97 protein-coding genes and 4 pseudogenes (2 of these 101 only partly in view) are annotated in these 115,102 nt (G+C 71.0%); 54 read left to right on the forward strand and 47 right to left on the reverse strand.

The window, feature by feature from the left end; genetic code table 11:
* The 14 genes and pseudogenes from M2266_RS24540 to M2266_RS24605 form a co-directional block, all read left to right on the forward strand.
* On the forward strand, positions 1-354 hold the 3' portion of the coding sequence (locus M2266_RS24540) for an L-threonylcarbamoyladenylate synthase (RefSeq protein ID WP_277440131.1). 294 nt of this gene lie to the left of the window's left edge; only the last 354 of its 648 coding nucleotides appear in the window; the start codon falls outside the window, past its left edge; it ends in the stop codon at positions 352-354.
* A complete protein-coding gene (locus tag M2266_RS24545) occupies positions 351-998 on the forward strand; it encodes a protein-tyrosine-phosphatase (RefSeq protein WP_277440132.1) in 648 nt (215 codons plus the stop codon). Before M2266_RS24540 ends, M2266_RS24545 begins: the two co-directional genes overlap by 4 nt.
* 156 nt (positions 999-1,154) lie before the next feature.
* Positions 1,155-2,456 (forward strand): serine hydroxymethyltransferase, encoded by a 1,302-nt coding sequence (gene glyA / locus M2266_RS24550; protein WP_277441336.1) that lies wholly within the window; start codon positions 1,155-1,157, stop codon positions 2,454-2,456.
* 158 nt (positions 2,457-2,614) lie between these two features.
* Positions 2,615-3,920, forward strand: a pseudogene (locus M2266_RS24555) (MraY family glycosyltransferase).
* A 260-nt stretch (positions 3,921-4,180) separates the two neighbouring features.
* Complete coding sequence (locus M2266_RS24560; RefSeq protein ID WP_277440133.1) at positions 4,181-4,594, forward strand: hypothetical protein; 414 nt, start codon at positions 4,181-4,183, stop codon at positions 4,592-4,594.
* A 222-nt stretch (positions 4,595-4,816) separates the two neighbouring features.
* On the forward strand, positions 4,817-5,626 hold the full coding sequence (gene atpB / locus M2266_RS24565; RefSeq protein ID WP_277440134.1) for a F0F1 ATP synthase subunit A: 810 nt from the start codon (positions 4,817-4,819) through the stop codon (positions 5,624-5,626).
* 75 nt (positions 5,627-5,701) lie between these two features.
* Positions 5,702-5,944 (forward strand): ATP synthase F0 subunit C, encoded by a 243-nt coding sequence (gene atpE / locus M2266_RS24570; protein WP_277440135.1) that lies wholly within the window; start codon positions 5,702-5,704, stop codon positions 5,942-5,944.
* A 36-nt stretch (positions 5,945-5,980) separates the two neighbouring features.
* Entirely contained in the window at positions 5,981-6,526 is a 546-nt protein-coding gene (locus M2266_RS24575) for a F0F1 ATP synthase subunit B (protein ID WP_277440136.1), read from the forward strand.
* Entirely contained in the window at positions 6,523-7,338 is an 816-nt protein-coding gene (locus M2266_RS24580) for a F0F1 ATP synthase subunit delta (protein ID WP_277440137.1), read from the forward strand. The genes M2266_RS24575 and M2266_RS24580 overlap by 4 nt, the downstream gene beginning before the upstream one ends.
* 124 nt (positions 7,339-7,462) lie before the next feature.
* The gene (gene atpA / locus M2266_RS24585) at positions 7,463-9,034 is read left to right on the forward strand and encodes a F0F1 ATP synthase subunit alpha (RefSeq protein WP_277440138.1); all 1,572 of its coding nucleotides are present in this window, start codon (positions 7,463-7,465) and stop codon (positions 9,032-9,034) included.
* Positions 9,035-9,036: 2 nt separating this feature from the next.
* Positions 9,037-9,963: a F0F1 ATP synthase subunit gamma gene (locus M2266_RS24590; RefSeq protein WP_277440139.1), complete on the forward strand. Its 927-nt coding sequence runs from the start codon at positions 9,037-9,039 to the stop codon at positions 9,961-9,963.
* A 5-nt stretch (positions 9,964-9,968) separates the two neighbouring features.
* A complete protein-coding gene (gene atpD, locus M2266_RS24595) occupies positions 9,969-11,411 on the forward strand; it encodes a F0F1 ATP synthase subunit beta (protein WP_277440140.1) in 1,443 nt (480 codons plus the stop codon).
* Between the two features lie 164 nt (positions 11,412-11,575).
* The gene (locus M2266_RS24600) at positions 11,576-11,950 is read left to right on the forward strand and encodes a F0F1 ATP synthase subunit epsilon (protein ID WP_269277283.1); all 375 of its coding nucleotides are present in this window, start codon (positions 11,576-11,578) and stop codon (positions 11,948-11,950) included.
* 99 nt (positions 11,951-12,049) lie between these two features.
* Complete coding sequence (locus M2266_RS24605; protein WP_277440141.1) at positions 12,050-12,502, forward strand: DUF2550 domain-containing protein; 453 nt, start codon at positions 12,050-12,052, stop codon at positions 12,500-12,502.
* 224 nt (positions 12,503-12,726) lie between these two features.
* Here the strand turns inward: M2266_RS24605 and M2266_RS24610 are convergent, their stop codons facing one another.
* The 6 genes from M2266_RS24610 to M2266_RS24635 form a co-directional block, all read right to left on the reverse strand.
* Complete coding sequence (locus M2266_RS24610) at positions 12,727-14,748, reverse strand: glycoside hydrolase family 18 chitinase (protein ID WP_277440142.1); 2,022 nt, start codon at positions 14,746-14,748, stop codon at positions 12,727-12,729.
* Positions 14,749-14,900: 152 nt separating this feature from the next.
* Positions 14,901-15,551, reverse strand: a complete 651-nt coding sequence (locus M2266_RS24615) for a response regulator transcription factor (protein ID WP_277440143.1) — start codon at positions 15,549-15,551, stop codon at positions 14,901-14,903.
* On the reverse strand, positions 15,548-16,759 hold the full coding sequence (locus tag M2266_RS24620; RefSeq protein WP_277440144.1) for a histidine kinase: 1,212 nt from the start codon (positions 16,757-16,759) through the stop codon (positions 15,548-15,550). Before M2266_RS24620 ends, M2266_RS24615 begins: the two co-directional genes overlap by 4 nt.
* 216 nt (positions 16,760-16,975) lie before the next feature.
* Complete coding sequence (locus M2266_RS24625; RefSeq protein ID WP_277440145.1) at positions 16,976-17,548, reverse strand: cob(I)yrinic acid a,c-diamide adenosyltransferase; 573 nt, start codon at positions 17,546-17,548, stop codon at positions 16,976-16,978.
* Positions 17,549-17,562: 14 nt separating this feature from the next.
* Positions 17,563-18,351 carry an ABC transporter permease gene (locus M2266_RS24630; RefSeq protein ID WP_277440146.1) on the reverse strand — a complete coding sequence of 263 codons (789 nt, stop codon included), beginning with the start codon at positions 18,349-18,351 and terminating at the stop codon, positions 17,563-17,565.
* A 14-nt stretch (positions 18,352-18,365) separates the two neighbouring features.
* Positions 18,366-19,151, reverse strand: coding sequence for an ATP-binding cassette domain-containing protein (locus M2266_RS24635; RefSeq protein WP_277440147.1), 786 nt, complete (start codon positions 19,149-19,151; stop codon positions 18,366-18,368).
* Positions 19,152-19,230: 79 nt separating this feature from the next.
* Between M2266_RS24635 and M2266_RS24640 the strand changes: the two genes are divergently transcribed.
* The 4 genes from M2266_RS24640 (at position 19,231) to M2266_RS24655 (ending at position 23,905) form a co-directional block, all read left to right on the forward strand.
* A complete protein-coding gene (locus tag M2266_RS24640; RefSeq protein ID WP_277440148.1) occupies positions 19,231-19,929 on the forward strand; it encodes a TetR/AcrR family transcriptional regulator in 699 nt (232 codons plus the stop codon).
* 80 nt (positions 19,930-20,009) lie between these two features.
* On the forward strand, positions 20,010-20,858 hold the full coding sequence (locus M2266_RS24645) for a 3-hydroxyacyl-CoA dehydrogenase family protein (RefSeq protein ID WP_277440149.1): 849 nt from the start codon (positions 20,010-20,012) through the stop codon (positions 20,856-20,858).
* Positions 20,859-20,988: 130 nt separating this feature from the next.
* On the forward strand, positions 20,989-21,288 hold the full coding sequence (locus M2266_RS24650) for an STAS domain-containing protein (RefSeq protein ID WP_138355950.1): 300 nt from the start codon (positions 20,989-20,991) through the stop codon (positions 21,286-21,288).
* A 172-nt stretch (positions 21,289-21,460) separates the two neighbouring features.
* A complete protein-coding gene (locus M2266_RS24655; RefSeq protein ID WP_277440150.1) occupies positions 21,461-23,905 on the forward strand; it encodes an ATP-binding protein in 2,445 nt (814 codons plus the stop codon).
* 81 nt (positions 23,906-23,986) lie between these two features.
* On the opposite strand, the gene nucS is transcribed toward M2266_RS24655, so the two are convergent.
* Positions 23,987-24,649 (reverse strand): endonuclease NucS, encoded by a 663-nt coding sequence (gene nucS, locus M2266_RS24660; RefSeq protein WP_198357678.1) that lies wholly within the window; start codon positions 24,647-24,649, stop codon positions 23,987-23,989.
* Between the two features lie 224 nt (positions 24,650-24,873).
* Between nucS and M2266_RS24665 the strand changes: the two genes are divergently transcribed.
* Entirely contained in the window at positions 24,874-25,266 is a 393-nt protein-coding gene (locus M2266_RS24665) for an SCO5389 family protein (RefSeq protein WP_277440151.1), read from the forward strand.
* A 40-nt stretch (positions 25,267-25,306) separates the two neighbouring features.
* Here M2266_RS24665 and M2266_RS24670 read toward each other — a convergent pair whose 3' ends face one another.
* Positions 25,307-26,335 carry an LLM class flavin-dependent oxidoreductase gene (locus M2266_RS24670; protein ID WP_277440152.1) on the reverse strand — a complete coding sequence of 343 codons (1,029 nt, stop codon included), beginning with the start codon at positions 26,333-26,335 and terminating at the stop codon, positions 25,307-25,309.
* 186 nt (positions 26,336-26,521) lie between these two features.
* Between M2266_RS24670 and M2266_RS24675 the strand changes: the two genes are divergently transcribed.
* The 3 genes from M2266_RS24675 (at position 26,522) to M2266_RS24685 (ending at position 27,725) form a co-directional block, all read left to right on the forward strand.
* On the forward strand, positions 26,522-26,848 hold the full coding sequence (locus tag M2266_RS24675; protein ID WP_277440153.1) for an ATP/GTP-binding protein: 327 nt from the start codon (positions 26,522-26,524) through the stop codon (positions 26,846-26,848).
* A gap of 208 nt (positions 26,849-27,056) precedes the next feature.
* The gene (locus M2266_RS24680) at positions 27,057-27,542 is read left to right on the forward strand and encodes a hypothetical protein (RefSeq protein ID WP_277440154.1); all 486 of its coding nucleotides are present in this window, start codon (positions 27,057-27,059) and stop codon (positions 27,540-27,542) included.
* Positions 27,543-27,584: 42 nt separating this feature from the next.
* On the forward strand, positions 27,585-27,725 hold the full coding sequence (locus tag M2266_RS24685) for a hypothetical protein (RefSeq protein ID WP_277440155.1): 141 nt from the start codon (positions 27,585-27,587) through the stop codon (positions 27,723-27,725).
* 28 nt (positions 27,726-27,753) lie between these two features.
* Here the strand turns inward: M2266_RS24685 and M2266_RS24690 are convergent, their stop codons facing one another.
* From M2266_RS24690 to mce, 6 genes are all read right to left on the reverse strand, one after another.
* A complete protein-coding gene (locus tag M2266_RS24690) occupies positions 27,754-29,088 on the reverse strand; it encodes an ABC transporter ATP-binding protein (protein WP_277440156.1) in 1,335 nt (444 codons plus the stop codon).
* A gap of 120 nt (positions 29,089-29,208) precedes the next feature.
* Entirely contained in the window at positions 29,209-29,982 is a 774-nt protein-coding gene (locus M2266_RS24695) for an ABC transporter permease (RefSeq protein ID WP_277440157.1), read from the reverse strand.
* Between the two features lie 2 nt (positions 29,983-29,984).
* Complete coding sequence (locus M2266_RS24700) at positions 29,985-31,016, reverse strand: ABC transporter ATP-binding protein (protein WP_277440158.1); 1,032 nt, start codon at positions 31,014-31,016, stop codon at positions 29,985-29,987.
* Between the two features lie 113 nt (positions 31,017-31,129).
* The gene (locus tag M2266_RS24705; RefSeq protein WP_277440159.1) at positions 31,130-32,068 is read right to left on the reverse strand and encodes a cellulose-binding protein; all 939 of its coding nucleotides are present in this window, start codon (positions 32,066-32,068) and stop codon (positions 31,130-31,132) included.
* 103 nt (positions 32,069-32,171) lie between these two features.
* Complete coding sequence (gene scy / locus M2266_RS24710; protein WP_277441337.1) at positions 32,172-35,666, reverse strand: polarized growth protein Scy; 3,495 nt, start codon at positions 35,664-35,666, stop codon at positions 32,172-32,174.
* A gap of 232 nt (positions 35,667-35,898) precedes the next feature.
* Positions 35,899-36,327 (reverse strand): methylmalonyl-CoA epimerase, encoded by a 429-nt coding sequence (gene mce / locus M2266_RS24715; protein ID WP_277440160.1) that lies wholly within the window; start codon positions 36,325-36,327, stop codon positions 35,899-35,901.
* A 163-nt stretch (positions 36,328-36,490) separates the two neighbouring features.
* Between mce and M2266_RS24720 the strand changes: the two genes are divergently transcribed.
* Positions 36,491-37,666 (forward strand): acetyl-CoA C-acetyltransferase, encoded by a 1,176-nt coding sequence (locus M2266_RS24720; protein WP_277441338.1) that lies wholly within the window; start codon positions 36,491-36,493, stop codon positions 37,664-37,666.
* 21 nt (positions 37,667-37,687) lie between these two features.
* Positions 37,688-38,644, forward strand: coding sequence for a methylmalonyl Co-A mutase-associated GTPase MeaB (gene meaB / locus M2266_RS24725; RefSeq protein ID WP_277440161.1), 957 nt, complete (start codon positions 37,688-37,690; stop codon positions 38,642-38,644).
* Between the two features lie 55 nt (positions 38,645-38,699).
* On the opposite strand, the gene M2266_RS24730 is transcribed toward meaB, so the two are convergent.
* The 5 genes from M2266_RS24730 to M2266_RS24750 all read right to left on the reverse strand — a co-directional run bounded on the left by M2266_RS24730 (position 38,700) and on the right by M2266_RS24750 (position 42,193).
* A complete protein-coding gene (locus M2266_RS24730) occupies positions 38,700-39,173 on the reverse strand; it encodes a MarR family transcriptional regulator (protein WP_277440162.1) in 474 nt (157 codons plus the stop codon).
* A 128-nt stretch (positions 39,174-39,301) separates the two neighbouring features.
* Positions 39,302-40,087: an AIM24 family protein gene (locus M2266_RS24735; protein ID WP_277441339.1), complete on the reverse strand. Its 786-nt coding sequence runs from the start codon at positions 40,085-40,087 to the stop codon at positions 39,302-39,304.
* A gap of 5 nt (positions 40,088-40,092) precedes the next feature.
* Positions 40,093-40,743 (reverse strand): AIM24 family protein, encoded by a 651-nt coding sequence (locus tag M2266_RS24740; protein WP_277440163.1) that lies wholly within the window; start codon positions 40,741-40,743, stop codon positions 40,093-40,095.
* Positions 40,743-41,381 carry an AIM24 family protein gene (locus tag M2266_RS24745; RefSeq protein WP_277440164.1) on the reverse strand — a complete coding sequence of 213 codons (639 nt, stop codon included), beginning with the start codon at positions 41,379-41,381 and terminating at the stop codon, positions 40,743-40,745. The genes M2266_RS24740 and M2266_RS24745 overlap by 1 nt, the downstream gene beginning before the upstream one ends.
* 2 nt (positions 41,382-41,383) lie before the next feature.
* On the reverse strand, positions 41,384-42,193 hold the full coding sequence (locus tag M2266_RS24750; RefSeq protein WP_277440165.1) for a DUF2127 domain-containing protein: 810 nt from the start codon (positions 42,191-42,193) through the stop codon (positions 41,384-41,386).
* A gap of 185 nt (positions 42,194-42,378) precedes the next feature.
* Here M2266_RS24750 and M2266_RS24755 point away from each other — a divergent pair, with 185 nt between their 5' ends.
* Positions 42,379-42,720, forward strand: coding sequence for a DUF3817 domain-containing protein (locus M2266_RS24755; protein ID WP_277440166.1), 342 nt, complete (start codon positions 42,379-42,381; stop codon positions 42,718-42,720).
* Positions 42,717-43,019: an MTH1187 family thiamine-binding protein gene (locus M2266_RS24760; RefSeq protein WP_277440167.1), complete on the forward strand. Its 303-nt coding sequence runs from the start codon at positions 42,717-42,719 to the stop codon at positions 43,017-43,019. The genes M2266_RS24755 and M2266_RS24760 overlap by 4 nt, the downstream gene beginning before the upstream one ends.
* An 8-nt stretch (positions 43,020-43,027) precedes the next feature.
* On the opposite strand, the gene M2266_RS24765 is transcribed toward M2266_RS24760, so the two are convergent.
* Positions 43,028-44,011 (reverse strand): DUF5937 family protein, encoded by a 984-nt coding sequence (locus M2266_RS24765; protein WP_277440168.1) that lies wholly within the window; start codon positions 44,009-44,011, stop codon positions 43,028-43,030.
* 99 nt (positions 44,012-44,110) lie between these two features.
* On the reverse strand, positions 44,111-44,344 hold the full coding sequence (locus M2266_RS24770) for a hypothetical protein (RefSeq protein WP_277440169.1): 234 nt from the start codon (positions 44,342-44,344) through the stop codon (positions 44,111-44,113).
* Positions 44,345-44,409: 65 nt separating this feature from the next.
* Between M2266_RS24770 and M2266_RS24775 the strand changes: the two genes are divergently transcribed.
* Positions 44,410-45,381 (forward strand): MFS transporter, encoded by a 972-nt coding sequence (locus M2266_RS24775; RefSeq protein WP_277440170.1) that lies wholly within the window; start codon positions 44,410-44,412, stop codon positions 45,379-45,381.
* A 117-nt stretch (positions 45,382-45,498) separates the two neighbouring features.
* Here M2266_RS24775 and M2266_RS24780 read toward each other — a convergent pair whose 3' ends face one another.
* Positions 45,499-46,683, reverse strand: coding sequence for a peptidoglycan bridge formation glycyltransferase FemA/FemB family protein (locus M2266_RS24780; protein ID WP_277440171.1), 1,185 nt, complete (start codon positions 46,681-46,683; stop codon positions 45,499-45,501).
* Positions 46,684-46,991: 308 nt separating this feature from the next.
* On the opposite strand from M2266_RS24780, the gene murJ reads away from it, so the two are divergent.
* From murJ to M2266_RS24820, 8 genes are all read left to right on the forward strand, one after another.
* On the forward strand, positions 46,992-48,641 hold the full coding sequence (gene murJ / locus M2266_RS24785) for a murein biosynthesis integral membrane protein MurJ (protein WP_277441340.1): 1,650 nt from the start codon (positions 46,992-46,994) through the stop codon (positions 48,639-48,641).
* A gap of 160 nt (positions 48,642-48,801) precedes the next feature.
* Positions 48,802-49,311: a SigE family RNA polymerase sigma factor gene (locus M2266_RS24790; RefSeq protein ID WP_277440172.1), complete on the forward strand. Its 510-nt coding sequence runs from the start codon at positions 48,802-48,804 to the stop codon at positions 49,309-49,311.
* The gene (locus M2266_RS24795) at positions 49,304-50,233 is read left to right on the forward strand and encodes a hypothetical protein (protein ID WP_277440173.1); all 930 of its coding nucleotides are present in this window, start codon (positions 49,304-49,306) and stop codon (positions 50,231-50,233) included. The genes M2266_RS24790 and M2266_RS24795 overlap by 8 nt, the downstream gene beginning before the upstream one ends.
* A 14-nt stretch (positions 50,234-50,247) precedes the next feature.
* A complete protein-coding gene (locus M2266_RS24800) occupies positions 50,248-51,507 on the forward strand; it encodes an Ig-like domain-containing protein (protein ID WP_277440174.1) in 1,260 nt (419 codons plus the stop codon).
* Positions 51,508-51,596: 89 nt separating this feature from the next.
* Positions 51,597-52,109, forward strand: a complete 513-nt coding sequence (locus M2266_RS24805; RefSeq protein WP_277440175.1) for a MarR family transcriptional regulator — start codon at positions 51,597-51,599, stop codon at positions 52,107-52,109.
* Between the two features lie 48 nt (positions 52,110-52,157).
* Positions 52,158-52,496 carry a DUF3817 domain-containing protein gene (locus tag M2266_RS24810; RefSeq protein WP_277440176.1) on the forward strand — a complete coding sequence of 113 codons (339 nt, stop codon included), beginning with the start codon at positions 52,158-52,160 and terminating at the stop codon, positions 52,494-52,496.
* Positions 52,497-52,603: 107 nt separating this feature from the next.
* A complete protein-coding gene (locus M2266_RS24815; protein WP_277440177.1) occupies positions 52,604-54,304 on the forward strand; it encodes a methylmalonyl-CoA mutase family protein in 1,701 nt (566 codons plus the stop codon).
* A 223-nt stretch (positions 54,305-54,527) separates the two neighbouring features.
* Positions 54,528-54,692: a DUF397 domain-containing protein gene (locus tag M2266_RS24820; protein WP_277440178.1), complete on the forward strand. Its 165-nt coding sequence runs from the start codon at positions 54,528-54,530 to the stop codon at positions 54,690-54,692.
* Between the two features lie 39 nt (positions 54,693-54,731).
* Here the strand turns inward: M2266_RS24820 and M2266_RS24825 are convergent.
* Both M2266_RS24825 and M2266_RS24830 read right to left on the reverse strand, forming a co-directional pair.
* Positions 54,732-56,157: pseudogene (locus M2266_RS24825) on the reverse strand (HAMP domain-containing sensor histidine kinase).
* Positions 56,154-56,852 carry a response regulator transcription factor gene (locus M2266_RS24830; protein ID WP_277440179.1) on the reverse strand — a complete coding sequence of 233 codons (699 nt, stop codon included), beginning with the start codon at positions 56,850-56,852 and terminating at the stop codon, positions 56,154-56,156. The pseudogene M2266_RS24825 and the gene M2266_RS24830 overlap by 4 nt, the downstream one beginning before the upstream one ends.
* 64 nt (positions 56,853-56,916) lie before the next feature.
* Between M2266_RS24830 and M2266_RS24835 the strand changes: the two genes are divergently transcribed.
* From M2266_RS24835 to M2266_RS24855, 5 genes are all read left to right on the forward strand, one after another.
* A complete protein-coding gene (locus M2266_RS24835) occupies positions 56,917-58,047 on the forward strand; it encodes a UDP-N-acetylglucosamine--N-acetylmuramyl-(pentapeptide) pyrophosphoryl-undecaprenol N-acetylglucosamine transferase (RefSeq protein ID WP_277440180.1) in 1,131 nt (376 codons plus the stop codon).
* On the forward strand, positions 58,044-59,057 hold the full coding sequence (locus M2266_RS24840; RefSeq protein ID WP_277440181.1) for an SDR family NAD(P)-dependent oxidoreductase: 1,014 nt from the start codon (positions 58,044-58,046) through the stop codon (positions 59,055-59,057). Before M2266_RS24835 ends, M2266_RS24840 begins: the two co-directional genes overlap by 4 nt.
* 325 nt (positions 59,058-59,382) lie before the next feature.
* A complete protein-coding gene (locus tag M2266_RS24845) occupies positions 59,383-60,375 on the forward strand; it encodes an FG-GAP-like repeat-containing protein (RefSeq protein ID WP_277440182.1) in 993 nt (330 codons plus the stop codon).
* 249 nt (positions 60,376-60,624) lie between these two features.
* On the forward strand, positions 60,625-64,986 hold the full coding sequence (locus tag M2266_RS24850; RefSeq protein ID WP_277440183.1) for a polymorphic toxin-type HINT domain-containing protein: 4,362 nt from the start codon (positions 60,625-60,627) through the stop codon (positions 64,984-64,986).
* A gap of 15 nt (positions 64,987-65,001) precedes the next feature.
* The gene (locus M2266_RS24855; protein ID WP_277440184.1) at positions 65,002-65,649 is read left to right on the forward strand and encodes a hypothetical protein; all 648 of its coding nucleotides are present in this window, start codon (positions 65,002-65,004) and stop codon (positions 65,647-65,649) included.
* A 270-nt stretch (positions 65,650-65,919) separates the two neighbouring features.
* Here M2266_RS24855 and M2266_RS24860 read toward each other — a convergent pair whose 3' ends face one another.
* Positions 65,920-66,552, reverse strand: a complete 633-nt coding sequence (locus M2266_RS24860; protein ID WP_277440185.1) for a TetR/AcrR family transcriptional regulator — start codon at positions 66,550-66,552, stop codon at positions 65,920-65,922.
* 273 nt (positions 66,553-66,825) lie between these two features.
* Here M2266_RS24860 and M2266_RS24865 point away from each other — a divergent pair, with 273 nt between their 5' ends.
* The 4 genes from M2266_RS24865 (at position 66,826) to M2266_RS24880 (ending at position 71,032) form a co-directional block, all read left to right on the forward strand.
* Positions 66,826-67,794, forward strand: coding sequence for a tetratricopeptide repeat protein (locus M2266_RS24865; protein WP_277440186.1), 969 nt, complete (start codon positions 66,826-66,828; stop codon positions 67,792-67,794).
* Between the two features lie 606 nt (positions 67,795-68,400).
* Positions 68,401-69,054: a DUF6230 family protein gene (locus tag M2266_RS24870; protein WP_277440187.1), complete on the forward strand. Its 654-nt coding sequence runs from the start codon at positions 68,401-68,403 to the stop codon at positions 69,052-69,054.
* A 92-nt stretch (positions 69,055-69,146) separates the two neighbouring features.
* Entirely contained in the window at positions 69,147-69,722 is a 576-nt protein-coding gene (locus M2266_RS24875) for a DUF6114 domain-containing protein (RefSeq protein ID WP_277440188.1), read from the forward strand.
* Positions 69,722-71,032, forward strand: a complete 1,311-nt coding sequence (locus M2266_RS24880; protein WP_277440189.1) for a hydrogenase expression protein HypF — start codon at positions 69,722-69,724, stop codon at positions 71,030-71,032. The genes M2266_RS24875 and M2266_RS24880 overlap by 1 nt, the downstream gene beginning before the upstream one ends.
* Before the next feature lie 155 nt (positions 71,033-71,187).
* On the opposite strand, the gene pyk is transcribed toward M2266_RS24880, so the two are convergent.
* The 3 genes and pseudogenes from pyk to pta form a co-directional block, all read right to left on the reverse strand.
* Positions 71,188-72,618 carry a pyruvate kinase gene (pyk, locus tag M2266_RS24885; RefSeq protein WP_277440190.1) on the reverse strand — a complete coding sequence of 477 codons (1,431 nt, stop codon included), beginning with the start codon at positions 72,616-72,618 and terminating at the stop codon, positions 71,188-71,190.
* 67 nt (positions 72,619-72,685) lie between these two features.
* Positions 72,686-73,868: pseudogene (locus M2266_RS24890) on the reverse strand (acetate kinase).
* Positions 73,865-75,953 (reverse strand): annotated as a pseudogene (gene pta / locus M2266_RS24895) (phosphate acetyltransferase). Before pta ends, M2266_RS24890 begins: the two co-directional pseudogenes overlap by 4 nt.
* Before the next feature lie 554 nt (positions 75,954-76,507).
* Between pta and M2266_RS24900 the strand changes: the two are divergent.
* Positions 76,508-77,533 (forward strand): ATP-dependent 6-phosphofructokinase, encoded by a 1,026-nt coding sequence (locus tag M2266_RS24900; RefSeq protein ID WP_277440191.1) that lies wholly within the window; start codon positions 76,508-76,510, stop codon positions 77,531-77,533.
* Positions 77,534-77,585: 52 nt separating this feature from the next.
* Here M2266_RS24900 and M2266_RS24905 read toward each other — a convergent pair whose 3' ends face one another.
* Both M2266_RS24905 and M2266_RS24910 read right to left on the reverse strand, forming a co-directional pair.
* Positions 77,586-78,101, reverse strand: coding sequence for a zinc-binding dehydrogenase (locus tag M2266_RS24905; RefSeq protein ID WP_277440192.1), 516 nt, complete (start codon positions 78,099-78,101; stop codon positions 77,586-77,588).
* 593 nt (positions 78,102-78,694) lie between these two features.
* A complete protein-coding gene (locus M2266_RS24910; protein ID WP_277440193.1) occupies positions 78,695-78,889 on the reverse strand; it encodes a hypothetical protein in 195 nt (64 codons plus the stop codon).
* A gap of 98 nt (positions 78,890-78,987) precedes the next feature.
* On the opposite strand from M2266_RS24910, the gene M2266_RS24915 reads away from it, so the two are divergent.
* Positions 78,988-79,548: a LuxR C-terminal-related transcriptional regulator gene (locus M2266_RS24915; RefSeq protein ID WP_277440194.1), complete on the forward strand. Its 561-nt coding sequence runs from the start codon at positions 78,988-78,990 to the stop codon at positions 79,546-79,548.
* A gap of 111 nt (positions 79,549-79,659) precedes the next feature.
* Complete coding sequence (locus tag M2266_RS24920; protein WP_277440195.1) at positions 79,660-80,133, forward strand: hypothetical protein; 474 nt, start codon at positions 79,660-79,662, stop codon at positions 80,131-80,133.
* A gap of 110 nt (positions 80,134-80,243) precedes the next feature.
* On the opposite strand, the gene M2266_RS24925 is transcribed toward M2266_RS24920, so the two are convergent.
* From M2266_RS24925 to M2266_RS24940, 4 genes are all read right to left on the reverse strand, one after another.
* Entirely contained in the window at positions 80,244-80,747 is a 504-nt protein-coding gene (locus tag M2266_RS24925) for a hypothetical protein (protein ID WP_277440196.1), read from the reverse strand.
* Between the two features lie 62 nt (positions 80,748-80,809).
* Complete coding sequence (locus M2266_RS24930; protein WP_277440197.1) at positions 80,810-81,274, reverse strand: hypothetical protein; 465 nt, start codon at positions 81,272-81,274, stop codon at positions 80,810-80,812.
* A 125-nt stretch (positions 81,275-81,399) separates the two neighbouring features.
* The gene (locus tag M2266_RS24935; RefSeq protein ID WP_277440198.1) at positions 81,400-82,137 is read right to left on the reverse strand and encodes a response regulator; all 738 of its coding nucleotides are present in this window, start codon (positions 82,135-82,137) and stop codon (positions 81,400-81,402) included.
* Complete coding sequence (locus tag M2266_RS24940; RefSeq protein WP_277440199.1) at positions 82,134-83,756, reverse strand: sensor histidine kinase; 1,623 nt, start codon at positions 83,754-83,756, stop codon at positions 82,134-82,136. The genes M2266_RS24935 and M2266_RS24940 overlap by 4 nt, the downstream gene beginning before the upstream one ends.
* 127 nt (positions 83,757-83,883) lie before the next feature.
* Here M2266_RS24940 and M2266_RS24945 point away from each other — a divergent pair, with 127 nt between their 5' ends.
* A complete protein-coding gene (locus tag M2266_RS24945) occupies positions 83,884-85,248 on the forward strand; it encodes a cation:dicarboxylase symporter family transporter (RefSeq protein WP_277441341.1) in 1,365 nt (454 codons plus the stop codon).
* A 190-nt stretch (positions 85,249-85,438) separates the two neighbouring features.
* Here M2266_RS24945 and M2266_RS24950 read toward each other — a convergent pair whose 3' ends face one another.
* From M2266_RS24950 to M2266_RS24975, 6 genes are all read right to left on the reverse strand, one after another.
* Positions 85,439-86,134 carry a helix-turn-helix transcriptional regulator gene (locus M2266_RS24950; protein WP_277440200.1) on the reverse strand — a complete coding sequence of 232 codons (696 nt, stop codon included), beginning with the start codon at positions 86,132-86,134 and terminating at the stop codon, positions 85,439-85,441.
* A gap of 103 nt (positions 86,135-86,237) precedes the next feature.
* Positions 86,238-88,769, reverse strand: coding sequence for a 1,4-alpha-glucan branching enzyme (gene glgB, locus M2266_RS24955; RefSeq protein WP_277441342.1), 2,532 nt, complete (start codon positions 88,767-88,769; stop codon positions 86,238-86,240).
* Positions 88,770-88,915: 146 nt separating this feature from the next.
* Positions 88,916-90,376 carry a maltokinase gene (locus M2266_RS24960; RefSeq protein WP_277440201.1) on the reverse strand — a complete coding sequence of 487 codons (1,461 nt, stop codon included), beginning with the start codon at positions 90,374-90,376 and terminating at the stop codon, positions 88,916-88,918.
* Positions 90,377-90,589: 213 nt separating this feature from the next.
* Positions 90,590-92,290 (reverse strand): maltose alpha-D-glucosyltransferase, encoded by a 1,701-nt coding sequence (treS, locus tag M2266_RS24965; RefSeq protein WP_277440202.1) that lies wholly within the window; start codon positions 92,288-92,290, stop codon positions 90,590-90,592.
* The gene (locus M2266_RS24970) at positions 92,287-94,272 is read right to left on the reverse strand and encodes an alpha-1,4-glucan--maltose-1-phosphate maltosyltransferase (protein ID WP_277440203.1); all 1,986 of its coding nucleotides are present in this window, start codon (positions 94,270-94,272) and stop codon (positions 92,287-92,289) included. The genes treS and M2266_RS24970 overlap by 4 nt, the downstream gene beginning before the upstream one ends.
* A 413-nt stretch (positions 94,273-94,685) precedes the next feature.
* Positions 94,686-95,603, reverse strand: a complete 918-nt coding sequence (locus M2266_RS24975) for an NmrA family NAD(P)-binding protein (RefSeq protein WP_277440204.1) — start codon at positions 95,601-95,603, stop codon at positions 94,686-94,688.
* Positions 95,604-95,714: 111 nt separating this feature from the next.
* Here M2266_RS24975 and M2266_RS24980 point away from each other — a divergent pair, with 111 nt between their 5' ends.
* From M2266_RS24980 to glgP, 6 genes are all read left to right on the forward strand, one after another.
* On the forward strand, positions 95,715-96,683 hold the full coding sequence (locus M2266_RS24980; protein ID WP_277440205.1) for an AraC family transcriptional regulator: 969 nt from the start codon (positions 95,715-95,717) through the stop codon (positions 96,681-96,683).
* 61 nt (positions 96,684-96,744) lie between these two features.
* Positions 96,745-98,202 (forward strand): 4-hydroxyphenylacetate 3-hydroxylase N-terminal domain-containing protein, encoded by a 1,458-nt coding sequence (locus M2266_RS24985; RefSeq protein ID WP_277440206.1) that lies wholly within the window; start codon positions 96,745-96,747, stop codon positions 98,200-98,202.
* Positions 98,195-99,652, forward strand: coding sequence for an MFS transporter (locus M2266_RS24990; protein ID WP_277440207.1), 1,458 nt, complete (start codon positions 98,195-98,197; stop codon positions 99,650-99,652). Before M2266_RS24985 ends, M2266_RS24990 begins: the two co-directional genes overlap by 8 nt.
* 23 nt (positions 99,653-99,675) lie before the next feature.
* Positions 99,676-100,770: a monodechloroaminopyrrolnitrin synthase PrnB family protein gene (locus M2266_RS24995; RefSeq protein ID WP_277440208.1), complete on the forward strand. Its 1,095-nt coding sequence runs from the start codon at positions 99,676-99,678 to the stop codon at positions 100,768-100,770.
* Positions 100,767-102,053, forward strand: coding sequence for a flavin-dependent oxidoreductase (locus M2266_RS25000; protein WP_277440209.1), 1,287 nt, complete (start codon positions 100,767-100,769; stop codon positions 102,051-102,053). The genes M2266_RS24995 and M2266_RS25000 overlap by 4 nt, the downstream gene beginning before the upstream one ends.
* 130 nt (positions 102,054-102,183) lie before the next feature.
* Positions 102,184-104,817, forward strand: coding sequence for an alpha-glucan family phosphorylase (gene glgP, locus M2266_RS25005; RefSeq protein ID WP_277440210.1), 2,634 nt, complete (start codon positions 102,184-102,186; stop codon positions 104,815-104,817).
* A 75-nt stretch (positions 104,818-104,892) separates the two neighbouring features.
* Here glgP and M2266_RS25010 read toward each other — a convergent pair whose 3' ends face one another.
* From M2266_RS25010 to glgX, 7 genes are all read right to left on the reverse strand, one after another.
* Complete coding sequence (locus tag M2266_RS25010; protein ID WP_277440211.1) at positions 104,893-106,425, reverse strand: DEAD/DEAH box helicase; 1,533 nt, start codon at positions 106,423-106,425, stop codon at positions 104,893-104,895.
* A gap of 215 nt (positions 106,426-106,640) precedes the next feature.
* Positions 106,641-106,844 (reverse strand): cold-shock protein, encoded by a 204-nt coding sequence (locus M2266_RS25015; RefSeq protein WP_277440212.1) that lies wholly within the window; start codon positions 106,842-106,844, stop codon positions 106,641-106,643.
* 308 nt (positions 106,845-107,152) lie between these two features.
* Positions 107,153-109,432, reverse strand: coding sequence for a M4 family metallopeptidase (locus M2266_RS25020; RefSeq protein WP_277440213.1), 2,280 nt, complete (start codon positions 109,430-109,432; stop codon positions 107,153-107,155).
* Between the two features lie 317 nt (positions 109,433-109,749).
* On the reverse strand, positions 109,750-111,630 hold the full coding sequence (locus tag M2266_RS25025; protein WP_277440214.1) for an ABC transporter ATP-binding protein: 1,881 nt from the start codon (positions 111,628-111,630) through the stop codon (positions 109,750-109,752).
* The gene (locus M2266_RS25030) at positions 111,627-113,429 is read right to left on the reverse strand and encodes an ABC transporter ATP-binding protein (RefSeq protein WP_277440215.1); all 1,803 of its coding nucleotides are present in this window, start codon (positions 113,427-113,429) and stop codon (positions 111,627-111,629) included. The genes M2266_RS25025 and M2266_RS25030 overlap by 4 nt, the downstream gene beginning before the upstream one ends.
* Positions 113,430-113,462: 33 nt before the next feature.
* Positions 113,463-114,716, reverse strand: a complete 1,254-nt coding sequence (locus M2266_RS25035; protein WP_277441343.1) for an MFS transporter — start codon at positions 114,714-114,716, stop codon at positions 113,463-113,465.
* Between the two features lie 92 nt (positions 114,717-114,808).
* Positions 114,809-115,102, reverse strand: the 3' end of a protein-coding gene (gene glgX / locus M2266_RS25040) for a glycogen debranching protein GlgX (protein ID WP_277440216.1). Its footprint extends 2,046 nt past the window's final position; 294 of the gene's 2,340 nt are visible here — the last part of the coding sequence; its start codon lies beyond the right edge, outside the window; it ends in the stop codon at positions 114,809-114,811.

A 115,102-nucleotide genomic window follows, 5' to 3' on the forward strand; every position in this document is an offset into this window, starting at 1 on the left:
ACCCTCGTGGCCAAGCACCAGCCGTCCCTGAACTGGGACCTGGGCGACACCCGCGGCACCGTCGCGGTCCGTATGCCGCTGCACCCCGTCGCGATCGAACTGCTGACCGCCACCGGGCCGCTCGCCGTGTCCAGCGCCAACCTGACCGGCCACCCTTCCCCCGAGGACTGCGACGCCGCCCAGGAGATGCTGGGCGACTCCGTCGCGGTGTACCTGGACGCCGGGCCGACGCCCGCCACCGTCCCGTCGTCCATCGTCGACGTGACCGGCAAAATCCCGGTGCTGCTCCGGGCCGGCGCGATCAGCGCCGACCAGCTGCGAGAGGTCGTACCCGACCTGGAGGAGCGCAATTGACCGCGCCCGAAAGGCGTGGCATACCGGGGCTCCCTGGTCAAAGGGACGACCGCTTCCGCATCCTCCACGTCTGCACCGGCAATGTCTGCCGCTCGCCGATCGCCGAGCGGCTGACCCGCCATGAGCTGACGCTGCGCCTCGGCGACGGTGCCGACGGCATCCTCGTCGAGTCCGCCGGCACGTGGGGGCACGAAGGCGCGCCCATGGAGGCGCACGCCGCCGCCGTCCTCACCGAGTACGGCGCCGACGCGTCCGGATTCATCGGCCGTGAGCTGCTGGACGACCACGTCATCGACGCCGACCTGGTGCTCACGGCGACCCGCGACCACCGCGCGCAGGTCATCTCGATGGGGCACGCGGCGGGGCTGCGCACCTTCACGCTGAAGGAGTTCACCCGGCTGGTGCGGGCCATAGACCCCGCGACCCTCCCCGACGGCACCGTGTCGGACCGCGCCCGCGCGCTGGTCCGTGCCGCCGCCGCGCTGCGCGGCTGGCTGCTGGCCCCGAGCGCCGAGGCCGACGAGGTCTACGACCCCTACGGCGCCCCGATCGGGTTCTTCCGCAACATCGGCGAGGAGATCCACAGCTCCCTCGACCCGGTCGTCACCGCGTTGACCGGAATCCGTACCCCGACCCCCCGGTAGGACCCGGACGCCCCGGGGAGGGCCCGGCTCCGCGCCAGGGCCCCGCGCGGCCGGATCCGTCGCATGATCCCGCGCTCGCCGGGCGCCGCGGTGGCGGCGCCCCTACAGTGGGGTGCAGTTACCCGATCCTCCTGCGGGAGTTCTGCCATGTCTGCCATGCCGGTCGCCGAAAGCCCCGTACAGACCCCGCCGCGGCCCGCCGCCAGGACGTGGCAGCCCGACTTCGCCGCGCTGCGGCGGCAGGACCCCGAGCTGGCGGGCGCGCTGCTGGCCGAGCTGGAACGGCAGAGCACGACGCTGCAGTTGATCGCGGGGGAGAACTTCGCCTCGTCCGCCGTGCTGGCCGCGCTCGGCTCGCCGCTCGCCAACAAGTACGCCGAGGGCTACCCCTCCCGCCGCCACCACTCCGGGTGCGAGCTGGTCGACGTGGCGGAACGGCTGGCGGTGGAGCGCGCCATGGCCCTGTTCGGCGCCGCGCACGCCAACGTGCAGCCGTACTCCGGCTCCTCGGCGGTCCTGGCCGCGTACGCGGCGCTGCTGGTCCCGGGCGACAAGGTGCTCGCGATGGCGCTGCCGCACGGCGGCCACCTCACGCACGGCTCGCAGGCGAACTTCTCCGGCCGCTGGTTCCGCTTCGTCGGCTACGGGGTGACGCCGCCCGGATCCCCGGATGGCGGCGGCCTGATCGACTACGACCAGGTCCGGGCGCTGGCCCGGGAGCACCGCCCCAAGGCGATCGTGTGCGGTGCCATCGCGTACCCCCGGCACATCGACTACCGGCTGTTCCGGGAGATCGCCGACGACGTCGACGCGTACCTGATCGTGGACGCCGCGCACACCCTGGGCCTGGTGGCGGGCGGTGCCGCGCCCAGCCCGGTGCCGTACGCCGACGTGGTGTGCGCCACCACCCACAAGGTGCTGCGCGGACCGCGCGGCGGCCTGGTCCTGTGCGGCGCCGACCTGGCCCAGCGCATCGACCGGGCGGTCTTCCCGTTCTCGCAGGGCGGCCCGCACCTGCACTCCATCGCCGCGAAGGCGGTGGCCTTCGCGGAGGCCGCGACCCCGGCGTTCGCCGCGTACGCCCACCAGGTCGTCGCCAACGCGCGGCTGCTGGCCGACGCGCTCGCCGCCGAGGGCATGACGGTCACCACCGGCGGCACCGACACCCATATGGTCACCGCTGACGTCACCCCACTGGGCGTCACCGGGGTACAGGCCAGGGGACGTTGTGCCGCCGCGGGGATCGTTCTCGACAAGTACGCGCTGCCGTACGATCCGCGGCCGTCCGACATCGGGTCCGGCATCAGGATCGGGACCGCCGCGGTGACCACCCAGGGCATGACGGAATCGGAGATGCCGCAGGTCGCGTCCTTGATCGCGCGGGCGCTGCGGGAGGAATCCGGGCTGGCCGCCGAGATCGTCCGACTCGTCGAAGGCTTCCCGCCGTACCCTGCGTGAGGGCCGTTCGGGGCCGGTGGAACCGCGGCCGCACCCTGTGAGTCTTCGCAGATGTTCGCAGCTGCGAGTACGACGCCACTAAGGTGTGACGCTGTGAGGACCTGCCCGACGCCCCTGGAGCACCGCTTCTCCCGGCCGACCCTGCCGGAGGCAGCCCTGTGCGCGAGTACCTGCTGACCCTTTGTGTGACCGCCGCCGTCACCTATCTGCTGACGGGCCCGGTGCGGAAGTTCGCGATCGCGGCCGGCGCGATGCCGGAGATCCGTGAGCGGGACGTGCACCGGGAACCGACGCCGAGGCTGGGCGGGATCGCGATGTTCGGCGGCCTCTGCGCGGGTCTGCTGGTCTCCTCCCACCTGTGGAACCTCAGCAGCGTCTTCGAGCTGTCCAACGAGCCGCGGGCGCTGCTCTCCGGGGCGGGCCTGATCTGGCTGCTGGGCGTGCGTGGACGACAAGTGGGGCGTGGACGCCCTGATCAAGCTGGGCGCCCAGATGATCGCCGCGGGCGTCATGGTGCTGCAGGGCCTGACGATCCTGTGGCTGCCGGTTCCCGGGGTGGGCACGGTCTCGCTGTCGCCGATCCAGTCCACGCTGCTCACCGTCGCGCTGGTCGTGATCACCATCAACGCCGTCAACTTCGTGGACGGCCTGGACGGCCTGGCGTCCGGCATGGTCGCCATCGCCGCCATCGCGTTCTTCATGTACGCGTACCGCATGTGGTACGGCTACGGCGTCGAGGCGGCCGCCCCCGCCACCCTGTTCAGCGCCATCCTCATCGGGATGTGCCTGGGCTTCCTCCCGCACAACCTGCACCCGGCCCGGATCTTCATGGGCGACTCCGGCTCGATGCTGATCGGCCTGGTCCTCGCCTCGTCCGCGATCTCCATCACCGGCCAGGTGGACCCGGACGCGATCACCGACATGACGGGGTCGACGCGGGAGACCGTGCACTTCATGGTGCCGGTCTACATGCCGCTGCTGCTGCCGCTCACCCTGATCGCGATCCCGGCCGCCGACCTGGTGCTGGCCATCGTGCGCCGCACCTGGAACGGGCAGTCGCCGTTCGCCGCGGACCGCGGCCATCTGCACCACCGGCTGCTGGAGATCGGGCACTCGCACAGCCGGGCCGTGCTGATCATGTACTTCTGGTCGGCACTGATCGCGTTCGGCGCGGTCGCCTTCTCGCTCAACTCCTCCAGCCTGTGGATCGTGGTCGTGATCATGGTGCTCAGCGCCCTCGGCCTCGTCGTGCTGCTGCTGCCCCGCTTCCGACCGCGCGCACCGCGCTGGGCCGAGTCGTTCGTGCCGCCCCGCTACCGCCGCAGGCGCCGTACGACCCAGGCCGCGCAGCTCGCCGCCGAGCAGCTGATCCGCTCCGGCGGAGCGGCCGGCGTGCACGGCTCGACGGCCATCGGGGACCGCTCCCGGCTGCCCGACCGACGCCCGGTCGACAGCCGCAGGTAACCGGCTGTTCGCAGTACCAGACGGCGAGCCGGTCGTCAGCCGGACGACACGCCGACTACTCCTTTCGTGTGACAGGCAGCACACTTACAAGGTAAAGACCGCATCAAATACTTTGTGATACCGTTCACGAAACCCGGGAAACAAGCCGAAAGACCCTAGAGCGACGGTCTTCCGGCGTGAGGCACGTCCTCGGTCCGGGTCTACGCTCGTCTCCGACGACCAGCCGCTTACCCCCAACTCCCGCCGGAGGAGCTGCCACCATGCAGTCCAACGACGTCCGAATGTTCCTCAACTGCGCTGTCCCCTCTGCCGCCGCCGGTGTCATCGCCGTCGTTGTCAGTGGTGTGCTGGCCGGTGGCAAGGGAGCGATCGGCGCCGCTTTCGGCACGTTCGTGGTGATCGCGTTCATGTCGATCGGCCTGTTGGTCCTGCAGCGAGTGGCCAAGTCGTACCCGGCGCTGTTCCAGATGATGGGGCTCGCGCTGTACACGACCCAGATCCTGCTGCTCGCGGTGATCCTCGCGGTGTTCAAGAACACCTCGCTGTTCAACCAGCGGGCGTTCGCCTTCGCACTCCTCGGTACCACCCTTGTCTGGATCGCCGCACAGGCCCGAGCCCATATGAAGGCGAAGATCCTGTACGTCGAGCCGGACTCCGCCGGGTCCACGTCGTGAACCGTAGGGCCGGTGTAAAGACGTCTCCGCTCATTTGCTATCGTCCGGTCTCAACTGCGGCACGGCTGGCGCGGGCGGCGCAGCTGCCTGCACGGCCTCTCGGCGTCAAGCCGATGAGCCGCCCCCATTTCTGCCAGACCAGTCCAGTGCCGTTCCGTGGCTGTACGCCGCGCCGACACATCGAGGTTGCCGTACCCATGCGCCACGCTGAAGGAGCTCGCGGTGAGTGCTGACCAGGTTCTCGCCTTCGAGACCAACTGCCACATCTTCGACGGGTGCGGCTTCCCGGCTCCCGGCCTGCACTCCTTCCTTTTCGAGCCGATCTTCAGCATCGGCAGTTTTGACTTCAACAAGCCGATGCTGCTGGCTCTGCTGAGCACCGTGATCATCGTCGGGTTCTTCTGGGCGGCCTTCAACAAGCCGAAGATGATCCCCGGCAAGCTCCAGATGGTGGGCGAGGCGGGCTACGACTTCGTCCGCCGCGGAATCGTCTACGAGACGCTGGGCAAGCGGGAGGGCGAGAAGTACGTCCCCCTGATGGTCTCGCTGTTCTTCTTCGTCTGGATCATGAACCTCTGGTCGATCATCCCGGTCGCCCAGTTCCCGGTGACGGCGATCATCTCCTTCCCGGTCGCCCTGGCCCTGATCGTGTACGTGCTGTGGATGTACCTCACGTTCAAGAAGCACGGCTTCGTGGGCGCCCTGAAGAACATCACCGGCTACGACCCGACGCTCGGCAAGGTCCTGCCGCTGTCGATGACGATCGAGTTCTTCTCGAACGTGCTGGTGCGTCCGTTCACGCACGCGGTGCGGCTCTTCGCGAACATGTTCGCGGGCCACACCCTGCTGCTGCTGTTCACGATCGCCAGCTGGTACCTGCTCAACGGGATCGGCATCGCGTACGCGGGCGTCTCGTTCGTCATGACGATCGTCATGACCGCTTTCGAGCTCTTCATCCAGGCCGTTCAGGCGTACGTCTTCGTGCTCCTGGCCACCTCGTATGTCCAGGGCGCGCTCGCCGAACACCACTGACGCACCCGCGCCTCCCGCCAACAGATGTCCGGTGGCCAACCCCCACCGGTCCGTGAAAGAGAAGGAAGAAACAGCATGTCCGCTGTGAACCTCGCCGCCACTCAGATCCTGGGCAACCTGGGCTCCATCGGCTATGGCCTCGCCGCGATCGGCCCCGGCGTCGGCATCGGCATCATCTTCGGCAACGGCACCCAGGCCCTCGCCCGTCAGCCCGAGGCTGCCGGCCTGATCCGCGCCAACCAGATCCTCGGCTTCGCCTTCTGTGAGGCGCTCGCCCTCATCGGTCTGGTCATGCCGTTCGTCTACCCGACCAAGTGATGACGGCACTAGCCCCTTTCGACGAAAGGCACTGATGTGATCGCCCTGGTACAGATGGCGGCCGAGGAGGCGGAAAACCCCCTCATTCCGCCGATCCCCGAGCTCATCATCGGCCTGATCGCCTTTGCCATCGTCTTCGGCTTCCTCGCCAAGAAGCTCCTCCCGAACATCAACAAGGTTCTGGACGAGCGCCGCGAGGCCATCGAAGGCGGCATGGAGAAGGCCGAGGCCACCCAGGCTGAGGCGCAGCAGACGCTCGAGCAGTACCGCGAGCAGCTCTCCGAGGCCCGGCACGAGGCCGCGCGACTGCGCCAGGAGGCGCAGGAGCAGGGTGCCGCGCTCATCGCGGAGATGCGCGCGGAAGGCCAGCGGCAGCGCGAGGACATCGTCACGGCCGGCCACGCGCAGATCGCGGCCGACCGGAAGTCCGCCGCGCAGGCGCTGCGCCAGGACGTGGGCAAGCTCGCCACCGATCTGGCCGGCAAGCTCGTCGGCGAGTCCCTCGAGGACACCGCCCGGCAGAGCCGCACCATCGACCGTTTCCTCGACGAGCTCGAGGAGAAGGCCGAGGCCACGCGATGAACGGCGCGAGCCGCGAGGCACTGGCCGCCGGACGCGAGCAGCTCGACGCGCTGACCGACAACACGTCGGTCGACGCGGCGAAGCTCGGGGAAGAGCTGGCCTCCGTCACGGGGCTGCTCGACCGCGAGGGATCGCTGCGGCGTGCCCTGACCGACCCGGCGAAGACCGGCGAGGCCAAGGCGGGACTGGCCGAGCAGCTGCTCGGCGGCCAGATCGGCGGAGAGACCCTCGACCTCGTGTCGGGCCTGGTCCGCTCCCGCTGGTCCCGGTCGCGTGACCTGACGGACGCGGTGGAGGAGCTTTCCTACGCCGCGGACCTGGTCGCCGCCCAGCGCACGGGCGCCCTCGACGACGTCGAGGACGAGCTGTTCCGCTTCGGCCGGATCGTCTCCGCCAGCAGTGACCTGCGGGCCGCGCTGACCGACAAGGTCGTCGCGACCTCGGCCAAGGCCGAACTGCTGCGCTCACTGCTCGACGGCCGGGTCAACCCGGTCACCGAGCGGCTGGTCGCCCGGCTTGTCACCCACCCGCGGGGACGTAGCCTGGAAGCAGGGCTCGAAGCCCTGTCCAAGCTGGCAGCCGCCCGCCGTAATCGGATGGTCGCGGTGGTGGTCTCGGCCGTGCCGCTGACCGACCAGCAGAAGCAGCGTCTCGGCGCCGCGCTGGCCAAGCTGTACGGCCGGCAGGTGCACCTGAACCTCGACGTGGACCCCGCGGTCCTCGGCGGGATCACGGTGCGCGTCGGCGAAGAGGTCATCAACGGCACCATCGCCGACCGCCTCGAAGAGGCGGCCCGGCGGATGGCCGGCTGAGACCAGCCACCAACTCAAGAGCATGACCGCGGCCCGAGTTGGGCCGTAGCGCGGTGCCTGCCGGGGACGACCCCCAGGCACCCGCAGGAAACTTCGGGCCCAACAAGGAGAGCAGGGAACCCAGATGGCGGAGCTCACGATCCGGCCGGAGGAGATCCGGGACGCGCTGGAGACCTTTGTCCAGTCGTACCAGCCGGACGCCGCCTCGCGCGAGGAGGTCGGCACGGTCAGCGAAGCCGGTGACGGCATCGCGAAGGTCGAGGGTCTTCCCTCGGCCATGGCAAACGAACTGCTGAAGTTCGAGGACGGGACCCTCGGTCTCGCGCTGAACCTCGAAGAGCGCGAAATCGGCGCTATCGTCCTCGGCGAGTTCAGCGGTATCGAGGAGGGCCAGCCGGTGCGACGCACCGGAGAGGTCCTGTCCGTCGCGGTCGGCGAGGGTTACCTGGGCCGGGTCGTCGACCCGCTCGGCAACCCGATCGACGGCCTCGGCGAGATCGAGACGGACGCCCGTCGCGCCCTGGAGCTGCAGGCTCCCGGCGTCATGGTGCGTAAGTCGGTGCACGAGCCGATGCAGACCGGCCTCAAGGCCGTCGACGCGATGGTGCCGATCGGCCGCGGTCAGCGTCAGCTGATCATCGGCGACCGCCAGACGGGCAAGACCGCCCTGGCCGTCGACACGATCATCAACCAGCGTGACAACTGGCGTTCCGGCGACCCGAAGAAGCAGGTCCGCTGCATCTACGTCGCCATCGGCCAGAAGGGCTCCACCATCGCGTCCGTACGCGGTGCGCTGGAGGAGGCGGGCGCTCTCGAGTACACGACGATCGTCGCGGCTCCGGCGTCCGACCCGGCCGGCTTCAAGTACCTCGCCCCGTACACCGGTTCGGCCATCGGCCAGCACTGGATGTACCAGGGCAAGCACGTCCTGATCGTCTTCGACGACCTGTCGAAGCAGGCCGACGCCTACCGCGCCGTCTCCCTGCTGCTCCGCCGCCCGCCGGGCCGCGAGGCGTACCCGGGTGACGTCTTCTACCTGCACTCCCGTCTCCTCGAGCGTTGCGCCAAGCTCTCGGACGACATGGGCGCGGGTTCGATGACCGGTCTGCCGATCGTCGAGACCAAGGCGAACGACGTGTCGGCGTTCATTCCGACCAACGTCATCTCCATCACCGACGGCCAGTGCTTCCTGGAGTCCGACCTGTTCAACGCGGGCCAGCGCCCGGCGCTGAACGTCGGTATCTCGGTCTCGCGAGTCGGCGGCAGCGCGCAGCACAAGGCCATGCGCCAGGTGTCCGGCCGACTGCGCGTCGACCTCGCCCAGTACCGCGAGCTGGAGGCGTTCGCCGCCTTCGGTTCCGACCTGGACGCGGCGTCGAAGGCGCAGCTGGAGCGCGGCAAGCGGATGGTCGAGCTGCTGAAGCAGGGCCAGTACGCGCCGTACTCGGTCGAGGACCAGGTCGTCTCCATCTGGGCCGGCACCACCGGCAAGATGGACGACGTCCCGGTCGAGGACATCCGCCGCTTCGAGCGGGAGCTCCTCGACTACATGGGCCGCGAGCACAAGGGCCTGATGAACAGCATCGTCGAGGGCGCGAAGATGTCCGACGACACGCTGCAGGCGCTTGCCGAGTCCGTTGCCACCTTCAAGCAGCAGTTTGAGACGTCGGACGGCAAGCTCCTGGGTGAGGGCTGAGCATGGGAGCCCAGCTCAGGGTCTACAAGCGTCGCATCAAGTCGGTAACCGCGACGAAGAAGATCACCAAGGCGATGGAGATGATCGCCGCCTCGCGCATCGTCAAGGCGCAGCGTCAGGTGGCGGCATCGGGTCCGTACGCGACCGAGCTCACCCGCGCGGTGACCGCGGTCGCCACGGGCTCCAACACCCAGCACGCCCTGACCACCGAGGTCGAGTCGCCCACCCGGGTCGCGGTCCTGCTCGTCACGAGCGACCGCGGCCTGGCCGGCGGGTACTCCTCCAACGCGATCAAGGCTGCGGACCGGCTCACCGAGCGGCTTCGCTCGGAGGGCAAGGAGGTCGACTCGTACCTCGTCGGCCGCAAGGCCGTCGCGTACTACAACTTCCGTGAGCGGAAGGTCGTGGAGTCCTGGACGGGCTTCACCGACCAGCCGTCCTACTCGGACGCCAAGGCGATCGCCGCACCGCTCATCGAGTCGGTGCTGCGGGACACGGCCGAGGGCGGTGTGGACGAGCTCCACATCGTGTTCACCGAGTTCGTCTCGATGATGCTGCAGTCGCCGGTGGAGAACCGGCTGCTGCCGCTCAGCCTCGACGCCGAGGCGCTGGAGGCGCAGGAGGAGTCGCACGCCAAGGGAGAGATCCTGCCGCTGTACGACTTCGAGCCGTCGGCTGAGGGCGTCCTCGACGCCCTGCTGCCGCGGTACGTCGAGAGCCGTATCTACAACGCACTGCTGCAGGCCGCCGCTTCCGAGCACGCTGCCCGCCGTCGCGCGATGAAGTCGGCGACCGACAACGCCGGAGACCTCGTCAAGAAGCTCTCCCGGCTTGCCAACGCGGCCCGTCAGGCCGAAATCACCCAGGAAATCAGCGAGATCGTCGGTGGCGCGAGCGCCCTCGCCGACGCTAGCGCGGGGAGTGACTAACCACTATGACCACCACTGTTGAAACGGCCACGGCTACCGGCCGCGTCGCTCGGGTCATCGGCCCGGTCGTCGACGTGGAGTTCCCCGTCGACGCGATGCCGGAGATCTACAACGCTCTGCACGTCACCGTCGCCGACCCGGCGCAGGACGGCGAGCTCAAGACGCTGACCCTGGAAGTGGCCCAGCACCTGGGCGACGGCCTGGTCCGCACCATCTCGATGCAGCCCACCGACGGTCTGGTCCGCCAGTCCCCGGTGACCAACACGGGTTCGGGCATCACCGTCCCCGTGGGCGACGTCACCAAGGGCAAGGTGTTCAACACCCTTGGCGAGATCCTGAACGTGGACCCGTCCACGGTCGAGATCACGGAGCGCTGGCCGATCCACCGCAAGGCGCCGTCCTTCGACCAGCTCGAGTCGAAGACCGAGATGTTCGAGACCGGCGTCAAGGTCATCGACCTGCTGACCCCGTACGTCAAGGGCGGCAAGATCGGTCTGTTCGGTGGTGCCGGTGTCGGCAAGACCGTGCTGATCCAGGAAATGATCTACCGCGTGGCCAACAACCACGACGGTGTGTCGGTGTTCGCGGGTGTCGGTGAGCGTACCCGTGAGGGCAACGACCTCATCGAGGAGATGACCGAGTCCGGCGTCATCGACAAGACCGCGCTGGTCTTCGGCCAGATGGACGAGCCCCCGGGCACCCGTCTCCGCGTGGCGCTTGCCGGTCTGACCATGGCGGAGTACTTCCGCGATGTTCAGGGCCAGGACGTGCTCTTCTTCATCGACAACATCTTCCGGTACACCCAGGCGGGCTCGGAGGTGTCCACCCTGCTCGGCCGTATGCCGTCCGCGGTGGGTTACCAGCCGAACCTGGCCGACGAGATGGGCATCCTGCAGGAGCGCATCACGTCGACCCGCGGTCACTCGATCACCTCGATGCAGGCGATCTACGTCCCCGCGGACGACCTGACCGACCCGGCCCCGGCGACGACCTTCGCCCACCTGGACGCGACGACCGTTCTGTCGCGTCCGATCTCGGAGAAGGGCATCTACCCGGCGGTCGACCCGCTGGACTCGACGTCCCGGATCCTGGACCCGCGCTACATCGCGCAGGACCACTACGACTGCGCCATGCGTGTCAAGGGCATCCTGCAGAAGTACAAGGACCTCCAGGACATCATCGCGATCCTCGGCATCGACGAGCTGGGTGAGGAAGACAAGCTCACCGTCTTCCGTGCCCGTCGCATCGAGCGCTTCCTGTCGCAGAACACCCACGTGGCGAAGCAGTTCACCGGTGTGGATGGTTCCGACGTGTCGCTCGAAGAGTCGATCACGGCGTTCAACGCCATCGCCGACGGTGATTACGACCACTTCCCCGAGCAGGCGTTCTTCATGTGCGGCGGTATCGAGGACCTGGTGCGCAACGCCAAGGAGCTCGGCGTCAGCTGAGTCCTGCGGCACATCGCGCGGGGGGTGGACGGTGCGTAGGACAGCGCCTTTCACCCCCCGCGCACCCGCGGGAGCGGGTCCTTGGCGGCAACGCCGGGGAAACCTCCACTATTCTTTGACCCAACACCCGCCGGAAGCGGTGGGTGCCGAACCGAGGAGCCGTCTTGGCTGAGCTGCACGTCGAGCTGGTCGCAGCGGACCGCAGTGTCTGGTCCGGCGAAGCCACCATGGTCATCGCGCGCACGCCGTCCGGTGACATCGGCGTCATGCCGGGACACCAGCCGCTGCTGGGTGTGCTGCTGTCCGGTCCCGTGACGATCCGTACGAACGACGGTGGCACCGTGGTCGCCGCCGTACACGGTGGATTCCTCTCCTTCGCCGACAACAAGCTCTCGGTGCTCGCCGAGATCGCGGAGCTCGCCGACGAGATCGACGTCGCGCGTGCCGAGCGGGCTCTGGAGCGTTCCAAGGCCGACACCGACGCAGCCGCCGAAAGGCGTGCGGAGGTCCGGCTGGCCGCCGTTTCGAGCGGTCACTGAGCGGATAACACCTGGATGCCGCGGACAGCCCATGGGGCGGTCCGCGGCTCCGGCACAGTAGGGGCAAGCAGCCATTTCTAGGCGAGGAGGTCGGTGGGCGTGATCCTCGCTTTTCAGGTGTGCGGCGGGATTGTGGCGGCGCTGCTGCTGGGACTGTTCGTCTTCGGGCTGCGCCGGCGGCTGCTCCAGCGCCCCGGCGGCACCTTCGACTGCAGTCTGCGACCCGCCCCTGCCGACGGGGAAGAGGTCGAGTCCACCGGCAAGGGCTGGGTCTACGGCGTGGCCCGCTACAACGGGGACCGGATCGAGTGGTTCCGGGTCTTCTCGTACTCGCCCCGGCCGCGCCGCGTCCTGGACCGGCCCGCGATCGAGGTGGTCAGCCGCCGGCCCCCGCAGGGCCAGGAGGAACTGGCACTGCTCTCCGACGCCACCGTGCTGCTGTGCGCCCACCGCGGCACCCGGCTGGAGCTGGCGATGAGCGAGGACGCCCTGACGGGCTTCCTGGCCTGGCTGGAAGCGGCGCCGCCCGGCCAGCGGGTAAATGTGGCGTAGCCCCCCGCTGGGTGGGGGTACCCCCGGACGGAGTCTGGGGGAGGGTCAATGTGGCGTAGCCCCCCGCTGGGTGGGGGTACCCCCGGACGAAGTCTGGGGGAGGGTGAATGTGGCGTGAGGATCATGAGCGCCGGGCGGGCTGAATCCTCAGCCCGCCCGGCGCTTCCCTGTGTCCCCGGCCGGAGGCCGACGGGCGGCGTGTCGGGGCTCCGGCCGGGGGGCTTCTACTTGAGCCCGCTGTCCACGGAGGACATCAGCGTGCCGGTGTCACCGGACATCTCCCAGATCATCGCCCCGAGCAGGTTCTTGGACTTGATCCAGGCGCTCTTCTTGCCGATCGACCAGGTGTCGTCGAACGACCACCACTGGCCGTTGGCACCGGTGTAGCCGTACGTCGCCACGGACTGCTCGTCGTGGTAGACGGTGAGGCCGCCGACCGAGGCGATCAGGTTGCTGTACCCGCGGGTGCCGGACTCCTCGGGGAACTGTCCTGGCGCGGCCCCGTTGGCCGCCTGCCACTCACCGTGCGCGCCACCGTCGGTGACCTGCTGCCAGCCGCGCCCGTAGAAGGCGAGGCCGACGGTGAGCTGGCGCGGGTTCACTCCGGCGCCGAGGTACTTGTTGACGGCTCCCTCGACGCTGAAGTGGGTGGTGTAGGGATCCTGGGCGTCGGTGTAGAGGTTCGCCTGGTGGCCGGTGCGGTTGGGCTCCCAACTGTTGTCGCTGCCGGACCCGTGGAAGTCGTACCCCTGGACGTTGGCGAAGTCCATCGACTTGAAGATGCCGTTGGCGCTGATGTCCCAGCCGAGGTCGACCTTGGCCGGGTCGGCGGGGGTGAACGCGGTCAGCAGGTACTTCTTGCCGGTGGTCGCCGTCAGGGCGGTCATCTGGCTGCGGAACTCGGCGAGCAGCGCGGTCAGGTTGGCCTTGTCGGCCGCGGCGTAGTGGTTGCCGGGGTGGCCGTCGGGTGAGCCGGGCCACTCCCAGTCGATGTCGATGCCGTCGAAGACACCGGCCGCGGCACCGGGACCGCCGCGTCCGTTGGTCACCGGCAGATTGCCCTTGAGGTACATGTCGAGGCAGGACTGCACGAACTTCTGCCGGGAGGCCGCGGTCTTCGCGGCGTCGGAGAAGTACTTGCTGTAGGTCCAGCCGCCGATCGAGATGTTGACCTTGAGGTTCGGGTACTTCGCCTTGAGCTGCTTGATCTGGTTGAAGTTGCCGGCCAGCGGCTGGTCCCAGGTGTCGGTGCTGCCGTTGACGGACTCGCCGGCGCTGAAGCCCTTCTCGTAGTCCGCCCAGGAGTCGCCCGCACCGTCACCCTGGCTGGGGTCCTCCGGGTTGCTGGTGGTCGCCTTGGTGACGCCGTTCATGCAGGTCAGGTCGGTCGGGTTGATGTTGGAGAAGGCGTAGTTGATGTGGGTGAGCTTCGCCGCCGCGCCCGTGGTGACCAGGGACTTCACGGTGTAGCCGCGGCCGTAGATGCCCCACTGCACGAAGTAGCCGACCTTGGCGTACGTGCCGCCCGGGTCGCCGCCGCCTCCGCCGGTGGTGTGGACGATGGTCGCGTTGCTCGCGGGGCCGGTCTGGTCGATGGTGTCGCGGGCCTTGACGGTGTAGACGTAGTCGGTGCCCGCGGTCAGCCCGGTGTTGGTGTACGTGAGGCCGGTGACGGTCGCGACGGTGGTGCCGTCACGGATGACGTCGTAGTTCTTGACCCCCTTGTCGTCGGTGGCCGCCGTCCAGGTGAGGGTGGCAGAGGTGTTGGTGATGCCGCTGGCCGTGGGGGTGCCAGGGGCAGAGGGCGGGTTGTCGCCCGGGACGGTACCGCCGTCGCAGGAGCCGCCGTTCACCTTGCAGCCGCTGGGGCTGCCGGAGCCCGCCCCGTTGAAGCCGAAGCTCGCGCTGGCGCCGGGGGCGAGGGTGCCGTTCCAGCCCACGTTCTTGGCGGTCCAGTGGTTGGCGGTGTGCGTGACGGTCGCGTCCCAGAAGGAGGTGACCGAGGTGCCGGTCGGGTAGTCCCATTCGACGGTCCACGAGGTGATCGTCGTCGTCCCGGTGTTCTTGACGGTCCAGCCGGCACCGAACCCGGTGCCCCAGTCGGACGACTTGACGTAGGTCGCTGTGGCGGACGCGGCCGCGTGCGCCTGGGTGGCCAGTCCCACGATCGCGGCCAGGGGGAGCAGCAGCGCGGTGGCGACCGCGCCTAACCTGCGCCGGAAGAGCTGTGCGGTTCCTGTTCTCAAGGGTGCTCCTCGAGGTCGGGGGGGAAAGGGGGGAACCTGCGCCGCCCGGAGAGCACGCCCGACAGTCATTCCGACAGTGGTTCATCGCGTGATTGTCATGGTCCGCTCACCAACTGTTATCAAGGTGAGAGTAGAAAGGTCTGGACCATAGGTCAAGAGGTCTGGACCAGACCCAACTCCTGGGCCAGTACCGCCGCCTGCACCCGGCTGCGCATCCCCAACTTCGCCAGGATCCGGCTGACGTGGGTCTTCGTCGTCGCCTCGGCCATCTCCAGCCGCACCGCGATCTCGGCGTTCGACCGGCCGCTGCCGAGACACGCCAGCACCTCGCGCTCGCGCGGGGTCAGGGCGTCCAGCAGGGCGGGGTCGGCGGACCGCTTCGCCGGCTGCCCGGCGAACGCCCCGATGAGCCGGCGGGTGACCGCCGGGGCGATCATCCCGTCGCCGCGCGCGACCAGCCGCACCCCTTCCAGCAGCCGCTCCGCGTCGGTGTCCTTGAGCAGGAATCCGGCGGCGCCCGCGCGCAGCGCTCCGAAGACGTACTCGTCCAGGTCGAAGGTGGTCAGCACCAGGACGTCCGCGAGCTGCTCGGCGACCACCCGCCGGGTCGCCGCGACGCCGTCGAGACGCGGCATCTGGATGTCCATCAGCACCACGTCCGGGCGCAGTTCGCGCGCGAGCAGCACCGCCTCCTCGCCGTCGGCGGCCTCGCCGACGACCTCGATGTCGGGGGCGGAGCGCAGGATCATCACCAACCCGGCGCGCACGGCGCTCTGGTCCTCGGCGACCACCACGCGGATCATCGGTCCATCCCCCCACCGTGGACGGGCAGTACCGCCCGTACCCGCCACACCGTGCCGTCGCCGTCCGCCGCCTGTTCCAGCCCCGCTTCGAACGAGCCGCCCAGCAGCTCCGCCCGCTCCCGCATACCGATCAGCCCCGAGCCGGAACCGGGCGCACGGGGTCCGTCCCGGTCGCCGAACGGGCTGCCGACCGTGACGACCAGCGCCCGCTCGTCCTGCTCCAGCAGGACCAGGACCTCGCCGGGCGCCGCGTGCTTGAGCGCGTTGGTCAGCGACTCCTGCACGATGCGGTACGCCGCCGGCTCGACGGGGGTCGACAGCGGGGGAGCGTCGGGCGGGCGGTCGTCCCGCAGGGCGAACGTCTGCCCGTGCTCGGCGCCGCCGGCGCGGGCGTGCTCCAGCAGCGCGTCCAGCGCTCCCAGCTTGGGTGCGGCGGCCGGCGCCGCGTTCCCCTCGGTGTCCCGGAGCAGCCCGATCAGCCGGCGCATCTCGGACAGGCCCTGGACGCTGTTCTCCCGGATCACCCCCAGCGCGTCGCGGGCGGGCCCCTCGCGCTTGTCGATCGACAGCGCGGCGGTGGAGTGGATGGCGATGGCGGAGAGGTGGTTGGCGACCATGTCGTGCAACTCCCGCGCCATCCGGGCGCGCTCGGCCGTCACCGCCTGCCGCCGGTCCAGCTCGGCCAGCAGCGTCGTCTGCTCGGCCCGCAGCGTCGCCGCGTCCGCCGTGTCGCGGTGCTGGCGGACGATGATCCCGCTCCAGGCCGGGGCCACCGAGATCAGCGCGCAGATCAGACCCCCCGACAGCGCCTGCGCGTTGCGCTGGGTCAGCGCGAGCGTGATGGTGATCGCCGCCGTGATGACGATGCTCACGGCCGGCACTGACCGCGTCATGCGCTTCGGCCCGTACAGCACGGCCGCGTAGACGATATCGGTGAACATCAGGACCGTGACCAGCAGGGACCCGAGGATCATGTCGGCGGTCAGGGCGACGACGCCGGTGATGATCGCCACGGGCGGCGCGACCCGGCGCAGCAGTTCGCAGCCCGCCATGAGCGCCAGCGGCACCAGCGTCGCCCACGCCGGGACGTCCGGCCCCCGGCCCGAGTACGTGTAGAGGCCGAACGACCACATCAGCAGCCCCCCGAGCAGCCCGGCGGCGGCGATGCGCACATCGACCGGGTGCGGGCGGGGGAGGGTCAGCGGCATGCCTCCATCAGAGCATGTGGCGAGGGGTGCGGGCGTCGTCTGCCGGTCGTAGGGCGGCCTATCGGTCGGTACATCGAAGGATGCAGACGGGGATCGTCACGGCGACGACGCGGCTGGGCGGGCGGCCCGCGAGGCTCAAGACAGTCGAGGGAGAGGTGCCGGCGGTGACGGGCGGCTGATCCCTCACCCTCCCCATTCCGGCGCCGTCCACGTCCGTCACCGCTCGCCGCCAGGCACCCACAGCACGTCGCCCCGCTCCTTGTTGGCCGTCCGGGCCAGGATGAACAGCAGGTCAGAAAGGCGGTTGAGGTAGGTCGCGGTGAGCGCGTTCATCGTCTCGCCGTGCTCCTCCAGGGCCGCCCACGTCGAGCGCTCGGCCCGGCGGACCACCGTGCAGGCGGCGTGCAGCAGGGCCGCGCCCGGCGTTCCGCCGGGCAGGATGAAGCTGCGGAGCTTCTCCAGATCTTCCAGGAAGCGGTCGCAGTCCGCCTCCAGCTTGTCGACGTACGACTGCTCGACGCGCAGCGGCGGGTACTTCGGGTCCTCGACCACCGGCGTGGCGAGGTCCGCGCCGACGTCGAAGAGATCGTTCTGCACTCGGGTGAGGACCGCGGAGACGTCCGCCGGCAGTGACCCCAGCGCGATGGCCACGCCGATGGCGGCGTTCGCCTCGTTGGTGTCCGCGTAGGCCGAGATCCGGACGTCGGTCTTGGCGGTGCGGCTCATATCGCCGAGGGCGGTCGTGCCGGTGTCGCCGGTACGGGTGTAGATGCGCGTCAGATTGACCATGCCATCGAGCGTAGTCACGCACCGGCCTTGGTGAAGACCCGTGTGCCCACCGTCACCGACACGGCCGCGAACCCGACGGCGACCAGCGCGCCCACGCCGACCGTGCCCGTCCAGTAGTCGCCGACGAAGGCGGCCCTGACGGCGTCCACGAAATAGCGGAACGGCACGAAGCGCGAGAGGGCGTCCAGCCACCCGGGGGCCAGCGACATCGGGAGCAGCAGGCCGGAGAGCAGCATCGCGGGCACGTTGACGGTGTTGATGATCGGAGCGAACTCCTGCGGGCTGTCGACCCGCATCGCCAGGGCGTACGACAGGGAGGCCAGCGAGATCGTCAGCAGTCCGGTGAACAGGAAGCCGATGGCCGCGCCGGTGACCGAGGTGCGCAGGCCCATCGCGACCGCGGCCAGCACCAGGACGAGCGACTGCATGACGAGCTGGAGAACGTCCTTCAGCGTGCGCCCCAGCAGCAGCGCGAGCCGGCTGACCGGGGTCACCCGCATCCGCTCGACGATCCCGAGCTGTTTCTCGATCAGGATGCCGAATCCACAGAAAACGGCACTGAACAGACCGAGTTGGATGAGCAGACCCGGTACCAGGGTCTGCCAGGCGTCGCCCGCGCCGCCGAGCGGCAGGCCTTGGAGCAGGGGTCCGAAGAAGACCAGGTACAGCAACGGCATGAGCAGGCCGAAGACCAGCCCGATACGGGAGCGCACGGTCTGCCGGAGATAGCGGTTGAAGATCAGCGCGGTGTCGGACAGCAGGTGGGAAGGGCTTGCGGGCGCGGTGACGGTGGTGGAGGACATGGCGGGGCTCCGGATCAGACGGCGACGGGTGTGGTGTCCTGCGGCGCGCTGCGCCCGGTGATGGCGAGGAACGCGTCCTGCAGGGTCCCGCCGGGCGACCCGGCGTACTCGGCCTTGAGGGACTGGGGAGTGCCCTCGGCCACGACCCGCCCGTGGTCGACGACGACCAGCCGGTCGGCGAGCGCGTCCGCCTCGTCGAGGTAGTGGGTGGTGAGGAAGACGGTCGTGCCGTGCTCGGCGCGGATGGTGCGCACCAGGTGCCACAGGTCGGCGCGGCTGCCCGGGTCGAGTCCCGTGGTCGGTTCGTCGAGGAAGAGGATCTCGGGCCGGTGGGTGAGGCCCATGGCGAGGTCGAGGCGGCGGCGCTGACCGCCGGACAGGGCGGCGCACTTGCGGTCGAGCAGCCCCTCGAGGCCGAGTTGGCCGGCGAGCTCCGTGGCACGGGTCGCGGCCTCGTCCTTGCCCAGTCGGTACAACCGGCCCTGGGTGACGAGCTCCTCGCGGACCGAGACGGCCGGGTCGACCCCGCCGGACTGGGCGACGTAGCCGATCCGTGCGCGCACCCCGCGCGGATCGCGGGCGAGGTCGCGCCCGGCGATGGTGGCGCTGCCGCCGGTGGGCGCCAGCAGCGTGGTCAGCATCCGCAGGGTGGTGGTCTTGCCCGCGCCGTTGGGCCCGAGGAAGCCGATGATCTCGCCGCGTTCGACGGTGAGATCGATGCCGCGGACGGCCTCGACGGGTCCGCGCTTGGTCTGGAAGGTCCGGGCGAGCCCGGCGGTCGTGATGATCGGGGTCGGCATGCCGACAGAAAACCAGAGTGATGGAAAAAATGCAATGACTCCAAAATTGGTGATGTGCCATCGAAGCTAGAATGCGGACATGGACGACGGGACAGCGCGAGCGGGGGAGCAGCAGGCCGGCGCGGGGGTCGCGGGCCGTGCCGAGGGGCTGCGGGAGCGCAAGAAGCGGCAGACCCGGCAGTACATCTCCGACGTGGCCACCGGGCTCTTCCTCGAACGCGGCTTTGACGAGGTGACGATCGCCGAGATCGCCGCCGCCGCCGACGTGTCGGTCAACACCGTCTACAACTACTTCCCGGACAAGGCCGACCTGTACTTCGACCGGCACGACGAGGTCGTCGAACGGCTCTCCGGCATCGTGCGCGGCCGGCGCCCCGGCGAATCCGCGGCGGGAGCCGTCGTCCGCGTGCTGCGTGACGAGCTCGTCATGGTCTCCCCGGCGCTCGGGCTGATCCCCAATTACGCCCACTTCATGCGGATCTGTCATGCCTCGCCCGTGCTGATGGCGAAGGTCTGGCGGATGCAGAACCTGGCGCAGGACGATCTGGCACGCACTCTGGAGCGGGAAACCGGCGCGGACCGGGGCGATCTGATGCCCGAACTGGTCGCCGGTCAGATCGCCTGGCTGCAGAACACGGTGATGCGTACCATCGGCCGCGCGATGGCCGACGGTGGCGAGCCCAACGAGGTCTCGCGGGTGGTCCTGGTCAAACTGGACGCCATGGAAGCCCTGCTGAGCGACGAGATCCTCAACTATGCGACCAAAGACACAGAGTGACCCGCCTCTCTTCCTACTGCGCCGGGGTGTGAGCGAGCGTTAAGGTCCGGCGAGAATCCCCGAACGTAAAGGTGTGTGTCGTGGCGAAGAAGCTCGCCGTCATCGGAGCCGGTCTCATGGGCTCCGGCATCGCGCAGGTATCGGCGGCAGCCGGTTACGACGTGGTGCTGCGTGACGTCACGAACGAGGCGCTCGCCCGCGGTCTGGGTGGCATCCAGGCCTCGTACGGGAAGTTCGTCGCCAAGGGGAAGATGACCGCGGAGGACGCCGAGGCGGCGCTCGCCCGGATCACCGCCACGACCGAGCTGGAAGCCGTCGCCGACGCCGACATCGTCGTCGAGGCGGTGTTCGAGCGGATCGAGGTCAAGCAGGAGATCTTCCGGGCGCTGGACAAGATCGCCCGGCAGGACGCCATCCTCGCCTCCAACACCTCCGCCATCCCGATCACCAAGATCGCGGCGGTCACGGAGCGCCCGGAGCGGGTCGTCGGCACACACTTCTTCTCGCCGGTGCCGATGATGCAGCTGTGCGAACTCGTGCGCGGCTACAAGACCAGTGACGAGACGCTGGCCGCGGCCAAGGCCTTCGCCGAGGAGATCGGCAAGACCTGCATCGTCGTCAACCGCGACGTGGCCGGCTTCGTCACCACCCGGCTGATCTCGGCGCTCGTCGTCGAGGCGGCCAAGCTCTACGAGTCCGGGGTCGCGTCGGCCGAGGACATCGACATCGCCTGCAAGCTCGGCTTCGGCCACGCGATGGGTCCGCTGACCACCGCGGACCTGACCGGGGTCGACATCCTGCTGCACGCCGCCGGCAACATCTACGCCGAGTCGCAGGACGAGAAGTTCGCCGCCCCGGAGATCATGCGCCGCATGGTCGACGCCGGCGACCTGGGCCGGAAGAGCGGACAAGGCTTCTACACGTACTAACAACATTCACTCCCAGGAGTGAATTCGGTAGCGGTTCCCTCACTGACGGCAACGTTTATATGCGACGAACCGTCAGTTGTGGTGAGCCATCGCGGAATCCATCACGCCATCACTCCACCGGGAGCGATCTATGCATATCCAGGGCGACCATGCCGAGCTGGTCGTCGGAGGCCGTCTCGACGTCCGCAGTGCGGCGGACGCCCGTACCGTCCTGCACACCGCCGTGGACTCCGGTTGCGGCGATCTCGTGCTGGACCTGACAGCGTTGGATTCGTGGGACGCCGCGGGACTGGGCGTGATCATGGGAGCGCACCGGAGGGCGGGCCGGGTCAACCGTCGGCTCGTGCTGCGGGGCGTCCCGCCGCAGATGCAGCGGCTGCTCGTAGCCACACGACTGCATCGAATCCTGGCGATCGAGGCTGAAAGGTGATGTAAGGGCGGCACAGCGCCCCTGCCCTTCGGCAATACTGTCCGGGGCTTTAGAGTTCGGTTTCCGGCCTGCCACACGGTGGGTCGAGGAGGGGAACCGGACCGGTCCGACTAGGCGGACGTACGGTGGTCCGACACCGCCCCGTACGCGACGCATATGGGGGGCGGAAACAATGGACCCACACTCCGGTCGACCAGACGATCTCGCGGCACCAGAGCCCGAAGCGGATGCCGCCGACGAAACCAAGGCGCCGGCGCGCATACCGCGCCCGCCGCGCGAGCCTGCCCCCGTCTTCGGCGGGGAGACCCTGTGGCCCGAAGGGGACACGGGCGGTACGACCCGCGCCCGCGTCGTCCAGGTGGTCGCGGGCGACTTCCTGCTCACGGTCAATCCGGTGGACGGCAGCGAAGTCGTGCAGTGCCCGCCGGAAGAGCGGCGCGCGCCCGTACGCCGCAGCGCGCAGGACCGGCTGCGGCAGGCCGAGGCCCGCCGCCCGCAGCAGCCGCCGGGCCCCCGCGCGCCCGAGCTGCCCCTGTTGGAGCGCGACGAGGAACGGGAGCGGCTCATCCGGCTGCTCGCCCGCGGCCGCTCGGTGCGGGTCACCGGCCCTTCCGGCGCCGGCCGCAGCTCGCTGCTGGACGTCGTCGCCGAAGCGTGCGCCGACCTCGCGCCCGACGGGATACTGCGGCTGTCCGGCTACCGCCGCACCTCCGCCGACCTGCTGCAGGACCTCTTCACCCTCGTCTACGAGACCGACGGGTACCGCCCCGACCGCCCGGCTGCCCTGGAGCTGCTGAGCGACGTCGGCGCCATCGTCGTGCTGGACGACCTGGAGTTCGGCGGCGCCGCGCTCGAAGAGCTGCTGAACGCCGTACCGGAGTGCGCCTTCCTGATCACCGCGACCCCGGACGTCGCTGCCCCGGCGTCCGACTCGCTGATCGAAGAGGTCTTCCTGCCCGGCCTCACCCGCGTCGCGTGCCTCGCCCTGCTGGAGCACGTCGTCGAGCGCCCGCTCGACGAGGAGGAGGCCGCCTGGGCGGCGGACCTCTGGTTCGAGTCCGAGGGCCTGCCGCTGCGCTTCTTCCAGGCCGGTGCGCTGCTGCGGCAGCGCGACGTCCTGCGCAACCCGGTCGAGCCGGGACTGGAGTGGGACGACTCCGTCTGGACGTCCGCCCCCGAGTCCGGCGGACCGTTCGACGCCGAGCCCGCCGGCCGCATACCGCTGCCCTCGCTCGCCGAGAGCGCCGCGCCCGCCGAACTGCTCGCGTCCCGGCTGAGCGAGACGGCCCAGCAGGCGCTGGACTTCGCCGTCGCGCTCGACGGCGAATGCCCGCACCCCTCGCACCTGCCCGCGCTCGTGGGCGACACCCACGGTGACGCCGCGCTCGGCGAGATCACCGCGTGCGGCCTCGCCGTCCCCGTCGCCTCGCACTACCGGCTCGCCGCCGGGGTACGTCAGCAGCTGTCCGTAGGACTCTCCACCGAGACCGAGGACTCCGCCCGCGCCCTCGCCGCCGCCCAGCACTACACCTGGTGGACCGGGCACCCGTCGGTGGCGCCCGAGCGGGCCGCCGGCGAGGCCGAGACGATCCTGGCCGCCATGGCCGCCTGCCGCGACGCGGGACACCCCAGCAACGCAGTCCTCCTGGCCCGCACGGCAGCGCCCACGTTCGCCGCGGCACTGCACTGGAGCGCCTGGGAGCGGGCGCTGCGGATCGGACAGGAGTCGGCCCGGCTGGCCGGCGAAGTGGCCGAAGAGGCGTACTTCCATCACGAGCTGGGCGTACTCGCGCTCTGCACCGGCGGCCTCGACCGGGCGCGGGCCGAACTGGAGGCCTCCATAGCGCTGCGCGGGGCGCTCGCCGACCGCCAGGGCACCCTGGTGGGCAGACGAACCCTCGCGCTCGTCAACGACCGCTTCAGCGGCTCCACGGTGCTCACACCGGCCGTCGCCGGCCTGGAGATACCGGGCACGGGCCCGGACTCGCACCTCGCGGCTTCCACCGCTCCCCAGGACGCCTACGACCCGCCGGTCACGGTCATCAGCAAGCGACTCGCCGCGGGCGGCGCGCCGGCGGCCCCCCGCAGCGTCCGGACCGCCCTCGCCAACCCCCGCCGCAACCTCCTGGCCGCAGGCGCGGCCGCCGCGCTGGCGGCGATCATCGGCACGGTCGTCACGCTCGGCTCGTCCGCCGGCGGCAGCGAGAACCGCAACGTGCCGAACAATGTGAAGCCAGTCGAGTCCGCCCAACCGGACGACCAGAACGCGGGCCTCCCGGCAGACCAGCAGACGTCGGACGGCACAACGTCCTCGACGAAGCCGAGCGCGACTCCGTCGAAGGGGTCCACGCCGACGACGGCGGGCGCCGTGCCCGTGAAGTCCGGCAAGCCTGGCGGGTCGTCGTCCACACCGAGCACCGGCACGCAGACGTCGCCCTCGACGGTGCAAACGTCGCGCCCTCCGGCGTCGACTGGTGGCTCGACCGGTGGTCCGCCGGATTCTCCAAGCACAACTCCGTCGGCGTCGGACTCCTCGTCGGCGTCAACATCACCCACAGCAACGAGCACGGAGACCACCACGCCGCCGACCACCACGACCGGCGGTACCACCCCGTAACGCCAAACCCCGGCCCCCACAACCCGGGGGCCGGGGCCGGCACGCCTATCCCGTTCCACTCGTGAGCGGAACGGGCCCAGATCAGAACAGGCGGAGTTTGTCGTCTTCGATGCCGCGCATCGCGTCGTAGTCGAGGACGACGCAGCCGATGCCGCGGTCGGTGGCCAGGACGCGGGCCTGGGGCTTGATCTCCTGGGCGGCGAAGACGCCCTTCACGGGCGCCAGGTGCGGGTCGCGGTTCAGGAGCTCGAGGTAGCGGGTGAGCTGCTCGACGCCGTCGATGTCGCCGCGCCGCTTGAGCTCTACGGCGACCGTGACGCCTTCGGCATCCCGGCAGAGGATGTCGACCGGCCCGATGGCCGTCATGTACTCGCGCCGGATCAGGGTCCACCCCGCACCCAGTACTTCCATGCGGTCCGCGAGCAGCTCCTGGAGGTGGGCCTCGACGCCGTCCTTGATGAGGCCGGGGTCGATCCCGAGTTCGTGCGAGGAGTCGTGGAGGACTTCCTCGATCGTGATGATCAGCTGCTCACCGGCCTTGTTCACCACCGTCCAGACGCCGTCGTCGCCCACCTTGAGGGTGCACGGCGGGGACATCCAGTTGAGTGGCTTGTAGGCGCGGTCGTCGGCGTGGATGGAGACCGAACCGTCGGCTTTGACAAGGAGCAAACGGGTCGCCGACGGGAGGTGGGCGGAGAGCTTGCCCGCGTAGTCCACGGAGCAGCGGGCAATGACGAGGCGCATGGTGCGCAACGCTACTCGACGCCCCACCCCGCGCGCGATTCGCCCTCAACATGAGACTACGGGCGACTGTTGAAAATTGGCCGGTTGTGGGCGCTACCTCCTGGTGCGCCAGGACACCGCCGCCTACCGTTGTATGTGGAAGCCGTCGTGCGGGAGAAGCTCGGACGGTTTCCGGTTCATGTCCGTCTGGCCCCGCACGTCGCGGGGTCACGAGAGGAGTACCCATGTCGCTCGACGTCTCACCGGCCCTCCTCGAACAGGCCGAGCGAGGCGAGGTCGACGAGAAGGAATTCGTCGACTGCGTCCGGACCTCCCTGCCGTACGCATGGGAGATGATCAATTCACTGGTGGCGCAACTCAAGGTTGACGGTGGCTCCTTCGCCGACAACCAGGTGCCGCCGCCGGACGAGCAGGCGCGCGGACAGCTCTTGCGCGCTCTGGCGAGTGACGCGATACGGGGTGCCCTGCAGCGCCATTTCGGGGTCCGACTCGCGTTCCAGAATTGCCACCGGGTAGCGGTGTTCCCGCTCGACCCGGCCGTTGACGGGAGTTACGGAAAATTCACCTCCGTGCGCTCCCAACTGCTCAATCAGTCACCAGAATTCAGGGACTGCTGATCCATATGTGACAGCGGTCCACGTGCTCCCGCCTTCCGGTTCAGGCCAATTGCGGGAGCACGTCGCCGCCCAGCCGCATCACGTTGTCCTCGGTGACGGCCAGGTCTCCCGAACCCTCGACCAGCAGAGCGAATCGCGTGATCCCCGTCCGCTCCGAGGTGGCCGCCAGCCGGTCGGCGCAGATCCGCGCCGTGCCCACCGGGTGGAGATCGCAGAGCAACTCCGTGTAGCTGAGCGGATTCCGCATCGGGCGTGCGCTGCCGTCCACCGTCTGGTGGGCCGCGAGACCGCGCTGCAGCCAGCCGGGCATCGCCTTCACCAGGGCCTCGACCGCGTCCGCACGGCTGTCCGCGATCTGGACGACGCCCGCCGACACGTGCTCGGCCCCGGCCGCCGCGACGACCTCGGGCGCGAGCCCCGCGGCCCGCGCCGTGCGCTGCCAGAGCTCGACCATCCCGGCCTTCTCCTCGTCGCCGCAGTGCATCCCGAGCAGCATCGGCAGGCCACGTTCCGCGGCCAGCCGGACGGAGGTCGGGGACGTACACGCGACGATGACCGGCGGGCCCGGCTCGTCCAGCTCGTCGGCGCGCGGTACGACGGGCACCTCGCGGAACGAGTAGCGCGGCCCGTCGGCCCCGACGCGGGGCTCGCGCAGCCAGCGCGTCAGCAGGTCGAGTGATTCCGGGAAGCCGTGCTCGAAGGCTTCGAGGCCGGCGCCGAAGACCTCCAGGTCCACCCAGGGGCCTCCCCGCCCGACGCCGAGGGTGAAGCGGCCGCCGGAGGCTATGTGCAGCAGGGCCGCCTGCTCGCCGAGGGCCACGGGGTGGGCGGTCGGCAACACGCTGACCGCCGTACCGACGCCGATGGTGCTGGTACGGCCCAGCAGAAACGCCGCGAGCGTCACGGCGGACGGGCAGACTCCGTAGGGAACGAAATGGTGCTCGGCCAGCCACACGGCGTCCAGCCCCGCGGACTCGGCCAGCTCCGCCGACCGGACCGCCCGGTGCAGCACCTCCCCCTGGCCCTGGCCGGGAAACTGAGCTGCGAGAACAAAAGTCCCAACGCGCATCGGTCACTCCCTCCTCTACCGGCACTAACGCTTGACACGTGCCAAAGGCACGGCCACCCGCCGCGATTTCATGATTTTCGGCAGCGGAAGGGGGCTTGGGGGCGAGATGGGAGGTACGTCCCGCTCGTCATCCGCCGCGTACCCTGGGACGAGCCGCTTCGATCCGACCGAACCGCGAGGTGTCCCATGTCGCCGCGTCGAAACCACCCGCGCGGTGGTGACAGCCCCGCAGACCGTCCCGGGGAATCGGGTTCGGGCCGGGGTCTCGAGCGTACCGAGGCCTGGCGGGGCGAGGAGTGGTCGGTTCGGCCGATCGCCGGGAGTGCCGCGGGCAAGAGCTACCGCTGCCCGGGGTGCGACCAGGAGATCCCGCCCGCGGTCGGCCATTTGGTGGCCTGGCCGGAGTACGGCGGGGGTGTCGACGACCGCCGGCACTGGCACCGGGCGTGCTGGAACGCGAAGGACCGCCGCACCACGAGGGTGCAGCGGTCCCGTAACGCACCGCGCTACTGAGCGCAGCGGCTCCGTCAGACGTCGCGCTTGGCCAGCACGGCGTAGGCGCCGCCCCAGGGCGATCGCCGTGATGATCGCGAGCAGCCCCAGCCCCGGCCAGCCGGTACTGGTGCCGCCGTCCATCGGGATGCGGTACAGGGACGCGAGTCCGTTGAGCGCCGAGTACTTGATCAGGAAGTCGCGCAGCGGGTGCATGCTGTCGGCGAACATGAAGAGCGCGAGGATCAGCGGCAGCAGCACCACGCCCATCATGGCTGTGATCGCGCCCGCGGAGTGCCGCAGCAGGGTGCCGATGGCCAGCGAGAGCAGGCCGAGAAGCGCCACGAACAGACCGGCGCCGACGGTGGCTCCCAGCCACTGGCCCGCGTGGGCGACGACCTTGCCGGCCTCGATCGAACCCCGCATCGCCGAGTCGTCGAGGTCCGACTCCGGAACCCGCTGGCCCGACAGGGCCGCGGAGTTGATGAGCGCCGTGATCCCGCAGGCCGCGGTCGTCGTCACGAACGACACGCCGAAGAAGACGATGGCCTTGGCCGTCAGCACGCGGGAGCGGCTCGGGCAGGCGGTGAACGTCGTACGGATCATGCCGGTGCTGTACTCGGAGGTGACCACCAAAACGCCGAGGGTGATCACGGCGAGCTGGCCGAGCATCAGCCCGAACAGGCCGCCGCTGAGCAGCGGCGCCCCGACGTAGGCGTCCTGACTCATCGCCCACGTCACCAGCATGCCGATGCCGATGACGACGACGAGCATCACGCTGATCGTCCACACGGTGGAGCGCACCGTGCGGATCTTCGTCCACTCGGACTTCAGCGCGTGCGCCAGCGTGGTGTTCTGCACCGGGATCGGGGACGTGTACTGCTGGGCGTACGTGTAGGGGGCGCCGGGGGCGGGGACGGGGGCGGTCATCGGGCGTCCTCGCTGTCGGACTTGTTGAGGCTGGGAGCGGCGGGGGGAGCCACGGGAGGCGCGGCCGGGGCGGCGGTGGGGGCCTGGTCGGCGGGCGCGGGGGGCGCGGCCGGCGGCTGCGCGGGTACGGCGGTGGTCGCCGCGTACGGCTGCGGCTGCTGCTGCGGCGGTAGGCCTGCGGGCTGCCGGCCGTACGGCTGGGCGTAGGGCTGGGCCGGCGGCTGCGCGTACTGCTGCTGCGGCGCCTGCTGCACCGGGGGCTGGCCCCAACCGCCGGGCGCCTGCTGCGGGTAGCCGGTCTGCTGGTACCCCTGCGGTGCGAACTGGCCTTGCGGCGGGTAACCGCCTTGCTGGTAGCCCTGCTGGTACCCCTGCTGCGGGTGCGGGGCGGCCGGCTGCAGTCCCTGGCGCGGGTCCTGCGTGGAGCGGTAGTCCACCGCGCCGCTCGTCATCCGCATGTACGCCTCTTCCAGCGAGGCCTGGTGCGGCGAGAGTTCCCACAGGCGGACGTCGATCTCGTGCGCCAGGTCGCTGATCCGCGGCAGCTCCAGGCCGGTGACGCGCAGCGCGCCGTCCTGTTCGGGCTGCACGTGGCCGCCGGCCTCGCTGAGCGCCTTCGAGAGCTTCTCGCGCATCCCGGCGTCGTCGGGGGTGCGGACCGTGGCATGCGCGGTGGAGTTGCGGTCGATGAAGTCCTTGACGCTCATGTCGGCGAGCAGCTGCCCGCGGCCGATCACGATCAGGTGGTCGGCGGTCAGCGCCATCTCGCTCATCAGGTGGCTCGACACGAAGACCGTGCGGCCCTCGGCGGCGAGCTTCCGCATGAGGTTGCGGACCCAGAGGATGCCCTCGGGGTCCAGGCCGTTCACCGGTTCGTCGAAGAGCAGCACCTCGGGGTCGCCCAGCAGGGCGCCCGCTATGCCGAGCCGCTGGCCCATGCCGAGGGAGAAGCCCTTGGAACGGCGCGACGCGACGTCCTGCAGCCCGACGACGCCGAGCACTTCGTCCACCCGGCGGGCCGGGATGCCGGACAGCTGCGCCAGGCACAGCAGGTGCTGGCGCGCGCTGCGGCCGCCGTGCACGGCCTTGGCGTCGAGGAGCGCGCCGACTCTGCGGGGGGCGTTCGTCAGCTTCCGGTACGGCTGGCCGCCGATGGTGACGTGCCCCGCCGACGGGTCGTCAAGGCCCAGGATCATCCGCATGGTGGTGGACTTGCCCGAGCCGTTCGGCCCGAGGAAGCCGGTCACGGCACCCGATCGCACCTGGAACGACAGGTTGTACACAGCCGTCTTCGCGCCATAGCGCTTGGTGAGGCCCGTTGCCTCGATCATGCTTGCCCCTCGCATTCAACCGGGGCACGTGCCCCCGTGAGGTTTAGGAGGGTACAGGGGCATGAACGGTTCCAGCAGGGGTGTCCTTCCGGTACCCCTGCCGGTACGCTCCCATGTCGCCTACGCGTCGCGGTTCTTGAGGACCAGGTATCCGCCGAGCAGCGCGGCCACCACCCACAGCCCCATGATGCCCAGCCCGGCCCAGGGGCCGTACGGGACGTCGCTGTCGACGGGCTGCACCACCTGCATGATCTTCTGGCCGGCCTGGTCCGGCAGGTACTTGCCGACCTTCTTCACCACGGGTGCGTTGCCCAGGATGATGGAGATGAGGAAGAAGAACGGCATGAGGATGCCGAGCGAGAGCATCGGGCTGCGGAACATCATGGACACGCCCGCCGAGAACAGGACCATCATCGTCATGTAGAGGCCGGCGCCGAACACCGCGCGCAGCACGCCGGGTGCGCCGATCGTGGTGCCGTGGTCGCCCAGCAGCGCCTGTCCCACGAAGAAGCAGATGAAGCTGGTGGCCATGCCGACGACGAACGCGAGACCCGTCGTGATCGCCATCTTCGCGAAGAAGAAGAGGCCGCGCTGGGGGACCGCGGCGAGCGAGGCCCGAATCATCCCGGTGCTGTACTCGCTGGTCACGACGAGGACACCGAAGACGATGAGCGCGAGCTGGCCCAGCCACAGGCCGGAGAAGCTCAGGTTGGTGGCGTCGAACGTGGCCCGGTCCTGCTCGCTGAGGGTGTGCCACTGACTGTTCGTGATCACGGCGAAGAGCCCGCTGATGACCAGGGTGACGAGCAGGGCGGCGACGAGGGTCCACACCGTCGAGCGGACCGTCTTGACCTTGGTCCACTCCGAGTGCAGGACCGCGCTGGGTGACGGCATGGTCAGGAGTCCTTTCCGGTACGGGGGGCCTTGCCTGAGCCGTCGGTCCAGCCGGCGCCCCACTGCTGCGGTGCGCCTGCCTCGGGGCCGGGAACCGCTGCGTTCTGCTTCACTGCGACGCCCCCTCCGCCGCCGCCCGAGTGGTACTCCACCGAATCCGCGGTGAGCTGCATGAACGCTTCCTCCAGCGAGGCCAGCTGCGGGCTCAGCTCGTGCAGGACGAGTTGGTGGCGGGCGGCCAGCTCGCCGATCTGCGCCGCGTCACCGTCCTGGATCTCGAACGCGCCGTCCTGCATCACCACCGGGGTGATGTTCGCGGCTGCCAGCGCGTCGCGCATCTTCTCCGGGTCGGGAGTCCTGAGCCGGACGAACGAGCGGGAGTTCTTCTCGATGAAGTCGGCCATCGAGGTGTCGGCCATCAACCGGCCGCGGCCGATGACGATGAGGTGCTCGGCGGTCAGCGCCATCTCGCTCATCAGGTGGCTGGAGACGAAGACGGTACGACCCTTGGCGGCCAGGTCCTTCATGAGGTTGCGGATCCAGTGGATGCCCTCGGGGTCGAGCCCGTTGACCGGCTCGTCGAACATCAGGATCTCGGGGTCGCCCAGCAGCGCGGCCGCGATGCCGAGCCGCTGCCCCATGCCGAGCGAGAACCCCTTGGAGCGCTTGCGGGCGACGGACGTCAGCCCGACCGTCTCCAACACCTCGTCGACGCGGCTGACCGGGATCCTGTTGGACTGGGCCAGGCACAGCAGGTGGTTGTGTGCGGTGCGGCCGCCGTGCACGGCTTTGGCCTCCAACAGGGCGCCGATGTACTTCAGCGGCTCGTTGAGGTCCCGGTAGTGCTTACCGTCGATGAGGACACCGCCGCCGGTCGGCTTGTCGAGGTCCAGCATCATCCGCATGGTGGTGGACTTGCCCGCGCCGTTGGGCCCGAGGAAGCCGGTCACCACGCCGGGACGCACGGTGAACGTGAGGTTGTCGACAGCGGTCTTGTCCCCGTACCGCTTCGTGAGCCCCTGCAGTTCAATCATGCACCCAACCTAATGTTCACCCGGACGTCCGTCACGCCGAAACCCCCATCCGAGGAGGACGGGGGTTTCGGTGATGGGGCATCAGCGGGCTGGGTGGGCCCGCTCGATGGGGCTTACCTGCTCTGCTGCGCCGGGACGCCGCGGGAGATCGGCTCCTCGTCGGCCGGGCCGGTGGCCGCGGCCACCGCCGCACCGGTGAGGGTGGCCAGCATCTCGCGGACGTTGGTCAGCTGCGCGTTGATGCTGTCGCGGCGGTTGGTGAGCGCCGCCAGCTCCCGCTCGGACTCGCTGCGGATCCGGTCGGCCTTCGCGTTCGCGTCCGCGACGATGTCCTCGGACTGGCGCTGGGCCGTCTCGACCGTCTGGCGGGCGCGGCGCTCGGCGTCGGTACGGAGCTTCTCGGCCTCCAGGCGGAGCTGCTCGGCGCGGTGCTCGATCTCCGCCAGGCGCTTCTCGGCCTTGGCCTGGCGCGAAGCCAGGTCACGCTCGGACTGCTCGCGGCGCTTGGCCAGGTTGGTCTCGAAGTCGGCCGCGGCCTGGGCGGCCTTGGCACGGGTCTCCTCGAAGAGGGCGTCGGCCTCCTCGCGCTTGGCCTGGGCGTCCTTCTGGGCCTCGCCCCGCAGCTGCGAGGAATCGGACTTCGCCTTGTCGACGATCCGGGCGCCCTCGTCCTCGGCCTTGGACTTGCGGTCGGCCGCGAAGGTCTCGGCGTCGTTGCGCACCTGGTTGGCGGCGGACTCCGCCAGCTCACGGTGCTGCTCGGCCGCGCGGCGGGCCTCCTCACGAAGGTCCTTCGCCTCCTCCTCGGCGAGCCGGAGGATCTTCTCGACGCGGGCGCCGAGGCCGGCATACGACGGCTCGGCGTCGTTGACCTGCGCCTGCGCGTTCTGGGTCTCGAGGTGTAGCTCCTCGATCCGCTTCTCGAGGGCGGTGATCCGGGTCAGTGCGCTATCACGGTCGGCGACGAGCTTGGTGATGCGGTCGTCCACCTGACCGCGGTCATATCCGCGCCGAACGAGTTCGAAGCCGAAGGGGGAGGAGGTGTCACTCATGGGGTTCCTGTCAATTCAGACCGGGTGAGGTGATAGAGGGAATCCTAGGGGCCCGGACGGCGTGTCACCGAGCCATTGCCTATTAGGTATGCAGAATGTCCGCTCAATCGAGTGGAGCATCGTCGTTGCGCTTGCCCCCCGAACGAGTGGTTCCGGCCCCCGCGCCGGCGGTCACCGCGTTCTTCCCGCCACCAGGGGCCTCGAATGACTCCAACGCCTCGAGGACGTCCTGGACACGGGAGATCTCGGCATTGATGTCCTGTCTGCGGCGCACCAGGATCTCCAGTTCGCGCTTCCCCTCGCTCACCGTACGCTCCGCCTCGGCCCGTGCCTCCCCCTTGACCCGCTCCGCTTCCCGCTCCGCGTCGGCCTTCTTCAGCTCGGCCTCCTTGAGCAGCCCCTCGGCCTTCTTCACGGCGGCGATCCGCACCTTGCTCGCCTCGGACTCGGCCGTGGACTTGACCTCCTCGGCCTTCGCCTCGGCCTCGGTGAGCTGCTCGGTGGCGGCCTCGACCAGCTTGTCGACCCGCTCGCCGGCCGTCCGCATCTGGTCGGAGGACTCCTTGCGGGCCCGCTCGTGCAACTCCTCGACCTCGGACTCGACGCGCGTGCGCAGTTCCTCGGTGCGTTCTCTTATCGACGTGGCGTCGCGGCGTGCCTCGGCGAGCAGGGTGTCCGCGTCCGTACGGGCCCGCTCCACCAGGCCGTTGCACTCCAGCGTCGCCTCGGCGAAGATCCGTTCGGCCTCGGCGCGGGCGGCGCCGACCATCGTGTCGGACTGCTCCTCGGCGGCCGCCCCGATCCGTACCGCCTCGGCCTGCGCCTTGGCGATCAGCTCGTCCGCCTGCTCGGCGGCCTCGCTGCGGCGGCGGTTGGCGTCCTCGCGGGCCTCGTCGCGGATCCGGTCGGCCTCCGCGCGGGTCGCCTCCGACTCGCGCTCGGCGGTGTCCAGCGCGTCCTTGGCGAGGATGCCGAGGCGCTCGGCCTCCTCGCGGGCCTTGTTGATCAGCTGGTCGGCCTGGCCGGCGGCCTCGGTACGGCGCCGGTTGGCATCGTCACGGGACTCCGTGCGCAGCTGCTCGGACTCCTCGATCGCCTCGGAAACGGTGCGCTCCGCCAGCGACTTGGCGGCGTCCGTCTCGTCCTTGGCCTCGCGGCGGATCCGCGAGGCGTCCTCGGCGGCCCGCTCCCGCTCGGAGTTGGCGTCCGCGTGCAGCCGGTCGGCCTCGCCCTGGGCCTCGGTGCGCAGCCGGTCGGCGGCGTGTTCCGCGGCGGAGCGCAGCCCGGCGATCTCCTCGGCGGCCTGCTCGTGCAGGTGCGCGACGGCGTCGCGGACCTGCTGGGCGGTCTGTTCGGCGGCGGCGACCAGTTCGGTGGCACGCGACTCGGCCTCGGCGACCAGCCGGTCGGCCTCGACCCCGGCCTCCTGGACCCGGGTGCGGGCCGTCGCGAGCAACTCCTCGCTCTCGCGGCGGGCCTGGGCGCGCTCCTGGTCCGCCTCGCCGCGCGCGGCCGCGAGCAGCTCCTCGGCCTCGCGGCGGCGGCGGGCCGCCTCCTCTTGGGCGGCGGCCAGCGCCTCGGCGGCTTCGGCGGCCGTCCGCTCGGCGGTCGCGGCGGCCTCCGCGCGCAGCCGGTCAGCGGTCTCCTGCGCCTCGGTGCGCAGCTGTTCGGCTTCGGTGGCGGCGTCGGTCCGCAGCCGCACCGCGATCGTCTCGGCCTCGGCGCGGGTATGCGACGCGTCGGACGCGGCCTCGTCCCGCAGCCGGACCATTTCCACCTCGGCCTGCTCCTGCAGGACCCGGACCCGCTCCGCGGTCTCGTTCCGCAGCCGTTCCGCCTCGTCGGCGGCCTCCCGGCGCAGTCGTTCCGCCTCGCCGCGGGCATCGCGCAGCGCCTGCTCGGCGGCGGCGACGCGCTGCTCGGCCTCCTCGCGCAGCCGCACCAGGTCCGCTTCGGCGTCGGCGCGCAGCCGCAGGGCGGTCTGCTCGGCCTCGTCGCGCTGCCGCCGCGCGTCGGCCTCGGCGTCATCCCTGAGCTGGCCGGCCTGCTGCTCGGCCTCGGCGCGCAGCACCTCGGCCTCGGCACGGGCCCGCTCCAGGGCCTCCTCGGCCTTCTTGTTCAGCGCGGAGGCACGCTCGGTGGACTCGGCCCGCATCCGGTCGGACTCGGTGGACGCGCCCTGGCGCATCTCGTCGCCGTCGGCCTTCGCCTTGGCCAGCAGGCCCTCGGCGGTCCTGGCGGCCTCCTCGATCTGCTGGACGGCCTCGCGGCGGGCCTCCCCGCGGATCCGCTCGCCCTCGGCGACCGCGTCGGCCCGCAGCTGCTCGGCCTCGCCGCGCAGCCTGCGCGCCTCCTCCTGCAGCTCGACGGTCTTGGCCCGGTACTCCTCGGTGTCGTCCTGCGCGGCGCCGCGCAGCTCCTGCGCGGACGCCTCGGCCTGGCCGCGCAGCCGCTCGGCCTCCGCCTCGGCCTCGCGACGGATGCGCTCGGCCTCCTCGGCGGCGGACCGGGTGGTGGACTGGGCGTCCTGGGACGCCTTCGTCAGCACCTCCTCGGCGCTCCTGGCGGCCTGCGCCAGCTGCGCCGCGGCGTCCTCGGAGGCGGCTGAGCGCGCCTTCTCCTGCGCCTCGGCGCGGATCCGCTCGGCCTCGGCGAGCGCGTCGGCACGGACCTGCTCGGCCTCGGCCTTGGCGGCCTCCGACTCCTTGGTCGCCTCGGTGACCATGCGGGCGATCTCGGCGCGGGCGGTGCGGGTGCGCTGCTCGTTCTCCGCCTCGGCGGTGGACAGCCGCTTCGTGGCGGCTGTGTTGGCCTCCTCGCGCAGCCGCTCGGCCTCGGCACGGGCCTCGCGCAGCGAGTCGTCGGCCTCGCGCATCCGCTCCTGGGCGAGCCGGGTGAGCTCGGTGGCCTCCTGGCGGGCCGCGTCGGACTCGCTGAGGGTGGACGTGCGCAGCTGCTCGGCCTGGCTGCTGGCTTCCTGCGCCTGGTTGGAGGCCGCGTTCAGCAGGCGCTCGGCGTCGGTCCTGGCGCGCCGCAGCAGTTGCTCCGCCTCGGCCTTCGCGGACTCCGCCTCGGCGGTGAGCCGCTCGCGGGTCTGCTCGGCGATCCGCGTCGCCTCGGCACGGGCGGCGGCGAGCGCGGCCTCGGACTCGGCGCGCGTCTCGTCCAGCAGCCGGCGGGCCTGGGACTCGCTGCGGGCCCGCAGCTGCTCGGCCCAGGCCACGTTCTCGTTGACGTGGGTCTCGACGGTGGCCCGGCGCTCGCCCAGCTCCTCGTCGAGCTGGCGGCGCCGGGCGACGGCCTCGGCATGCCATTCGGCCTCGAAGCGGGACTGCCGCTCGGCCTGCTCCTGCAGCAGGCGCTGGGTGGCGGCCCGCGCCTCGCGCAGCTCGCGCTCCGCGTCGGTGCGCAACTGGTCCGCCTGGATCTGGGCGTTGCGCAGCAGCTGGTCGGCCTGGTGGCCGATGTTGTCGTAGGCGGGGCGGGAGGCGAGATTGCGGCGTGCCTCGTGAAGTTTGGCGCGCAGAACCTCGACCTGGTAGCCCAGGTCGTCGGCGTGCTCGACGGCCTTACCCCGCTCGGTGCGAAGCCGCTCCATCTCGGCCTCGAACAGCGAGAGGTGGTCGTCGGCCTCGTAGCGGTCGTTGCCCCGCACTCCGCGGTCCCATCCGTCCCCTGGCGTTCTCACCCGCCAACCGGGTGAGACTCTCCGGAGCCCCGTTTGCACGGAGCCCTACGGAGAAGTGTGTCTGATCCACGCCGTGGAGCGGGCCGGTACCCCACGCCCACCCGTCGGCTGGGCCACTCTACCGGCCCAAGGGGGGCTGGGGTCAGTGGTCCTTGGCCGAGGTGACCAGCTCGGTGAGGACACCATGGCAGTCCTTAGGGTGCAGGAAGGTGATCCGTGACCCCATGGAGCCGATCCGCGGCTCTTCGTAGAGCACGCGGACGCCCTTCCCCGCGATGTCCGCGGCGTCGCCGTCCACGTCCGCGGTGCCGAAGGCGATGTGGTGCACGCCCTCGCCGTTCTTTGCCAGCCATTTGCCGACCGCGGAGTCCTCGCGGGTCGGTTCCAGGAGCTGGAGGTAGGAGGCGCCGCCGTCGGAGGTCTCGTTGATCTTGAGCATGGCCTCCCGTACGCCCTGCTCCTCGTTCACCTCGGAGTGGTGGACCTCGAAGCCGTACGTGGCGCGGTAGAACTCGACGGTGGCGTCGAGATCGAAGCACGCGATACCGATGTGGTCGATGCGAGTCAGCATGGGAACAGTGCACCGCTACCGACCCCGTAACGCAACGTGCGCGCGATCACACGTTCCGCCCGATGACCGCGCGCTTAACCGCTCAGTACATTGACGGTAACCCTCGTTAACTTCTCTCTTCCTCTGCTGAAGGGGCCGCACCATGAGCCAGCCACGTACGTCCGTGATCGTCGCAGGTGCCAGAACTCCCATGGGGAGGCTGCTGGGATCCCTGCGATCCTTCAGCGGCGCCGACCTCGGGGGCGTCGCCATCAAGGCGGCCCTGGACCGCGCGGGGATCGGCGGCGACCAGGTGCAGTACGTCATCATGGGCCAGGTGCTCCAGGCCGGCGCCGGCCAGATCCCGGCCCGCCAGGCCGCCGTCAAGGGCGGCATCCCGATGAACGTCCCCGCCCTGACGATCAACAAGGTCTGCCTCTCCGGCCTCGACGCGATCGCGCTGGCCGACCAGCTGATCCGCGCCGGCGAGTTCGACATCGTCGTCGCCGGCGGCCAGGAGTCGATGACCAACGCCCCGCACCTGCTGCCGAAGTCCCGCGAGGGCTTCAAGTACGGCGCGATCGAGATGCTCGACGCGATGGCGTACGACGGCCTCACCGACTCGTTCGAGAACGTCCCGATGGGCGAGTCGACCGAGAAGCACAACACCCGCCTCGGCATCGGGCGTGCGGCCCAGGACGAGGTCGCGGCCCTGTCCCACCAGCGCGCCGCCGCCGCGCAGAAGAACGGCCTGTTCGAGGCGGAGATCACCCCCGTCGAGATCCCGCAGCGCAAGGGCGAGCCGGTGATCTTCGCGAAGGACGAGGGCATCCGCGCCGAGACCACCACGGAGTCGCTCTCCAAGCTCCGTCCCGCCTTCGCGAAGGACGGCACGATCACCGCCGGCACCTCCTCGCAGATCTCCGACGGCGCCGCCGCCGTGGTCGTCATGAGCAAGGCCAAGGCCGAGGAACTCGGCCTGGAGTGGATCGCCGAGATCGGCGCCCACGGCAACGTCGCGGGCCCGGACAACTCGCTGCAGTCCCAGCCCTCCAACGCGATCGCGCACGCCCTGGCGAAGGACGGTCTGACCGTCGGGGACCTGGACCTCATCGAGATCAACGAGGCCTTCGCGGCCGTCGCCGTGCAGTCGATGAAGGACCTCGGCGTGACACCTGAAAAGGTGAACGTCAACGGCGGTGCGATCGCGCTGGGTCACCCGATCGGGATGTCCGGAGCGCGCGTCGTCCTGCACCTCGCGCTGGAACTCAAGCGCCGCGGCGGCGGAACGGGTGCCGCCGCGCTCTGCGGCGGAGGCGGCCAGGGCGACGCCCTGATCATCCGCGTTCCCGGCAAGTAGTAGACGAGAGACGGAGCACTGATGGTGGACGTCGCCACGCTGGTCGAGCAGGCGCGTGAAGGTCGGCCGCGGGCCGTGGCCCGGCTGATCTCGCTGGTCGAGGGGGCGTCCCCGCAGCTGCGTGAGGTGATGGCGGCGCTGGCGCCGCTGTCCGGCGGCGCGTACGTGGTCGGCCTGACCGGCTCGCCGGGTGTGGGCAAGTCCACCTCGACGTCCGCGCTGGTCACGGCGTACCGCAAGCGCGGAAAGCGGGTCGGCGTGCTGGCGGTGGACCCGTCCTCGCCGTTCTCCGGCGGCGCGCTGCTCGGCGACCGGGTCCGGATGTCGGAGCACGCCTCGGACCCCGGCGTCTACATCCGCTCGATGGCGACCCGGGGCCACCTCGGCGGCCTCGCCTGGTCGGCCCCCCAGGCGATCCGGGTGCTCGACGCGGCCGGCTGCGAGGTGATCCTCGTCGAGACGGTGGGCGTCGGGCAGTCCGAGGTGGAGATCGCCGCCCAGGCGGACACCTGCGTGGTGCTGCTGGCACCGGGCATGGGCGACGGGATCCAGGCCGCCAAGGCCGGGATCCTGGAGATCGGCGACGTCTACGTGGTCAACAAGGCCGACCGCGACGGCGCCGACTCCACGGCGCGTGAGCTCAACCACATGCTCGGCCTGGGCGAGTCGCGCGGCCCGGGGGACTGGCGCCCGCCGATCGTCAAGACCGTCGCGGCCCGCGGCGAGGGCATCGACGAGGTCGTGGAGGCCCTGGAGAAGCACCGCGCCTGGATGGAGGAGCACGACGTGCTGAACGCCCGCCGCCGACGCCGCGCCGCCAACGAGGTCGAGAACATCACCGTCACAGCCCTCCGCGAACGCATCGGCGACCTCCACGGAGACCAGCGGCTCGACGCCCTGGCGGAACGGATCATCACGGGCCACCTGGACCCGTACACGGCGTCGGACGAACTGATCGAAAGCGTCACGCAGGCGTAGCCGCCGCTCGGACCAGCGGGCGCGGTCCCCGCCCGCACCGGCGACCCGCACGGAACTACCGCCCGCGCGCCGACCGCAGGTGCTCCGCAACCGGCGCCAGCGCCTTGAAGAGCGCTGCCAAGTCGTCCGCCGGCAGCAAATCGATGAAGTTCTCCCGCACCGAGGCCACGTGGTGCGGAGCAACCTTCCGCATCGTGTCCCAGCCCAGTTCCGTGAGCACCGCGTACAGCCCGCGCCGGTCGGACTCGCAGTTCTCGCGCCGGACCATCCCGGTGGTCTCCATCCGGGTGATCTGGTGGGAGAGCCGGCTCTTGGACTGGAGGGTGACGCGCGCGAGGTCGCTCATCCGCATGCGCCGGTCGTCGGACTCCGAGAGGTTGACCAGGATCTCGTAGTCGTTGTTGGTGAGGCCGAACGGCTGCAGGTCCCGCTCCAGCTGGTGCATCAGCAGTCGGCTGACGTCGAGATGGGTGCGCCAGGCGCGTTGCTCGTCCTCGGTGAGCCACTTGGTGCCGTTCTGAGTCTCCATGAGTTGAATTCTACAGGTAGTTGAAAACCGTATGAACGGGCCCCGTAGTCAACCGGTCACAGCCCGAGAGGGCGGACCGAAACGGCCAGGTCGAACACCTGTCGAACACCCGGCCGGACGGCCACCCACTACAGCCCGAAGCGTCGCTGCAGATCCCCCAGCTGACCAGGCAGTCGAGGCGCCTGCCCCGGCCCGGGCTGAGCACCGGGCACGCCCGCGCCGGGCACGCCCGGTCCCGCGGACGCCGGGACGCCGCCGGTCGCCGTCTCCGGCATCAGGACCTCGGTGGACTGCAGCAGCACCTGCCCGGCGCCCACGAACTCGAACTGGTGCTCCTCGCCCGAGGTCCCGCCGATCCCGGTGAGCGCCCGCAGGCCGCCCAGCACGCCGCGCATGTAGCCGTGGTCGTAGTGGTGGCAGGGGGAGGGGCAGTCCGCCCAGCCGACCAGCGCCTGCGGGTCCACCCGGATCGGCGGCTCCACGAAGTGCACCGCCCCGTTCGAGGCGGCGACGAACTTGCCGGTCCCGATGAGGGTGAGGAAGCCGGGGATGATCGACTGCTTGAGCGCCAGTCCGGGCTGGAAGGCGAGCAGGTTGCCCGACCGGATGGTCAGGTTGCCGTTCTCCAGGTCGAAGGAGTTGACGTCGTAAGCCCGGTCCGCGAGCAGCAGCTTGCCCTGGCCCTCGGCGACCACCCAGTCCGCGGCGTGCATCGGCGAGTGGAAGTTGGCGGCGACCAGCCGGTCGAGCCGGCCGTGGCCGATGCCGTGGAAGTCGATCTGCCCGTAATAGGCGATCATCTTCCCCTTCTGCAGGAACCACTGCCCCTTGAGTTCGACGCTGAACGCGTACGGGTTGACGTTGTCGTCGACCGGCAGCGAGTGCGGATCGTGAATGACGGGCCCACCGGCCATCGCGGTCACAGCTTGTCCTCCGACGCCTGTACGTACACCGTGCCCTGGCCCGACAGCTCCAGCTGGAACGCCTCGCCCGAGCCCCGTCCGACCATGTCCCGCCAGCCCAGCGCCGTGGAGAGCTTGTTGCGCACGTCGCCGCGGTGCGCCACGTACGCCTGCGGGTCGACGTGTACCGGGCCCTGGTGGGTGATCGGCAGCTCGATGACGCCGCCGTGCGCCATGACGGCGACCGAGCCCTTGCCCTGCAACGTGGTGGTGAACAGACCCTGGCCGGTGACCTGGCCTCGGATCACGCCCATGACGCCGCCCTGTGAGCCCATGAACATCGTGGACTGCTGCAGTGTGCCGTCGAAGGCCAGCAGCCGGTCCGCCTCGACGTAGAGCGTCTCGCCGCTCAGGTCGATGGTGTGGATGTGGTGGCCGCCGTGCCCGAACATCACCGAGCCCTGGCCCTCGACGGTCATCAGCGGCGTCGCCTCGTTGGCGACCCGCCGGCCGATCATCGAGGCGATGCCGCCCTGGCCGCCCTGGATGTTCGGCGTGAACGAGACCTCGCCGCGGTAGGCGAGCATCGCGCCGCGCTGGCTGAACAGCCGTTGGCCGGGGATGATCTGCGCCTCGACCATCTTGGAATTGATCTTGGTGAACGGCACTAGAGCTGTCCCCCGATCGTGTTGCGCTCGCTGGGCTGCACGTAGACCAGGCCCTCACCTTCGAAACGGATCTGGAAGCTCTCGCCGGAGCCCTCGCCCAGCACCGTCCGCCAGCTGACGCCGGTCTGGAAGTGCTGCTGCAGGTTGCCGGTGTGCGCCACGTACGCGCCCGGGTCGACCTGCAGCGGCATGCCCGCGGAGACCCGCAACACGATGGCCGGGCCGTCCGACGTGATCGCGGCCTGGCCGACGCCCTCGACCGTCGTGGTGAACAGGCCGTTGCCCTGGCTCGCGCCGCGCAGGCCGGTGAAGGTGGTGCCGGTCCGCAGCCCGGGGTCGGTCGCCAGCAGGTTGCTGGCCTCGACGAAGAGCTTCTCGCCGTTCAGCCGCACCAGGTTGATCTCGCTCGCACGGTCGGCGAAGTAGCACGTGCCGTGCCCCTTCACCTCCATGACCTCCATGGATTCGCCGGTGAGCCGGCGGGTCACCATGCCGCGGATCCCCTCACCGCCCCCGGACATCTTCTTGAACGCCATCTGGCCGTCGTAGGCCACCATGGCGCCGTTCTTCGCCTTGACGGCGTCGCCGGTCATCTCCACGGCGAGTACTTTGCTGCCCTGCAATCGGAACATGGCCACGATCAGACGCTATCCGTCCGTGCGGGAACCGTCACCGGTTCGGTGTGAACAGGCTTTTCACCGGCCGCCACCTCGACCTCCAGCAGCGATGCGCCGCGGCGTTCGGCCTCGAACGCCTCGACGCCGCCGCGCAGCCCGAACAGCCGCTTGGACAGCGCGATCCACAGCACCGCCAGGATGTTGAGCGTCAGCGTCGCGACCTTGATCCAGCTGATCTTCTCGGTCAGCTCGAAGATCTCCAGAGGCAGGAACGCGGCGGTCGCGACGACCGTCAGGTACTCCGCCCAGCGCTTGCCCCACCACAGGCCGAACGCCTCGACGATCTCGATGAGCGCGTACACCAGCAGCGCGACGGCGACGATCACCAGCGTCGAGTGCTTGTAGTCGAAGGTCTTGCGGATGGTGTCGACGACCGGGGAGTGGTCCAGGTCGTAGTGGAAGTGCTCGGCGACCGGGCCGAAGACCGAGAGCTGGTCCTCGAAGAGCCGGCGGACGGAGTCCTGGGAGTTGCTGAACCGCCACACCGCCCACGCGGCGAGCACGATGAAGACGCCTCGCAGCAGCCGCTCGACCGCCAGGAACCGCAGGATGAACAGATCGCGCAGCGCCCGTCCGCGCGGCACCTCGGGCGCCTGGTCCGCGGGGCCCGAGCCGTGCGGCTCGCCGAGCGCGAAGTCACCGCAGCGCAGACAGCGCCAGACCTCGCCGACGGACGTGGTGGCGTGCAGCCGCTCGCGCAGACGGGTCTCGTCCGGCGCGTAGGTGATGTGGCCCCGGCGCGAGCAGTGGCGCCGGTCCCAGTCGAACTTCATCGGTGCCGTTCCCCCGGATTTCGTCGTTCTGGATGGACTTCCGCGTGCATCTTCGTGGAGGGGGACGCTATCGCCCTCCCGGCGGTTCTCGACCCCCGGGGCGGAACCGGGGGAGGGGGCGGCGATAATGGACGGGCCTTGTGATCACGTTCACAAGAACCACCCCCGTCGATGATGAGGAATCCGTGGACATCAAGACCGCCTCCGCCCTGCGCCGGCTCCGCCTGGTCTCCGCCCCCGAAGCGGTGTCCTTCCTGCTGCTGCTGGTCTGCTCGATCCTGAAGCGCACCACCGACTTCAACGCCGTCCCGGCTATGGGCATGATCCACGGGGTGCTGTTCCTCCTCTATGTGGTCCTCTGGGCCCTCGCCTGGTACCGGGCGAAGTGGACCATCGGCCGGGCGGCGCTCTACGCGGTGCTGTCCGTCCTCCCCACCGGCGGCTTCTTCGCCGAGCGCATGCTGCGCCGCGAGGCCGAGTCGGAGATCATCGCCGCGCGTGCCCGCCAGGAAGGCGTCGTCGCGTGATCGTCGCCTTCTCGGTCTCCCCGCTGGGCGTCGGCGAGGACGTGGGCGAGTACGTCGCCGACGCCGTCCGCGTCGTCCGGGAGTCAGGCCTCCCGAACCGCACCGACGCGATGTTCACCACGATCGAGGGCGACGACTGGGATCAGGTGATGGACGTCGTCAAGCGCGCCGTCGCCGCCGTCGAGGCCCGCGCGCCGCGCGTCTCCCTCGTCCTGAAGGCCGACATCCGGCCGGGCGTGACGGACGGGATGACGTCGAAGGTCGAGACCGTCGAGCGCTACCTCGCGCCCGAGGACTGAGAAACCCCCTACCCCCCGCCGGTGGCGAGGGTGAGGCCGAGCGGCGTCCTCTCGTACAGCACCCGGTGGCCTTCGCGGTGCGAGGTGAGCAGGCCCGCCTCGCGCAGTACGGACAGGTGCGCGGAGACGGACGACAGCGCCAGGTCGTGACGGCGGGCGAGCGCGCTGGTCGTCGCGGGCGTGTCGAGATGGGTCAGGATCGCCGCCCGGTTGGGTCCCAGCAGCCGGATCAGCGGCTCGGCGGACGCCGGGCCGGGCACGGTCCACAAGGTGGCGGTGCCGCGTGCCGGGTAGACCAGCGTCGGCTGCCAGGGCGGGTCGAACCCGCTCACCACGTCCGGCCGGACGAAGACGCTCGGCACCAGCAGCAGCCCCCCGCCGTCGAGGGTCCTGACGTGGTCGGGCCGCCGGTCCACCGTGAGCGTGCCGGTCTTCCAGCTCACATGGGGGTGCAGGTCGGCGAAGAGCCGCTCCGGGCCGCCGTCGGCCAGCCGGCGCGAGTGGAAGGCCACGTCGGCCTCCAGCACGGCGCGCATCCGGGGCCAGAACGGGGCGAGGAGCGTGTCCCAGACCCGGGCCATCAGCTCCGCGAGCTCGTCCACCGTCCGCGCGGGATCGTCCAGCAGCGCTCGCGCCCGTTCGCTCTCGACGGCGCCCGGGGCCAGCGTCAGCGCCTTGGTCAGGTCGGCGCGCGCCACGGCCGGGTCGGTGCCGCGGACCCGTGCCAGTTCCTCGTCGATCGTCGCGAAGACCCCGTCGGGCGGCGGGCACAGGAAATCCGGATTGTGGCCGCGCCGCGGCATCACCAGCTCGAACGGGCTGAGATCGAACCTGCGCGCCACCGTCCTGACCTGCCGCATCCAGGGCAGGTGGTACCCCTGCCGGGCGGGTGTCCGCAGGGTGCGGATCGCCTCCTGGGTCTCCCAGAGCGGTGAGATCGCGAACCGGGTCGACAGCAGGTCGGCGGCCGTGAAGTGCATGTGGAACGGCATGACGGCCCCTAAGTTTCGTTTTCAGCCGAAACAGTAGAAGCCATGTCCCGATGTCCGCCAGGCTGCGTCCATGACAACGGAAAACTCAGACTCGGGACTTCAGAAAAGTGACGAGCCGACATGCGACGGGACAGCGGGGGCGACGGCCGATCCCGTCGAGCCGCAGGCCGCCGGATATCGCACGGTGTTCGCGGTCCGTGAGTTCCGGCCGATCTTCGCCGCCCACGTGCTGTCCATGTTCGGCAGCTTCTTCGCCGAGGTCGCACTGGCGGTGCTGGTGTTCCAGCGCACCGGGTCCCCGTTGCTGACGTCCCTGATCTTCGCGCTCGGCATGCTGCCGTACGCGCTCAGCGGGGTGCTGCTCTCCGGAGTCTCCGACCGGTACCCGGCCCCGCCGGGTGCTCGTGACGTGCGACCTGCTCTGCGCGGCCTGCGTCGGAGTCCTCGCGCTGCCCTTCACGCCCCTGGCGGTGCTGTTCCTGCTGCGGGCGGTCCTGGCGATGATCACCCCGCTCTTCCAGGGGACACGGGCCGCGAGCCTCGCGGACATCCTGGAGGGCGACGTGTACGTCCTGGGACGTTCGCTGCTCCGGATCATCTCCCAGAGCGCGCAGATCGTCGGATTCGGGATCGGCGGTCTGGTGCTGGTGGTGCTGTCGCCGCGCGCCGCCCTCACCGTGGCCGTGGGCACCTTCCTCTGTTCGGCCGCCCTGCTGCGCCTCGGCACCCTGAACCGGCCCGCGCGGGTGCTCGGCAACGGCTCGATGATGCGGCAGTCGCTGCTCGGCGCCCGCCAGCTGCTGAGCCACCGCAGGATCCGGGCGCTGCTGCTGTGGTGGTGGGTGCCGCCGATGTTCTTCGCGGTGGCCGAAGGGCTGGCGACACCGTTCGCCGCCGCGGCCGGCGCGGGTTCCGCCGGGGTCGGCCTCCTGCTGGCGGCGATGCCGGCCGGGACGGTGGTCAGCGAACTGGCGGCCGGCACCCTGCTCTCGCCGGCCGCGCGCACCTGGATCGCGATGCCGCTCGCCGGCCTGGCACTCGTGCCGATGGTGCTGTTCGCCTTCCACCCCCCGCTGCCGGTGGCCATCGGCATCATGCTGGTGGTGGGGCTCTGTTCGGCCTACGCGCTCGGCATGGACAAGTGGTTCGTCGAGGCGGTGCCGGAGGAGATGCGCGGTCAGGCGATGTCGCTGCTGGGCGCGGGCATGATGACGCTGCAGGGGCTCGGCATGGCGATAGGCGGCGCGGTCGCCGAGGTGGCCCCGCCGTACGCCGTGATCGCCGGGGCCGGAATCCTCGGTCTGGTGAGCACGCTGCTGGTGCTGCGCTCGGTCGCGGCGACGGGTCGCGGCGCGGTGGAAACGGTCTGAAGGAAACTCTTCCCTCGCAGGTCGACGCGCGTAACACGGCGCCCGGGCGAGTGCCGCGGAACCGGCCGGCGACGGTAGGCCCGCGCCGGCCGACAGCGGCCGCGCCGCCGTCCGGGTTCAGCGCCGCGCCAGGTAGGCCTGCATCGCCCGGTGCAGGGTCTTGTTGACCGCGCCCTGCAGCGGCAGCTCCCACTCCCCGAGCGTCTCCACCGCCTCGCCGCCGGTACCGAGCTTCCAGCGCAGCAGACCGAACGAGCGGGCGTCGGGGTCCAGGTCGTCCGGCACGCCGCGCATGTCGTACACGGACGCGCCCAGCACCTGCGCGTCGCAGAGCATCCGCCACTGCAGCGCGTTGCTCGGCCGCACCTCGCGGCGGTGGTCGGCGGAGGCGCCCGTCTGGTACCAGACCCGGGAGCCGTCCGGTGAGACGAGCAGGGTGTGCGCGGCGAGGATCTCGCCGTGGTGGCGGGCGGTGTAGAGCCGCATGGAGCCCGGCCGTTCCGCGTTCAGCACCTCGTACTGGCGCCGGTAGTAGGCCAGGTCGCGTCCGAGCCGGAAGCCGTCGCGCCGCTCGGTGACGCCCAGCAGGTCGTGGAAGGCCGCCAGCTCCTCCGCGTCCGCGACGGCCGTCTCCACCCCCGCCTTGGCGGCCTTCTTGATGTTCCGCCGCCACTCCTGGTTCAGCCCGGTCCACAAGTCGTCCAGGCCGCGGCCGGCCAGCGGTACCTCGAAGATCAGCCGGGGTTGGGCGTCCCCGTTGTAGCCGTCCTCACCGCCGCGCCGCCAGCCGGCCTCGCGCAGCCGGTCCGCGACGGCGGCGCCGAGCGGGTCCACCAGGTCCGGCAGGACGTCGCCCATCCGGCGGCCGGGCGCCACGGCCCCCTTGAGGGTGTGCGCCGACCACCGCCGGTACGGCAGCGGCGGGCCCATCCGTACGGCGAAGGCGCCGGTGCTCCGCAGATGGTCGAGCAGCGGTTCCAGCCAACGGTCCAGGTCCGGCGCCGACCAGTCCAGCACCGGGCCCTCCGGGAGGTACGCGAACGACCTCCGGGTGCCGGGCAGCTGCCGGTACAGGACCAGGGCCGAGCCCAGCATCGTCCCGGTGTCGTCGAACCACCCCAGACTCTCGGCGGACCAGCCCGGTTTGACCCGGGCCCAGGAGGGGCTCTGCAGGAAACTGACCGCGCGCGGCCCCCGCCGCCGCACGAACTCCAGGTGCTCGTCCTCGGTGACGGGACGCAGGCCGAGACGTGGCGCCGGGCCGGGGAAGACGTTGCGGGCGGCGTCCTGGTGGGTGGTCATCGTCAAGGCTCGTCCTCCGCGGTGCGTCGGGCCCGGCGGCCCGCTCACCTGTCTCACGCCCCACAGGGGTGCGATGTGACAGAGATGTTCGCGACAGCGCGCACCGGTTTCCCAAGGGGGCCCGCGACGGGCAGACTTCGGCCTCTGCGCGGCCGTCGGCCGCGCCCGGCCGGGGAGCACAACGGGTGACATCAGTAGTGGGCAGTGACGCGGGGACCGGGGATCCCGGTCGGGACGCGGTGCGCGGCGCCCCCTTCGGCGGCCCCCTCCCGCCGGAGGCCGTACCCCCCGCTCCCGCGGAGCAGCCGGTGCCCGCCGACTCCACCGGGACCGACTCCGCCGCCTCCCTCAAGCGCAGCGGCAGCGTCATGGCGCTGGGCTCGCTCGCCTCGCGCGCCACCGGATTCGTCCGCAGCGGCATCATCACCGCCGCGCTCGGCACCACGCTGCTCGGTGACGCGTTCAGCGTCGCGAACACCGTCCCGAACATCCTGTACATCATGCTCATCGGCGGGGCACTGAACTCGGTGTTCGTCCCGCAGCTGGTGCGCGCCGCCAAGGAGCACAGCGACGGCGGCGCCGCCTACACCGACCGGCTGCTCACCCTCTGCCTGGCCGCCCTGGTGGTGATCACGGCCGGCGCCGCACTCGCCGCCCCCTGGCTGGTCAGCGCGTACGGCCCGGACTTCACCAGTGCCCAGCGCGACCTGACGATCGCGCTCGCCCGGTACTGCCTGCCGCAGATCCTCTTCTACGGCGTCTTCACGCTGCTCGGCCAGATCCTCACCGCCCGCGACCGGTTCGGCGCCATGATGTGGTCGCCGGTCCTCAACAACGTCGTCGTCATCGCGGTGTTCGGCCTGTACCTCGCGGTCGCCCACGACACCACGGCCGCCGGCACCATGAGCGACGCCAACGCGCTGCTGCTGGGGCTCGGCTCCACCGCGGGCATCGCCGTGCAGGCCCTGGCGCTGATCCCGGCGCTGCGCGGCGCCGGTTTCCGCTGGCGGCCCCGCCTCGACTGGCGCGGCTCCGGGCTCATGCAGCCCATGCGGGCCGCCGGATGGACGCTGCTGCTGGTCTTCGTCAACCAGATCGCGTACTGGGTCGTCACCCGGCTCGCCACCTCGGCCGGTGCCCACGCGCTGGCCGACGGCAGTCCGGTGGGTGTCGGCTTCGCCGCCTACAGCAACGCCTACCTGCTGTGGGTCGTCCCGCAAGGGATCATCACGGTCTCCCTCGTCACCGCCCTGCTGCCGCGGATGAGCCGGGCCGCCACCGAGGGCGACCACGCCCGGATCGGCGCCGACCTCTCGTATGGGCTGCGCGGCTCCGCCGCCGCGATCGTGCCGGCGGTCGCGGCCTTCCTGGCGCTCGGGCCGCAGATCACCGGCGTGGTCTTCCAGCACGGCCGCACCACCGACGCGGACGCCCAGGCCATCGCCTGGATCCTGATGGCGTTCGCCCTCGGCCTGCCGGCCTTCGCCGGCCAGTACCTGCTGGCCCGCGGTTTCTACGCGCTCGGCGACACCCGTACGCCCTTCTTCCTCAATGTCGTCATCGCCGCCGTCAACGCCGGACTCGCCCTCGCCTCGTACGCGTTCCTGCCCGCCCGCTGGGCCGTGGCCGGCATGGCGGGCGGCTACGCGATCGCCTGCTGCGCCGGGCTGGCGTGCACCACGTGGGTGCTGCGCCGGCGGCTGCGGTGGCGGCCCGCCGTCCTGGGCGCGCACGTCCGGCTGGCCGTCGCCTGCCTGCCGGGCGCGGCGGCCGCGTATGGGATCGCGCAGGGCAGCGAGCGACTGCTCGGCACGGGCTTCGCCGGCGACTGCACCGGGCTGCTGCTCGGCGGCGCCGCCCTCGGCTGCTCCCTGCTGGCCCTGGCCGGACCGCTGCGGCTGACCGAGGTGCGGTCCCTGGCCGCCCCGGTCCTGCGGCGGCTGCCGGGCCGCGGCTGAAAAGACCCCCAGCTTCGAGTCCTCCCCGTTTCCAGACCTCCCAGCTTCGTCCCAGCTGAAAGTTTTATTGATTTCGTTGTCACCTTTCGGTCCCCTTGAGCGTGTAGGTAGCGGGAGGGACATTGAACATCCGTACGGCACACGCACCCCCGGGGTGGGTGTGAGTCCGCACGCGACACCGCAGGACGACTTCGACGAGTTCTACGCGGTCACCGCGAAACGCCTGGTCGCCGCCGTGTACGCGGTCACCGGCGATCTCGGCGAGGCCGAGGACGCGGTGCAGGAGGCGTATGCCCGCGCCTGGCAGCGGTGGGCGAAGCTCACCGCCGAGGGGGACCCGACGCCCTGGGTGCGGACGGTGGCTCTGCGGCTGGCGGTGAGCACGTGGCGCAAGACACGCAACCGGGTGCGGGCACACTTCAGGTACGGCGCGCCGGCCGACGCGCCCGCCCTGGCACCGGACAGGGTCGCTCTGATCGCGGCCCTGCGGGAGTTGGGCGAGGAACAGCGGACGGCCGTCGTGCTGCACCATTTGATGGACCTGCCCGTCGAGGAGGTCGCCCGGGAGACCGGGGTGTCCAACGCGGCGGTACGTACCCGGCTCAGCCGCGCACGCAAGGCGCTGGGCGCCCAGCTGACCGAGGAAGAGGAGGTGCCCCTCCATGGCTGACCCGCTCGACGACCGCCTGCGGGACCTGGCTCGCGACACCGGGCCGCTGATCGTCCTCGCCGCCCCCGCGGACGTCCGCAGGCGTGGGGAGCGCCGCCGTGCCCGGCGCCGGGTGGGCGCGGTGGCCGTGGTGGCCGCGGCCGCGCTGGCGGTGGGCACCTGGGCGGTCGTGCCCCGGCTGGAGAACGGCGCGCAGGCGCCGATGGTCGGCGGTTCCCCTTCGCCCGACCCGCTGCCGACGGAGGACCTGAGCGGTGAGATGCTCCGGCCGACCGCCCTGCCCTGGGACTCGGTCTGGCAGTGGCACATCGCCCCCGAGGGCGTCGCGGCGGACGCCAAGGCGAAGATCCCCCTCATGCTCTGCGGGACGTCGCTGTACGATCCCGCCTCGGCGAGTGTCCGTTTCTTTCTGGGGAACGAGACCAGCAGCGCGCGCCACACCGTCCACGCCCTCCGCGACGAGGCGGCGGCCGACACGGAACTGGACCGTGTAAGCACCGAACTGGGAAAATGCGGACTCGTCTCTTCTTATCGTTCGGGGAAGGAGGAGGGAGTGGCCACGCAAGCCGTGCTCCGCGTCTACGGGGTGACGAAGCGGGACGGCTGGCAGAGCCAGGTCTGGCTCGCCGTTAAGGGCCGGTACATGTCACTGCTGCAGGTCGTCACGCCGGTGATCGCCGGCCTGAACACGCCTTACTCCGACGGGACTCCGGTGGTGTGCATGACGCGGTCCCTCGACAGGCTCGCTCCCTCCCGTGCCGCCCCCGCCACCCCCACCACTTCTCCCTCCACCGGATTCGCCGGCGGCTACCCGGCCGGCGCGGACCCGACCGCCGGAGGCGGGACCACGGGGGACCAGCCGCCCGACACGCAGTTCCCGCCGACGCACTACGCCGTCCCGACTTCTTCTGACCGCTGCTGATGAGGACATTTCCCGTGACACCCATACGTACGTCCCGCACTTCCTTCACCCGTATACGTGCCCTGGCCGTACCGGCCCTGCTGGCCGTCGTCCTGACCGCCTGCGGTGGTGGTGGCGGTGACGCCGGCGCCAAGGGAGGCAGCGACGGCAAGGGCGGCGACAAGGGCACCCCGACAGCCGTCCCGGTCACCTTCTCGCCCGCCAACGGCAAGACGGGGGTGGACCCCGCCAGCCCCGTGAAGGTGTCCCTGGCCGAAGGCACCATCGGCACGGTGACCGTGACCGCCGCGGCCAAGAGCACTGACGGCGTCGAGCCCGTCGAGGTCACCGGCAAGCTGGACCCCGCCAAGCACAGCTGGCAGTCCGACCGCACGATGACCCCCGGCACCGCCTACACCGTCAAGGTCACCGCGGCCGACAAGTCCGGCGCGCAGAAGGAGCAGACCAGCACCTTCACCACGCTGGCCGCGGCCAAGACCAACGGCGTCACCGTCACCCCCCTGGGCAACGCGGTGGTCGGCGTAGGCCAGCCCGTCTCCATCGCCTTCGACAAGCCGGTCACCAACCGCGCGGCCGTCGAGAAGCAGTTGTCCGTGACGACGACGCCCGCCGTGCAGGGCAGCTGGGGCTGGATCACCGACCCGCTGACCGGCACCCAGCGCGTCGACTGGCGCCCCACCTCGTACTGGACCAAGGGCACCAAGGTCACGATGACGGCCAAGCTCAGCGGCCTCGACACCGGCAGCGGCCGCTACCTGCGCCGCGACGTCACCTCCACCTTCACCATCGGCACCGCCCGGGTCTCCAAGGTCGACATCAAGGCCAAGAAGATGACGGTGACCGAGGACGGCCAGACCGTGAAGGTCATCAACATCTCGGCGGGCAAGCCCGACTTCCCGACCTGGAACGGGCGCATGACCGTGATCAGCAAGGAGTCGACGATCCACATGACGTCCTCGTCGGTCGGCATCGCCACCAACAAGGACGCCGCGGACTTCTACGACAAGGACGTCAAGATGGCGGTGCACCTGACGACGTCGGGCACCTTCGTCCACGCGGCTCCGTGGAACGACGCCAAGATGGGCAAGGAGAACACCAGCCACGGCTGCGTCGGGATGTCGGACGCCGACGCCAAGTGGTTCTTCGACAAGGCCGTCCGCGGTGACATCGTCGAGGTCACCGGTTCGACCCGCGCCACCGTCGACAAGGGCAACGGCTACGGCGAGTGGAACCTCGACTCCGCGGCGTGGGCGAAGCTGAGCGCCCTGTCCTGACCCGTCACCGAATCCGGCCCCCCGGGGGCCGGGTTCCGATGGACGAGACAGCCCTTCCCACTATGTGACCGACGGGTAGGCTCAGCGGCGTGCCGAAGCCCCTGAGCCTGCCCTTCGACCCCATCGCCCGCGCCGACGAGCTGTGGACCCAGCGCTGGGGACGCGTTCCGTCGATGGGCGCCATCACCTCGATCATGCGCGCCCAGCAGATCCTGCTGGGCCAGGTGGACGCCGTCGTCAAGCCGTACGGGCTGACCTTCGCCCGGTACGAGGCGCTGGTGCTGCTCACGTTCAGCAAGGCGGGGGAACTGCCGATGTCGAAGATCGGCGAGCGGCTGATGGTGCATCCCACGTCGGTGACCAACACCGTGGACCGCCTCGTCGGCTCCGGCCTGGTCGCCAAGCGCCCCAACCCGAACGACGGCCGCGGCACCCTCGCCTCCATCACCGACAAGGGCCGCGAGGTGGTCGACGCGGCCACCCGTGACCTGATGGCGATGGACTTCGGCCTCGGCGTCTACGACGCCGAGGAGTGCGAGGAGCTCTTCGCGTCGCTCCGCCCACTGCGGATAGCGGCGGGCGACTTCGAGGACGGGCGCTGAGACCGGGCCCGGTGAAGACGGCGCAGGGCACCGGTTACGCTCGTTGCCATGAAACAAGGGACGCTGACCCGCTACCGCGTGATGGCCTATGTGACCGGCGTCCTGCTGGTCCTGCTCACCCTGGGCGTGATCGCCAAGTACCTCCTCGACATGGACGGGGCGGCCAGTTTCGTCACCGGCGTCGGGTTCGCCCACGGCTGGCTCTACGTGGTCTACCTCGTTTTCGCCTTCGACCTGGGCTCCAAGGCGAAGTGGCCGATGGGCAAGCTGGCCTGGGTGCTGCTGGCGGGGACGATACCCACCGCGGCTTTCTTCGTCGAGCGCAACGTGACCCGCGAGGTGGCCCCGCTGGTCGTCGCCGCGAACGGCGAGCCCGCCAAGGCCTGACGCACACCGTGTGACACATTGCACGTGACGCATCGCACCGCCCTCCCCGCAAGGGATGGGCGGTTTGCCATCGACATTTACTAGGACGTCCTAGTAAATTCGAGGGTATGGACGCCGAAGGCATCGAAGAGGGCCGCCAGCGCTGGCAGGCCCGGTACGACGCGGCTCGTAAGCGGGACGCGGACTTCACCACGCTCTCCGGGGATCCGGTCGAGCCCGTCTACGGGCCCGCCCCCGGCGATGCCGTGGACGGCTTCGAGCGGATCGGCTGGCCCGGCGAGTATCCGTTCACCCGCGGTCTGCACCCGACCGGCTACCGGGGGCGTACGTGGACGATCCGGCAGTTCGCCGGCTTCGGCAACGCCGAGCAGACGAACGAGCGCTACAAGATGATCCTGGAGGCGGGCGGCGGCGGCCTCTCCGTCGCCTTCGACATGCCGACCCTGATGGGCCGCGACTCCGACGACGGCATGGCGCTGGGCGAGGTCGGGCACTGCGGTGTCGCCATCGACTCGGCCGCCGACATGGAGGTGCTCTTCGCGGGCATCCCGCTCGGCGACGTCACCACCTCGATGACGATCTCCGGCCCGGCCGTCCCGGTCTTCTGCATGTACCTGGTCGCCGCCGAGCGGCAGGGCGTCGACCCGGCCCTGCTCAACGGCACGCTGCAGACCGACATCTTCAAGGAGTACATCGCGCAGAAGGAGTGGCTCTTCGCGCCGGAGCCCCATCTGCGCCTCATCGGCGACCTCATGGAGCACTGCGCGACGGGCATCCCCGCGTACAAGCCGCTCTCCGTCTCCGGCTACCACATTCGCGAGGCCGGAGCCACGGCCGCGCAGGAGCTCGCGTACACCCTGGCCGACGGGTTCGGGTACGTGGAGCTGGGGCTGTCACGCGGCATGGACGTCGACGCGTTCGCCCCCGGACTCTCGTTCTTCTTCGACGCGCACCTCGACTTCTTCGAGGAGATCGCGAAGTTCCGCGCCGCCCGCCGCATCTGGGCGCGCTGGATGCGCGACGAGTACGGCGCGAAGACCGACAAGGCGCAGTGGCTGCGGTTCCACACCCAGACGGCCGGCGTCTCGCTCACCGCGCAGCAGCCGTACAACAACGTCGTACGCACCGCCGTGGAGGCGCTGGCCGCCGTCCTGGGCGGCACGAACTCGCTGCACACCAACGCGCTCGACGAGACCCTCGCGCTGCCGAGCGAGCAGGCCGCGGAGATCGCGCTGCGTACCCAGCAGGTCCTGATGGAGGAGACGGGCGTCGCGAACGTCGCCGACCCGCTCGGCGGCTCCTGGTACGTCGAGGCCCTCACCGACCGCATCGAGGCCGACGCCGAGAAGATCTTCGACAAGATCAGGGCGCTCGGCGCGAAGGCTGTCCCCAGCGGGAAGCACTCCGTCGGCCCCATCACCAGCGGCATCCTGCGCGGTATCGAGGACGGCTACTTCACCGGGGAGACCGCCGAGTCGGCCTTCCAGTACCAGCGCGCCCTGGAGAAGGGCGAGAAGCGCGTCGTCGGCGTCAACTGCCACCACGGCTCGGTCACCGGCGACCTGGAGATCCTGCGCGTCAGCCACGAGGTCGAGCGCGAGCAGGTCCGCGTCCTGGCCGCCCGCAAGGCGGCCCGCGACGACAGCGCCGTCCAGGCCGCCCTCGCCGCCATGCTGGCCGCGGCCCGCGACGGCTCGAACATGATCGCCCCGATGCTCGAAGCAGCCCGCGCCGAAGCCACCCTCGGCGAGATCTGCGGCGTCCTCCGCGAGGAATGGGGCACGTACACCGAGCCGGCCCGCTTCTGACCGCTGCTCGTCGGTCGACTTCGGAATCCGCATCGGGCCATAGTCGAGTGGCGCGCCACCGCCCGCATCCTGGCCGACCCCGGCCTGGCCTATGCCGCGACCCGGCACCCCAAGGACACCGACTCCTGAGCGCGCGACGGCCGGGCGGCGTTGCGTGGGGCCCGGCGGGCGGGTGACGATGGCGCACGTAGCGCAGTGATCGCACCATCGGAAGGCGCAGGCCGTGGCACTTGAGGCGACCGTCGGGGACGACGGGATGATCTACATCCGTGAGACGGACGAGCCGGAGATCGTGGCCGTCACCAGTCCCGCGAAGTGGGAGGCGTTCGTGAAGGGCGTCAAGGCGGGGGAGTTCGACGCGTTCGCGGAGGAGCCGGAGGAGGCATAGGGCCGATCCGTCGGCCAGACGAGGATGTGAAGACCCGGCCTAACGCCCCTTTGGGCCCGGCGGTCGCTCGAAGCCCACCCGGAACAGGGCGCCGCCTCCCGGTGCCGGCTCCGCCGTGATCGTGGCGCCGTGCGCGTGGGCGATCTGCCGGGCCATGGCGAGGCCCAGGCCGGAGCCGGGGAGCGCGCGGGCGGAGTCCGCGCGGTAGAAGCGGTCGAAAACGTAGGGGGCGTCCTGCGGCGAGATCCCCGGCCCGTGGTCGCGGACCGTCAGCTCCGCTCCTTGCACGGAGCCGGAGCCCGACCGGGTGAGGGCGACCTCGACCGGTGCCCCCGATGGGCTGAACTTGGCCGCGTTGTCCAGGAGGTTGGTCAGCAGCCGGCTGAACCGGGCCGGGACGCCCGGGACGTGTGCCGGAGCGGCGCCCGGGTCCACGGTCAGGGTGAAGGGGACGTCGGGCCAGTGGCCGCGGGCGCTTCGTACGGCGTGGGCCGCCAGGTCGGCGAGGCTCACGTCCTCGACCAGCGGCAACGGTTCCTCGTCCCGCGCCAGCTCGATCAGGTCGTTGACGAGCTGGGTGACCTCGCGCAGCTGCCGCTGCAGAGCGCCGGAGGCGCGGTCCCGCTGGGCGCCGGTCAGCCGGTCGCCGCGGGCCAGCAGATCGGCGTTGGTGCGCAGCGCGGTGAGCGGGGTGCGCAGCTCGTGCGAAGCGTCCGCGACCAGCCGGCGCTGCGCCGTCACGGACTGCTCCAGCTCGCCGAGCATGGTGTTGAACGCGGTGGCGAGCCGGGTGACCTCGTCCTCGCGGCGGGCGGACCCGGCCGGCATGTCGATCCGGTGCCGGGCGTCCCGGGTGGCGGCGATGCGTTCCGCCGTGGCCGTCAGCCGGGCGACCGGCGCCAGTCCCGTCCGGGAGACCCAGTAGCCGAGGACCGCGGCGAGCAGCACCCCCGTCCCGCCGACCCCCGCCAGCAGCCGGGCGGCCTGCCGCACCCCCTGCTCGACGGTGTCCGACCGCACCGCCACCTGCAGCGCCCGACCGCTGCCGAAGCGGCTGGTGAACATCCGCGCCGGATGCCCGGAGAGCGTGACGTTGCTGAAGTACGCCGCACGGTCGCCCGCCGCGACCTCCCGCACCGGCGCGGAGACCGGCAGCCGGTACGGCTCGCGGGGATCTGATGCCGGGTCCGCCGGGACGATCTGCGAGCAGGCGGGGCGCCGACAGGTACACGCACTCCCCGGCCACCACCTGCGGTCCCTCGCCGCGGTGCTGCTGCTTGACGAGCGTTGCCGACTGGGTGAGATGCAAGTCCAGTTGGTGGACGAGCTCGTAGCGGATGACGAAGAACGCCGCCGCGCAGACCCCGACCGCGACCAGCGCGACGGCGGCGGTTGCCGCCACCGCCAACCGGGTGCGCAGCGGCCGGTGCCGGCGCCAGCGCGCCATCCCACGGGTGCCCGTCACCCCAGGTCCAGCCGGTAGCCGACGCCGTGCACGGTCTGCACCAGCCGCGGCTCGCCGGCCGCCTCCAGCTTCCGCCGCAGATAGCCGACGTAGACGGCCAGCGAGTTGGAGTCCGGGCCGAAGTCATGGCCCCAGACCCGCTCCAGGATCACCTCGCGCGGCAGCGCCTGACCGGGGTTGCGCATCAGCAGCTCCAGCAGCGCGAACTCGGTGCGGCTGAACTCCAGCGGGCGACCGCCCCTGTTGCCGGTGCGGGTGAGCGGCTGGACGACCAGATCCGCGTACGACAGCTCCGGTTCCTCGTCGGCCCCCGACGCGGCCCGACGCAGCAACGCCCGCAGCCGGGCCAGCAGTTCGTCCAGCGCGAAGGGCTTGACGAGGTAGTCGTCGGCGCCCGCGTCCAGTCCGTCGACCCGTTCGCTCACCGAGTCGAGCGCCGTGAGGACGAGGACGGGCGTACGGTCGCCCAGCCCGCGCAGCCGCCGGCACACCGCCAGGCCGTCGAGCACCGGCATCATCACGTCCAGCACGATCGCGTCCGGGTGCCAGGCCGCCACCTCCGACAGGGCGGCGAGCCCGTCGGCGGCCCCGCGCACCGCGTACCCCTCGACGGTGAGGCCGTCCTCGACGGCGGCGCGTACCTCGGGTTCGTCGTCCACGACGAGGATGCGGGCGGGCGGTTGCGCAGTGTCCATGGGCCCAAGGGTCCCAAACCGGACTCTTAGAACCCTCTTAGAGCGTCCCGTCAGCGTTGCGGCCATGCGGACCTCAGAACACACACCCTTGTCGGTGGTCATCGGGGCGGGCGGCACCGGCGGTCACATCTATCCCGGGCTGGCGCTCGCCGACGCTCTGCGCCGGGCCGATCCACGGGCGGTCGTCACCTTCGTCGGCACCGAACGCGGGCTGGAGACCCGGCTGATCCCGGAAGCCGGCTACCGGCTGCACACCGTCGACATGATCCCGTTCGACCGGTCGCTCGGCGCCCGCCGCTACCTGCTGCCCGCCGCGCTGCTGCGTTCGGCGGCGCACTGCCGGACCATCCTGCGCGAGCAGGGCGCGCAGGTCGCGGTGGGGATGGGCGGCTACCCGAGCGCGCCGGTGATCCTCGGGGCGCGGCTGGCCGGGCTGCCGAGCCTGGTCCACGAGTCCAACGCGGTGCCGGGCCGCGCCAACCGGTTCGCCGCCCGGCTCACCCCGCACGTCGCGCTGGCCTTCGACCGCAGCCGCGCGCACCTTCCGTCGGGCATCAGCGCGGACACCGTCGGCATGCCGCTGTCCGGGCCGCTGGCCACCTTGGACCGGGCCGCCCTGCGGGGCGGGGCCCGCGCAGAACTGGGCGTGCCGGCGGGCGCCCGGCTGATCCTCGTCAACGGCGGCAGCCTGGGCGCCGCCCGGCTGACCGAGGCGGCCGTCGGACTCGCGGCGCGCTGGCGGGACCGGGACGACGTGCGGCTGCTCGTCAAGACCGGCCCCGCCGCGCTCGCGGAGACCAGGACCCGGCTGGCCGGGAGCGCGGTCGCCGAGGCCGTCGCGTACCTGGACCGGATGGACCTCGCCTACGCGGCCGCCGACCTGGTGATCTGCCGGGCCGGATCGGCCACCATCGCCGAACTCGCCACGACCGGCGTGCCCGCCGTGCTCGTCCCGTACCCGCACGCGCCCGGCGACCACCAGACACACAACGCCCGCGTCCTGTCCGACGCCGGGGCCGCCGTGCTGCTCCCCGACGCCGACGCGACCGCCGACCGGCTGGCCGCGCTCGTCGAGCCGCTGCTCCGGGATCCCCGCCGGCTCGCCGCGATGAGCGGCGCCGCCGACCCCGGCACCCACGCCCGCGCGGCCGACCTGCTCGCCGCCAAGACCCTGGAACTGAGGAACGCCGCATGACCACCCCACTGACCCATCCCACCGACTGGACCGGCCGCACCGTGCTGGTGACCGGCGCCGAGGGCTTCATCGGCAGCACCCTCGTCGACCTCCTGGTCGAGCGCGGCGCGAACGTCCGCGCCCTGGTGCACTACAAGCCCTACGGCGAGCGCGGCCACCTCGCCCGCTACCTGCGGCCGGACAGCCCCGTCGAGATGCTCGCGGGCGACGTGCGCGACGCGGGCCGCGTCATGGACGCCGTCGACGGCTGCGACACCGTCTTCCACCTCGCGGCCCTGATCGGTATCCCGTACAGCTACCAGGCCCCCGAGGCGTACGTGCAGACGAACGTGGCCGGCACCCAGAACGTGGCGGGCGCCTGCCTGCGCCACGGGGTGCGCCGTCTCGTCCACACCTCCACCAGCGAGGTCTACGGCAGCGCGCTCACCGTGCCGATCAGCGAGAGCCATCCGCTGCAGCCGCAGTCCCCGTACTCCGCCTCGAAGATCGGCGCGGATATGACGGCGCTGTCGTACTTCCACGCCTTCGAGCTGCCCGTCACCGTCGTCCGGCCCTTCAACACCTACGGCCCCCGGCAGTCCGCGCGGGCCGTCATCCCGGCGATCCTCGCCCAACTGCACTCCGGCGCCCGTGAGATCCGCCTCGGATCCCTCGAGCCGACCCGCGACTTCACCTACGCCACCGACACCGCCGCCGGCTTCCTGGCCCTGGCCGGCTGCGACCGCGCGCTCGGCGAGGTGGTCAACCTCGGCACCGGCCGCGAGGTCTCCATCGGCGACCTCGCCCGCTCCCTGATCGCCGCCTCCGGCCGCGAAGCCGGGATCGTGGTCGACCCGGCCCGCCTCCGCCCGTCGGGCAGCGAAGTCCTACGGCTGCTTTCGGACAATTCTCGCGCACGCGATTGGGCGGGCTGGGAGCCGCGGGTCTCCTTGCAGGAGGGCCTGCGCCGCACCTCCGACTGGATCGCCGAGAACCTCCGCCTCTTCGCGGCGGACCGCTACCAGGTGTAGGCCGCGCGACAGGTCCGAACCGGGGCTTAGGCCGTGTCTGACACATCCCGCCTGGCCCGGGACGCCTGGCACGCGCGCTCTCCCCCAGCTACCGCTGGGAGGGGCCCCCAGTTGTCGGGCCCGCCCCGGTACGTCCAGTACAGGGGCGACCCTCCGCCGTGCGATCGCACGCACCAGACGCCCCGGGCCCCGCCCTCCGGGCGGACGCCGGTATGTGTCAGACACGGCCTAGGGGTCCTCGTGGTCACAAGGCGCCGTCACATGGTCTTCACAAACGAACACGTGTGTCCATAGAGTGCGTTGGCCATGGTCGTGGACCTGGCGTGTGTTCATCCGTGGGGGGTGGCCGGGCGGTTTCGTCACGCCTGCGCCTGCGCGCGTGTTCGCGCTCGTGTCGTTGGTGAGGACGTTCGTCCGCATGCTCAATTCCTTTATACGCCCGATGAGCCGGGCGGTGATGCGTGCTGCCGGTCTCGCTACGGCCGCCGTGCTCGTGCTGACGGTCACGGCGTCGGCGTCGTCGCCGGCTGCCGTCCGGGGATCCGCACAGGCTGCCGGGCCGGCCGCGACCGCGGGTGTCCCGGTGTTGCCCTTGTTCGGCCGGAAAGCTGACGGCCACCTGTACGACTATGAGCCCCTTGGCACCGGTGGTGTGCGGCAGGCGGTGGATCTGGGTGGCGGATTCGCTGATGCCACCGCGATGGTGCAGAACGAAATCTCCGACAACGGGGCCGGCGTCGACCTGTACTACCGGATGGGCGGGACGCTCTACTACACCGCCGAGCGAGGCGCGGAGACCAAGGTCATCGGCGGCGGCTGGGACATGTACAACCTGCTGGTGACTGCGGGCAAACTCGGTGGGGGTCCGTACCCCGGCCTGCTCGCTCGTGACACCGCGGGCGTTCTGTGGCTCTATCCGGGCCAGGCCAACGGGGTGTTGGGTGGCCGGGTCAGGGCCGGGACCGGCTTCGACAGTATGGACCGCATCGTGAGCCGGGGAGATTTCACCGGGGACGGCAAGATCGATCTGATCGTGCGGACCACTGGCGGAACGTTGTACCTCTATCCCGGTACTGGGACCGGCGTGGTCGATGCGATGGTCCAGCTGCCGCGCATCGTTGCCGGGACCGGCTGGAACATCTACAACGCGGTGGTCTCCACGGGCGACAACGACGGAGACGGCAAAGCCGACCTGATCGCCTCCGACACGGCGGGCGCGCTGTGGCTGTTCAAGGGCACCGGTGTGGCCGCCACACCGTTTGCCACCCGGGTGCAGATCGGCACCGGTGGCTGGCAGGCGTTCAACACCCTGTTCTGACCCCACGTGCCCGGCCCCGCTTCCTTTCGTCCCCGCCGGGCCGCTCGCCGTCTTTCGCCGACCGCAGGGTCTGGTTCTGACGGCCTGCCGGGTTCGTCCGCAGAACTTCCCGTCTCCGTACCACTTTCGGATCGCCGCAGAGCCCGTCTTCCAAGGCTCGTGGCACCGCACCGAACAGATCGGTCTGCCCCGCCCATGAAAACCGCCGCTCCACCCCCCGCCCGCCGGTCATCAGGAGCGTGGTCGCGGTTGCTCGCGACCACCGCCCTCGCCACCGCGACCGCGGTCATCGTCACCGGCACCCCAGCACAGGCCCTGCCGGCCCAACCGGGTTCCGCCCTCACGCAATCCGCCACTGCCTTCGACGCGGCGCACGCCGCGCAGGTCCGTGAGGCCCAGTGCCGACTCGGATACGTCACCCGCGTCGGGGGTACGGAGGCCAGGGCGGTGGCCCGTACCGGGCTGCGGGGATCCGACGCCGAACTTCTCCAAGCGGTGGTGCAGGGGGACGATGCCCCACTGGGCGTGGCGTCCGTCAAAGACGCTACGGTGCACACGGCAAAGGGGGAGGAAATCTCCCTCCGGTCCTGGGCCTGGAAGGATTCGCTGACACCATTCCGGCTGCCGACCTATACAGGCGACAGTTTCTGGATGGCGCCGGTCAACCTTGATATTTTCGAAAAGATCGGACTGCCGAAGTGGATTTTCGGCGGCGCGTACCACTGGACCGGGTACTTCAATGAAGATCTGGCCCCGAGAGCCGGCGCCGGAACCTGGGAAACCATCAGGACGGCAGTCGAATCCCGCTATGCGCCGGGAACCGCGCCCTATCGCACGTTCTACGACAGCATGTCCAACGCCGGCGGTAATTTCGGGAATGTCTACGCCGACGACGCCCGGATGTTCTACCAGAGCGGTGGATTTCCCGACTCCGCGCCCGCCAGCGACTCGATGGAGTTTCGCACCGACGTCGAGGCCCTGAAGGCCCGGTTCGCGTCGTGCACGAGTCACAATCCCCTGGACCCGAACGGGGTGCTGGGGGCGGAGGTGGAGACGGCCTCTCTCGAATGGCAGGCCGAGCAGGCCGGTCAGAGCATCCAGCGGGACACGATCCTTGGCGCCTACTCGCAGGCCACCTCCGATCTGGGCGTGGCCGCCCAGGCCATGGGCGAGTCGGTCGGCCAGTCGCTGATCGCCGGCCTTCTGACCGAGTGGCAGGCCTACTGGCTCAAGCAGCCCACGAGCGCCGGCGACTACCCCTCGGCCGCGGCCTTCGCGCAAGCCAAGGTCAATATCGCCCAAGCCCAGGCGCGGGCCCTGGGCCGCGTATACGTCGCCGCGCGGGCCGCGCAGTCGGCCAAGGTACAGGCGGACAAGGTCACCGCGGCGCAGACCGCGTCCTACGCCATCTCGGACACGGCCGGGCTGCCACGGGGCCGTGGTCTGATGTACGCGCAGCAGGCCGCGCAGGTCACCAAGGCCGCCGCCGCCGGAGCGCTGGCCGCTGCCAAGGCAACGGAGACCGCCGCGAACGCCGCGCGGGCTTCGGCCAACGACAGCAAGGCCCTCAACTCCCTGGCACAGACGCAGGCACACGCCACCAAGGCGGAGTTCCGTCGCGTCGCAGCGCAGGAGGCCGCAGCCCAGGCCAAGGCCGCCGCAGACGGCGCCGCCCTGCAAGCGGCGAAGGCCGCCGCCAACGCCACGAAGGCCAAGGCCGCCCAGGCCAAGGCGGAAGCCGCTGAAACCACCGCCAAGAACGCGGCCGCGGACGCGCACGCCAAGCGACTGACAGCCGAGGCCGAGCGCAACACGGCCAAGGCGCAGAAGGAGCTGGCTGAGAGCGAGCGGGCCAAGGCCGGCGCGGCCGAGCAGGTGGCACAGTCCCAGCGGACCGCCGCTGCCAACGCCCTGAGCGCCGCACAGACCGCAGGCGCAACCGCCACCACGCAGATGAACGCGGCAGCGGCAGCCGAGGGTAAAGCGTCAACAGCACGCGATAACGCCCTGAGCGCTGAGCGTACCCAGGACACGTCCGGCGCGAAGGCGGACGCCGCTGAGGCCTATGCCTACGCGATGGAGGGTACCGATGCTGCTGCCGGGGCTCGGACAGCCGCTACCGCCGCCCGGACGGCCGCCAATGATGCCACTACGGCCGCTGCGGGTGCCCGAACGGCGGCTACCGATGCCACGACGGCGGCGTCCAACGCCCGTCAGGCGGCCACCCGCGCCACCGCCGCCGCGGCGCGTGCCAAGGCCGCCTCGGACGGTGCCCAGCGCGACGTGGCGATCACCAACGCCGCAGTGACGAAGGCCCACGCGGCCGCGGCAGATGCCATCACGGCGTCCGCCGCCGCGGCTGAGAACGTACGTCTGGCGAAGATCTACGCGGACACCGCAAAATCGCTGGCGATCACGGCCAAGGCCGACGCTGCCATCGCCCACGCGGAGGCCACCGCTGCCACAGCGGATGCGGTTCGGACCGCCGGATTCGCTTACGCGTCGTCACAAGCGGCCCTGGCCGCCCGTGACTCCGCGGCCCAGGTCATCAATCCGGCCAACGACGCCATCGAGCTCGGCTCTCCCTACAAGGAGACCGACGCCTCCGCCGGTCTGGCCGTGCTGGTCGGGCAGGCGGCCAAGACGACCGCACAGCAGCAGGAGGCCCTGGCCAAGGCCAAGGCCGATCAGGCGGCGAAGGCCGCTACCGAGGCCGCTGCCCTGGCAGCCGCCGCTACGGCCGATGACAAGGCCGCCGCCACCGCGGCGGCGGAAGCGGCGAGTTCCGCCGTGAGGGCGGCAGCGTCACTGACCCAGGCACGTGGCTCGGCGGCAGAGGCCGCGACCGCCGCGAACGCCGCTGTCACGGCTGAAACCCACACCGTAGCCTACAACCAGCAAGCCACTGACGACGCGGCCGCCGCTTCGGCCGCATCCGACACCGCGGGCGGCTACGCGAGCCAAGCGCGGAGCGCGGCGACCGATGCCGAACGAGACGCCGCGTCCGCCAGGGGAGCTGCCACCGCAGCCGAGGGTGATGCGAGCACGGCACGCGGTATCGCCACCCAGGCCGAGGCCGACGCCACCACCGCGGAAGCCTCGGCCGAGCACGCGCGAGAGCTCGCCGAGGAAGCACAGCAGGCCGCGACCCGTACCGAGACCGCCCAGGCGCAGAACACGTTGACCACCGGGGGCGCCACCGGTGTCGGACGGATGTTCACCGAGCAGAAAATCACGTACCTGGAGGAACCGGCACCGCAGAACGACTGCGTGATCGGTGTGGGCTTCGGCGGTTGTGATGTGCAGTACAAGCTCTACTTCACCGTGACCGTCGAATTCTACGTCTGCCGCGACCCGGATGCGGGGACCGATGTCAGCCGAGCCACGTGCCCGGTGGAATCCATCACCTGGCTCGGTGTCCGGACGACGCCGCCGCAGACCAGGTTCGTCAACAAGCACTTCAGCAATTGGGAGATCGTCTCGACGGTGGACAAGGCCGTCCTGAAGGCTGTGTGGGAGGGCTTCACGAGCGACTTCATCGAATGCTCGAAGGGCAGTGTCGCGAGTTGCGCCTGGGCGGCCTCCTGGTTCATACCGGATGCCGCATTCGTCCGAGCTGCCGACTTGCTGCGCTCCCTGGACGCGGCGATGCGCACGGGCATCGGTATCGGCGACGCGTTCAAGGCGCTCAAGGCGCTCAACCTCGATGCCAAGGCGATAGCCGCCATCGAGGTAGAGGTGAACCTCGTCGAGGAAGCGTTCGCGGCGTGCACCAGAAACAGCTTCCCCGGCGGTACACAGGTACTCATGGCCGACGGATCCCACCGTCCGATCAGGGAAGTCAGGGCGGGCGATCTGCTGCGGTCGACCGATCCGGACACCGGCGAACTGCGAGCGGAGCCGGTCACGGCGACCTTCGCCCACCACACCGAGCGTCTGATGGACATCGCCCTGACCAAGGGGGGCTGGCTCACCAGCACCGCGGGGCACCGGATCTACGTCATCCAGCGCGGCTGGACCTTCGCCTCGGACCTGCGCGCCGGCGATCTGCTGCGGGCCTCGGACGGTTCCATACGGGCCGTCAGTGGTGTGCGCGACCGGGACGGCATCGCGTCACGTACGGTCTACGACCTGACTGTTGACGGTCCGCACACCTTCTACGCGCGCACCGGCGGCGCTCGGCCTCAGGACCTTCTCGTGCACAACTGCACGAACCTGATCGCTGACGAGGCGAAGTTCCCGGATGTCGCTCACACGCTGTCCGAGCATGTCAGCCCCAGCCCCGAGGACCTCATCAAGTTGGTCGACAAAAAGGGCATCAACACCGTGTACACGGATGCGGAACTTGCCCAATCCGTCGTCGACTACGGGATGCAGGAATTCCTCAAACTGCAGAAGAACGTCAAGAAACTGACGAACTGGGTTGCCAAAAATGACGGATCCCTGCTGGAGATTCGGGGCGTTTACGGTAAAGTGGAATCGCTCGGTACCGCTTACGTAAAGAATGCGGCCGCTCGGCCGGCAGGCAACCAATACGTCATCAAACTGCAGGTGATGCGCGGGCATAAGCCCGGGGGGTACATCGTCGCCACGTCCTATGCCGCCGGATAAGGGAGGAGCCGAACAGTGACTGAGGCGTACTCCGACTGGGACTTCGGGCTCTCCGAGCTCTCGAAGCGGTTCGACGAACGATGGGTCCTCGAAGTGACCGCTCGCGAGGCCGTTGCCTCCGTTGCCGCACGCGCCGACGGGATGGCCGCACGGGCCATCCTGGAGGACGCGACACGGCTGCTCACGTCATCCCTGCCGGCCTGGGCTGTCACCGCTGTGTGGCAGGGAGCGACCGGCCGCCAGCATGACCTGGAGCGTCTCGAGGTCGACGGCCGGCACTGGCTGAGCGAGGTCGCGGAAGTCTGTGTCGAGCAACTCCGCGCCAACGACCCCGCCTACCGGAGCGTCACGCCGAAGCCGGCCCCGGACACTCGTGCCGGCGCGGTCCTGGACGAACTCCTCCTGGCGGGGCCCGCGCTGAGGGCCGCAGCGATGGGCCGCACCTACCGGGAGGTCGCCGGCCTGGTCTCCGCGCTGGACATGGTGGTCACCCAGGTCAGCCCGGATCTCGGGTTCAGGCTCTTCCTGCGGGCCATGTGCGAGTACTGGGTGCCGATCAGCCAGGCCCAGTACGACCGGTACGAGGCGCTGGGCGAGCACTTCGGATTCGGCGAGTTCCACGTCGATGACGTCCGGTTTCTGACGACGTTGCGGACGGAGTGACCGGGGCGTCCGGTGCGGCGGGGCATCTGGGTCCCACCGCACCGGACGCCGTCGGTCCGGTACGTGCCGAGACGGCGCACCGCTCCTCGGCGGCGCACCGCTCCTCGGCGGCGCGCCTCGCCGGGGCGATCCACCGGCCGGGACTGACGCGTTCCTGAGAGCCACGCCCCGGAACAGCTACGGGGTGCGGCCTCCGGCCTCGCCGTGCGGGGCTGCTCGTCGATCCGACGAGCAGCCCCGCATTCGTTGTCCCGGCGGGGTGGTCGCCGGTCAGCGGATGGCTGCCAGGCCGCCCAGGAGCAGGGTGGTGAAGGTCCGGGCCCAGGTGGGGTCCACCGGTTCGCCGCTGACGAGGGTGCGGTGGACCACCGCGCCGGCGATGACGTCGAAGATGAGGTCGATCTGGGTGGCGGCGTCGGTGCCGTCGGGGCCTTGCGAGGGCTCGTCCGGGGGGAGTTCGCCGCGGTCCTGGGCGCGGCGGCGGCCGAGGACCACGAGGCGCTTCTGGCGGTCGACGATGGCCTCGCGGATCCGCAGCCGCAGGGCGTCGTCGTGGGTGGACTCGGCGACGACGGCCATCAGGGCCGTCCTGGCCTCGGGCAGCGCCAGCAGCGCCGCGAACTGCAGCACCACGTCCTCGATGTCGGCCTGGAGGCTTCCGCGGTCGGGCAGCTCCAGTTCGTCGAAGAGCACCGCGACGGCATCGACGACCAGCTCGTTCTTGCCCGCCCAGCGCCGGTAGAGGGTGGTCTTGGCGACACCGGCCCGGGTGGCGACGTCGCCCATCGTCAGCTTGCCCCAACCCAGTTCGACCAGGGCGGCCCGGGTGGCTTCCAGGATCGCGTGGTCGGCGTCGGCGCTGCGGGGGCGGCCGGTCCTCTTCGCTGAAGTGCCGTTGTGCATGGCTGGGACCATACCGGCCAGTACGTCGAGGGGCCCGCGACCGCACCGTGACCGGGATCACGTCGCCCGACGGGGTTGGCGCTTGCGGGGATTGGACATTCAGCAGTTACGCTACGACTCGTAGCGAAAGAGCGATGACCACTGGCGCAGGTGGGGACCCACGCCGAGAAGGACACTCTTGAACAGCGGTGAACGCTCCCGGCTGTCCGCGATCCGGCGGAGCGGCCGGGGGCCGTTCACACTTTTTCACGACGAGGGGGGAGGATTGACCTCATGCAGCCACGGAACATGTCCATGAGCGGCGTGGTCGACCTCGCCGCGCTGAAGGCGGCCGGTGAGGCCAAGGCGAAGGCCGAGCAGGCCAGGGCACAACGGCAGGACGCCGGTGCCCCCGCCCCTTCCGCCGCCTCCCCGCTCGTCATCGACGTCACCGAGGAGACTTTCGAGAGCGCGGTACTGCAGCGCTCCTCCGAGGTCCCGGTCGTCATCAGCTTCTGGGCCGAACAGGCCGAGCAGAGCAAGCAGCTCAACGAGACGCTGGAGCGACTGGTCGGCGAGTACGCCGGCCGCCTGCTCCTCGCGCGCGCTGACGTCTACGCGAACCAGCTGCTGTTCCAGCAGTTCGGCGCCCAGGGCGTGCCGGCCGTCTTCGCGGTGCTCGCCGGTCAGGCGATGCCACTCTTCCAGGGCGCGGCCGCCGACGACCAGATCCGCGAGGTGCTGGACCAGCTGATCGCCGTCGGTGAGCAGCGCTTCGGCATCGTCGGCACTCCCGTCGAGGCGGGCGCGGCTCCGGCCGCCGCCCCCGAGCCCCGGCCCGCCACCCCGCAGGAGCTGGCCCTGTCCGCCGCGCACGACGCGCTGGACGCGGGCGACCTGGGTGGCGCCGTCCAGGCGTACCGGAACGTGCTGTCGACCGAACCGGCCAACGCCGAGGCAAAGCTGGGCCTGGCCCAGGCCGAACTGCTGCAGCGGGTGCAGGACGCCGACCAGCAGGCGGTCCGCAAGGCCGCGGCCGACGACCCGACCGACGTGCCGGCCCAGCTGGCCGCCGCGGATCTCGACCTCGTCGGCGGACATGTCGAGGACGCCTTCGGGCGGCTCGTGGACACCGTCCGCCGTACGGCCGGTGACGACCGGGACGCCGCGCGGCTGCGTCTGCTGGAACTCTTCGACGTCATCGGCACCGACGACCCCCGCGTGGTTACAGCGCGTGTAGCACTGGCTCGCGTCCTGTTCTGACCGCGGCTGATTCCGTGATTCGGCGACCGCACTTTACGCAATCGTGATGAAGTGCGGTCGCTGTCACGTCGGGTGAAAGATCGCCACCTCTTCGTACGGCAATCTTCTCCTTTGTCGGATATTCACACCCTCGTCGCAACTACGCTGCGTTATATCGCGACGTTAGATGATCGCGCTCCCGTCATCCTTCCGTTACTCGCTAGTAACGAGACCTCTTGTGCAGCGGCTGGGAATGGACCACCATCGGCCAAGCTCGGTCCTGTACCCCCGACCATCCGACAGCCAGTCGGCACGGCTGGGGGCGACCCTCGGCGGAAGCCGGGGGAGGGTCCCCACCGAGTGGGAGCGCGCGGCGAACGTGTCGGCGCTTCCGGACAGGGGGGTCTCTGCCCACCCAGCAGGGCCTGTCCAGCAGGTTGCGCGAGAGCGTGGCCAGTGGTTGTCGCTCGGGGGTGATCGCTGATGAATCGGACTGTGCCGTCCGCATACCCGCGGACCGGCCTCCGGTGACGGCGCTCCCTTTCCCGAGGACGTAGCTCTTCTCCCCATCCCGGCCCCGGATCTCCATATCCGGCCGGATGTGTACGTCCGATCAGGAGGAAAGTCATGGAGTCGGTCGTTAGAGGCGGCACCAAGTGGAAGCGGTTCGCCGTTGTCATGGTGCCGAGTGTTGCTGCCACGGCAGTGATCGGTGTGGCGCTCGCCCAGGGCGCGCTCGCGGCGTCGTTCGCGGTGTCGGGCCAGAGTTTCAAGGTCTCCGCCGAGCGTCTCGACGGTGAGGGCTTCGTCCAGTACGGCGGTCTTGACGCCCACTCCGGCGGGGGCGCCCCGGAGGCGGTCGCCGTCTCGGGCTTCAAGAAGGCCTACATCACCAAGATGTGCCAGTCCGTGGTCGTGCCGGTTCCCGGCTTCGGCCCCGTCTCGCTCAACCTGCACGCAGGTATGAAGGGCGACAACGGCGCAAACAAGGACCAGCGGGTCGAGGCCGACAACCTCTACATCGACCTGAACCAGCTCGACGCGGACGCCGAGTTCCAGGACATCAACATCGGTGTCGCGGCAGGCTCGACCAACAAGGCCCAGGGCCCGGCGACGACGCCTGGCCAGGGCGGTCCCGCCCTGGTGAACAGCTTCGCGCAGGAGGCCCGTACGGCCACCCTGACCGACGTGAAGCAGACCGCCTGGGCGACCAGCGCGGGCACCTTCAAGCTCAAGGGCCTCAGCATGTCGGTCAAGGCCGGCACGCAGGAGTGCTACTAAGCACTTGAAAGGCCGGGTGCGGGGCATGGCGCCCCGCACCCGGCTCGCCTCCAACTTTTTTGGCGCAAAAGCCAGTCCCAGGGAGCTGTTCCATGAGTGCCGAGTCGCCAGGGCTGCGTAGTCACCAACCAAATGCCTTCCACACCGCCCACACGGGGTTCCGCAACTGGCGGTGGCAGCGGCCGTTCTGGGCGGGCCTGCTGACCCTCCTGGGTGGTATCCCCATCGCGTACTTCCCGTACGCGAACATGACGCTCGGCCAGCTCACCGTGCGGATGTCCACGACCGCCGGCGCCGGTTCGCTGGTCATCGGCATCCTGCTGATGGTGCTCGGTCTGACGATGTGGTTCCAGCCGCTCGTGCGCATCTTCGCGGGTGTGGCCGCGATCCTGCTGGCACTGGTGTCCATCCCGGTTTCCAACTTCGGTGGGTTCCTGATCGGCTTCCTGCTGGCTCTGATCGGTGGATCGCTCGCCGTTGCCTGGGCTCCCGGTGTTCCGGCGGCCGCCGAGCCGGAGAAGGCCCCCGAAGCGCCCCTCGGCGCGTATGTCGACGATGACGCCGCGGTACCGCAGCAGCAGGCGTACGCACCGCAGATGGAGAAGCACGCGACGTCGCCGGGCGCCGGCACGGACGACGAGACGACCAACGACCATAGGAGGGCGTAGTGCGGGGTGACGAGGCTCTGCCGGCCCACGGCGACGGACCCCGTACGAGATTGGCACCGCGCCACGCGGCGCCGCGCAAGTCGCTCTTCACCAAGCTCCAGATGCCCGCGGGCAAGGCGATAGCCATCGCCGCGATGCCCACGGCGGTACTGATGGGCATGGGTATAACACCGCATCTCGCGCTCGCCGACGAGATGCCGAAGAACCCGTACGCTCCCGGCCCGTGTGTCACCCAGTCCGACACGCCCGCCCCGGACGCCACCACCACGAAGCCGAGCACGAAGCCCTCCACGTCGGAGAGCGCCGCGCCGAGCACCAAGCCCGCTTCCTCGCCCAGCCCGTCGGCGAGCACGGCCGAGCCGCAGACCGCCGTTAAGGCGCTGCCGAAGACCGTGCCCACGACCGCGCCCGCGACCGCCGCGAAGGCCGCGCCGAAGAGCGCACCCGCCGCCGCCGCTCCGAGCACGGCCCCGAAGGCGACGCCCAGCCCGACGAAGTCCGTCAACCCGTGGGACCCGCTGGGTGTCGGCGACGCGATCAAGGACGTCCTCGGTCTGAACAAGACCGCCACCCCGACGACGGCGCCCACCACCGCGCCGACGACGGCGGCGCCGACGACCGCGCCCACGACGGCGCCGACCAAGGCCCCGAGCACGACCCCCGCCAAGACTCCGGCGGCGAAGTCGTCCTCCCCGGCCGCCCTGGCCGAGAAGTCCGTCAAGGCCGTGGACGACGCGACGGACCAGCCGGCGCCCGCGAAGTCCGCCACCGCCACCGCCACGCCGTCGGCGAGCCCGAGCCCTACGGACGGCAAGACCCCGTTCCCGTGCCCGACGCACGACGCCAAGGCACTGGCCGACGCCGCGTACGAGAAGACCCCCGCGCCGCTGCCGGACCAGCCCTGGTACCTGGAATCCAGCATGCTGACGCTGAAGGGCCTGGACTACAAGGGCATCGTCGAGGTCAGGACGGCCGGCGGCGTGGTGAAGAAGGTCCTGAAGTTCACCGCGAGCTCGCTGGACATCAAGGACCTGCACCAGATCGTCAGCGCGGACGGGCACGTCTACCACGTGCAGGGACCCGGCACGACGTCGACGATCCAGAACGGCACGGTGACGATGTACACCGAGGAGCTGAAGGGCAACCTCTTCGGCCTCATCCCGGTGACGTTCAGCCCGGACACGCCGCCGCCGATCAACGTCCCGCTGGCGATCTTCACCAACGTCAAGATCCGCCAGGCCGGCCAGTTCGGCGGCACGCTGCACATCAAGAACCTGCACCAGACCATCACCGAGGGTTCGTACCCGTAAAGGGGAGCCCCCCACAAGCCCGTCCGGGAGCCGCAAGAACGCCGAGGGCGCCAACCCCACTGGGGTCGGCGCCCTCGGCGTTTCCCGTGCCGCGCAACCGGCCCGCGACGCCTTGTGCGATGGCGTCGTGGGCCGGGGCGGGCGCGGCCGTGCGACTACTTGCTGAGGTCGTCGCCCAGGTGGTGCACCCGGACCATGTTGGTGTTGCCGGGGACGCCGGGGGGCGAACCGGCGGTGATGATCACGGTGTCACCCGCGTTGTACTCCTTGAGCTTGAGCATCTCGGTGTCGACGACCTCCACCATGGCGTCGGTGTTGTCGACGTACGGGACCACGTACGTCTCGACGCCCCAGGTCAGCGCGAGCTGGTTGCGCGTCGAGGGGTCGGTGGTGAATGCCAGCACCGGGGCCGGGACGCGGTAGCGGGCCAGGCGGCGGGCGGTGTCGCCGGACTGGGTGAACGCGACCAGGGTCTTGGCGTCCAGGAAGTCGGCCAGCTCGGCGGCGGCACGGGCCACGGCGCCGCCCTGGGTGCGGGGCTTCTTGCCCGGCGCCAGCGGCTGCAGGCCGCGCTTGAGCAGCTCCTCCTCGGCGGCCTCGACGATGCGGGACATCGTCTTGACCGTGTCGATCGGGTACTTGCCCACGGAGGACTCGGCGGAGAGCATGACCGCGTCCGCGCCGTCGAGGATGGCGTTGGCGACGTCGGAGGCCTCGGCGCGGGTCGGGCGCGAGTTGGTGATCATCGACTCCATCATCTGGGTCGCGACGATCACCGGCTTGGCGTTGCGGCGGCAGAGCTCGATGAGCTGCTTCTGCACGACCGGCACCCGCTCCAGCGGGTACTCCACGGCGAGGTCGCCACGGGCGACCATGACCGCGTCGAAGGCCATGACGACGGCCTCCATGTTCTCGACCGCCTGCGGCTTCTCCACCTTGGCGATGACGGGGACCCGGCGGCCCTCCTCGTCCATGACGCGGTGGACGTCCTTGACGTCCGAGGCGTCGCGGACGAACGACAGGGCGACCATGTCGACGCCCATCGCCAGCGCGAAGCGCAGGTCCTCGATGTCCTTCTCGGACAGCGCCGGGACGTTCACGGCCGCGCCGGGAAGGTTGATCCCCTTGTGGTCGGAGATCACGCCGCCCTCGACGACGAGACAGCGCACGCGCGGGCCCTCGACCTCGATGACGCGCAGCGCGACGTTGCCGTCGTTGATCAGGATCGGGTCGCCCTTGCTGACATCGCCGGGCAGGCCCTTGTACGTGGTGCCGCAGATGGTCTTGTCGCCCGGGACCTCGTCCGCGGTGATGGTGAACTCGTCACCCGAGACCAGCTCGACGGGTCCGTCGGCGAACTTGGCCAGCCGGATCTTGGGGCCCTGCAGGTCGGCGAGGACGCCGATGGCGCGGCCGGTCTCCTCGGCGACCTTGCGCACCCGCTGGTAGCGCTCCTCGTGCTCGGCGTGTGTTCCGTGGCTGAAGTTGAAGCGGGCCACGTTCATGCCGGCCTCGGCCAGCGTCTTCAGCTGGTCGTAGGAGTCGACGGCGGGTCCCAGGGTGCAAACGATCTTTGCTCGGCGCATGGGCGCAATCCTATCGGGTTTGTTCCGCTCCGGAATATTCCTGGGGCGTCTTGGGTATGAAGCGTGGTCAACGTCGGGCGAACGCGTAGGTGGCGCGGGCGATCTCGAGCTCCTCGTCGGTGGGGACCACGGCCACAGCGACGCTGCTGGTGTCCGTGGAGATCAGTCGCGCGACGTGGCCGCGGACGGCGTTGCGTACGCCGTCGATCTCGATGCCGAGGGCGCTCAGGCCCCGCAGGGCCGCCTCGCGCACCGCGGCGGAGTTCTCGCCGACCCCGGCGGTGAAGGGCGATGACGTCCACTCGGCCCAGTACAGCGGTGTACGCGCCGACGTATTTGCGCAGGCGGTGCACGTAGATGTCGAACGCCAGCCGGGCGGCCTCGTCGCCCTCGGCCATGCGGCGTCCGATCTCGCGCATGTCGTTGTCACCGCAGAGGCCCAGCAGGCCACTGCGTTTGTTGAGCAGGGTGTCGATCTCGTCCACCGTCATTCCACCTACGCGCGCCAGGTGGAAGACTACCGCCGGGTCGACGTCGCCCGAACGGGTGCCCATGACCAGACCCTCCAGCGGCGTCAGGCCCATCGAGGTGTCCACGCAGACCCCGCCCGCCACCGCGGAGGCCGAAGCGCCGTTCCCCAGATGCAGCACGATAACGTTGACCTGCGACGACTCCTTGCCCAGCAGCTTCGCGGCGGCGCGTGAGACGAACGCGTGCGAGGTGCCGTGGAAGCCGTAGCGCCGGATCCCGTGCTCGTCCGCCGTCGCGGTGTCGATCGCGTACCGGGCTGCGTACTCGGGGATCGTCGAGTGGAACGCGGTGTCGAAGACCGCGACCTGCGGCAGGTCAGGACGCAGCTCGCGGGCGACCTTGATGCCGGTGATGTTCGCCGGATTGTGCAGCGGGGCGAGCGGCACCAGCTCCTCGATCGCCGCGACGACCTCGTCGGTGATCAGCGTCGGCTCGGTGAAGCGGGTGCCGCCGTGCACCACGCGGTGGCCGACCGCCGCCAGCTCGGGGGAGTCCAGGCCGAGGCCCTGCCCGTCCAGCTCGTCGGCGATGATCCGCAGCGCCGCGTCGTGGTCGGCGACCTCGCCCTCACCGATCCGCTCGACGAGACCGGAGGCGAGCCGCGCGTCCGGGCCGGGAGCGACGGCCATGTCCAGCAGCTGGTACTTCACGGACGACGAGCCGGAATTGAGGACGAGGACGTGGGACGGGGTGCCGCCCTGGCCGTCGGGGCTGCTCACTGGCTGTCTCCTTCGCCCTGCGCCTGGATGGCGGTAATGGCGACCGTGTTCACGATGTCCTGGACCAGCGCACCGCGCGACAGGTCGTTGACGGGCTTGCGCAGGCCCTGCAGCACCGGTCCGACGGCGACCGCGCCGGCCGACCGCTGGACCGCCTTGTAGGTGTTGTTGCCGGTGTTCAGGTCCGGGAAGACCAACACGGTGGCCTGGCCCGCCACCGCCGAGTCCGGCATCTTGGTGGCCGCGACCGACGGTTCGACGGCCGCGTCGTACTGGATCGGACCGTCGACGGCCAGGTCCGGGCGGCGCTCGCGCACCAGCTCGGTGGCCTTGCGGACCTTGTCGACGTCCGCGCCGGAGCCCGAGGTCCCGGTGGAGTACGACAGCATGGCGATCCGCGGCTCCACGCCGAACTGGGCGGCGGTGGCCGCCGCCTGGATGGCGATGTCCGCCAGCTGCTCGGCGTCCGGGTCCGGATTGACGGCGCAGTCGCCGTAGACGAGGACCTTGTCGGCCAGGCACATGAAGAAGACCGAGCTGACGATCGCCGCGCCCGGCGCGGTCTTGATGATCTCGAAGGCCGGGCGGATGGTGGCCGCGGTGGAGTGGACCGCGCCCGACACCATGCCGTCGGCCAGGCCCTCCTGCACCATCAGGGTGCCGAAGTACGAGACGTCGGAGACGACGTCGTAGGCCAGCTCGTAGGAGACGCCCTTGTGGGCGCGCAGCTCCGCGTACAGCCCGGCGAACTGGTCGCGCAGCGGTGAGGTCTGCGGGTCGACGACGGTGACGCCCGGCTGGTCGAGGCTGATGCCCAGGTCGGCGGCCTTCTTGCGGATCGCGTCCTCGTCGCCCAGCAGGGTCAGGTCGCACACCCCGCGCCGCAGCAGCACCTCGGCGGCGTGCAGGATGCGCTCCTCGGTGCCCTCCGGCAGGACGATGCGCCGCCGCCCGGACCTGGCCCGTTCGATCAGGGTGTGCTCGAACATCATCGGGGTGACGCGCTCGCTGCGCGCGACCGACAGCCGCTGCGTCAACTCGGCGGTGTCCACGTGTGTTTCGAACAGCCCGAGCGCGGTCTCCGCCTTGCGCGGGGTGCCCGCGCCGAGCTTGCCGTCCAGCGCGAACAGCTCGGCCGCGGTGGGGAAGCTGCCGGCGGCGACCGCGATCACCGGGGTGCCGGGCGCGAGCCGTGCCGCCAGCGCCAGGATGTCCGGGCCCGGCCGCTCGTCGAGGGTGAGGAGCACGCCCGCGATCGGCGGCGCACTCGCCGAGTGCGCGGCGAGCGAGCCGATGATGAGGTCGGCGCGGTCGCCGGGGGTCACCACCAGGCAGCCGGGGGTCAGCGCGGGCAGGAAGGCGGGGAGCATCGCGCCGCCGAAGACGAAGTCCAGCGCGTCGCGGGAGAGCCCGGCCTCGTCGCCGAGCAGGACGTCCGCGCCGAGTGCCTCGACGATCTGCGTCACCGTGGGCGCCGACAGCGCGGGCTCCTCGGGGATGACGTAGACGGGCACCTCGGGACGGTGGGCGAGCCGGCGGGCCGGCCTCGGCGGCCTCCGCCGGGTCGACCCGGTTGGCGACCACGGCGATGACGTCGCAGCCGAGGTTGGTGTAGGCGAGACAGGCGTTGCGGACCTCGGAGACGACCGCTTCGGCCGTCTGGTCGATGCCGCCGACCACCGGCAGCACGGAGGCGCCGCATTCGTTGGCGAGCCGGGCGTTGATGCCCAGCTCGGCCGGGAGATTGGTCTGCGCGAAGTCGGAGCCCAGGATCAGCACCGCCTCGTACTCCCGGGCGACCTCGTGGAAGCCCTCGACCAGCCGGGCGGTCAGCGCGTCCTGCCCCTGCTCGGCCTGGAGCGCCGCCGCCGCCTCGTACCCCATGCCGTAGACCGTGGACGGGTCCTGCGTCAGCCGGTAGCGGCTGCGCAGCAGGTCGAACAGCCGGTCGGGCCCGTCGTGCATCAGCGGCCGGAACACCCCCACCCGGTCGACCTGCCGGGTCAGGAGCTCCATCACCCCCAGCTCGACCACCTGGCGGCCGTCGCCGCGGCCGATCCCCGTTACATAGACGCTGCGCGTCACGCGCGTTCTCCGATCCATCGTCGCGCTGGGTTGCTCTTCATCGCTGCTGTATCACTACTGCTCTCGCCGCTTCTCGATCCGCACTTCCCGATGGGGCTGGATCCCGCCGCCGCTTTCCGGTTCGTGCCTACCCCAAGACGCTAACGCGACGCTGGTGCCGTCGCTTGCCGACACCGGGCACGCGCCGCGGTGACGATCGGCCCGCCTCACGATGCCATCCGCCCGTTCACCGGGGACAATGGCCCCGGCTCAGAACCCGGCAGCGACACTTTGGCCTTCCGCAAGCGTGGTGCGGGACCGTACTCATCCGCCCGGACCGCTCCGCGTCCCCGGGGCGCGGGGCGGTACGCATCACTCCATGCTTCCCATAGGGTGAAATAGCGTGATGCGGGAGGAGCGACGGTCAAGCCGCCGGGCGGGGGCGTCGCGGCGAATCCAGCCTGTGTCGAGGTGGACATGGAGTATGTCGATCCGGACCCGCGGTCCCGCGGGTCCGACCCGACCTCCGCCCCCGCAGCACCCCAGACCCCGAACCATCCAGGAGAGACCAGCCCATGCGTATCGGAGTCCTCACCGCAGGCGGCGACTGCCCCGGCCTCAACGCCGTCATCCGGTCGGTCGTGCACCGCGCGCTCACCGGGCACGGCGACGAGGTCATCGGCTTCGAGGACGGCTTCGTCGGGCTGCTCGAAGGCCGCTTCCGGCCGCTCGGCCTCAACTCGGTCAGCGGCATCCTGGCCCGCGGCGGCACCATCCTCGGCTCGGCGCGCCTGGAGCGCGGGCGGCTGCGCGAGGCCGCGGACAACGCCGAGGAGCTGTGCCGCCAGTACGGCATCGACGCCCTCATCCCGATCGGCGGCGAAGGCACCCTGACCGCCGCCAAGATGCTGTCGGACGCCGGGATGCCGGTCGTCGGCGTGCCGAAGACCATCGACAACGACATCTCCGCCACCGACCGCACGTTCGGCTTCGACACCGCCGTCATGGTTGCCACCGAGGCCATCGACCGGTTGAAGACCACCGCCGAGTCCCACCAGCGCGTCATGGTGGTCGAGGTGATGGGCCGGCACGCGGGCTGGATCGCCCTGGAGTCCGGCATGGCAGGCGGCGCGCACGGCATCTGCGTCCCGGAGCGGCCGTTCGACCCCGCCGACCTGGTCGCGATGGTCGAGGAGCGCTTCGCGCGCGGCAAGAAGTTCGCCGTCATCTGCGTCGCCGAGGGCGCGCACCCCGCCGCGGGGACCATGGACTACGGCGTCGGCGCGGTCGACAAGTTCGGACACGAGCGGTTCGGCGGCATCGGCACCCGGCTCGCCGTGGAACTGGAGAAGCGCCTCGGCAAGGAGGCGCGCCCCGTCATCCTCGGCCACGTCCAGCGCGGCGGCGTCCCCACGGCCTACGACCGGGTGCTGGCCAACCGCTTCGGTTGGCACGCGGTGGAAGGCGTCCACAAGGGGGCCTTCGGGCACATGACCGCGCTGCGCGGCACCCAGATCGAGATGGTGCCGCTCGCGGACGCGGTCGTCGAGCTGAAGCGGGTTCCGGACGAGCGGATGGACGAGGCCGAGTCGGTCTTCTGAGCGGGGCCGCGGCGGGGGTCCCCCCCCGCCGCGGCCCCGCTCAGGCCTCCGGTCAGCCGACCGTGAGGACGATCTTGCCGGTGTGGTGGCCGTGCTCGCTGGCGCGGTGCGCCTCGGCGGCGTCCGCCAGCGGGTACGTGGCCGCGATGCGCACCTGCAGCGCGCCGTCCGCGTGCAGCGCCAGCGCGCCGGCCAGCGCCGCCTCCGTGCGGTCCTGGCCGGGACCGCCGCCGCCGGAGAAGCGCACCTGGTGGACGGCGGCGTTCTGCGCGTCGGCGATGGTCACCACCCGCTCAGGGCCGCCGGCCGCGTCACCGACCGCCAGGCCCGTGACGCCCTCGCCGACCGCCTCCACCGTGCCGGACGCCTCCAGGCCCGGTACGTGGGGCAGTTCCACCGGGAAGACGGCGGACATCGCACCGCTGCGGATCTTCGCGTCGAGCGGGTTCACCCCGGCGGCTCGCACAGCCACGCGCACCTGGCCGGGACCGGGATCGGGTACGTCGACATCGGTCGGCCGCAGGACATCGGCGTCGCCGTAGGTCGCGAACGCGATGGCTTTCGTCATGGGAGTACTCCTCGAAAAGGTGAGCCGAACCGTTCGGGCCCGGCTTGTCGTCGTGCTCACAGCCTGGCTCCCGCGTCCCGCGGACCCGCCCCGCCTTTCGGGCGGTCCCACCTGTCCGAAAGACCAGTCGGAACCGGCAGTGCGCCCAGTACGGTCGACGTTATGGAATCGAGCGCCTGGACCGACCCGGAACACGCCCTGACGGTCGCCCTGGAGGTGATCCGGGCTCCGCTCGGGCAGACCCTGCCGACCCTGTCCGCGGTACTGGACGGCCTGATCCCGCACCGGGCCGCGGCGAAGCTCACCGGGTACTGCGCGCACTTTCCGATGAAGACCTCGGGCGCGGCCGAGGTCACCGAGCGGATCACCAGCGCGGAGCTGAGCCGGCTGGCCGGTGTCGTTCCGGTCGGCCGCCCCTGGCAGGGCGAGGCCGTCGTGGCGGGCGCCACCCGGCAGGTCTTCGCGGCCGCCTCCGCCTCCGCGGCGAGCAACGGGGCGCTGCTGGTCCTCATCGACACTCCCGTGCGGCCGCTGCCGGCGGCCACCGTCCGGGTCGTCCAGCGGCTGTGGGACCTGGTCGGCGTCCACCTGGACTACCGGGCGAGCGAAGCGGCGCCCACGCAGGCCGCCCGGTCCCGCGCCACGGCCGGTGAGCGGGCCAGGGTCATCGCCGAGCTCGGCGAAGCGCAGGCGGCGGTCCTGACCGGGCTGCTCGGCACGCTGCGCTCCAGGAACCTGGACGACGCCACCGCCCGCCGCACCGCCACCGAGCTCGCCGTCTCCGCCATGATCGAACTGCGCTCGGCGGGCCGGCCGCGAACAGGACCTCGCCGAGCAGCCCGCCGACGCCGCGTTCGCCCGGATCGCCGCCGAACTCGACCCGCTGGTGCGGTACGGGCCGGTCCGACTCGACCTGCGCGCCCCGGACTCCACGCGGTCGCTGCCCCTCGACATCGCGCACGCCGCCCGCGCGGCGACCCGCGCGGTGGTGCTGGCCATGCTGGAGCAGGAGGAGCTGGGCCGGATCCACGTCGGCTGGCAGGTCGAGGACGACAACCTGCGGTTCACCGTCCGCGACGACGGGCCGGGTTCACCGGCTCCCGAGGCGCTCACCGTCCACCGCGTCAACGACCGGCTCACGGCCCTCGGCGGCCGGCTGGTCCTCGACGCGGTCCCCGGCTGGGGCACCACGGTCACCGGCACCGTCCCGCTGGGACCGGTCGCCGCCCCGGCCGTCCATCCGCTCGCCGCGCTCGGCGGCCGTGAGTCGGAGGTGCTCGAACACCTCGCGCTGGGACACCGCAACCGGGCCATCGCCGCGGACCTGCACATCAGCGAGTCCACGGTGAAGTTCCACGTCGCCAACATCCTGCACAAGCTCGGTGTCGGCACCCGTGGCGAGGCCGCCGCACTGGCCAGGTCCACAGGGGACATTGCGGCTGCTTGACGGACGATTGGCCATAAGTACCCCGAACGAGTCACGCACTTGATCCCGCGGGCACCGGCGGTGCAGTCTGATCCATCCGACGACGGCGGCGGATGAAAGAGGGTGCCCCGCGTGGCGACGACAGTGGACGAGGGGCCCGGTTACGGCTCCGACCACGGCCCGGCCGACTGGCGGTGGACGCTGTTCTTCTGTCTGGCGGCCGCGGGGCTGCTCGGCGGCGCGCTGGGCGGCAGCCTCTTCGAACTCACCGAGTACGGCCAGTACACGTATCTCGCCCTCGGGCCGATCGTCGGCGGCGCGCTCGGAGCGGTCTGCGGCGGCCTGGCCGGCGGGTTGCTGGTCTGTCTGCCGCCGCGCTGGGCATTCGCCCGCGGAGCGGCGCCGGCCGCCGCCGCGGCGGCGGTGCTCGTGCTGGAACTGGGCACCGTCGACGCGTTCACCTCCGAGGGCGCCGTGGAGCAGTTCTTCTCCGGCGGCCCCGGGCCGGCGATGCTGATCGTCCCCGCACTGGCCGCGGCCGGCGTCGCGCACGCGGTGGCACGCGGCTGCCGGCGGTTCGGGGAAGCGGCCTCCAACGCCTCGTGACTCCAACGCCTCGTGACTCCTGCACCTCATGACCCCGGCACCCCGTGACCGCGCCCCGGACGACAGCTCGTAGCTGCGGGCCGGGGCGCGGAGTTCGGGCGGGGGCGGTGTCAGCCGGTGTAGGCGGCGAGCGCCTTGGTGAAGTCCCAGCTGTTCTGGGAGATGCCGCTGCAGGCGTCCGGGTCGGTGCCCGAGCCGCACTTGCGGTCGCGGTTGACGGACCAGAAGCTGACGCGCGCCAGGTGGTGGCTGGTCGCGTAGGAGATCATCGACCTGAAGTTCGCGAGGGTGACCTTCTCGCCGGCGCTGTCGGTGATGCCGTTCATCGAGGAGAAGCCGACCTTGCGGTAGGCCGCGTCCGAGGACAGCCCGTAGGCACTGGCGACGGCGTTCTTCAGGCCGTCGACCGCCGACTTGGTGGTGGCGGCCATGTCGACGGCGCCCTGGTCGTAGTCGAACGGCATGACCGCCCAACCGTCGGCGTTCAGGCCGGCGGCGGCGCCCTTCTTGATCAGGTCCTTGCCGTTGGAGTCGGGACCGGTGGGGGTGGTACCGAAGGTGACGTAGACCTTCACGTCGCTGTTGTTGGTCTTGATGATCTTCAGGGCGTCCACGGTGCGCTTGCGGACCGTGGAGTTCTCGACCGCCGACGCCTCGATGTCGATGTCGATGGACTTCAGCTTGTAGGCGGTGATCGCCTTCTGGTAGGCGCCGGCCAGTGCGGAGGCCGAGGCGCACTTTTCTTCGAGCTTGTTGCCGCTCCAGCCGCCGAACGAGAGACGGTGACGTCGCCGCCCGCGCCGCGGATCGCGTTGATCGTCGACTGGTCGGTGCCGCCGGTGAGGCCGCGGTTGCCGTCCCACTTGGGGTTACAGCCGCCGTCGGAGAGCATGAAGGCCATCGTGAACTGCTTGATGCCGGTGGCCGACATCACGGACGTCGCGGACGGCGGGGTGCCCCAGCCGAGGTACAGGTAGGGCGCCGCGATGCCGCTGGGGAGAGCGGCGGCCGCCTGCGGGGCGCCCTTCGTGACGGTCGGGGTGGTGGCCTGGGCGGTCGCGCCGAGCGCCGCCGCCGCGGCGAGACCTACGGTCGCGGCCAGCGCGACGCGGCCGCGGCGGGAGTGCTGGAGAAAGAGCATGGGGGAGAACTCCTAGCGTGTACGGGAGTTGGCTCTGGAACGCTGCGTGAACGCTAGTGGTCCCGCAACCCGGCGACAAGAGATTGGTTAGGAAAGTTTCCTATTGTCACGGGAAGAACGACCGTTCAGCTGCCGCCGCGCCCGTCCCGGCCCGGCCCCGGGGACCAGCGGTAGCTGAGCTCCGGCCGCCCCACCTGCCCGTACTGCGGGCTGCGCACCGCGCGTCCGGTGTCCACCAGGTGTTCCAGATAGCGCCGGGCGGTGATACGCGAGACGCCGACGGCGGCCGCCGCCGCGTTCGCCGAGATTCCGTCGTCCGCCTCGCGCAGCGCGGTCGTGACGGCCTCCAGCGTCGGGCCGCTGAGCCCCTTCGGCAGCACGGGCGACTCCGGGCTGCGCAGCGACGCCAGGGCCCGGTCCACCTCGTCCTGCCCCGAGGCCTCGCCGCCGGCCAGCTCGCGGCGGAACCGGGCCCACCGGTCGAGGCGGTCGCGCAGGGTGGGGAAGGTGAACGGCTTCAGCAGGTACTGGACGACGCCGGCGGAGACCGCCTGCCGCACCACCCCCAGGTCGCGGGCGGAGGTCACCGCGATGACGTCGGCGGTGTGGCCGGCCGCCCGCATCGCCTGGACGACCTGCAGACCGTGCCCGTCCGGCAGATGGAGGTCGAGCAGCACCAGGTCCACCGGGTGCTGGCGGCAGAAGCGGAGCGCGTCCCCGCCGGAGTGCACCGTGCCGACGACCGTGAAACCGGCCACCCGCTCCACGTACAGCGCGTGCGCCGCGGCGGCGATCGGATCGTCCTCGACCACCAGGACGCGGCTGGCGCCGGCGGCGTCGTTCCGACCGGTGGTTCCGCTCATGTCCGTGCCTTCCGCAGCAGCGGCATGCGGACGGTGAACACCGCGCCGCCCCGGTCGTCCTGCCCGAGTTCCACGGTGCCGCCGCCGCGCCGCGCGGCCTGCTCGACCAGGGCCAGACCCAGCCCGCGCCCCTCGCTCTTCGTCGTCCAGCCGCGCTGGAACACCTCGCGCAGCACCTGCGGGTCCACTCCGCGGCCGGTGTCGGTGACCTTCAGCAGCAACTCGTTCCCTTCGGTCCGCGCGGTGACCGAGACCTTCGGCTGGCCGGTGCCCTCGACAGCCGCGTCCAGGGCATTGTCGACCAGATTGCCCAGGATCGTCACCAGGTCGCGCGCCGCGAACCCCTCGGGCAGGACGCCGTCGTCGATCCGGCTGTCCTCGGTGACGGTCAGCTCGACCCCGCGTTCGTTGGCCTCCGCCGCCTTGCCCAGCAGGAGCGCGGCGAGCACGGGTTCGCCGACGGCGCCGACGACCTGGTCGGTGAGGGCCTGCGCCAGCTCCAGTTCGGCGGTCGCGAAGTCCACGGCCTCGTCGGCGCGGCCCAGTTCGATGAGCGAGACCACGGTGTGCAGCCGGTTGGAGGCCTCGTGCGCCTGCGAGCGCAGCGCCTCCGCGAAGCCGCGCACCGAGTCCAGCTCGCCGGTCAGCGCCTGCAGGTCGGTGTGGTCCCGCAGGGTGACGACGGTGCCGCGGCGCTCTCCACCGAGCACTGGTGAGGTGTTGACGACCACGACCCGCTCGGCGGTCAGGTGCACCTCGTCGACGCGCGGCTCGGCGGCGAGCAGCGCGCCGGTCAGGGACGCCGGCAGCCCGAGGCCGTCGACGTAGCCGCCGACGACCTCGCCGGTCAGGCCGAGCAGTTCGCGGGCCGCGTCGTTGCAGAGCAGCACCCGGCGGTCGGCGCCGAGCAGGATCAGTCCCTCGCGCACCGCGTGCAGGGTCGCCTGGTGGTAGTCATACATCCGGCTCAGCTCGGTGGCGGCCATGCCGTGCGTGTGGCGGCGCAGCCGCGCGTTGGCGAGGTAGGTGCCGAGGCCGCCGATCGCGAGCGCGGCGGCCGCGACGGCGATCAGCACGGCCAGCTGCCCGCGCACCTCGTGGCTGATCGCGTCGACCTTGATGCCGACGCTGACCAGCGCGACGACCCGGCCGCCGGGGCCGTCGCGTACGGGGGCGACGACCCGCACCGACGGGCCGAGGGTGCCGGTGTACGTCTCGGTGAAGGTCTCGCCACGCAGGGCCCGCGCGGTGTGGCCGAGGAACGGCTCGCCGATCCGCCGCGGGTCGGGGTGGGTCCAGCGGATGCCGTCCGGAGCCATGATCGTCACGAAGTCGACGCCGGCGTCCGCGACCACCCGCTGCGCGTACGGCTGCAGCACCGTGCTCGGATCGGTGCCGGGTGCCGCGAGGGCGGCCTGCCGCACGGTGGGGGAGTCGGCGATCGACGCGGCCACCGCCCGCACCCGGTCGCCCGCCGCGTCCTCGGCCCTGCTGTGCGCCTGGACGTAGGCCAGCACGGCGCACCCCGCGACCACGGCGGCCACGATCACCACCTGCATGGCGAACAGCTGGCCGGCGAGGCTGCGGGGACGCGGGGGTGCGCGCCGGATGGTCGGCATGCCCACAGTGTGCACGCCCCGCCGCGAACTCAATGAACGCAAACGTGACCCCGGTCACGCGGGCCGCGCATAGTCACCGGAGCTACGCAGACCTCGGGAGGCAGACGTGACGACGCAGAGCCGCGACGTGACACCGCAGAGCCGTAAGAAGGACCGAACGCACTACCTGTATCTGGCAGTGATCGCGGCGGTCCTCGCCGGGATCGTGCTGGGGCTGGCCGCGCCCGGTGTTGCCAAGGAGTTCAAGCCGCTGGGCACCGGCTTCGTGAACCTGATCAAGATGATGATCTCGCCGATCATCTTCTGCACGATCGTGCTCGGCATCGGATCGGTCCGCAAGGCCGCCAAGGTCGGCGCCGTGGGCGGGCTGGCGCTCGGCTACTTCATGGTGATGTCGACGGTGGCGCTCGCCATCGGCCTGGTGGTCGGCAACATCCTGCACCCCGGCAGCAGCCTGCACCTGACCACGGCGGCGAAGGCCGCCGGGCACCAGCAGGCGGCGGGCAGCGAGGGGACCGTCGACTTCCTGCTCGGCATCATCCCCAAGACGATGGTGTCGTCCTTCACCGAGGGCCAGGTCCTGCAGACGCTGCTGGTGGCGCTGCTGGTCGGCTTCGCCGTGCAGGCGCTCGGGAAGTCCGGGGAGCCGGTGCTGCGGGGCATCGGGCACATCCAGCGGCTCGTCTTCCGGGTGCTGTCGATGATCATGTGGGCGGCGCCGGTGGGCGCGTTCGGCGCCATGGCGGCGGTGGTCGGCGAGACCGGCACGGACGCGCTGAAGTCGCTGGCCGTGATCATGATCGGGTTCTACCTCACCTGCGCGCTGTTCGTGGTCGTGGTGCTGGGCACGTTGCTGCGGCTGGTCGCCGGAGTGAACCTCTTCGACCTGCTGAAGTACCTCGGCCGCGAGTTCCTGCTGATCCTGTCCACCTCGTCGTCGGAGTCGGCGCTGCCGCGGCTGATCGCCAAGATGGAGCACCTGGGCGTCAGCCGCCCGGTGGTCGGCATCACCGTGCCGACCGGCTACTCGTTCAACCTCGACGGCACCGCCATCTACCTGACGATGTCCTCGCTGTTCATCGCCGAGGCGATGGGCGACCCGCTGTCGGTGGGCCAGCAGATCTCCCTGCTGCTCTTCATGATCATCGCCTCGAAGGGCGCGGCCGGTGTCACCGGCGCCGGCATCGCCACGCTGGCGGGCGGCCTGCAGTCGCACCAGCCCGCGCTGGTCGACGGCGTCGGCCTCATCATCGGCATCGACCGCTTCATGAGTGAGGCCCGCGCCCTCACCAACTTCGCGGGCAACGCCGTCGCGACCGTCCTGGTCGGCACCTGGACCAAGGAGTTCGACAAGGACCGCGCCGTGCGGGTCTTCGCGGGAGAGTTGCCGTTCGACGAGTCGACGCTGGTGGACGACCACGCGGAAGCCGCCCCGGAGGACGTGTCCGAGAAGGTGCCCGCCCCCAGGGACCACGAGACCGCACCGGCCTGAAGGGTGTTGTGAAAGGAGCGCCGTTCGCCCGTGAGGGCGGGGTCCGCGGCGTCTGGTGCGGGCGACTGCACGGCGGAGGGTCGTCCTCGTACTGGGACGTACCGGACGTCTTGGGCGAGCCCGACAACGCACAACGCGGCAGGCGTGCGTGCCGGGCGTCGCGGGCCAGGCGGGACTTTCGCAACACCCTTTAGGGGTATTGCAGGCCCGCCCAGAAGCTTTCGCTCAGGTTGTCGAGGAAGGCACGGCCGCCCGCGCCGCCCGACGCGGGCACGTCGTTGCCCCAGTTGAGCGTCGCGACCATCACCGACTGGTACTCCGCGTGCAGGGCGCGCAGCACCGGCTCGATCCGGTGCCGGGGCAGCGGCACCAGGGCCGTGACGGGTTTGACGTACGCCTGCCAGCGGGTCGCCACGGCTTCCCGCAGCAGCGCGTCCAGCCGCCGGTCGCCGCCGGTGACCGTCAGGAGTTCCGGCAGCGACAGGCCGAGCGCGTCGGCCAACGCGGCGGTCTGCCGCTCGTTGCCGGTCCAGCGGCCCTGGGCCTCCATGCGCTCGTAGTCGGAGATCGGCATGCCGATCGCGCGCGCCAGGTCGGAGGGGGCGATGCCGCGGGCCCAGCGGTGTTCCAGCAGGGTGGTCGGCGTGCTCATGAGATCGGACGGGTCGCACCACAGGGCGCCGGCCAGGGCGGGCAGCTCGGAGGCGCGCGGCACGAGTTCACCGCGCTCCCATGCGGCGATGGTCTCGGGCCTGACGGGAGTGCCGTAGGAGATCCACATGGCGTGGGCTATGTGGGAGTGGTTCATCCCGAGCTGGGCGCGCAGCCGTCTGATCGCGGATGCGTCGAACGGCAGCCGAGGTGGATCAGAAGGGGGTCGGTGCACGGGGTCAGCGTAGGGGCGCTGGTCCCGTGTCCACACGGTGTGGACCTCCGAACCGGGGCGCGTGAATACGCCACCGGTTCGGAGGAACGTACGAGTGCGGAGGTCAGACCGGTCGCAGCCAGATCGTGGCGAGCGGCGGCAGGGTGAGCAGGAGGCTCTGCTCATGACCGTGCCAGGCCGTCGCCTCGGGCTTGATGACCGGCTGCCCGGTGCCGCTGATGGGCGTGCCGCTGCCTCCGTAGCGCGCGTCGTCGGTGTTCAGCACCTCCTGCCAGGCCCGGTCGGGAACGCCGACCCGGTACTTCTCGCGCACCACCGGGGAGAAGTTGCTGATGCACACCAGCGGTTCGCCGTCCGCGGCGTAGCGCAGGAACGAGAAGGTGTTGTCGTCGGCCGCGCCGCCGTCGATCCAGGCGAAGCCGCCCGGGTCGGTGTCGCGCTGCCACAGCGCCGGCGTCGCGCCGTAGGCGCGGTTCAGCTCCCTGACGAGGTCGCGGACCCCGCGGTGGTCGGCGGCCGCCGGGTACGTCTCGTCCAGCACCCACCAGTCGGGCCCGTGGTCGTGCGACCACTCCGCGCCCTGGGCGAACTCCTGCCCCATGAAGAGCAGCTGCTTGCCCGGGTGCGCCCACATGAAGCCCAGGTACGCGCGGTGGGTGGCGCGCTGCTGCCACCAGTCGCCCGGCATCTTCGAGACGAGCGCGCGCTTGCCGTGCACGACCTCGTCGTGGGAGATCGGCAGCACGTAGTTCTCGGAGTAGGCGTAGACCATCGAGAACGTCATGTCGTTGTGGTGGTACTTGCGGTGCACGGGCTCCTTGGACACGTACTCCAGCGAGTCGTGCATCCAGCCCATGTTCCACTTCAGGCCGAAGCCGAGTCCGCCGGATTCGGTGGCGCGGGTGACGCCGTCCCAGGCGGTGGACTCCTCGGCGATCGTCACGACCCCCGGGCAGCGCCGGTAGACGGTCGCGTTCATCTCCTGCAGGAACGCCACCGCGTCCAGGTTCTCCCGGCCGCCGTACTGGTTGGGCGTCCACTCGCCGTGCTCGCGCGAGTAGTCGAGGTACAGCATCGAGGCCACGGCGTCGACCCGCAGGCCGTCGATGTGGAACTCCTCGCACCAGTAGACGGCGTTGGCGACCATGAAGTTCCGCACCTCGGTGCGGCCGAGGTCGAACTCCAGGGTGCCCCAGTCCGGGTGCTCGGCGCGGTTGGGGTCGCCGTGCTCGTAGAGCGGCTCGCCGTCGAAGCGGGCCAGTGCCCAGTCGTCCTTCGGGAAGTGCGCGGGCACCCAGTCCATGATCACGCCGAGGCCGGCGCGGTGCAGCGCGTCGACGAGGTACCGGAAGTCGTCGGGGGAGCCCAGCCGCGACGTCGGCGCGTAGTACGACGTCACCTGGTAGCCCCAGGAGCCGCCGAACGGGTGCTCGGCCACCGGCATCAGCTCGACATGGGTGAACCCCAGGTCGGCGACGTACACGGGCAGCTGCTCGGCCAGTTCGCGGTAGGTCAGACCCGGCCGCCAGGACATCAGGTGCACCTCGTAGACCGAGAACGGCGCCTGGTGGACGGGGACCGCCGCACGCCGGGCCATCCACTCGGCGTCGTTCCAGGTGTGCTGCGACGAGGTGACGATCGACGCCGTCGCGGGCGGCGCTTCCGTGCTGCGGGCCATCGGGTCGGCCTTCAGCGTGTGGCCGCCGTTCCGGCAGGCGATGTCGAACTTGTACGCCGTTCCCTCCCCGACACCCGGCACGAACAGCTCCCACACGCCCGTGGAGCCGAGCGAGCGCATCGGGAAGCCGGTGCCGTCCCAGAAGTTGAAGCCGCCCGCGATCCGCACCCCGCGGGCGTTGGGCGCCCAGACGGCGAACCGGGTGCCGGTGACGTTCTGGTGGGTCATCGGCTGGGCGCCGAGCGCGTGCCACAGCTGCTCGTGGCGGCCCTCACCGATCAGGTGCAGGTCCAGCTCGCCCAGCGACGGCAGGAACCGGTACGGGTCCTGCACGGCGTGTTCGCCGTCCTCGTACCGCACCAGCAGCTCGTACTCCGGGATCTCCCGCAGTGGCAGCACCCCGGCGAAGAGCCCGTCGCCCTCGTCCAGCAGCTCCGCGCGCAGCCCGCTCGCGGAGACGGCCACTCCGAGCGCGTACGGCCGCAGCACCCGGAACAGCACCCCGCCGTCCACCGGATGGGCGCCGAGCAGCCCGTGCGGATCGTGGTGCGCCCCGTCCAGCAGCCGGCCGCGGTCCGTGTCGTCCAGCGGCTCCGCGGGACGTACGCCGTTGGCGGCGACCCGCAGGGGAGCGGTGTTCCGGACCGGAGCGGCGGGCGGCGAGACCGGCCTCGCCGGCACGACAGGCGCGACAGGCGCGGCGGGCGCCGCAGGGGCCGCGGGTGGCGTGGGAGCGGCCGGAGGGGCGGGCCGGTCGGTGGTGATGGCGCCGGGGTCACGGGTCTCGGCCCGGGACGGCGGAACGGCGTCCGCGGCGTGCCGGGGAGCGCTCCCCGAGGCGGACGGGCGGGTCACCCCGGGCTCGTACCCGCGGGCGGCGGCCTCCGACACCGCGGGAGCCGGAGCGGCGTGGGTCCTCGTGGGAGTGGAAGTGGGCGCGGGAGCCGCCGCCGGCACCGGGGCGGGAGCCGCGGCGGCGGGCGGCACGGGCACCGTCGGCCGGCCGAGCGGTGGCTCACCCGGCGCCTTCTCCACCGGGGGTACGGCGGTGGGGGGCACGGCGCCGGGCGTGCCCGGCGTGAGGGGAGACGGGTTGCGCTCGGTCACGGTGTGATCCTCCTCGGAGGGGGGTTGGCGGCGAGACGGTCGATGGCCGACATCGGGATGGGCAGCCAGGCGGGGCGGTGCCGGGCCTCGTACAGGACCTCGTAGACGGCCTTGTCGGTTTCGTACGCGCGTATCAGTACGGGCCGGTCGCGCGGGTCGCTGCCCGAGGTCGCGGCGTAGCCCGCGCAGAACGCGTCACGGTGCCGCTCCGCCCACACGCCGGCCGTCGGAGCGGCCGGGTCGCGGTGCCGGGCGGCGTAGTCGAAGGAGCGCAGCATCCCCGCGACGTCCTGGACCGGCGGCGCGGGCAGCCGGCGCTCCGACAGCGGGCGCGAGGGCTCGCCCTCGAAGTCGATCAGGAGCCACTCGCGGCCGGCGGCGCGCAGTGCCTGGCCCAGGTGCAGATCGCCGTGGATGCGCTGGGCGGCCATCCGCTCCCCGGTGCCGCCGAGTTCCGACAGGTCGTGGAAGGCCGCTCGCAGCCGGGTGCGGTACGGGCGCAGCTCGGGCACCTCGGCCGCGGCGGTGTCCAGCCGCTGCGCCATGGTGGCCGCGATCAGCTGGATCCTGCGGCGGTCCAGCGAACTGGTGGGCAGCGCCCGGGCCAGCGCGGCATGGACCTCGGCGGTGGCGGCGCCCAGGGCACGGGCGTCGGCGGTGAACTCCGTGCCGTCGTCCATGGCCCGCAGGGCCAGCTCCCATCCGTCGGCCGAGCCGGGCAGATAGCGCTGCAGTACGCCGAGCGTCGCGGGTTCCGCGCCGATGCCGTCCTGGCCGCCGGCCGGCCCCGGCGGTTCCAGCGACTCGAACCAGGCGGCCGGCGCCGCGACCCGCCGGGAGCCGTCGCGGGCGAGCGCGAGGGAGAGTTCGAGGTCCGGGTTGGCGCCGGGGGAGACCCGGCGGAAGACCTTGAGGATGTACTCGTCGCCGTAGATGACCGAGGTGTTCGACTGCTCCGCGGTGGACAGCCTCGGCGGCAGCCCGGCCGGGACGGTGGCGGAGGGCTCGGTGAAGAAGCGCAGCCGCCCGGTGCGGCCCGGGGCGCGGAGACGTTCCAGCAGCACCGCGGTGAGCCGTGGGTCGTGCAGCCCCTCGTAGACCGCCAGGCCGTCGAGCGGTCCGCCGGTCACCTGGCCGAGGGCGGCCGGCGCGAGCGAGGGCGGGAGCAGCGCGCGGGTGCCGAGCAGCAGTTGGTAGCAGTCCGCGCGCCGGCCGTCCTGCTCCACGTCGAGCAGTAGATGGAGCAGGCCCGGGATGCCCGGGCGGCCGCCCACGGGCAGCAGTTCGGTCACCGACACCAGGTCGAAGCCGGTGATCGGCCGGCCCTTGCCGGCGAACCAGCGCTGCTGCGGTAGCCATTCCAGCAGCAGTGGGCCGAGTGAGTGCAGCAGCCCGGGAGCTGTGGCCGGTGAACGGCCGGTGGTAGGTGAGGTGCGGGTCCAGGAGCTGTCCGACATGACGTCCTTTCCCCGGGGAGTCGCGCACCCGCCCCGAAGCATGCGGCGGGGGGTGCGCGTAAGCCTCCCGGATGACGGGCGGTGGCTGTCCGGCGACACGGGGAGCCTGCCCCGGCCGGGTGACAGGAAACCGCCGTACGGGCCCGCCCGGAGGGTGCTCCGGGTGGGCCCGCGGGCCGGGCCGGGGGGCCTGGGGGTACCTCCCGGCGGTGGCTACACGGGGTCGCGGCGCAGCCGGAACCAGTAGAAGCCGTGACCCGCGAGGGTCAGCAGGTACGGCAGTTCGCCGATGGCGGGGAACCGCACCCCGCCGATGAGCTCGACCGGGTGCCGGCCGCTGAACGTCCGCAGATCCAGCTCGGTGGGCTGGGGGAAGCGGGAGAAGTTGTGCACGCACAGGACGAGGTCGTCGCCGTACTCCCGCAGGAACGCCAGCACGGCGGGGTTGCTGGACGGCAGTTCCGTGTAGGAGCCGAGGCCGAAGGCCGGGTTCTGCTTGCGGATCTCGATCATGCGCCGGGTCCAGTGCAGCAGCGAGGAAGGGCTGCTCATCGCCGCTTCGACGTTGGTGACCTGGTAGCCGTAGACCGGGTCCATGATGGTCGGGAGGTAGAGCCGTCCGGGATCGCACGAGGAGAAGCCCGCGTTGCGGTCGGGCGTCCACTGCATGGGGGTGCGGACCCCGTCCCGGTCGCCGAGCCAGATGTTGTCACCCATGCCGATCTCGTCGCCGTAGTACAGGATCGGCGAGCCGGGCAGCGACAGCAGCAGTGCCGTGAACAGTTCGATCTGGTTGCGGTCGTTGTCCAGCAGCGGGGCGAGGCGGCGGCGGATGCCGATGTTGGCCCGCATCCGCGGGTCCTTGGCGTACTCCGCGTACATGTAGTCGCGCTCTTCGTCGGTGACCATCTCGAGGGTCAGCTCGTCGTGGTTGCGCAGGAAGATGCCCCACTGGCAGGTCTGCGGGATGGCCGGGGTCTTGGCCAGGACTTCCGAGACGGGGTAGCGCGACTCGCGGCGCACCGCCATGAAGATGCGCGGCATCACCGGGAAGTGGAACGCCATGTGGCACTCGTCGCCGCCGGCCTGGAAGTCGCCGAAGTAGTCGACGACGTCCTCCGGCCACTGGTTGGCCTCGGCGAGCAGCACGGTGTCCGGGTAGTGCAGCTCGATGTCGGCGCGGACCCGCTTCAGGAACTGGTGGGTCTGCGGCAGGTTCTCGCAGTTGGTGCCCTCCTGCTGGTAGAGGTAGGGCACCGCGTCGAGCCGGAAGCCGTCGATCCCCAGGTCGAGCCAGAACCGCAGCGCGGCCAGGATCTCCTCCTGGACCTGCGGGTTCTCGTAGTTGAGATCCGGCTGGTGGGAGAAGAACCGGTGCCAGTAGTACTGCTTGCGCACCGGGTCGAAGGTCCAGTTGGACGTCTCGGTGTCGACGAAGATGATCCGTGCGTCCTGGAACTCCTTGTCGTCGTCCGCCCAGGTGTAGTAGTCGCCGTACGGGCCGTCCGGGTCGGAACGGGATTGCTGGAACCACTCGTGCTGGTCACTCGTGTGGTTCATGACGAAGTCGATGATCACGCGCATGCCGCGCTGGTGCGCCGCGTCCACGAACTCCACGAAGTCGGCGAGGTCGCCGAATTCCGGGAGCACCGCGGTGTAGTCGGAGACGTCGTAGCCCCCGTCGCGCAGCGGCGAGGCGAAGAAGGGCGGCAGCCACAGGCAGTCCACCCCGAGCCATTGCAGGTAGTCGAGCTTGGCGGTGATGCCCTTGAGGTCGCCTACCCCGTCGCCGTTGCTGTCCTGGAAGGACCGCACGAGGACTTCGTAGAACACCGCCCGCTTGAACCAGTCGGGATCTCGGTCCTTTGCCGGTGTGTCCTCGAAGGTGTCGGGAACGGGTTCGTTGACGATCAACTGAGTGACCCTCCGATCGATGGAGACGGTCGCAGATGAACGATGTGCGCGGGCGTACGGCCCGGCTCGAGGCGCACATAGTTTTCCCTGCCCCAGTGGTAGGTCTCGCCGGTGAGCTCGTCGCGCACCGGGACGGACTCGTGCCAGTCCAGGCCGAGTTCCGGCATGTTCAACGAGACGGTGGCCTCCTGGGTGTGGTGGGCGTCGAGGTTGACGACCACCAGTACGACGTCGTCGCCGCTGCGCTTGGAGTACGCGAGCACCGCGTCGTTGTCCGTGGGGTGGAACGCCACGTCACGCAGCTGCTGCAGGGCCGGATGGCGGCGCCGCAGCCGGTTGAGCCGCGTGATGAACGGGGCCAGCGAACGTCCTTCCGCCTCGGCCGCGGCCCAGTCGCGGGGACGCAGTTCGTACTTCTCGGAGTGCAGGTACTCCTCGCTGCCGTGCCGCACGGCGGCGCCCTCGCACAGTTCGAAGCCCGCGTAGACCCCCCAGGTGGGTGACATCGTCGCGGCCAGCACGGCACGCACCTCGAACGCCGGGCGGCCGCCGTGCTGAAGGTACGCGTGCAGGATGTCGGGCGTGTTGACGAAGAAATTCGGCCGCATGTAACTTGCCGCGTCCCCGGACAGCTCCGTCAGGTAGTCGGTCAGCTCCTCCTTGGCCGTGCGCCAGGTGAAGTACGTGTACGACTGCTGGAAGCCGATCTTCCCCAGGGTGTGCATCATCGCCGGCCGGGTGAACGCCTCGGCCAGGAAGAGCACGTCGGGGTCGGTGCGATTGATGTCGGCGATGACCTTCTCCCAGAAGACCACCGGCTTGGTGTGCGGGTTGTCGACCCGGAAGATCCGTACGCCGTGCTCCATCCAGTGCCGCAGGACGCGCAGCGTCTCCTGCACGATGCCGGGCATGTCGGCGTCGAAGGCGATGGGGTAGATGTCCTGGTACTTCTTCGGCGGGTTCTCGGCGTAGGCGATGGAGCCGTCGGGCCGGTGGGCGAACCACTCCGGGTGCTTGTCGACCCATGGGTGGTCCGGGGAGCACTGCAGGGCGAAGTCGAGCGCGATCTCGAGGCGCAGTTCCCGGGCCCGCTGCACGAAGAAGTCGAAGTCCTCGATGGTGCCCAGGTCGGGGTGGACCGCGTCGTGCCCGCCCTCGGGCGAGCCGATCGCCCAGGGGCAGCCGACGTCGTCGGGTCCCGCGACGAGGCTGTTGTCCGGGCCCTTGCGGAAGGCGGTGCCGATCGGGTGGATCGGCGGCAGGTACACGACGTCGAAGCCCATGGCGGCGACGGCCGGCAGTCGTTCGGCCGCGGTGCGGAAGGTGCCGGAGACCGGCGGCCGGCCCTCCTCCAGGACCGCGCCCTCGGAGCGCGGGAACAGCTCGTACCAGGAGCCGAAGAGCGCCCGTCGGCGCTCGACCTGCAGCGGCAGCGGGCGGGAGGCGGTGACCAGGTCCCGCAGCGGGAAGCGGTCGAGGACGGCGGTGACCTCGGGGGCCACGGCCGCCGCGTGCCGCTCCGGCACCGTCCTGCTCTCGTCGAGCAGCGCGTCGACGGCGGCCAGCACCGCGGCCCTGCCGTCGTTCTTGGGCACTCCCGCGGCGGCCTGCTCGTGCAGCCGGGCGCCCTCGGTGAGGACCAGCTCGGTGTCGATCCCGGCGGGGATCTTGATGCCGGCGACATGCCGCCAGGTGGCGACCGGATCGCTCCACGCCTCCACGGTGTACGTCCAGCGGCCCTCCGCCGGCGGGGTGACGTCCGCGCCCCACCGGTCGGTGCCGGGGCCCAGCTCCCGCATCGGGGTCCAGGGTCCCGAGCGGCCGTTGGGGTCGCGCAGCACGACGTTGGCGGCTACCGCGTCATGGCCTTCGCGAAAGACCGTGGCGGTGACCTGGAAGGTCTCGCCGGCGACCGCTTTGGCGGGCCGGCGGCCGCAGTCCACGAGCGGGCGGACGTCGAGGACGGGGATACGACCGATCATTGCCTCACCTGGGAGCGCTGGTGGATGGACAGGAGAAGGATGCTCCGGAGGCTGCTTGCGCCGACGGGCGGCGGCGCGGCGAGCAGCTTCCTTGCGTGCTCCCGCTCTTTGTATCTGCTCCTGTGGACGTGTTCTCGCGTGCATGGCCGCTCCTGTCCGCGTTCACTCGGTTGGAGGGTCGGGCGAATGGCGGAGTGTCGAGGGGGATCAGGTGACTCCGCATTGCCGGGAGCCTTCCCATTGGATGACAGTCAAAAGCTCCCGTGAAGGGGTACTCGTGCGTACTTTGCGGGGAGTTGGCGAAGGCGTCCGGCAAAGTTCGGCGAACGCGCCCGGCCGCGCACGGCGAAGCCGCCCGGCCCCTCGGGACGGAGGGGGCCGGACGGCTGGTCGGTGGATGTGCCGGAGGAGGGTCAGAGCGGGCGGCTGGACCAGGTCTGCCAGGGCTGCGCGGCCACCCAGTCGGCGACGGAGGTGAGTTTGATCCCCAGCGCCTGCTCGGCCTCCCGCGGGTCGCCGTCCATCAGCCCCTCGTCCGTCCCCTCCGCCATGTAGTGATAGATCCCGGCGACGCCCGCGGCCGCGTTCGGGCCGATGGCCTTGGCCAGCGCGGCCTCGAAGGCGGCGGGCGGCAGCGCCTGGTACGCGACCGGCCGGCCGAGGCCCTCGGCGAAGGCGTCGGCGAGTTCGCCGCCGTCGACGGCCTGTCCGCCGCCGATGTCCAGAACCCGCCCGTCGAGGCCGTCGTTGAAGAGCGCGGCGGCCACCGCGACGGCCAGGTCGTCGTGCGAGATCCACGCGACCCGCTGGTGGGCGGGGAGTGGGTAGGCGAGCACGCCCTCGTCGACCAGGGCCGGGCCGTTCCAGGGGCTGAACAGGTTGTCCAGGTAGACCGGGGGCCGCAGCACGACCAGCGGCACTCCGCAGTCGGCCAGCACCGCCTCGGCGATCCGGCGGGTCTCGAACGCGGCCACGCCGGCGGTGTCCGCCGGCACGCGGGTGTTCGCGTTGTACACGATCCGGGTCACCCCGGACTCCAGCGCGGCCTCGCCGATGTGGACGGCGTACGTCTCTATACGTAGGGGGTCGTACTCCAACGGCATGGTCACCACTGCGTGTGTGGCGCCCTTGAACGCCCACATCACGTCGTCCCGACTCCCGAGGTCACCGGCCACGAACGAGACTCCCGCGATGTCGGGGCGCGCCACGGCCGGGCGCCGCGTCAGGCTGCGGACCCGGTGCCCGCGTCCGGCGAGCAACCGGGCCACCGCGCCCCCCTGGAAGCCGGTCGCGCCCACGACCAAGCAACGCTGGTGAATCTCGTCCGACATCGGTGTGTCGCCCTTCGCTAGAATGAATCAGCGATTCCGCCTCACCTCAGGCTGGACGGGGCGCACAGGGGCGGCAATAAGCAAACCGGGACGGGGATTAAGGGTTCGTCCATGGAATCTGGCGGGAACGACCTCCTCAGCGAACTACTGCGGCCGCTGCGCCTGACCGGCGTTTTCGACAGCCTCTGGACGGTGCGGGCGCCCTGGGCCATCGAGGGGGACTCCGAGCAGAGCTGCGCGATCCTGCACTACATGGTCGAGGGCGACTGCTGGATCAGCGCGGGCGCCGACTGCCCGCCGCTCCAGCTCCACCAGGGGGACCTGGCGGTCTTCCCCACCGGAACCGCCCACCGCCTCTCCGACCTGCCCGACCGGCAGGGCGTCCCGCTCAAGGCGGTGCTCCCGCAGCGCGAGCCCGGCACGTCCGGGGTGCTCGTCGTCGAGGGCACCGGCGAGCGCAGCCGGATCCTGTGCGCCGGGCTGCACTACGACGCGACGGCCGCGACCTCGCTGTACCGGGCGCTGCCGTGGTCGCTGGTGCTGGACCGCACCCAGGTCGACAAGGAACCGCTGCTGCGCGAGACGCTGGCCTCGCTCGCCGTCGCCGAGCGGCGCGGCGAGCCGGGATCGCAACTGGTCACCCTGCGGGCGTTCGAGATGGCCTTCGTGCTGGCGCTGCGCCCGCTGCTGCGGGAGCTGTCCGACAACCCGGCGGTGCTGCCCGCGCTGCGCCACCCGGGCATCAGCAGGGCGCTGGTCATCGTCTCCACCCGCTTCTCCGAACCGTGGACGATCGAGGCGCTGGCCCGTGAGGTCGGCATGTCGCGCTCGGCCTTCACCGCCACCTTCCGGGAGCTGGTGGGCGAGGCACCGGCCCGGCACCTGACCGGACGTCGGATGCAGGAGGCCGCCCGGTTGCTGACCGAGACGGCGGTTCCGCAGGCGGCGGTGCCGCCGCGGGTCGGCTATCAGAGCGCCGTCGGGTTCCATCTGGCGTTCCGCAAGTGGTTCGGGACGACTCCTGGTGAATATCGGGGTAACTGGCCGGTTCATAAACGGGACCGGCAGGACGTTCATTGATTAGCACACGTGTATGAGGCAGTCTCTTCAACGGCGCGTCGAAGATCGTTGAGGAGACACGGTGACCAGGTCCGGCCAGGAGTACAAGGATTCGCTGCGCGACGGACGCGAGATATGGATCGACGGTGAGCGGGTCAAGGACATCACCGTCCATCCGGCCTTCCGCAACACCGTTGACTCCATCGCGGGGCTGTACGACCTCTCCCATGACTCCGAGCACTCCGCCGTACTCACCGAAGGCGGCGTCCACCGGGCCTTCCTGATACCCCGTTCGTACGAGGACCTCGTCGCCCGCCGGACCGCGCACAAGGTCTGGGCAGAGGCGAGTTTCGGCCATCTCGGGCGCACCCCCGACTACATGGCGGCGGGCATCGCCGGCTTCGCGGCCGCACCGGGGCTCTTCACCACGGACACCTTCGACGGCGCGCCGAACGTCGCCGCCTACCACCGACGGATGTCGGAGGGCGACCTGTACCCGACGTTCACCATCACCAACCCGCAGACCGACCGGACGAAGTCCGCGGCCGAGCAGGAGGAGGACGACCTCGTCGTCCGGGTGGTGGGGGAGCGGGACGGCGGCATCGTCGTGCGCGGCGCCAAGATGATCGGCACCGCGGCGGTCTTCGGCAACGAAGTCCTCGTCGGCACCATCGAGCCGCTGGCCCCGCAGGACGTCGAGCACGCGCTCTGCTTCTCGATACCGGTCGACACCCCCGGCCTGAAGTTCATCTCCCGCACCTCCTACGAGGCCCAGGCGCGCAGCGTCTTCGACAACCCGCTCTCCTCGCGCTTCGACGAGAACGACGCCCTGCTGGTCTGCGAGGACGTCTTCGTCCCGTGGGAGAACGTGCTCGCGTACCGCAACGTCGACGTCTGCTTCGGCCAGTGGTGGCAGACTCCCGCGTACGTGAACTTCGTCCACCAGGCGGCCACCCGCTTCTGGACCAAGTTGGAGTTCCTCACCGGCGTCGCGATCCTGCTCGCCAAGGCCAACAACACCTACCAGCTGCCGCCGGTCCAGCACCAGATCGGCCGGCTGATGGGCTGGGTGGCGCAGGCCAAGTCGATGGTGCTGGCCGCCGAGGCCGGGTACGAGCGGGTCGACGGCGGGCGCGGCGGCGTCATGCCCGACAAGGAGATCTCCTACGCGCACCGGATCATGGCCGGTGACGTCTACCCCCGGGCGATCGCCGAGATCAAGCTGCTGGCCGGCGGCGGCGTCATCCAGCTCCCGGCCTCCGCGCGGGACCTGCTGCACCCGGAGATCGGCCCGGTGATCGCGAAGTACATCCGCTCACCGGGACACCCGGCGCAGGACCGCGTCAAGCTGCTCAAGCTCGCCTGGGACGCGCTCGGCACGGAGTTCGCCGGACGGCACGAGCAGTACGAACGCTTCTACCACGGCGCCCCGCACGTCTATCTGATGCAGCAGGCGTGGGAGGGCGACACCGGTGCCTGCGAGAGCCTGGCCAGGACCTGCCTCGACGGCTACGAGCTGCCACCGCTGCACCGTGCCTGAGGCGACGGTGCGCCGACGCGGCTTCGCGCTCGCCCTGCTGGCCTCGACCCAGCTCCTGCTCATCCTCGACACCGCGATCATCAACGTCGCGCTGCCGTCCATCGGCGACGACCTCGGCACCGACGCCGCCGGCCTCTCGTTGGTCGCCAACGCCTACCTGGTCACCTTAGGCGGCTTCCTGCTGCTGGCCGGACGGGTCGCCGACCTCGTCGGCCACCGCCGGCTCTTCACGGCGGGATTGGCGCTGCTGTCCGCGTCCTCCCTCGGCGGCGCTTTCGCCGGCGACGCACGGCTGCTCGTGGCGGCCCGCGCCGTACAAGGTGTCGGTGCGGCCTGTGCGGCGGCCGCCGCGTTCGCGCTGGTGCTGCTGCTCTTCGCCGACGGGCCGGAACGGCATCGTGCCCTGGGGGTGTTCGCGGCGCTCGGGGGGCTGGGCGGCGCGCTCGGCACGGTAGTGGGCGGCGTGCTCACCTCAGGCCTGGGCTGGCGCTCCACGTTCGCCCTGAACGTGCTGGTGGGCGTGGCGCTCATCGCCCTGACGCCGGCCGCCCTGGGGCCCGCCCCGCCGCGTCGCGAGCGGCCCGCGGCGGGCCGCGCCGGCCTTCGGGAGTTCGACCTCGGCGGCGCCCTCACCGCCACCGGCGGCCTCAGCCTGATCGCGTACGCGCTGGTCGACGCGGGTAGCGCGGGCTGGTCCGACCGCGGCACACTCCTCGCCGGGGCCGCCGGTCTGCTCCTGCTGGCGGCGTTCGCGGTCATCGAGACCCGCGCGGCCCACCCGCTGGTCCCGCCCGGTGTGTTCGGCCGGCCCGCGCTCCGGCTGGCCAACCTCCTCAGCGCGCTGGCGCAGATGGCGCTGTTCCCGATGTTCTTCCTGGTCAGCCTCTACCTGCAGAACGTGCTGAACTACCCGCCGGTCACCGGCGGACTCGGACTGCTGCCGCTGTCGATCACGGTCGTGCTCACCGCGCCCAGGACCGGGTGGCTGGTCGCCCGCTGCGGGCTGCGTCCGGTGATGACCGCGGGATTCGCCACGGTGACCGCCGCGACCGTGTGGCTCGCGCTGTCGCTGTCGGCGGACGGCTCCTTCGCCACCACCGTCCTCGCCCCCAGCCTGCTGATCGGGATCGGGCTGCCGCTCGTCATGGTGACCACCAACGTCGCCGCGACCGCGCAGGCGGGAGCCGGCGAGACCGGACTGGTGTCGGGACTGGTCAACACCAGCCAGCAGTTCGGCTCGGTCCTCGGCCTCGCGGTGCTCGTCGCGGTGGCCGCCGCCCACACCCGGACCGCGGGCCACGGCGCCGCCGCCGAGACCGCGGGTTTCCGCACCGCGCTGCTCGTCGGCGCCGTGTTCGCCGCGGCCGCCACCCTCCTGACGCTGCTGCTGCCGCGCGGCATGCCGCAGGGGAAGGCCGACCCCACGCCCAGCACACACACATCCCCGTGACCCTCGGAATGACGGTGCCCCACATGTCTGTGCTCCATGTGCTCCAGGGCCAAGAGCCCTACTACCGGATCGAGGAGATACGGGGTGCCGACCCGCTGGGAGCGGACGAGGCCTGCGACAAGCTCCGCGTCATGAACGCGGACGGCGACGTGTCCGGCATGGTCACCGCGCTGCGCGAACTCCTCCCGGCCCCCGACGTCCTCGACGACCTCTCCACCGTCGAGAACCTGGCCGCCATGCGGGACCTGGGCATCTTCCTCGGCTCCGTCAAGCGGCACGGCACCGAACCGCTCGACGCCGTACCGGAAGCGCTGCCGGTCCTGCGCGCGCTGGGCCGGCGCACCGGCATGGTCCCGCGCGACACCGTCCACCACTACACGGCCTGGAACCCGGTGGGCGCACGCCAACGTATGTACACCGGTGATCCCATGGAGGCCTGCCTCCAGGACGCCGTGCGGATGGTCTTCCCCAGCCTGTGCGACTCGCTGGACGCCTGTTCGGAACTGGCCGAGCTCGAACCGCACGACCCCCGGTTCGCCGCCTGCCTCGACCGGCTCGCCGGACTCGTCCAGGCCATGGTCGACTCGATCGACTTCACCATCGCCAACGTCTCGCCGGTCTTCTTCGCCCGGGTCCTGCGGCCCTACTTCGAGGAGATCACCCTCGAAGGCCGCGAGTACCTCGGCCCGGCGGCGGCCCAGGTCCCGCTCTGGCTGGTCGACCTGACGCTCTGGCAGTCCGACCGCGCCGCCGGGCGGTATCAGGCATTCCTCGCCGAGTCGGTGCCCTACAGCCTCCCCGCCTGGCGCACCTTCCACGCGCGCTACCAGGGCCGCCCCTCAGCGGTGGGCAAGCTCGCCTTCGCGTTCAGCTGGGAGTCGGGGGACCGGGTGCCCCCCACCCTGCGGGCCGGCGCCGTCGCGCTGGCTCGGGTGCTGCGGATCCTGAAGATCTTCCGCGCCCGGCACATCCGTATCGCCCGCGAGGCGTACAGCGACGAGCTGCGGCTGTACGACTACGGGAGCGGCGGCGCACCCGTCGAACTGCTGCGCTCCGTACTGGACCTGACCCGCGAGAACGAGACGCTGGTCCGGCGCTCCACCGAAGGGGAACGATGAACCGCGTCGTCATCGCGGGAGGCGGCATCGCCGGCCTCACCGCGGCGCTCAGCCTGCACGCCGTCGGCCGTACCGACGTGACGGTCGTCGAGGCCGCCCAGGAGGTCCAGCCGGTCGGCGCCGGGCTCAACATCATGCCCAACGCGGTCCGTGAACTGGCGGCGCTGGGGCTGTACGAGGAACTGGCTGCCGTGTCGGTGCCCACCAGCGAGCTGCGGTACTACCACAGCAGCGGCAGCCTCGTCTGGCGGGAGCCGCGCGGCGTCGGCGCCGGGTACCGCTGGCCGCAGCTGTCGATCCACCGCGGGCGGCTGCAGGACGTGCTGTCCCGCGCGGTCCGGGAGCGGCTCGGCCGCGGGGCGGTCGTCTCCGGCGCCCGGGTCGACGACTTCGCCGAGCTGCCCGGCTCACGGCTGCGGGTGGCCGTCAGGGAGCGGGCCGGCGGGACCACCACCGACATCGGCGCGGAGATCCTGATCGGCGCGGACGGCATCCGCTCGGCGGTCCGCGCCGCCATGTACCCGGGCGAGGGCGAACCGCCGTGGAACGGCATGCTGGTGTGGCGCGGGGTGTCCTGGATGCCGGCCGACCGGGTCGGCACCTTCATGTTCATCGCGGGGAACGACCGCCGGAAGGCCGTCGTCTACCCGCTGACGGTCCCCGCCGCGCCCGGCGAGCGGGTGCTCGTCAACTGGGCGCTGGCGATGCCGGCCGAGCGGGGCGGCGCCACCCCGGACCGCAGCGAGTGGAACCGCCGGGTGCCCATCGACAAGTTCCGCCACCACTACGCGGGCTGGACCTTCGACGGGGTCGACGTCGGTGAGGTGATCGACGCCGCCGAGGCCGCGTTCGAGTACCCGATGGTGGACCGCGAACCGCTGGTGCGCTGGACCTTCGGCGGGGCGACGCTGATCGGCGACGCCGCCCACGCGATGTACCCGATCGGCTCGAACGGCGCCACCCAGTCGATCATCGACGGCCGGGCGCTGGCCCACGCGATGACCGCCCACGAGGACCCCGCGCGGGCCCTGCTGGCGTACGAGGCCGAGCGCCGGCCGCCCATGACGGAGCTGCAGCGCTCCAACCGGCGGCTGGGCCCCGAGGTGGTCATCAACATGGCCCACGAACGGGCCCCCGGCGGCTTCGCGGACATTCACGACGTGATCCCCCGGACCGAGCTGGAGACGATCGCCCGGCGCTACGCCGTGGCCGGTGCGTTCGACCCGGCCTCGGTGAACCAGGGCTCGCCGTACGACGTCCCCGCCGCCCGGGTGGCGCGCTGAGCGGGCCCGCGCCGCCGCGCACGGTGACGCGCCGGGGCGGATGCCCCGGCGCACGTCCGTTCGGGCGTTTGAACGACCGGATCGTGGGGAGCGCAGGGATCGGGGGGCAGGACCCCGCTACCGTCGTACCGTGAAGGCAATCCGTCGTTTCACCGTGCGAACTGTCCTGCCGGAACCGCTGCGTCCGCTCGGCGAACTGGCACAGAATCTGCGCTGGTCCTGGCACCCGGAGTCCAGAGAGCTGTTCCAGAGCGTCGACGAGGAGGGCTGGCGGGCCGCCGGGGGAGACCCGGTGCGGCTGCTCGGCTCCGTCTCGAAGGAACGGCTCTCGGCCCTCGCCCAGGACCGCAGATTCCTGCGCCGCCTCTCCTCGGCCGCCGAGGACCTGACCGACTACCTCACCAATCCGCGCTGGTACCAGGGGCAGTCCTCCGAACTGCCCGCCGCCATCGCCTACTTCTCGCCCGAGTTCGGGATCACCGCGGCCCTGCCCCAGTACTCGGGCGGCCTCGGCATCCTGGCCGGGGACCACCTCAAGGCCGCCAGCGACCTGGGTGTGCCGCTGATCGGCGTCGGCCTGCTCTACCGGCACGGCTACTTCCGCCAGAGCCTCTCCCGGGAAGGCTGGCAGCAGGAGCACTACCCGGTCCTGGACCCCAACGAACTGCCGCTGACCCTGCTGCGCGAGCGGGACGGCACCCCCGCCCACGTGGTCCTCGCCCTGCCCGGCGGCCGGTCGCTGACCGCCCATATCTGGAAGGCCCAGGTGGGCCGCGTCCCGCTGCTGCTCCTCGACTCCGACGTCGAGGAGAACCACCGCACGGAACGCGACGTCACCGACCGCCTGTACGGCGGTGGCAGTGAGCACCGGCTGCTGCAGGAGATGCTGCTCGGCATCGGCGGGGTGCGCGCCGTCCGCGCGTACTGCCGGCTCACCGCGCACCCGGAGCCCGAGGTCTTCCACACCAACGAGGGCCACGCCGGCTTCCTCGGCCTGGAGCGCATCCGCGAACTCGGCGGCGAAGGGCTCGACTTCGACGCGGCCGTGGAGGCGGTACGGGCCGGCACCGTCTTCACCACCCACACGCCCGTCCCCGCCGGGATCGACCGCTTCGACCGCGAGCTGGTCGGGCAGCACCTCGGCGACGGCGGCGAACTGCCCGGTGTCGACATCCAGCGGGTGCTGGAGCTGGGCATGGAGACGTACTCCGGCGGCGACCCGAACGTCTTCAACATGGCGGTGATGGGGCTCCGGCTGGCCCAGCGTGCCAACGGCGTCTCCACCCTGCACGGCGAGGTCAGCCGGCAGATGTTCGCCGGGCTGTGGCCCGGTTTCGACGCCGACGAGGTGCCGATCGCCTCCATCACCAACGGGGTGCACGCCCCCACCTGGGTGGCCCCCGAGGTCTTCCGGCTCGGCGCCCGCCAGATCGGCGCGCAGCGCGCCGAGGACGCCCTCATGATCGGCGAGACCCAGCGCTGGGAACCCGTCGCCGACATCCCGGACCCGGCCGTGTGGGAGCTGCGCCGGGTACTGCGCGAGCAGCTGGTGGAGGACGTACGGCGCCGGGTGCGCGCCTCCTGGCGGCAGCGCGGCGCCGGCCACGCCGAGCTGGGCTGGGTGGACGACGTCCTGGACCCCGACATCCTGACCATCGGCTTCGCCCGCCGGGTCCCGTCCTACAAGCGGCTCACACTGATGCTCCGCGACCAGGACCGGCTGATGGACCTGCTGCTGCACCCCGAGCGGCCGATCCAGATCGTCGTCGCGGGCAAGGCCCACCCGGCGGACGACGGCGGCAAGCGGCTCGTCCAGGAGCTGGTGCGCTTCGCCGACGACCCGCGGGTGCGCCACCGCATCGTCTTCCTGCCCGACTACGACATGGGCATGGCCCAGCACCTCTACCCCGGCTGCGACGTCTGGCTCAACAACCCGCTGCGCCCCCTGGAAGCGTGCGGCACGTCCGGCATGAAGGCCGCCCTCAACGGCTGCCTCAACCTGTCGGTGCTCGACGGGTGGTGGGACGAGTGGTTCGACGGCAACAACGGCTGGGCCATTCCGACGGCCGACGCCGGGGAGAACGGCCAGAGCACCGGCCACGATCCGGACCGCCGGGACGACATCGAGGCGACGGCGCTCTACGAGCTCATCGAGAACCAGGTCGCCCCGCGCTTCTACGACCATGACGCGAACGGCATGCCGGCCCGCTGGATCGAGATGGTCCGGCACACCCTGGTGACCCTGGGGCCCAAGGTGCTCGCGGGACGCATGGTGCGTGACTACGTCGGGCAGCTCTACGCCCCGGCGGCCAACGCGCACCGCGCCATCGCCGGCGACGCCGCCCGGGAGCTCGCCTCTTGGAAGGCCCGGGTCCGCCGCGGCTGGAACCGGGTCGCCGTCGAGCATGTGGAGACCGGCTCGGTGGGCGGCTTCCCCGAGCTGGGATCCACGCTGACCCTGCGCGTCCAGGTGACCCTGGGCGACCTCGACACCGGCGACGTCGACGTCCAGGTACTCTCCGGGCGGGTGGACGACGCCGACCGGATCGCCGACCCGGCGGTGCTCTCGCTCAAGCCGTCGTCGCAGCCCGACATCGAGGGCCGCCGGCTGTACGAGGGCCCGCTCACCCTCGATCGGACGGGCCCCTTCGGGTACACCGTCCGCGTCCTGCCCACCCATCCGCTGCTCGCCGCCCCCGCGGAGCTCGGCCTCATCGCCACTCCCGCCGAATCCGAGGGAATGACGGCGGGCATACTCCGCTGACGCACGAACGCGACGGCCGGTACCAGGAAGCTCCTGGTACCGGCCGTCGCGTTCGTGGTGGTGCTGCCGGTGCGGTCAGGCCGCGCGGCGACCGCCGCCCGTGCCGTCCTCACGACGGGCACGACGGCCCACGGCGCCACCGCGGCCCGCGGCCGTGCGGCTGCCGGCGGCGGGGCGGCCGGGCGTGCCGCCGCGGCCGTTGACCCCGGCCCGGCCGGAGCCGGCCGCAGCGCCTTCGGCGTCGGTGCGGGGGCGTCCGCCCCGTCCACCGCGGGTGCTGCCGGCGCTGCGCGGCGTGCCCGCCGGTGCGGCGGCGGCGCCCGCTCCGGCAGCGGCGGCGCCGCCGGGACGGCGGCCGCGGCCACGGGTGCCGGCGACCTTGTTCGTCTTCGGCTTGGCGGCTTCCTGGGCGGCGGCGTGCACCGGGTCGTGGATGGTGACGGCCGAGCCGGACGGCTTGCGGGCACCGGTGACGCGCACCAGTTCCGCGTCGCCGGGGCGGACCCGCGCGGTGTGCGGCTTGATGCCGGCCAGCGCCATCAGCCGGGCGTTCTCGCGGCGCTGCGCGGGCAGCACCAGGGTGATGACGGTGCCGGACTCGCCGGCCCGCGCGGTACGGCCGCCGCGGTGCAGGTAGTCCTTGTGGTCGCCGGGCGGGTCGACGTTCACGACCATGTCGAGCCCGTCGATGTGGATGCCGCGGGCGGCGACGTTGGTGGCGACCAGCGCGGTGGCCTTCCCGGTACGGAACTGGTCCAGGGCGCGGTTCCGCTGCGGCTGGGACTTCCCGCCGTGCAGGGCGACCGCGGTGACGCCGGCGGCCAGCAGGTGCTTGGTGAGCCGGTCGGCGCCGCGCTTGGTGTCGACGAACATGATCACGCCACCCTCGCGGGCGGCGATCTCGGCGGTGACGGCGCGCTTGGTGTCGTCGTCCACGTGGAGCACGTGGTGCTCCATGGTCGTCACGGTCGCGGCCGACGGGTCGACCGAGTGCGTGACCGGGCTGTGCAGGAAGCGCTTGACCAGCCGGTCGACGTTCTTGTCCAGGGTGGCGGAGAAGAGCATCCGCTGACCGTTCGGCTTCACCTGGTCGAGCAACTTGGTGACCTGCGGCAGGAAGCCCATGTCGGCCATCTGGTCGGCCTCGTCCAGGACCGTGATCTCGACCCGGTCGAGCGCGCAGGCCCGGCGGTCGATGAGGTCGGCGAGCCGGCCCGGAGTGGCGACGAGGATCTCGGCGCCGTTGCGCAGCGCGGCGATCTGGCGGGTGATGGACGCGCCGCCGACCACGGTGGTCTGGCGCAGCCCGAGCACCTGGGCGTAGGGCGCCAGCGCCTCGGTGACCTGGGTCGCGAGCTCACGCGTCGGCACCAGCACGAGGGCCAGCGGGCGCTTGGGCTCGGCGCGCTGCCCGGCGGTGCGGGTCAGCATCGGGAGCCCGAAGGCGAGGGTCTTGCCAGAGCCGGTACGGCCACGGCCCAGCACGTCCCGGCCGGCGAGCGCGTCGGGCATCGTCGCGGCCTGGATCGGGAACGGCTCGCTGACGCCGTTGGCGTTCAGCGCCGTGACCAGCGCGGGGGAAATCGAAAGTTCGGAGAACAACTTCAAGGGTGAACCTTCCTCGTGACGGAGACGAGGGAGGTCCCTCGGCGCCAGGGGCCGTCCGGCGGATCGCGGACTGCCTCTTCGACGCCTGCGGACCGGCGTCCTGCGGTGCTCGGAGGAGCGCCGCACTTGTTTTGTTTCCGCTGCGCGCGAGAGGCCCGCACCGCGGAACGGTGCGGGCCTCTCACTACTGGGCGCGGTGAGCGCTCAGGGGTGCCTCAGAGAGGGCGGATGTTCTCGGCCTGCGGGCCCTTCTGGCCCTGCGTGACGTCGAACTCGACCTTCTGACCCTCGAGCAGCTCGCGGAAGCCCTGGGCGGCGATGTTCGAGTAGTGGGCGAAGACGTCAGCGCCGCCGCCGTCCTGCTCGATGAAGCCGAAGCCCTTTTCGGAGTTGAACCACTTCACGGTTCCGGTAGCCATGTCTGTCTCCCTAATGGGTGCAGTTAATACAGCACCCGCACTTTACGGATGCCGCGTCGCCGCGATGATCTCCCCACACCGGACATGACGCCGGTAAAACAAATGTGCGCCTGGCCGCAAAGACCGGGCGCACATGGAGTTCATGGGTACCACAACTGCAACGCGGTCAACTGTACCAGAAACGTCGCGGACGATCACGCCGAGAGCGGTCGCGTCGCATGACTCGCGTCACACGGCGCGACCGCCGTTTCGAGCCGGTCAGTCGGTACGGGGTGCCCTCAGAGGATCCTCAGGGCGTCCGCTCCGGGTCAGAAGGTGAGCTTCCAGCTGTTGATGTAGCCGCTGTCGACGCTGTAGACGTCCTGCACCTTCAGGCGCCACGTACCGTTCGCGACCTCGCTGGAGGCGTTGACGGTGTACGTCGTGTTCACGTTGGCGGCGGAGTCCGACCCGCTGGAGTTCTTCAGCCGGTAGGTGCTGCCGTCGGGGGCGACCAGGTCGATGACCAGGTCACCGCGGTAGGTGTGGACGATGTTGACGCCCACCTGCAGGGTGCTCGGGGCGTTGCCCGTGCGTCCTGTCACGCTGATGTTGGAGTACACCGCCGCGCCGGCGTCCGGGATGGAGACGTCGGTCGTGTTCTCGAAGACGTTGCCGCCACCACCGGTGGGGCTGATCGTCCAGGTGAACGTGGCCGAGCCGGTGGCGTTGGTGGAGTCCTTCGCCGTGACGGTCGGGTTGTAGGTGCCGACCGTGGTCGGCGTGCCGGAGATCAGACCGGTGGAGGCGTTGATCGTCAGGCCGGTCGGCAGGCCGGTGGCGGAGTAGGTGAGCGCGCCGCCGTTGGTGCTGCTGGCCTGGATCTGCAGGCTCGCGGCGGTGTTCACGACGGTGTTCTGGTTGGCCGGCTTGGTGACCGTGACGCCGCTGGTCGGCACACGGGCGCCGACGCCGATGGCGGCCCAGGTGTTGGCGACCGTGTTCCACGTCGCGCTGCCGGATCCGTACAGGTCAGCGGCGGCCTGCAGGCTCTGGGTGCGGGCGGCCGCGTAGTTGGTCGTGGAGGTGAAGCGCTCGCTCAGCGCCTTGTACCAGATCTTCGAGGCGGCGTCCCGGCCGATGCCGGGGACCGGCAGGTTGTCGGCGGTCGGGCTGTTGTACGTGACGCCGTTGATCACCTTCGTGCCGCTGCCCTCGGACAGCAGGTAGAAGAAGTGGTTCGCCGGGCCGGACGAGTAGTGCACGTCCAGGTTGCCGATGCCGGAGTACCAGTTGTCGGGCGACGTGCCGTCGCGCGAGGGCTTGTCCTGGTAGCGCAGCGGGGTGCCGTCGCCGTTGATGTTGATCTTCTCGCCGATGAGGTAGTCACCGACGTCGCTGGCGTTGTTGGCGTAGAACTCGACCGAGGTGCCGAAGATGTCGGACGTCGCCTCGTTGAGGCCGCCGGACTCACCGCTGTAGTTCAGGCCCGCGGTGGCGGCGGTGACGCCGTGGCTCATCTCGTGGCCCGCGACGTCGAGCGCGGTCAGCGGGTCGGCGTTGTTGCTGCCGTCGCCGTACGTCATGCAGAAGCAGCCGTCGTCCCAGAAGGCGTTGACGTAGGAGTTCCCGTAGTGAGTGCGGGAGTACGCGCCGACACCGTCGTTACGGATGCCGTTGCGGCCCATCACGTTCTTGTAGAAGTCCCAGGTCTCCTGGGCGCCGTAGGCCGCGTCGACGCCCGCGGTCTCGGCGTTGGACGTGGTGCCGTTGCCCCACGTGTCCGTGGACTTCGAGAAGAGCGTGCCGGTGCCCGAGGTGCCGTGGTTGAGGTTGTACGTCTTGTGGCCGCCGCGGGCGCCGTCGGTCATCGTGTACGTCGAGCCGGACAGCGTGGTGCCGATGGTGACCTGGCCGCTGTACTCGCTGTTGCCGACGCCGGTCTCGATGCCCTGGTACTCGAAGAGCCGGGAGCCGGTCTTGGCGTCGGTGATGACGTGCAGCTGGTTCGGGGTGCCGTCGTCCTGCAGTCCGCCGACGACGGACTCCCAGGCCAGCGTCGGCACGCCGGTGGCGGCCCAGACGACCTTGCGCGGGGAGCCGGCCAGGGCCGGGCTCTTCGCGCCGTCCGCCTTGGCCCGGCTGATCGCGAAGGACTTCGCGGAGTCGGCGGTCGCGGTGGCGGTCGTGCTCGGCACCGCGATCTCGGCGTTGGTCGCCCGGTTGACGCTCGTGGTGGCACCGGCCGGCGTGCTCGCGATGACCAGGTCGCCGCCGAGGACGGGCAGGCCGTCGTAGGTGCGCTGGTACCGGGTGTGCACCGTGCCGTCGGCGTCCCGCAGAACGCTGCTCGGGATGAGCCGTTCCTTGGCGCCGAGCCGCAGTTCACCCGCGGTGCGGGAGACGTTGGCGTTGGCGTCGGCCAGGAGCGTCGCGCGCTGCGAGGGCGACAGCGCGGCCGGTAGGCCGCCGGAACGGGGCTGGACGTGGGAAGCGCTCTGTGCGTCGGTGCCGGCCACGGCGGTGCCGGAGGGCAGCGCCACGGCTAGCAGTGCGGCGGTGGCGGCGAGTGCGCCTGCCGCGACTGCCTTGCGGGGGGATCGTCTCACTACGGAACTCCTTCTGCGGCGGCCACTGGGTCGGGCCGTGAACAGACGGGCAGGTGGGGTTGTGTGCTGCCCGGGTAGAGCGACGTGCTGGTGGGACGTGCGTAACCACCGCTGCTGCGCGGCCCCGCGATGCTGGTGGGGAGTGCTGCACGGCGGCTGCGGGAAGAGTGGCACTGTTTACCGGGACATGTCATTGGGGTGGCGGAAACTTGGCCGATTTCCGTCCGTTGACCGATGAGCGGCGCCCGTTATACGGACGCCGCCGTTTCGGATGACGGGCCGGCGGGGCCGAGGCCAGGTCAGCGGGACCCGCCCGCTCAGACCAGGCTGTCCCGCCAGGCCGTGTGCAGATCCGCGAATCGGCCATGGTCCGCGATGAGTTCGGCGGGGGCTCCGTCCTCGACGATCCGGCCGCCCTCCATGACGAGCACGCGGTCGGCGATCTCCACCGTCGAGAGCCGGTGCGCGATGATCACCGCGGTCCGGCCGCGCAGCACCGTGTCCATCGCGTGCTGCACCGCGCGCTCACCCGGTACGTCCAGCGAGGACGTCGCCTCGTCCAGGATGAGGACGGCGGGATCGGCGAGCAGCGCCCGCGCGAACGCCACCAACTGCCGCTGTCCGGCGGAGATCCGGCCGCCGCGCTTGCGGACGTCCGTGTCGTAGCCGTCCGGCAGCGCACGGATGAAGTCATGTGCTCCGATCGCCTTCGCGGCCCGCTCGACCTCCTCGCGTCCGGCATCCGGTCTGCCGATCGCGATGTTCTCAGCGACCGTCCCGGAGAACAAGAAGGCCTCCTGGGTCACCATCACGACCCCGCGCCGCAGTTCGGGCAGCGCGAGTTCCCGCAGGGGGACGCCGTCCAGCGTGATCCGGCCGTCGGTCGGGTCGTAGAAGCGGGCCAGCAGCTTGGCGAGGGTGGACTTGCCCGCGCCGGTCGCCCCGACCACCGCCACCGTCTGCCCTGCCGGAATCCGCAGGTCGAAGGTGGGGAGGATCTCGCCGCCGGTGCGGTACGCGAAGCGGACGCCGTCGAAGCGCACCTCGCGGCCCGGCAGCCCGCCCGCGCGGCGCGGCAGCTCCCGCGGGTCCTCGGGCTCGGGCACCGAGGGGCGCTGCGCCAGCAGGCCGGCGATCTTCTCCAGGGACGCGGCGGCCGACTGATAGGAGTTGAGGAACATCCCGAGCCGGTCGATGGGGTCGTAGAGCCGCCGCAGGTACAGCACGAACGCCGCCAGCACCCCCAGCGCCAGACCGCCGCCGGCCACCCGGTACGCGCCCCACAGCACGATTCCGGAGATCGCCGCGTTGGCCATCAGCCGCGAGCCGACGACGTAGCGCGCCATCTCCAGGATCGCGTCCCCGTTGATCCGCTCATGGACGCCGTTGAGCTCGGCGAAGTCCGCCTCGTTCGGCTTCTCGCGGCGGAACGCCTGAACCGGCCGGATGCCGTTCATCGTCTCGGTGAACTTGACGATCACCGCGGCGATGGCCGTGGAACGCTTGCGGTAGACGACCATCGAGCGCTTCTGGAAGGACCGGATCATCAGGTACAGCGGGGCGCACGAGAACAGCGCCGCCAGCCCCAGCTTCCAGTCCAGCCAGAGCAGGATCACCGAGATGTAGACCGACGACAGGATGACGCCGATCAGTTCCTCCAGGCCCTCGGTCAGCAGCTCGCGCAGCGACTCGACGTCCGAGGTGGCGCGCGCGATCAACCGGCCCGAGGTGTAGCGCTCGTGGAAGTCCAGGCTGAGCGCCTGGGCGTGCCGGAAGATCCGGCCCCGCAGATCGATCAGCACGTCCTGGCTCACCCGGGCCGCGACCCGGATGAACCACCGCTGCAGCAGCCCGGAGGCCAGCGCGCAGCCCAGGTAGACGCAGCCGAGCAGGATCAGCGGCCCGTGCCGGCCGTCGCGCAGCGCCGGGATCGCCCGGTCGATGCCGTACGCCACCAGCAGCGGGCCGGCCTGCACGGCGGCCTGCTGCACGAGCAGCAGGACGGCCGCCAGCCAGACCCGGCGGGTGTGCGGGGCCAGCAGCGACTTCAACAGGCCGAGCTGCGCGCCCTCGGGGGAGGGGAGCACGTCCTTCGTGAACGGGTCGTCCGGCGCCGGCGGACGGATCGGGGCGTCCGCGGCGCCGGCCGGCTCCTCCTCGGGACCGGCCTGTCCGGTCTGTTCGGCCACGGAGGTCATCGGGCCGCGCTCCTCTCGCTGTCGCCGGACATCAGATGGCGGTACTCCGCACTGTCTGCCAGCAGTTCGTGATGGGTGCCGACGGCGGTGATGCGCCCCTCCGACATCAGGGCGACGCGGTCGGCCAGCATGACCGTGGACGGCCGGTGTGCCACGACGAGCGCGGTGGTCTCCGACAGGACCTCGCGCAGCGCGGCCTCGACGAGCGCCTCGGTGTGCACGTCCAGCGCGGACAGCGGGTCGTCCAGCACCAGGAAGGCCGGACTGCCGACGACCGCGCGGGCCAGCGCGAGCCGCTGCCGCTGGCCGCCGGACAGGCTCAGGCCCTGCTCGCCGACCTGGGTGTCCAGGCCGTGCGGCAGCCGGGCGACGAAGTCGCACTGGGCCGTCTCCAGCGCGCGCAGGACGGCCGCCTCGTCGGCGCCGCCCGGCCCCGCGCCCATGGCCACGTTCTCCCGGACGGTCGCGGAGAAGAGCGTCGGCTCCTCGAAGGCGACCGCCACCAGCTCGCGCAGCCGCTCCCGGGACAGCGCCGAGATGTCGGCGCCGTCGAGCGTGATCCGGCCGCCGGTGGCGTCGTGCAGCCGCGGGATCAGCGCGGTGAGCGTGGTCTTGCCACAGCCGGTGGCGCCGACCAGCGCCATCGTCTCGCCGGATCGGATGTGCAGGTCGACGCCGTGCAGCAGGTCCGGGGTGTCCTCCGGCGCGTCCGGGTAGCGGAAGTCGACGCCCTCGAACCACACCCCGTCCGCGGGCTCCGCTGCCCTCGCCGACTCGGTGCCGACGCCGGCGGCGCCGGCCCGTGCGGCGTCCATCGCCTCGAAGTAGCGGTCCGCCGCCGTCGCCGACTCGTTGCTGATCGCCAGCAGGAAGCCGATCGACTCCACCGGCCAGCGCAGCGCGAGCGCGGTGGTCAGGAAGGCGACGAGGGTCCCCGCCGACAGGCCGCCGTCGGACACCTCCATGATCCCCAGGATCAGGGCCGCACCGATGGCGATCTCGGGCAGCGTCATGATCAGCGCCCAGATGTCCGCCAGCAGCGTGGCCTTGTGCAGTTCGGTGCGGCGCAACCCGTGCGCCTTGGTGCGGAACGCGTCGGTCTGGCTGCGGTGCCGGCCGAACGCCTTGATGATGCGCACCCCGAGCACCGACTCCTCGACGACCGTGGCCAGATCGCCGGCCTGGTCCTGCGCGGAACGGGCGGCCAGCGAGTACCGGGCCTCGAACAGCGAGCAGAGGATGACCAGCGGGACGATGGGCAGCAGCAGCACCAGCCCGAGCGTCCACGCCTGGGAGAACAGGATGGCGAAGCCCAGCACGATCGCGGCGCCGTTGACCACCAGGAACACCAGCGGGAACGCCAGGAACATCCGGATGATCTGCAGGTCCATCGTGGCGCGCGAGAGCAGCTGCCCGGAGGCCCAGCGGTCGTGGAAGGCGACGGGCAGCCGCTGCAGGTGCCCGTACAGGGCCGAGCGCATCGACGCCTCGACGCGCGCCAGCGGCCGCGCCACCAGCCAGCGCCGCAGCCCGAACAGCCCGGCCTCCAGCAGCCCGAGGACCAGCAGCACACCACCGCCGAGCCACACCCCGGACGGGTCGCGGTCCGCGACCGGGCCGTCCACCATCCACTTCAGGACGAGCGGGATCAGCAGCGCCATGCTCGACGCGAGGACGGCCGACAGCGCGGAACCGGCCAACCGGCCGCGGATCGGGCGTACATAGGGCCACAGGCGCAGGAGGGAGCGGACGGCTGATCGGGGTCTGGGGGGCGCGGGGTCAGAAGTCGCTTCAGGCATCGATCCGACGATACGGGCGACCACCGACACCGCTCACCCGGTTTTCCCGGCCGGTCGGGCCACCCGTCGCAGATCGCGGATGGCGGGGACCGACAGCAGCGTCACACAGACGAGCACGGCCACCACGCTGCCCGCCAGCAGCACGTGCCGGGCGCCGAACGCGGACGAGGCGGGCCCGGACAGGGCCTGACCCACCGGCAGCATCGCGACCGACCCGGCGACCTCGTAGGCGTGGATCCGGTTCAGGATCTCGCCGGGCACCTGCGTCTGCACGCTCGTCGCCCAGTTCACGCCCCAGTACGCCCACGAGGCGCCGGCGACGAAGATGCAGCCGCAGATGGCCGGGACCGACAGGTGCAGGCCGACGGAGGCCGGGTACAGCGCGCTGCCGAACAGCGCGATGGATCCCGCCCGCAGCGGGAAGTGCGACCGGAACCGCAGCGCGAGCAGCGCCCCGAGCGCGGTGCCCGCGCCCAGGCAGGAGTTGACCAGGCCGTACGCCTTCGGGCCGTGCGCCGGCAGGATCTCACCGGCGGTGAGCGGGGTGACCGGGCCCATCACGGTGACCATGAAGACCATCCAGATCACGATGACCGTCCACATCCACGTGCGGTCCCGGAACTCCCGCCACCCCTCGACGAGGTCGGCCCTGAAGGTGCTGGCCTTCGGCCCGGCGGTCTCATGGGCGACGGGCGGCAGCCGGAGCAGGAACACGCAGAGCGCGCTCACCCCGAAGGTGACGGCGTCCACCGCGATCACGCCGCCCGCCGACGCGAACGCCACCAGCAGGCCCGCGACCGCGGGACCGGCCAGCGCCATCACCGACTCGGCGGTACGCACCACCCCGTTGGCCCCCTGCACGTCGGTGGCGACCCGGGGCACCGTACTGGCCACACCCGGCTGGAACATCGCGGCCGCGACGCCGTTGACGGCGGTGATCGCGCACACCTGCCACAGCACCACGTGGTCGGCGAAGAACAGGCCGGCCAGCAGCGCCATCATCACGAGCCGCACGAGATCCGCGCCGATCATCAGCAACCGGGCGTTGAACCGGTCCGCGATCACGCCGCCGAAGATCACCAACCCGGCGAAGCACCCCGTGTACGACGCCATCACCAGCCCGACGGCGCCGGCTCCGTATCCGTACTGCAGCAGCCCGGCGGCCATCGCCACCGGGAGCATCGAGTCCCCGAGCATGGCGATCGAGCGCGCGGTGAAGTACAGCCGGAAGTTCACCGACCACAGCCCCGGTTCATTCCCGGGTGCGGTCGGCGGCTCGACCGACAGGCCGGTGAGGAGGGGGTTCTCATAGGGCTGTGGTGCGGATGAGGTCACGGAGATCGAGTGTGGACTGGACCAATTCGCCGTGTCCAGGGGTTTCAGTCCGTGGACGTCCGCTGCGCCGGGGCGCTGGTGGCCGGGAGGGCGCGCAGCAGCAGGAGGGAGCGCCCCGGCACCGTCACCGAGCCCCCCGCCGGGTAGCCCGTGCCGGGGGGTCGGGACTGGTCCTCGGCGGTGGTGTCGAGGAGGAGCTCGTAGGAGTCGGCCCAGGGACGGCCGGGGAGGACGAAGCGGGCGGGGCGGTGGTGGGTGTGGGCGATGATCAGGAAGCTGTCGTCCGTGATGGGGACGCCCTGGGCATCACGCTGCGGGATGTCGTCTCCGGAGAGGTA

The organism is Streptomyces sp. SPB162 (assembly GCF_029504575.1).
In the GTDB taxonomy this organism is placed as follows: domain Bacteria; phylum Actinomycetota; class Actinomycetes; order Streptomycetales; family Streptomycetaceae; genus Actinacidiphila.

What these genes read in the sequence shown, in the direction of transcription:
- M2266_RS24690 (WP_277440156.1), bottom strand. Translation starts at nt 29,088, where the DNA reads ATGATCGAGGCAACGGGCCTCACCAAGCGCTATGGCGCGAAGACGGCT.
- M2266_RS25030 (WP_277440215.1), bottom strand. Translation starts at nt 113,429, where the DNA reads ATGCCTGAAGCGACTTCTGACCCCGCGCCCCCCAGACCCCGATCAGCC.
- M2266_RS24935 (WP_277440198.1), bottom strand. Translation starts at nt 82,137, where the DNA reads ATGAGCGGAACCACCGGTCGGAACGACGCCGCCGGCGCCAGCCGCGTC.
- M2266_RS24830 (WP_277440179.1), bottom strand. Translation starts at nt 56,852, where the DNA reads ATGGACACTGCGCAACCGCCCGCCCGCATCCTCGTCGTGGACGACGAA.
- M2266_RS25015 (WP_277440212.1), bottom strand. Translation starts at nt 106,844, where the DNA reads ATGGCTACCGGAACCGTGAAGTGGTTCAACTCCGAAAAGGGCTTCGGC.
- M2266_RS24620 (WP_277440144.1), bottom strand. Translation starts at nt 16,759, where the DNA reads ATGCCGCTGACCCTCCCCCGCCCGCACCCGGTCGATGTGCGCATCGCC.
- M2266_RS24650 (WP_138355950.1), top strand. Translation starts at nt 20,989, where the DNA reads ATGCATATCCAGGGCGACCATGCCGAGCTGGTCGTCGGAGGCCGTCTC.
- M2266_RS25000 (WP_277440209.1), top strand. Translation starts at nt 100,767, where the DNA reads ATGAACCGCGTCGTCATCGCGGGAGGCGGCATCGCCGGCCTCACCGCG.
- mce (WP_277440160.1), bottom strand. Translation starts at nt 36,327, where the DNA reads ATGCTGACTCGCATCGACCACATCGGTATCGCGTGCTTCGATCTCGAC.
- M2266_RS25025 (WP_277440214.1), bottom strand. Translation starts at nt 111,630, where the DNA reads ATGACCTCCGTGGCCGAACAGACCGGACAGGCCGGTCCCGAGGAGGAG.
- M2266_RS24765 (WP_277440168.1), bottom strand. Translation starts at nt 44,011, where the DNA reads ATGCCGTTCCACATGCACTTCACGGCCGCCGACCTGCTGTCGACCCGG.
- M2266_RS24750 (WP_277440165.1), bottom strand. Translation starts at nt 42,193, where the DNA reads ATGAAGTTCGACTGGGACCGGCGCCACTGCTCGCGCCGGGGCCACATC.
- M2266_RS24840 (WP_277440181.1), top strand. Translation starts at nt 58,044, where the DNA reads ATGACCACCCCACTGACCCATCCCACCGACTGGACCGGCCGCACCGTG.
- M2266_RS24560 (WP_277440133.1), top strand. Translation starts at nt 4,181, where the DNA reads ATGCAGTCCAACGACGTCCGAATGTTCCTCAACTGCGCTGTCCCCTCT.
- M2266_RS24655 (WP_277440150.1), top strand. Translation starts at nt 21,461, where the DNA reads ATGGACCCACACTCCGGTCGACCAGACGATCTCGCGGCACCAGAGCCC.
- M2266_RS24630 (WP_277440146.1), bottom strand. Translation starts at nt 18,351, where the DNA reads ATGTCCTCCACCACCGTCACCGCGCCCGCAAGCCCTTCCCACCTGCTG.
- atpE (WP_277440135.1), top strand. Translation starts at nt 5,702, where the DNA reads ATGTCCGCTGTGAACCTCGCCGCCACTCAGATCCTGGGCAACCTGGGC.
- M2266_RS24940 (WP_277440199.1), bottom strand. Translation starts at nt 83,756, where the DNA reads ATGCCGACCATCCGGCGCGCACCCCCGCGTCCCCGCAGCCTCGCCGGC.
- M2266_RS24700 (WP_277440158.1), bottom strand. Translation starts at nt 31,016, where the DNA reads ATGATTGAACTGCAGGGGCTCACGAAGCGGTACGGGGACAAGACCGCT.
- M2266_RS24960 (WP_277440201.1), bottom strand. Translation starts at nt 90,376, where the DNA reads ATGTCGGACAGCTCCTGGACCCGCACCTCACCTACCACCGGCCGTTCA.
- pyk (WP_277440190.1), bottom strand. Translation starts at nt 72,618, where the DNA reads ATGCGCCGAGCAAAGATCGTTTGCACCCTGGGACCCGCCGTCGACTCC.
- M2266_RS24615 (WP_277440143.1), bottom strand. Translation starts at nt 15,551, where the DNA reads ATGATCCGCGTGGTGGTCGCCGAGGACCAGAGCGCCGTGCGCGCCGGG.
- M2266_RS24975 (WP_277440204.1), bottom strand. Translation starts at nt 95,603, where the DNA reads ATGTCGGACGAGATTCACCAGCGTTGCTTGGTCGTGGGCGCGACCGGC.
- M2266_RS24675 (WP_277440153.1), top strand. Translation starts at nt 26,522, where the DNA reads ATGTCGCCGCGTCGAAACCACCCGCGCGGTGGTGACAGCCCCGCAGAC.
- M2266_RS24860 (WP_277440185.1), bottom strand. Translation starts at nt 66,552, where the DNA reads ATGCACAACGGCACTTCAGCGAAGAGGACCGGCCGCCCCCGCAGCGCC.
- M2266_RS24670 (WP_277440152.1), bottom strand. Translation starts at nt 26,335, where the DNA reads ATGCGCGTTGGGACTTTTGTTCTCGCAGCTCAGTTTCCCGGCCAGGGC.
- meaB (WP_277440161.1), top strand. Translation starts at nt 37,688, where the DNA reads ATGGTGGACGTCGCCACGCTGGTCGAGCAGGCGCGTGAAGGTCGGCCG.
- M2266_RS24635 (WP_277440147.1), bottom strand. Translation starts at nt 19,151, where the DNA reads ATGCCGACCCCGATCATCACGACCGCCGGGCTCGCCCGGACCTTCCAG.
- atpA (WP_277440138.1), top strand. Translation starts at nt 7,463, where the DNA reads ATGGCGGAGCTCACGATCCGGCCGGAGGAGATCCGGGACGCGCTGGAG.
- M2266_RS24685 (WP_277440155.1), top strand. Translation starts at nt 27,585, where the DNA reads ATGACGACGACGAGCATCACGCTGATCGTCCACACGGTGGAGCGCACC.
- M2266_RS24680 (WP_277440154.1), top strand. Translation starts at nt 27,057, where the DNA reads ATGAAGAGCGCGAGGATCAGCGGCAGCAGCACCACGCCCATCATGGCT.
- M2266_RS24905 (WP_277440192.1), bottom strand. Translation starts at nt 78,101, where the DNA reads ATGACGAAAGCCATCGCGTTCGCGACCTACGGCGACGCCGATGTCCTG.
- M2266_RS24870 (WP_277440187.1), top strand. Translation starts at nt 68,401, where the DNA reads ATGGAGTCGGTCGTTAGAGGCGGCACCAAGTGGAAGCGGTTCGCCGTT.
- M2266_RS24625 (WP_277440145.1), bottom strand. Translation starts at nt 17,548, where the DNA reads ATGGTCAATCTGACGCGCATCTACACCCGTACCGGCGACACCGGCACG.
- M2266_RS24910 (WP_277440193.1), bottom strand. Translation starts at nt 78,889, where the DNA reads ATGGCGGAGACGGCGAGCTCGGTGGCGGTGCGGCGGGCGGTGGCGTCG.
- M2266_RS24735 (WP_277441339.1), bottom strand. Translation starts at nt 40,087, where the DNA reads ATGGCCGGTGGGCCCGTCATTCACGATCCGCACTCGCTGCCGGTCGAC.
- M2266_RS24970 (WP_277440203.1), bottom strand. Translation starts at nt 94,272, where the DNA reads ATGATCGGTCGTATCCCCGTCCTCGACGTCCGCCCGCTCGTGGACTGC.
- M2266_RS24810 (WP_277440176.1), top strand. Translation starts at nt 52,158, where the DNA reads ATGAAACAAGGGACGCTGACCCGCTACCGCGTGATGGCCTATGTGACC.
- glyA (WP_277441336.1), top strand. Translation starts at nt 1,155, where the DNA reads ATGCCGGTCGCCGAAAGCCCCGTACAGACCCCGCCGCGGCCCGCCGCC.
- M2266_RS24730 (WP_277440162.1), bottom strand. Translation starts at nt 39,173, where the DNA reads ATGGAGACTCAGAACGGCACCAAGTGGCTCACCGAGGACGAGCAACGC.
- M2266_RS24900 (WP_277440191.1), top strand. Translation starts at nt 76,508, where the DNA reads ATGCGTATCGGAGTCCTCACCGCAGGCGGCGACTGCCCCGGCCTCAAC.
- scy (WP_277441337.1), bottom strand. Translation starts at nt 35,666, where the DNA reads ATGGAGCGGCTTCGCACCGAGCGGGGTAAGGCCGTCGAGCACGCCGAC.
- nucS (WP_198357678.1), bottom strand. Translation starts at nt 24,649, where the DNA reads ATGCGCCTCGTCATTGCCCGCTGCTCCGTGGACTACGCGGGCAAGCTC.
- M2266_RS24640 (WP_277440148.1), top strand. Translation starts at nt 19,231, where the DNA reads ATGGACGACGGGACAGCGCGAGCGGGGGAGCAGCAGGCCGGCGCGGGG.
- M2266_RS24795 (WP_277440173.1), top strand. Translation starts at nt 49,304, where the DNA reads ATGGCTGACCCGCTCGACGACCGCCTGCGGGACCTGGCTCGCGACACC.
- M2266_RS24875 (WP_277440188.1), top strand. Translation starts at nt 69,147, where the DNA reads ATGAGTGCCGAGTCGCCAGGGCTGCGTAGTCACCAACCAAATGCCTTC.
- M2266_RS24695 (WP_277440157.1), bottom strand. Translation starts at nt 29,982, where the DNA reads ATGCCGTCACCCAGCGCGGTCCTGCACTCGGAGTGGACCAAGGTCAAG.
- M2266_RS24665 (WP_277440151.1), top strand. Translation starts at nt 24,874, where the DNA reads ATGTCGCTCGACGTCTCACCGGCCCTCCTCGAACAGGCCGAGCGAGGC.
- M2266_RS24835 (WP_277440180.1), top strand. Translation starts at nt 56,917, where the DNA reads ATGCGGACCTCAGAACACACACCCTTGTCGGTGGTCATCGGGGCGGGC.
- M2266_RS24780 (WP_277440171.1), bottom strand. Translation starts at nt 46,683, where the DNA reads ATGACCACCCACCAGGACGCCGCCCGCAACGTCTTCCCCGGCCCGGCG.
- M2266_RS24865 (WP_277440186.1), top strand. Translation starts at nt 66,826, where the DNA reads ATGCAGCCACGGAACATGTCCATGAGCGGCGTGGTCGACCTCGCCGCG.
- M2266_RS24815 (WP_277440177.1), top strand. Translation starts at nt 52,604, where the DNA reads ATGGACGCCGAAGGCATCGAAGAGGGCCGCCAGCGCTGGCAGGCCCGG.
- M2266_RS24930 (WP_277440197.1), bottom strand. Translation starts at nt 81,274, where the DNA reads ATGCTCTTTCTCCAGCACTCCCGCCGCGGCCGCGTCGCGCTGGCCGCG.
- M2266_RS24580 (WP_277440137.1), top strand. Translation starts at nt 6,523, where the DNA reads ATGAACGGCGCGAGCCGCGAGGCACTGGCCGCCGGACGCGAGCAGCTC.
- M2266_RS24980 (WP_277440205.1), top strand. Translation starts at nt 95,715, where the DNA reads ATGGAATCTGGCGGGAACGACCTCCTCAGCGAACTACTGCGGCCGCTG.
- M2266_RS24590 (WP_277440139.1), top strand. Translation starts at nt 9,037, where the DNA reads ATGGGAGCCCAGCTCAGGGTCTACAAGCGTCGCATCAAGTCGGTAACC.
- M2266_RS24705 (WP_277440159.1), bottom strand. Translation starts at nt 32,068, where the DNA reads ATGAGTGACACCTCCTCCCCCTTCGGCTTCGAACTCGTTCGGCGCGGA.
- M2266_RS24770 (WP_277440169.1), bottom strand. Translation starts at nt 44,344, where the DNA reads ATGCCGAGCGCGAAGATCAGGGACGTCAGCAACGGGGACCCGGTGCGC.
- M2266_RS24995 (WP_277440208.1), top strand. Translation starts at nt 99,676, where the DNA reads ATGTCTGTGCTCCATGTGCTCCAGGGCCAAGAGCCCTACTACCGGATC.
- atpD (WP_277440140.1), top strand. Translation starts at nt 9,969, where the DNA reads ATGACCACCACTGTTGAAACGGCCACGGCTACCGGCCGCGTCGCTCGG.